The organism is Streptomyces sp. NPDC003247 (assembly GCF_042888135.1).
Lineage (GTDB): Bacteria > Actinomycetota > Actinomycetes > Streptomycetales > Streptomycetaceae > Streptomyces.
In genome coordinates this window covers 57672-165857 of sequence record NZ_JBIAPF010000017.1, presented here as the reverse complement: position 1 = coordinate 165857, position 108186 = coordinate 57672, and the positions used below count along the sequence as shown (strand labels likewise).

The 108186-nt window shown below is 72.0% G+C and carries 95 protein-coding genes, 2 tRNA genes, 1 other RNA gene, 4 pseudogenes and 1 riboswitch (1 of these 103 cut by a window edge); of the genes and pseudogenes, 35 read left to right on the top strand and 67 right to left on the bottom strand.

Features of this window, described 5'->3' with window-relative positions:
* Positions 1-101 (top strand): annotated as a pseudogene (locus ACFYWQ_RS39015) (IS5/IS1182 family transposase); the annotation flags it as partial.
* A 16-nt stretch (positions 102-117) separates the two neighbouring features.
* On the opposite strand, the gene ACFYWQ_RS39010 reads toward ACFYWQ_RS39015, so the two are convergent.
* Positions 118-651 carry a YDG/SRA domain-containing protein gene (locus tag ACFYWQ_RS39010; protein ID WP_389524064.1) on the bottom strand — a complete coding sequence of 178 codons (534 nt, stop codon included), beginning with the start codon at positions 649-651 and terminating at the stop codon, positions 118-120.
* A gap of 128 nt (positions 652-779) precedes the next feature.
* Between ACFYWQ_RS39010 and ACFYWQ_RS39005 the strand changes: the two genes are divergently transcribed.
* Complete coding sequence (locus ACFYWQ_RS39005) at positions 780-3944, top strand: DUF3427 domain-containing protein (RefSeq protein ID WP_389524061.1); 3165 nt, start codon at positions 780-782, stop codon at positions 3942-3944.
* A gap of 16 nt (positions 3945-3960) precedes the next feature.
* On the opposite strand, the gene ACFYWQ_RS39000 is transcribed toward ACFYWQ_RS39005, so the two are convergent.
* Positions 3961-4602: an ATP-binding protein gene (locus ACFYWQ_RS39000; protein ID WP_389524058.1), complete on the bottom strand. Its 642-nt coding sequence runs from the start codon at positions 4600-4602 to the stop codon at positions 3961-3963.
* 214 nt (positions 4603-4816) lie between these two features.
* Here ACFYWQ_RS39000 and ACFYWQ_RS38995 point away from each other — a divergent pair, with 214 nt between their 5' ends.
* Positions 4817-5665, top strand: a complete 849-nt coding sequence (locus ACFYWQ_RS38995) for a helix-turn-helix domain-containing protein (RefSeq protein WP_389524056.1) — start codon at positions 4817-4819, stop codon at positions 5663-5665.
* Complete coding sequence (locus ACFYWQ_RS38990) at positions 5662-5874, top strand: DUF397 domain-containing protein (protein WP_389524054.1); 213 nt, start codon at positions 5662-5664, stop codon at positions 5872-5874. Before ACFYWQ_RS38995 ends, ACFYWQ_RS38990 begins: the two co-directional genes overlap by 4 nt.
* 179 nt (positions 5875-6053) lie before the next feature.
* On the opposite strand, the gene ACFYWQ_RS38985 is transcribed toward ACFYWQ_RS38990, so the two are convergent.
* Complete coding sequence (locus ACFYWQ_RS38985) at positions 6054-6911, bottom strand: hypothetical protein (protein WP_389524051.1); 858 nt, start codon at positions 6909-6911, stop codon at positions 6054-6056.
* Between the two features lie 321 nt (positions 6912-7232).
* On the opposite strand from ACFYWQ_RS38985, the gene ACFYWQ_RS38980 reads away from it, so the two are divergent.
* Positions 7233-7727 (top strand): hypothetical protein, encoded by a 495-nt coding sequence (locus ACFYWQ_RS38980; RefSeq protein WP_389524048.1) that lies wholly within the window; start codon positions 7233-7235, stop codon positions 7725-7727.
* A gap of 104 nt (positions 7728-7831) precedes the next feature.
* Here ACFYWQ_RS38980 and ACFYWQ_RS38975 read toward each other — a convergent pair whose 3' ends face one another.
* The gene (locus ACFYWQ_RS38975) at positions 7832-8347 is read right to left on the bottom strand and encodes a DUF2267 domain-containing protein (RefSeq protein ID WP_389524046.1); all 516 of its coding nucleotides are present in this window, start codon (positions 8345-8347) and stop codon (positions 7832-7834) included.
* A 104-nt stretch (positions 8348-8451) separates the two neighbouring features.
* Positions 8452-8877: an Hsp20/alpha crystallin family protein gene (locus ACFYWQ_RS38970; protein WP_389524044.1), complete on the bottom strand. Its 426-nt coding sequence runs from the start codon at positions 8875-8877 to the stop codon at positions 8452-8454.
* A gap of 203 nt (positions 8878-9080) precedes the next feature.
* On the opposite strand from ACFYWQ_RS38970, the gene ACFYWQ_RS38965 reads away from it, so the two are divergent.
* Positions 9081-9383 carry a hypothetical protein gene (locus ACFYWQ_RS38965; protein WP_389524041.1) on the top strand — a complete coding sequence of 101 codons (303 nt, stop codon included), beginning with the start codon at positions 9081-9083 and terminating at the stop codon, positions 9381-9383.
* Between the two features lie 78 nt (positions 9384-9461).
* Here ACFYWQ_RS38965 and ACFYWQ_RS38960 read toward each other — a convergent pair whose 3' ends face one another.
* Positions 9462-10262, bottom strand: a complete 801-nt coding sequence (locus ACFYWQ_RS38960) for a hypothetical protein (protein WP_389524038.1) — start codon at positions 10260-10262, stop codon at positions 9462-9464.
* A gap of 205 nt (positions 10263-10467) precedes the next feature.
* Here ACFYWQ_RS38960 and ACFYWQ_RS38955 point away from each other — a divergent pair, with 205 nt between their 5' ends.
* A complete protein-coding gene (locus ACFYWQ_RS38955) occupies positions 10468-10917 on the top strand; it encodes a hypothetical protein (RefSeq protein ID WP_389524035.1) in 450 nt (149 codons plus the stop codon).
* A 200-nt stretch (positions 10918-11117) separates the two neighbouring features.
* On the opposite strand, the gene ACFYWQ_RS38950 is transcribed toward ACFYWQ_RS38955, so the two are convergent.
* Positions 11118-11798 carry a hypothetical protein gene (locus tag ACFYWQ_RS38950; protein WP_389524033.1) on the bottom strand — a complete coding sequence of 227 codons (681 nt, stop codon included), beginning with the start codon at positions 11796-11798 and terminating at the stop codon, positions 11118-11120.
* A gap of 64 nt (positions 11799-11862) precedes the next feature.
* Here ACFYWQ_RS38950 and ACFYWQ_RS38945 point away from each other — a divergent pair, with 64 nt between their 5' ends.
* Entirely contained in the window at positions 11863-12354 is a 492-nt protein-coding gene (locus ACFYWQ_RS38945) for a CGNR zinc finger domain-containing protein (protein ID WP_389524030.1), read from the top strand.
* Between the two features lie 339 nt (positions 12355-12693).
* Here the strand turns inward: ACFYWQ_RS38945 and ACFYWQ_RS38940 are convergent, their stop codons facing one another.
* Positions 12694-14232 carry an MFS transporter gene (locus tag ACFYWQ_RS38940; RefSeq protein WP_389524027.1) on the bottom strand — a complete coding sequence of 513 codons (1539 nt, stop codon included), beginning with the start codon at positions 14230-14232 and terminating at the stop codon, positions 12694-12696.
* Positions 14233-14596: 364 nt separating this feature from the next.
* Positions 14597-15895: a DUF445 domain-containing protein gene (locus ACFYWQ_RS38935; protein WP_389524079.1), complete on the bottom strand. Its 1299-nt coding sequence runs from the start codon at positions 15893-15895 to the stop codon at positions 14597-14599.
* Positions 15896-16320: 425 nt separating this feature from the next.
* Here ACFYWQ_RS38935 and ACFYWQ_RS38930 point away from each other — a divergent pair, with 425 nt between their 5' ends.
* Complete coding sequence (locus ACFYWQ_RS38930) at positions 16321-17718, top strand: GDSL-type esterase/lipase family protein (protein ID WP_389524024.1); 1398 nt, start codon at positions 16321-16323, stop codon at positions 17716-17718.
* A 199-nt stretch (positions 17719-17917) separates the two neighbouring features.
* Here the strand turns inward: ACFYWQ_RS38930 and ACFYWQ_RS38925 are convergent, their stop codons facing one another.
* The 4 genes and pseudogenes from ACFYWQ_RS38925 to ACFYWQ_RS38910 form a co-directional block, all read right to left on the bottom strand.
* Positions 17918-18655 carry a DUF1707 domain-containing protein gene (locus ACFYWQ_RS38925; RefSeq protein ID WP_389524021.1) on the bottom strand — a complete coding sequence of 246 codons (738 nt, stop codon included), beginning with the start codon at positions 18653-18655 and terminating at the stop codon, positions 17918-17920.
* A 10-nt stretch (positions 18656-18665) separates the two neighbouring features.
* Positions 18666-19541, bottom strand: a pseudogene (locus ACFYWQ_RS38920) (ATP-binding cassette domain-containing protein); the annotation flags it as partial.
* Positions 19542-19553: 12 nt separating this feature from the next.
* Positions 19554-20318, bottom strand: a complete 765-nt coding sequence (locus tag ACFYWQ_RS38915) for an ABC transporter permease (protein WP_389524077.1) — start codon at positions 20316-20318, stop codon at positions 19554-19556.
* 175 nt (positions 20319-20493) lie between these two features.
* Positions 20494-21294, bottom strand: a complete 801-nt coding sequence (locus ACFYWQ_RS38910) for an ABC transporter permease (protein ID WP_389524018.1) — start codon at positions 21292-21294, stop codon at positions 20494-20496.
* Between the two features lie 213 nt (positions 21295-21507).
* Between ACFYWQ_RS38910 and ACFYWQ_RS38905 the strand changes: the two genes are divergently transcribed.
* Positions 21508-23928, top strand: a complete 2421-nt coding sequence (locus ACFYWQ_RS38905; RefSeq protein ID WP_389524016.1) for a transglycosylase domain-containing protein — start codon at positions 21508-21510, stop codon at positions 23926-23928.
* Here ACFYWQ_RS38905 and ACFYWQ_RS38900 read toward each other — a convergent pair.
* The 3 genes from ACFYWQ_RS38900 to ACFYWQ_RS38890 form a co-directional block, all read right to left on the bottom strand.
* Complete coding sequence (locus ACFYWQ_RS38900) at positions 23922-24242, bottom strand: DMT family transporter (RefSeq protein ID WP_389524014.1); 321 nt, start codon at positions 24240-24242, stop codon at positions 23922-23924. The two genes, ACFYWQ_RS38905 and ACFYWQ_RS38900, sit on opposite strands and share 7 nt — an antisense overlap.
* Before the next feature lie 35 nt (positions 24243-24277).
* Positions 24278-24347: riboswitch (guanidine-III (ykkC-III) riboswitch) on the bottom strand.
* A gap of 74 nt (positions 24348-24421) precedes the next feature.
* Positions 24422-24724, bottom strand: a complete 303-nt coding sequence (locus ACFYWQ_RS38895) for a GroES family chaperonin (protein ID WP_385062591.1) — start codon at positions 24722-24724, stop codon at positions 24422-24424.
* Between the two features lie 98 nt (positions 24725-24822).
* A complete protein-coding gene (locus ACFYWQ_RS38890) occupies positions 24823-25152 on the bottom strand; it encodes a DUF3618 domain-containing protein (RefSeq protein ID WP_385062311.1) in 330 nt (109 codons plus the stop codon).
* Between the two features lie 100 nt (positions 25153-25252).
* Between ACFYWQ_RS38890 and bcp the strand changes: the two genes are divergently transcribed.
* The 3 genes from bcp (at position 25253) to ACFYWQ_RS38875 (ending at position 26979) form a co-directional block, all read left to right on the top strand.
* Positions 25253-25720 (top strand): thioredoxin-dependent thiol peroxidase, encoded by a 468-nt coding sequence (gene bcp, locus ACFYWQ_RS38885; RefSeq protein ID WP_389524011.1) that lies wholly within the window; start codon positions 25253-25255, stop codon positions 25718-25720.
* Between the two features lie 141 nt (positions 25721-25861).
* On the top strand, positions 25862-26896 hold the full coding sequence (locus ACFYWQ_RS38880; protein ID WP_389524008.1) for an HNH endonuclease: 1035 nt from the start codon (positions 25862-25864) through the stop codon (positions 26894-26896).
* Positions 26896-26979 (top strand) — tRNA-Leu (locus tag ACFYWQ_RS38875). The genes ACFYWQ_RS38880 and ACFYWQ_RS38875 overlap by 1 nt, the downstream gene beginning before the upstream one ends.
* Positions 26980-27033: 54 nt before the next feature.
* Here ACFYWQ_RS38875 and rdgB read toward each other — a convergent pair.
* The 4 genes from rdgB to ACFYWQ_RS38855 all read right to left on the bottom strand — a co-directional run bounded on the left by rdgB (position 27034) and on the right by ACFYWQ_RS38855 (position 29287).
* Positions 27034-27636, bottom strand: coding sequence for an RdgB/HAM1 family non-canonical purine NTP pyrophosphatase (gene rdgB, locus ACFYWQ_RS38870; protein WP_389524006.1), 603 nt, complete (start codon positions 27634-27636; stop codon positions 27034-27036).
* Between the two features lie 43 nt (positions 27637-27679).
* Entirely contained in the window at positions 27680-28081 is a 402-nt protein-coding gene (locus tag ACFYWQ_RS38865) for a hypothetical protein (protein ID WP_389524003.1), read from the bottom strand.
* A gap of 147 nt (positions 28082-28228) precedes the next feature.
* Positions 28229-28966, bottom strand: coding sequence for a ribonuclease PH (gene rph, locus ACFYWQ_RS38860; RefSeq protein ID WP_389524000.1), 738 nt, complete (start codon positions 28964-28966; stop codon positions 28229-28231).
* Positions 28967-29041: 75 nt separating this feature from the next.
* Positions 29042-29287, bottom strand: a complete 246-nt coding sequence (locus ACFYWQ_RS38855) for a glucose PTS transporter subunit EIIB (protein WP_389523998.1) — start codon at positions 29285-29287, stop codon at positions 29042-29044.
* Positions 29288-29448: 161 nt separating this feature from the next.
* Between ACFYWQ_RS38855 and ACFYWQ_RS38850 the strand changes: the two genes are divergently transcribed.
* Together ACFYWQ_RS38850 and ACFYWQ_RS38845 are read left to right on the top strand one after the other, a co-directional pair.
* Entirely contained in the window at positions 29449-30750 is a 1302-nt protein-coding gene (locus ACFYWQ_RS38850; protein ID WP_389523995.1) for a PTS transporter subunit EIIC, read from the top strand.
* 146 nt (positions 30751-30896) lie between these two features.
* Positions 30897-32150: a PTS transporter subunit EIIC gene (locus tag ACFYWQ_RS38845; RefSeq protein ID WP_389523992.1), complete on the top strand. Its 1254-nt coding sequence runs from the start codon at positions 30897-30899 to the stop codon at positions 32148-32150.
* 96 nt (positions 32151-32246) lie between these two features.
* Here the strand turns inward: ACFYWQ_RS38845 and ACFYWQ_RS38840 are convergent, their stop codons facing one another.
* Complete coding sequence (locus tag ACFYWQ_RS38840) at positions 32247-32999, bottom strand: MBL fold metallo-hydrolase (RefSeq protein WP_389523989.1); 753 nt, start codon at positions 32997-32999, stop codon at positions 32247-32249.
* A gap of 258 nt (positions 33000-33257) precedes the next feature.
* On the opposite strand from ACFYWQ_RS38840, the gene ACFYWQ_RS38835 reads away from it, so the two are divergent.
* A complete protein-coding gene (locus tag ACFYWQ_RS38835) occupies positions 33258-33737 on the top strand; it encodes a type II toxin-antitoxin system PemK/MazF family toxin (protein WP_389523986.1) in 480 nt (159 codons plus the stop codon).
* A 13-nt stretch (positions 33738-33750) separates the two neighbouring features.
* Here ACFYWQ_RS38835 and ACFYWQ_RS38830 read toward each other — a convergent pair whose 3' ends face one another.
* The 7 genes from ACFYWQ_RS38830 to clpS form a co-directional block, all read right to left on the bottom strand.
* Positions 33751-34701 (bottom strand): PLP-dependent cysteine synthase family protein, encoded by a 951-nt coding sequence (locus tag ACFYWQ_RS38830; protein ID WP_389523983.1) that lies wholly within the window; start codon positions 34699-34701, stop codon positions 33751-33753.
* A 17-nt stretch (positions 34702-34718) separates the two neighbouring features.
* The gene (locus ACFYWQ_RS38825; protein WP_389523980.1) at positions 34719-34997 is read right to left on the bottom strand and encodes a MoaD/ThiS family protein; all 279 of its coding nucleotides are present in this window, start codon (positions 34995-34997) and stop codon (positions 34719-34721) included.
* A gap of 112 nt (positions 34998-35109) precedes the next feature.
* Positions 35110-35205, bottom strand: a complete 96-nt coding sequence (locus ACFYWQ_RS38820; RefSeq protein WP_389523977.1) for a putative leader peptide — start codon at positions 35203-35205, stop codon at positions 35110-35112.
* Between the two features lie 167 nt (positions 35206-35372).
* The gene (locus tag ACFYWQ_RS38815) at positions 35373-35795 is read right to left on the bottom strand and encodes a Mov34/MPN/PAD-1 family protein (protein WP_389523976.1); all 423 of its coding nucleotides are present in this window, start codon (positions 35793-35795) and stop codon (positions 35373-35375) included.
* 144 nt (positions 35796-35939) lie between these two features.
* Positions 35940-37373, bottom strand: coding sequence for an amino acid permease (locus ACFYWQ_RS38810; protein WP_389523974.1), 1434 nt, complete (start codon positions 37371-37373; stop codon positions 35940-35942).
* 385 nt (positions 37374-37758) lie between these two features.
* Entirely contained in the window at positions 37759-38361 is a 603-nt protein-coding gene (locus ACFYWQ_RS38805) for a DUF2017 domain-containing protein (RefSeq protein ID WP_389523971.1), read from the bottom strand.
* Positions 38362-38372: 11 nt separating this feature from the next.
* On the bottom strand, positions 38373-38690 hold the full coding sequence (gene clpS / locus ACFYWQ_RS38800) for an ATP-dependent Clp protease adapter ClpS (protein ID WP_365462008.1): 318 nt from the start codon (positions 38688-38690) through the stop codon (positions 38373-38375).
* Between the two features lie 56 nt (positions 38691-38746).
* On the opposite strand from clpS, the gene ACFYWQ_RS38795 reads away from it, so the two are divergent.
* Positions 38747-40093 (top strand): nicotinate phosphoribosyltransferase, encoded by a 1347-nt coding sequence (locus tag ACFYWQ_RS38795; RefSeq protein ID WP_389523967.1) that lies wholly within the window; start codon positions 38747-38749, stop codon positions 40091-40093.
* 95 nt (positions 40094-40188) lie between these two features.
* Positions 40189-40776, top strand: coding sequence for a nicotinamidase (locus ACFYWQ_RS38790; RefSeq protein ID WP_389523964.1), 588 nt, complete (start codon positions 40189-40191; stop codon positions 40774-40776).
* Between the two features lie 112 nt (positions 40777-40888).
* Here ACFYWQ_RS38790 and ACFYWQ_RS38785 read toward each other — a convergent pair whose 3' ends face one another.
* Together ACFYWQ_RS38785 and ACFYWQ_RS38780 are read right to left on the bottom strand one after the other, a co-directional pair.
* On the bottom strand, positions 40889-41242 hold the full coding sequence (locus ACFYWQ_RS38785; protein ID WP_389523962.1) for a hypothetical protein: 354 nt from the start codon (positions 41240-41242) through the stop codon (positions 40889-40891).
* Positions 41243-41375: 133 nt separating this feature from the next.
* Positions 41376-43724, bottom strand: a complete 2349-nt coding sequence (locus ACFYWQ_RS38780) for an immune inhibitor A domain-containing protein (RefSeq protein WP_389523959.1) — start codon at positions 43722-43724, stop codon at positions 41376-41378.
* Positions 43725-44076: 352 nt separating this feature from the next.
* On the opposite strand from ACFYWQ_RS38780, the gene ACFYWQ_RS38775 reads away from it, so the two are divergent.
* Positions 44077-44382, top strand: a complete 306-nt coding sequence (locus tag ACFYWQ_RS38775) for a hypothetical protein (protein WP_389523955.1) — start codon at positions 44077-44079, stop codon at positions 44380-44382.
* Positions 44383-44466: 84 nt separating this feature from the next.
* Here the strand turns inward: ACFYWQ_RS38775 and ACFYWQ_RS38770 are convergent, their stop codons facing one another.
* The 3 genes and pseudogenes from ACFYWQ_RS38770 to ACFYWQ_RS38760 all read right to left on the bottom strand — a co-directional run.
* A complete protein-coding gene (locus tag ACFYWQ_RS38770; RefSeq protein WP_389523952.1) occupies positions 44467-45192 on the bottom strand; it encodes an RDD family protein in 726 nt (241 codons plus the stop codon).
* Between the two features lie 98 nt (positions 45193-45290).
* Complete coding sequence (locus tag ACFYWQ_RS38765) at positions 45291-46559, bottom strand: RDD family protein (protein WP_389524074.1); 1269 nt, start codon at positions 46557-46559, stop codon at positions 45291-45293.
* Positions 46560-47240: 681 nt separating this feature from the next.
* A pseudogene (locus ACFYWQ_RS38760) lies at positions 47241-47363 on the bottom strand (DUF2510 domain-containing protein); the annotation flags it as partial.
* A gap of 247 nt (positions 47364-47610) precedes the next feature.
* On the opposite strand from ACFYWQ_RS38760, the gene ACFYWQ_RS38755 reads away from it, so the two are divergent.
* Positions 47611-48168, top strand: coding sequence for an SsgA family sporulation/cell division regulator (locus ACFYWQ_RS38755; RefSeq protein ID WP_389523949.1), 558 nt, complete (start codon positions 47611-47613; stop codon positions 48166-48168).
* 35 nt (positions 48169-48203) lie between these two features.
* Here ACFYWQ_RS38755 and ACFYWQ_RS38750 read toward each other — a convergent pair whose 3' ends face one another.
* Positions 48204-49622: an FAD-binding oxidoreductase gene (locus ACFYWQ_RS38750; RefSeq protein WP_389523946.1), complete on the bottom strand. Its 1419-nt coding sequence runs from the start codon at positions 49620-49622 to the stop codon at positions 48204-48206.
* Between the two features lie 92 nt (positions 49623-49714).
* Here ACFYWQ_RS38750 and ACFYWQ_RS38745 point away from each other — a divergent pair.
* Positions 49715-51160, top strand: a pseudogene (locus ACFYWQ_RS38745) (tetratricopeptide repeat protein); the annotation flags it as partial.
* Positions 51161-51652: 492 nt separating this feature from the next.
* Here ACFYWQ_RS38745 and hppD read toward each other — a convergent pair.
* Positions 51653-52798, bottom strand: coding sequence for a 4-hydroxyphenylpyruvate dioxygenase (gene hppD / locus ACFYWQ_RS38740; protein ID WP_389523944.1), 1146 nt, complete (start codon positions 52796-52798; stop codon positions 51653-51655).
* Positions 52799-52921: 123 nt separating this feature from the next.
* On the opposite strand from hppD, the gene ACFYWQ_RS38735 reads away from it, so the two are divergent.
* Genes ACFYWQ_RS38735 through ACFYWQ_RS38715 form a run of 5 tightly spaced genes read left to right on the top strand, consistent with a single transcriptional unit; the run spans position 52922 to position 57164 of the window.
* Entirely contained in the window at positions 52922-53416 is a 495-nt protein-coding gene (locus tag ACFYWQ_RS38735; protein ID WP_389523941.1) for an Lrp/AsnC family transcriptional regulator, read from the top strand.
* Positions 53417-53421: 5 nt separating this feature from the next.
* Positions 53422-54069, top strand: a complete 648-nt coding sequence (locus ACFYWQ_RS38730; protein WP_389523939.1) for an ABC transporter permease — start codon at positions 53422-53424, stop codon at positions 54067-54069.
* Positions 54062-55324, top strand: a complete 1263-nt coding sequence (locus tag ACFYWQ_RS38725) for a betaine/proline/choline family ABC transporter ATP-binding protein (protein ID WP_389523937.1) — start codon at positions 54062-54064, stop codon at positions 55322-55324. The genes ACFYWQ_RS38730 and ACFYWQ_RS38725 overlap by 8 nt, the downstream gene beginning before the upstream one ends.
* Complete coding sequence (locus ACFYWQ_RS38720) at positions 55321-56157, top strand: ABC transporter permease (protein ID WP_389523935.1); 837 nt, start codon at positions 55321-55323, stop codon at positions 56155-56157. Before ACFYWQ_RS38725 ends, ACFYWQ_RS38720 begins: the two co-directional genes overlap by 4 nt.
* A 14-nt stretch (positions 56158-56171) precedes the next feature.
* Positions 56172-57164 carry a glycine betaine ABC transporter substrate-binding protein gene (locus ACFYWQ_RS38715; protein WP_389523932.1) on the top strand — a complete coding sequence of 331 codons (993 nt, stop codon included), beginning with the start codon at positions 56172-56174 and terminating at the stop codon, positions 57162-57164.
* 34 nt (positions 57165-57198) lie between these two features.
* Here the strand turns inward: ACFYWQ_RS38715 and ACFYWQ_RS38710 are convergent, their stop codons facing one another.
* The 6 genes from ACFYWQ_RS38710 to ACFYWQ_RS38685 all read right to left on the bottom strand — a co-directional run bounded on the left by ACFYWQ_RS38710 (position 57199) and on the right by ACFYWQ_RS38685 (position 63504).
* Positions 57199-57990, bottom strand: a complete 792-nt coding sequence (locus ACFYWQ_RS38710) for a S16 family serine protease (RefSeq protein WP_389523930.1) — start codon at positions 57988-57990, stop codon at positions 57199-57201.
* A 471-nt stretch (positions 57991-58461) separates the two neighbouring features.
* On the bottom strand, positions 58462-59103 hold the full coding sequence (locus tag ACFYWQ_RS38705) for an IclR family transcriptional regulator (protein WP_389523927.1): 642 nt from the start codon (positions 59101-59103) through the stop codon (positions 58462-58464).
* A gap of 348 nt (positions 59104-59451) precedes the next feature.
* Positions 59452-61269 (bottom strand): DEAD/DEAH box helicase, encoded by a 1818-nt coding sequence (locus tag ACFYWQ_RS38700; protein ID WP_389523924.1) that lies wholly within the window; start codon positions 61267-61269, stop codon positions 59452-59454.
* Between the two features lie 114 nt (positions 61270-61383).
* Positions 61384-61767, bottom strand: coding sequence for a type II toxin-antitoxin system death-on-curing family toxin (locus tag ACFYWQ_RS38695; protein WP_389523921.1), 384 nt, complete (start codon positions 61765-61767; stop codon positions 61384-61386).
* 3 nt (positions 61768-61770) lie between these two features.
* The gene (locus ACFYWQ_RS38690) at positions 61771-61968 is read right to left on the bottom strand and encodes an Arc family DNA-binding protein (protein ID WP_385076716.1); all 198 of its coding nucleotides are present in this window, start codon (positions 61966-61968) and stop codon (positions 61771-61773) included.
* Between the two features lie 30 nt (positions 61969-61998).
* Positions 61999-63504 (bottom strand): MFS transporter, encoded by a 1506-nt coding sequence (locus tag ACFYWQ_RS38685; RefSeq protein WP_389523919.1) that lies wholly within the window; start codon positions 63502-63504, stop codon positions 61999-62001.
* A gap of 212 nt (positions 63505-63716) precedes the next feature.
* On the opposite strand from ACFYWQ_RS38685, the gene ACFYWQ_RS38680 reads away from it, so the two are divergent.
* A tRNA-Cys gene (locus ACFYWQ_RS38680) sits at positions 63717-63788 on the top strand.
* A 78-nt stretch (positions 63789-63866) separates the two neighbouring features.
* Here the strand turns inward: ACFYWQ_RS38680 and ACFYWQ_RS38675 are convergent.
* From ACFYWQ_RS38675 to ACFYWQ_RS38645, 7 genes are all read right to left on the bottom strand, one after another.
* Positions 63867-65048 (bottom strand): SUKH-4 family immunity protein, encoded by a 1182-nt coding sequence (locus ACFYWQ_RS38675; protein ID WP_389523916.1) that lies wholly within the window; start codon positions 65046-65048, stop codon positions 63867-63869.
* A 370-nt stretch (positions 65049-65418) separates the two neighbouring features.
* Positions 65419-67728, bottom strand: coding sequence for a xanthine dehydrogenase family protein molybdopterin-binding subunit (locus ACFYWQ_RS38670; protein ID WP_389523914.1), 2310 nt, complete (start codon positions 67726-67728; stop codon positions 65419-65421).
* Positions 67725-69623 (bottom strand): 2Fe-2S iron-sulfur cluster-binding protein, encoded by a 1899-nt coding sequence (locus ACFYWQ_RS38665; protein ID WP_389523911.1) that lies wholly within the window; start codon positions 69621-69623, stop codon positions 67725-67727. The genes ACFYWQ_RS38670 and ACFYWQ_RS38665 overlap by 4 nt, the downstream gene beginning before the upstream one ends.
* Entirely contained in the window at positions 69620-70513 is an 894-nt protein-coding gene (locus ACFYWQ_RS38660) for an FAD binding domain-containing protein (protein WP_385076663.1), read from the bottom strand. The genes ACFYWQ_RS38665 and ACFYWQ_RS38660 overlap by 4 nt, the downstream gene beginning before the upstream one ends.
* A gap of 273 nt (positions 70514-70786) precedes the next feature.
* Positions 70787-72436: a beta-N-acetylhexosaminidase gene (locus ACFYWQ_RS38655; RefSeq protein ID WP_389524071.1), complete on the bottom strand. Its 1650-nt coding sequence runs from the start codon at positions 72434-72436 to the stop codon at positions 70787-70789.
* 1027 nt (positions 72437-73463) lie between these two features.
* Positions 73464-73745, bottom strand: coding sequence for a DUF3039 domain-containing protein (locus tag ACFYWQ_RS38650; RefSeq protein WP_189941567.1), 282 nt, complete (start codon positions 73743-73745; stop codon positions 73464-73466).
* A gap of 29 nt (positions 73746-73774) precedes the next feature.
* A complete protein-coding gene (locus tag ACFYWQ_RS38645) occupies positions 73775-74347 on the bottom strand; it encodes a YqgE/AlgH family protein (RefSeq protein ID WP_389523905.1) in 573 nt (190 codons plus the stop codon).
* Positions 74348-74713: 366 nt separating this feature from the next.
* Here ACFYWQ_RS38645 and murA point away from each other — a divergent pair, with 366 nt between their 5' ends.
* On the top strand, positions 74714-76060 hold the full coding sequence (gene murA, locus ACFYWQ_RS38640) for a UDP-N-acetylglucosamine 1-carboxyvinyltransferase (RefSeq protein WP_389523902.1): 1347 nt from the start codon (positions 74714-74716) through the stop codon (positions 76058-76060).
* Between the two features lie 85 nt (positions 76061-76145).
* Here the strand turns inward: murA and ACFYWQ_RS38635 are convergent, their stop codons facing one another.
* The 12 genes from ACFYWQ_RS38635 to ACFYWQ_RS38580 all read right to left on the bottom strand — a co-directional run bounded on the left by ACFYWQ_RS38635 (position 76146) and on the right by ACFYWQ_RS38580 (position 93434).
* Complete coding sequence (locus tag ACFYWQ_RS38635; RefSeq protein ID WP_389523899.1) at positions 76146-76427, bottom strand: HU family DNA-binding protein; 282 nt, start codon at positions 76425-76427, stop codon at positions 76146-76148.
* 353 nt (positions 76428-76780) lie between these two features.
* Positions 76781-78199, bottom strand: a complete 1419-nt coding sequence (locus tag ACFYWQ_RS38630; RefSeq protein WP_389523897.1) for an NAD-dependent malic enzyme — start codon at positions 78197-78199, stop codon at positions 76781-76783.
* Between the two features lie 379 nt (positions 78200-78578).
* Entirely contained in the window at positions 78579-81011 is a 2433-nt protein-coding gene (locus ACFYWQ_RS38625) for a HelD family protein (RefSeq protein WP_389523894.1), read from the bottom strand.
* 314 nt (positions 81012-81325) lie between these two features.
* Positions 81326-82102, bottom strand: a complete 777-nt coding sequence (locus tag ACFYWQ_RS38620; protein WP_389523892.1) for an anti-sigma factor family protein — start codon at positions 82100-82102, stop codon at positions 81326-81328.
* Positions 82103-82152: 50 nt separating this feature from the next.
* A complete protein-coding gene (locus ACFYWQ_RS38615; RefSeq protein ID WP_030167252.1) occupies positions 82153-82737 on the bottom strand; it encodes a sigma-70 family RNA polymerase sigma factor in 585 nt (194 codons plus the stop codon).
* 280 nt (positions 82738-83017) lie between these two features.
* Positions 83018-83653 carry a CGNR zinc finger domain-containing protein gene (locus tag ACFYWQ_RS38610; RefSeq protein ID WP_389523889.1) on the bottom strand — a complete coding sequence of 212 codons (636 nt, stop codon included), beginning with the start codon at positions 83651-83653 and terminating at the stop codon, positions 83018-83020.
* A 789-nt stretch (positions 83654-84442) separates the two neighbouring features.
* Positions 84443-85624 (bottom strand): uroporphyrinogen-III synthase, encoded by a 1182-nt coding sequence (locus ACFYWQ_RS38605; RefSeq protein WP_389523886.1) that lies wholly within the window; start codon positions 85622-85624, stop codon positions 84443-84445.
* Between the two features lie 120 nt (positions 85625-85744).
* Positions 85745-87139 (bottom strand): nitrate/nitrite transporter, encoded by a 1395-nt coding sequence (locus ACFYWQ_RS38600; protein WP_389523884.1) that lies wholly within the window; start codon positions 87137-87139, stop codon positions 85745-85747.
* A 260-nt stretch (positions 87140-87399) separates the two neighbouring features.
* On the bottom strand, positions 87400-88719 hold the full coding sequence (locus ACFYWQ_RS38595) for an acyltransferase family protein (RefSeq protein WP_389523881.1): 1320 nt from the start codon (positions 88717-88719) through the stop codon (positions 87400-87402).
* Complete coding sequence (locus ACFYWQ_RS38590) at positions 88716-90797, bottom strand: bifunctional polysaccharide deacetylase/glycosyltransferase family 2 protein (RefSeq protein ID WP_389523878.1); 2082 nt, start codon at positions 90795-90797, stop codon at positions 88716-88718. The genes ACFYWQ_RS38595 and ACFYWQ_RS38590 overlap by 4 nt, the downstream gene beginning before the upstream one ends.
* Positions 90798-91288: 491 nt before the next feature.
* Positions 91289-92014 (bottom strand): hypothetical protein, encoded by a 726-nt coding sequence (locus tag ACFYWQ_RS38585; protein WP_389523876.1) that lies wholly within the window; start codon positions 92012-92014, stop codon positions 91289-91291.
* Between the two features lie 454 nt (positions 92015-92468).
* On the bottom strand, positions 92469-93434 hold the full coding sequence (locus ACFYWQ_RS38580; RefSeq protein ID WP_389523873.1) for a LysR family transcriptional regulator: 966 nt from the start codon (positions 93432-93434) through the stop codon (positions 92469-92471).
* An 83-nt stretch (positions 93435-93517) separates the two neighbouring features.
* On the opposite strand from ACFYWQ_RS38580, the gene ACFYWQ_RS38575 reads away from it, so the two are divergent.
* The 6 genes from ACFYWQ_RS38575 to ACFYWQ_RS38550 all read left to right on the top strand — a co-directional run bounded on the left by ACFYWQ_RS38575 (position 93518) and on the right by ACFYWQ_RS38550 (position 101696).
* The gene (locus ACFYWQ_RS38575) at positions 93518-95053 is read left to right on the top strand and encodes an MFS transporter (protein ID WP_389523870.1); all 1536 of its coding nucleotides are present in this window, start codon (positions 93518-93520) and stop codon (positions 95051-95053) included.
* 261 nt (positions 95054-95314) lie between these two features.
* Positions 95315-96613, top strand: coding sequence for an extracellular solute-binding protein (locus ACFYWQ_RS38570; RefSeq protein WP_389523867.1), 1299 nt, complete (start codon positions 95315-95317; stop codon positions 96611-96613).
* Positions 96610-97521 carry a carbohydrate ABC transporter permease gene (locus tag ACFYWQ_RS38565; RefSeq protein WP_389523865.1) on the top strand — a complete coding sequence of 304 codons (912 nt, stop codon included), beginning with the start codon at positions 96610-96612 and terminating at the stop codon, positions 97519-97521. The genes ACFYWQ_RS38570 and ACFYWQ_RS38565 overlap by 4 nt, the downstream gene beginning before the upstream one ends.
* Positions 97522-97604: 83 nt before the next feature.
* Positions 97605-98429 carry a carbohydrate ABC transporter permease gene (locus tag ACFYWQ_RS38560; protein WP_389524069.1) on the top strand — a complete coding sequence of 275 codons (825 nt, stop codon included), beginning with the start codon at positions 97605-97607 and terminating at the stop codon, positions 98427-98429.
* 10 nt (positions 98430-98439) lie between these two features.
* Positions 98440-100695, top strand: coding sequence for an alpha-xylosidase (yicI, locus tag ACFYWQ_RS38555; RefSeq protein ID WP_389523862.1), 2256 nt, complete (start codon positions 98440-98442; stop codon positions 100693-100695).
* Positions 100689-101696, top strand: coding sequence for a LacI family DNA-binding transcriptional regulator (locus ACFYWQ_RS38550; RefSeq protein ID WP_389523859.1), 1008 nt, complete (start codon positions 100689-100691; stop codon positions 101694-101696). The genes yicI and ACFYWQ_RS38550 overlap by 7 nt, the downstream gene beginning before the upstream one ends.
* 57 nt (positions 101697-101753) lie before the next feature.
* On the opposite strand, the gene ssrA is transcribed toward ACFYWQ_RS38550, so the two are convergent.
* From ssrA to ftsE, 5 genes are all read right to left on the bottom strand, one after another.
* Positions 101754-102158, bottom strand: a transfer-messenger RNA (tmRNA) gene (ssrA, locus tag ACFYWQ_RS38545).
* A 127-nt stretch (positions 102159-102285) separates the two neighbouring features.
* On the bottom strand, positions 102286-102825 hold the full coding sequence (gene smpB, locus ACFYWQ_RS38540) for an SsrA-binding protein SmpB (protein ID WP_389523857.1): 540 nt from the start codon (positions 102823-102825) through the stop codon (positions 102286-102288).
* 133 nt (positions 102826-102958) lie between these two features.
* Positions 102959-104128, bottom strand: a complete 1170-nt coding sequence (locus ACFYWQ_RS38535) for a S41 family peptidase (RefSeq protein ID WP_389523854.1) — start codon at positions 104126-104128, stop codon at positions 102959-102961.
* 68 nt (positions 104129-104196) lie between these two features.
* Complete coding sequence (gene ftsX, locus ACFYWQ_RS38530; protein WP_389523851.1) at positions 104197-105114, bottom strand: permease-like cell division protein FtsX; 918 nt, start codon at positions 105112-105114, stop codon at positions 104197-104199.
* 36 nt (positions 105115-105150) lie between these two features.
* On the bottom strand, positions 105151-105840 hold the full coding sequence (gene ftsE / locus ACFYWQ_RS38525) for a cell division ATP-binding protein FtsE (protein ID WP_389523848.1): 690 nt from the start codon (positions 105838-105840) through the stop codon (positions 105151-105153).
* A 251-nt stretch (positions 105841-106091) separates the two neighbouring features.
* Between ftsE and ACFYWQ_RS38520 the strand changes: the two genes are divergently transcribed.
* Entirely contained in the window at positions 106092-106283 is a 192-nt protein-coding gene (locus ACFYWQ_RS38520; protein WP_385073572.1) for a hypothetical protein, read from the top strand.
* An 84-nt stretch (positions 106284-106367) separates the two neighbouring features.
* On the opposite strand, the gene ACFYWQ_RS38515 is transcribed toward ACFYWQ_RS38520, so the two are convergent.
* Both ACFYWQ_RS38515 and prfB read right to left on the bottom strand, forming a co-directional pair.
* Positions 106368-107093 (bottom strand): hypothetical protein, encoded by a 726-nt coding sequence (locus ACFYWQ_RS38515; protein WP_389523845.1) that lies wholly within the window; start codon positions 107091-107093, stop codon positions 106368-106370.
* Between the two features lie 312 nt (positions 107094-107405).
* On the bottom strand, positions 107406-108186 hold the 3' portion of the coding sequence (gene prfB, locus ACFYWQ_RS38510; protein WP_389523842.1) for a peptide chain release factor 2. Its footprint extends 326 nt past the window's final position; the window shows 781 of its 1107 coding nt (coding positions 327-1107); the start codon falls outside the window, past its right edge — the gene reads right to left on this strand; the stop codon is at positions 107406-107408.

The following is a 108186-nucleotide window of genomic DNA, read 5'->3' as shown; positions in this document are numbered from 1 at the left end:
AGACCTGGAAGATCCTCCGCGACTGCCGCCTCAAGGGCGACGGCGTCCACCACGCCATGCTCGGCATCGCCCGCCTCCACAACCTCACCCTCGCCAGATGAGAGGCAACGATGCTGGTCAACCGGCATGTCGTAGATCATTTACGGGACAACGCTTAGGCAGGCGCTCCAGGTCGAACTGGCAAATCTCAATGAGCGAGCCGTCGGGAGCCGACATCCTGGATATAGCGGTACGTATGGCCGTGATTACGTACAGGCCGTCATATCGGTAGCCCTTACCCGGAGAGTACCGCGCATCGCCCTTGTAGCCTCGGATGATCCGGACGTGGTGGCCACGCTCGTAGCTGAGCTTGAGAGCCGCGTTGTCCCGGTAGTCCCAGGATTGACTCCGCAGCAGCGACTTACCGTCTTGAGCCTTGTCCTTGTCGGGTGACGCACCTGTGTACCGAACCCAGACCCAGCCGTCCTCGTCGTCCACATACCCACCGTTGAGCACAATGGCGTCGGCGACATACGCGCCATCCTCAGCCTTCAGGCGCGAGATCCCTCGCATGTTGTCGCCGTGCAACTTGGCGTCCCTGACTGCGACTCGCCCAGGGAACAGCTCGCCCGGCACGACGCCCTCTATGTGACCAACTACTCGCTCACTCATCGCACCATAATGATCGAAGGTGATCGATTATGTCACTCGATATTCCCACTTAGTCCTGCCATCACGCACTCGAGCCCCAATCCCACCTCTGTCTATGGCTCCTGTTAGAACTGGTCATGGACCAACGCATGGCCAAGGGGGCAAAGGTGACTCACTCAGGAGATCCGTCACAACCGATAGCAGGTGTGTACGAAGAACTCATCACCGAAGGTTTGCAGGCAAAGATCGATCAACTGAACGCGACTGGTTGGAAGCCCATCCACGCAGAGGTCAGCGCGGAGTCTGCGCCGCACGTCCTGGCCCGTTACATCGGTGAGGCCGTACGGCAGCGGCTGAGTCAACTGCCCGCCAGTCAACAGGTTGCCGCGGCCAACGAGATCATGCGGTCCCTGATCGGCAGCGCACCAAACCCCAAGATCGACGAGGCGATGACGGCCATCGCTGACGGTCCTCGCCAACTACTAGCCTTGGCCGAGCAAGAGGCACCTGGCGTATACGCCATAAGGCCTCTGACTCCCCTCTCCGAAACGGCTCTGATCACCAACGCCCCGGGCGACCCCAGCCTGGGCGCGGAACTGCGGGCAGAGCTCGCCACGGCAGACCACATCGACCTGTTGTGCGCGTTCGTGAAGTGGTACGGCATACGCGTCCTTGAGGACTCCCTGCGCGCGGCCAAAGAGCGGGGTGTCCGGATCCGCGTCATCACGACCACCTACATCGGCGCCACGGACCGGCTCGCCTTGGACCGGCTGGTCCGCGAGTTCGGCGCCGAAGTGAAGGTCAACTACGAGATCAGATCGACCCGCCTGCATGCGAAAGCCTGGCTCTTCCGGCGCAACACCGGCTTCGACACGGCGTATGTGGGCAGCTCGAATCTGTCGAAGGCCGCGCTACTCGACGGCCTTGAGTGGAACGTGCGGCTGTCATCGGTGGCCACCCCCAGGGTGCTCGACAAGTTCGAGGCGACCTTCGACGCCTACTGGGCGGACTCGGCATTCGAAGCGTACGACCCTGATACAGACGGGAAGCGGCTGGACGACGCGCTGGCCCAGGCCGACGGCACCGGACCGGCCGGTGATCTCAAGATCAGCCTCTCCGGACTGGAGGTGCGTCCGCTCCCCCATCAGAAGGACATGTTGGAGCGCCTACACGTCGAACGGGAGATTCGCGGTCGTCAGCGGAATCTCCTGGTCGCCGCGACCGGCACCGGCAAGACCGTCATGGCTGCGCTGGACTACCGGAACATGCGCGACACCCTCGGCGGAGCCCTCCCGCGACTCCTCTTCGTAGCCCACCGCAAGGAGATCCTGCGGCAATCCCTGAGGACCTACCGAGAGGTCCTGGACAACGCGTCTTTCGGTGAGCTGCTGCACAGCGGCGAGGAGCCGACGGAGTGGACGCATGTCTTCGCCAGCGTCCAGTCCCTCAATCTCCAACGGCTCGAGCAGCTTGCTCCTGAGCACTTCCACGTCATCGTCATCGACGAGTTCCACCACGCCACCGCTGACACCTACCGCCGTGTCCTCAATCACTTCCAACCGCCCCAGCTACTCGGCCTGACGGCGACCCCGGAACGGATGGACGGGCGCAATGTGCAGGACGAGTTCTTCGACGGCCGCATCGCCGCCGAACTACGGCTCTGGGAAGCCCTCGAAAACGACCTGCTCTGCCCGTTCCATTACTTCGGGCTTCCGGACGGCACCAACCTCACCGACCTCAACTGGCGATCCGGCGCCTACGACCGCGACCAACTCGGCAATCTTTACACCGGCGATCACGCCCGGGCTCGGATCGTCATCAAGCAGGTTCAGGAAAAGATCTCCCGCCCGGCCGCGATGCGCGCCCTCGGCTTCTGCGTGACCAAGGCGCACGCACGCTTCATGGCCGCCTGCTTCCGCGAGGCCGGGTTCGCAGCCGAAGCCCTCGACAGCGACTCGCCCCCGGCGGTGCGCGAGCACACCCTGGCCGACCTCAAGGCCGGCCGCATACAGGTGATCTTCTCCGTCGACCTGTTCAACGAGGGCCTGGACATTCCCGATGTGGACACGCTGTTGCTCCTGCGGCCCACGAACAGCGCGACCGTCTTCCTGCAACAGCTGGGGCGCGGATTGCGACGGACGCCGAACAAGCCTGTCCTGACGGTGCTCGACTTCATCGGTCAGCACCGAGCCGAATTCCGTTTCGAGGAGCAGTTCCGGGCCCTGACCAACCTGTCACGCAACCGGCTCGTCGACAGCATCGAGCACGGCTTTCCGCAGTTGCCCTCCGGCTGCCAGATCATCCTGGAGGGCAAGTCCAAGGATCTGGTGCTCAACAACATCCGCACACAGCTCAAGGCGACCATCACCACGCTGGCCAAGGAAGTCAGGGACTACAGCACGCCGCGGCTGGCGGACTACCTGCGCGAGAGCCGCCGGGACATCCAGGAGCTGTACAAGAGCGACAACTCCTGGACCAAGGTGCTCCGGAAGGCAGGACTGATTCGGGAGGAGGCACCATCAGGTGAAGCAGAACTCCTCAAGCGCGTCCATGCCTTTCTCCACGTGGACGACCCGGAACGGATCCACGCCTACCTGCGCCTCCTCGGGGACGACGCACCCGACTATGACTCTCTTGAGGCTCGGGAGAAGGCGTACGCCCGTATGCTCTTCTTCAACCTCTGGGACAATGCCGGCGGTTTCACCAGCTACCGGCAGGGTCTGGAAACACTGCGTACTCAGACCCGACTCCGGGATGAACTCCGGCAAGTTCTCACGTACGCCCTGGAAGGTACCGACCACTTCCCCCTTCCCTTGGAGGGACCGCTCGCCCAGGTCCCCCTGAAGATTCACAGCTCCTACAACCGCTCCGAGATCCTCTCGGCCCTGGGCGTGGCCCAACTGGGAGGCCAGATGCCGAGAGACTTCGGACAAGGGGTGCGATGGGTGGAGGAGCTCAAGACAGACGCCCTCCTCATCACCCTCGAGAAGGACGAGCGGGACTTCTCACCCACAGTCCGCTACAAGGACTACGCCCTCAGCCCCACCCGATTCCACTGGGAGTCTCAGAGCACGACTCCGGAGAACTCCGCGACCGGTCTGCGCTATCGGCAGCACGCCGAGCGGGGAAGTCACGTCCTTCTCTTCTTGCGGCGTTACAAGCGCAACAGCATCCTCAAGGCCGAGCCGTGGATGCTTTTGGGGCCAGCGACGTATGCGGGACACACCGGCAGCAAGCCCATGGCGATCACGTGGGAGTTGCACCACAAGCTTCCCGCCGATGTCATGTCTTACGCATCGATCACCAGCGGATGAGGACCCGCGTAGTCACCTAGGCAGAGGCGTTGGCTCCTCCCGTGAAGTGGATGTGGGCTCGGTCGAGGATCCGTTCGGCGTCTCGCCCGTGGTGATGCAGCCATTGGAGGAGGTCGACGATGATGTCGATCGCCGTTTCCTCCGCACGGGCCAGGCTCAGCCCGTGCGGAGGAACTCGCTTCACCTGCAACCCGCACTCTCTGCCATAGAGGTCCAACAGCCCTTCAGCTCTGTTCAAGCGTGAGCCGTCCCGAGCCGAGATGGCCGTGGTCGGCTTCGTGGCCAGTTCGCACCACGTGACCTTCCGATCGACGCGCAGTTCGACGCCCCACCGTTCGGCGACCGCGTCGACGAGGGCCATGCCCCGTCCGCCCTCCGAGTCGACGTTCGAGTCGAGCAGGGTGGGCAGGGCGCGGGTGTCGGGGTCGCGGACCTCGATGCGCAGATGCACGCCGTTCATGGAGACCGTGAGGGTGGCCGGGGTCCCGGGGCCCACGTGCGTGATGACGTTGGACACCAGCTCGCTGAGGCAGAGCTGGGCGTCGTCGGTGATGCCGTGCAGTCCCCAGATGGCGAGGTGCGACCGTAGGGCCCGGCGCAGGCCGGCCACCTCCGTCGGCTCCGCCGTGAAAGCACGGCTCCACGGCCTGCGCGGCATGCACGCGTCCTGGCTCACCGAAAACCCCTCTCGTCGCGGCGACGCCCCTTGAGCACGAAGAGTCATGAGGCGTCACGATGAGTTGTGTCGCCCTCAGAGTGCTGGTTGCGGATCCCTTCGTGCAATGTGCACGGCGGGATTCCCACTTCCGAGTGATTGGCAGGCGCACCCCTTGGCGCGAGACTGAACGCCCGCTATCCGAATCGGGGTTGAAATGGCCGGGTCACCCACGGCACGCCGTCGCCGCCTCTCCATCGAGCTGAAGAAGCTCCGCGAGCGGAGCACGCTCACCTGCGCCCAGGTCGGCCAGGCACTGGACTGGAGCGGCTCCAAGGTCAACCGGATGGAGACGGGGAGCGGCCGGGTCCAACCGTCCGACATCGACGCACTGTGCCGGTTCTACGGCACCAGTGACGACATGCGGGAGTTCCTCAAGTCACTGGCCCGGCAGGCCAAGGTGCGGGGGTGGTGGCAGGTCCACGGCTCCGGCGTACCGGAGTGGTTCAACATCTACATCGGCCTGGAACAAGACGCGTCCACCTTCCGCCAGTACCAGTGCGAGGTGGTGCCCGGCCTCATGCAGACGCTCGGGTACGCCTCCGAGCTCCACACGACCTGCGGGCACATGACCGCGGCGGACGTCGAAAGGGCCGTGCGCGTCCGTATGGAGCGCCAGGCCATGCTGAGCCGCCCCGACGCCCCGGAATCCTGGTTCATCGTGCACGAAGGCGCCCTGCGCAACGTCATCGGCGACCGGACGCTGATGCGGGAGCAGTTGGAACGCATCCTGGACACCGCACGGATGCCGTCCGTGACCTTGCAGGTCCTGTCCTTCGACTCGGGCACGTATCCGGTCACGGGCTCCTTCACCATGTTGGGCTTTCCCGCCCCGGAGGATCCCGACCTCGTCTATCGGGACGGCATCACCGATGCCGTCTACCTGGAGGGCGAGCATCATGTACGGGAGTACACCCGGGCGTTCGACGGTCTGCGGGCGGCGGCTCTGAGTCCTCGGCGTTCGACCCATCTGATCGAATCGGTTCTGAAGGAATACGCGGAATGAGCATGGCGAAGCCCGGCGACGACGAACGTCCCCAGTGGTTCAGGTCGTCGCACAGCAACGGTGCGGGTGGGGAGTGCGTGGAGTGCGCGGTGACCGACGTCCGCGCCTTGGTCCGCGACTCGAAGGACCCGAGAGGCCCGGTCATATCCATCGGGTACGCCGCTTGGCTCACCTTCATGGATGCCGTGAGGCAGGACACCGGGGGCTGACACGGGAGGCAGCCTCTACGTCGGCGACCGCGTCGACGACGGCCCGCGAGCGGCTGTCGCAGCGGGGATGCACGGGGCTGGTGCGCGCAATCCGTGTCCGCCACACAACATGCGCGACCTGCTGCAATTCCGTGGAACCGACCAGGCCGACAGCACATCCTGGATTTCGGCCGGCACAGTCATCCCGCTTGAAGCTTCGTGACGATCTGCTCCCCCATCCGACGCGCAGGTCCCAACCGAGGATCCTCAGGGTGTGCACCCGGGCCGAGGATCTTCGAGCAGGTGAACAGTGTCATCAGCTTGCCGCCCCGGCTTTCGAAGTCGCGGTGCCGCTCCTGCCGGACGCGATCGGCCGGAGCCGGGACAGCGAGCGAACTGCCCCACAGTGTCGCGGAGTCCAGTCCTCGCGGCGCGTTCCCCCAGTCCTCCCAGTCGAAGAGACAGAACGTCGGCGCGGTCATGTTGGCCCAGTTCAGATCTGCGTGGGCAGGCACCCACTGTTCAACGGTCGTGTCGAAGTCGCCGGGGAAGGCGGCGCGGATGGTTTCGGTGACGAGTGCCTGCGTGATGGCCACGGTGTCCGGTGTGGCCAGGCGCATGGTGCGCTGAACCGCGAGTGCGTCGAGCGAAGCGTTGAGCGCCTGCCACCACGCATCGGTCAGCTTCGGGTCTTCGCTCAGTACGGCGGTGCCGACGGGGTCTGCGGGTAGGAGTTCGGTCTCGTCAGCCCGCCACATCGCGTCATCGCCGGAGTCACGCCACACCACGCATCCTCGCCATGCCGGCCGAGCGACGTGCTCCAGGCGCGCGGCGCACTCGGTGCCGTTCCACCCCTGGTCGCTGATCTTGTCCAGTGACCGGCGTTCCACCCTGACCCAGGTGTCGCGGTCTGTCCGGGCTCCCACCGAGCGGCGTTTGCGCACCACCGTGTCCGGGGCGAAGCGCACGTGGAGGGACTGCTCGACATGATCGAGAATCTCGTCAACCGGATGGCTCCGGAGATCAACGGCGCGACCTGGGGAGACCGAGAGTGTCATGAAGGCGACCGTAGCAGCGGGGCCGCCGTCGGTGTGCCCGGTCGAGGCTGTCGAACCTGGGCCGGTGGGTGGGGAGGGCCGTGGTTTCGGAGTCGGGTGGGAAAGGGGTGGCCAGATGGTGGTCCGGGCAGGCTGGTACGGGGCGCGAACTGCGGGGACCGCCTCCGAGTTCGGCCGCTACGGACGCCCTGCCACCGGCTTGGTCCGGAATGGCCACCCCAAAATCGCTGTCGAGTACACGGCAAGGTCATCTAGTGTCCGAGGAGTCCGCCCGAGGGGCGGGCGCACCAGGCGTGGGCATTCACTCAAGGGAGCTGAACCGTGCGCGAGACCGGCAGAAAAATCCTCACCACCACGCTCACCACCGCCGCGGCCGCGGCAGGCAGCCTGGTTCTGGCCGCCGCGCCGGCCGGTGCGGCGCCGTACTGGCAGGCGGTGTCGACCAACTCCACCTGGCACTGCGCTCCCACCGTCGTGCACACCGCCCAGGCAGGCGTCGGTTACCAGGCCTGCCTGGTGCGCAGCGCCCTCGACAACGCCCAGGTCGTCCTCGTCGTGGTGAACAACTCCTCGTCGGCCGTCACCGTCTCCGGCACCATCACCTCGGGCTTCGCCGCGGAGGCGAGCTGCTCCTCGTACGCCCTCGCGGTCGGGGAGCGCCGGGGCTGCTTCGGTACGACCGCGCACGTGCCGGACTGCCTGTACGGGGCCGGCGTCCCTGACGAGCAGACCTATGGCGGGACTGTTCGGCTCACGGTGAACGGCGTGGTCGACTCCATGGACTCGCCGCGGACCGACTGCGTCCCCGTGGCCTGAGCGGACGGAGGGGCGGCGCCCCCCTCGGGCGAGGGGGGCGCCGCCCTTTTCGTTGTCCTGACGCGGTCGTCCGTCGGCCGGATTCCGCGCCGGGGCGTTGCCCCTCACCGCCGGGGGGTGGTGGGAGGGTCGGGGGACGGGGGCCTGCGGGGGGTCAGTTCCGCCCTGCCGAAGAGGAGGGCGTAGCCGGGTGGGAGGTGGGTCAGGAGGCGGTCGGTGAGGTCGTCGCCGAGCAGGCCCGGCAGGGCGCCCAGGACCGAGCCGGCGTGCCAGCGGGCCGTGGCCGCCGTGGCGCCCTCGAGGCGGGCGGCGATCGTGTCGACGAACTCCGCCGCCGGGCGCGGGCGGGGTGCCGGAGCGCGGGCGGTGATCTCCTCGGACGCCTCCCGGGGGAGGGCTCCGGCCAGGGCTGCGCGCTCGTCGCCGGTGACGTGGGCCGCGAGGGCGGACAGGACGGTACGGGTGATGTGCTCGGCCTCGGTGGTGGTCGGGTACCGGCCCGCCGTCCGTACCGACGCGATCAGGTCGCTCCAACGGTCCTCGGTGCCGGGCGCGCGCCGCGTCCGCGGGCCGGGGATCACCGTCCTCGCCGTGGGCGGGGTGGTCGTCGTCGCGGTCATGCTGCGGGGGTCCTCCTCGGGGTGGCAGGTGGGCGGTCCGTGTCCCGCGGCCCGGGGGACGAGGTGCCCGGGGCCGCGGGACGCGCTGGAGAAGGGGCGGCCGGTCAGCCGCTCAGCTGCTTGGGTCCGCTGTCGCCGCCCGAGATCTGGATGCGGCGCGGCTTGGCCTGTTCGGCCACGGGGATGCGCAGGGTCAGGACACCCGCCTCGTAGGAGGCGTCGATGCGGTCCGTGTCCAGGGTGTCGCCGAGGAAGAGCTGGCGGGTGAAGGTGCCCGTGGGGCGCTCGGCGACCAGGACCTCCGCGCCCTCGGGGGCGGGGGAACGGCGCTCGGCGCGGACGCTGAGGACGTTGCGTTCCACGTCCAGCTCGATCGTCTCCGGGTCGATGCCGGGGAGGTCGAAGTGGACGAGGAAGTCGTCCCCGGACCGGTAGGCGTCCATCGTCATCGCGGCGGGACGGTTCGCGGTGCCGAAGACCTGCTGCGCGAGTCGGTCGAAGTCGCGGAAGGGGTCGGTACGCATGAGCATCACGGTCCACTCCTCTCATCGGGTTCTCGGTGCGATGCCCTACGCCTTCTTGTATAACGCTCGGGAGGAAAGTTGACAAGCCTGGACTCAGGTAAGTGGCGCGCCGCGGTGGGCTTCCCTTGCGCCTCCGTTCAGGCCGGGGGGTCGTGGCTGGTCGGACGGTGTCCGGAGCTAGCCTCGTGGACGACCCGGAGGAGGCAGTGATGGTGAAGGTTCCCAGTGCGGTGGTCGCCGCCGGTGGGCTCGTCGGTGGGTACGGCGTGGCGCGGTGGAGCGGCAAGCGGCAGCTCGGCGGTGTCGTCCTGGCCGCGGCCGGGGCCGCGGCCGCGCGGCAGTGGCAGCAGCGGGCCGGCGGGACGGCCGCGGGGGCGCTGACGGCGGCTTACGTCGCCGCGTTCGCCGGGTCGCATCCGCTGGCCAAGAAGGTGGGCGCCTGGCCGTCGGTGTTCGGGGTCGCGGGTGCCGTCGCGCTGGCCTCGTGGGCGGTGGCCGACCGGCGGCGGTGAGGGCCGGGACGGACGACGCGGGGGCCGGGACGGACGAGAGGGCCGGGACGGACGCGAGGGCCGGTCGGCCGCGCGGTGTCATCTGCCCAGCGCCGACCGCAGCGTCACGCCGTGGCGCCGCCGCAGCCGCCGTATCTCCCACACCGACAGGGCCGTCACCGACAGGGGGCCGCCCAGCAGGAAGGTGTAGAGGACGAGCGGCGGGGCGGCGACCTCCGGGCCGTCGAACAGGCCCAGGCCGAACAGGGACCAGACCAGAAGCGGGGAGAGCAGCGGCGGCAGCAGTTCGTGGACGTCGCCGACGCGGAAGCTGGAGTTGACGCCGTAGACGATGAGCAGCAGCGTCAGGGGGATGCCGAGGAGGAGTCCGACGAGGCAGACCAGGCCGCCGATGAGGAACAGCAGCATCACCAGCAGGCCGACGAGGATGCCGTGGTAGCCGATGTCGGCCGTCGAGACGATGTCCCCCTTCAGGCACGCCAACAGGAACCAGCACACCCCGAAGCCCAGCAGGATCACGCCGACGGTGAGCAGCGGGCCGATCAGGCGCCGCGCGTACACGCCGGGCAGCGGGGAGCGGGCCGCGCAGAGGAAGGCCGTCACGGCGAGGAACGCGGTCGTGAACATGATCGCGCAGGCGAAGAGCAGGTCCTCGAGCTTGCCCATGACGAACGCCTCGCGTCCCTCGGTGATGGGGTACGCCAGCACCAGCCACGCCGTGGCCACCAGCCCCAGCACCGTACGGGCCGTCTGGAGCGACCGGACGACCGGGTCGTCGATGCGGTCGGGACGGGACGGCGCGGTGAGGCGCGTGGCGAGGGTGTGCGGGTTGGGCAGCGGGCGGCGGGGCGCGGACGTGGTCCGGCCGGTGATGTTCACGTGTGCGTCTCCCCCGAGTACGTGACGGTGGTTCACGTGTTCGCACGTGCCACGGCCGCACACCTTATATGATCTTCGCCTCGCCAATGAGGCCGTCGATGACGGCGATGACGTTCGGCGTTCTCACGTCCGCCTGGCGAGAATCCGTCGGTCCCTGGCACTCCCGCCGCTACCGGCCGGCCCGGTGTCCGCCTACCGTCGCTCCGTGACCACGTTCCTCCTCGCCGTCCACATGCTCGCCGCGATCGTCGCCATCGGGCCCGTCACCGTCGCGGCCAGCATGTTCCCGCCCGCCGCCCGCCGCGCCCTGGCCTCCCCCGGTGACAGCCGGGCGACCGAGACCGTACGGCTGCTGCACCGCATCTGCCGGGTGTACGCCGGTGTCGGCATCGCGGTGCCCGTTTTCGGGGTGTTCACGGCGGGCGCGATGGGCGTGATGGGCGACCCCTGGCTGATCGCGTCGATCGCGCTGACCCTGCTGGCCGCGATCGTCCTGGTCGTGCTCGTGCTGCCCGGGCAGGAGCCCCTCGTCGAGGGCGCCGGAAGCCGGGAGACGACCGTCCGGCTCGCCATGGTCACCGGTGTGTTCAACCTGCTGTGGGCGACGGTGACGGTCCTGATGATCGTGCGGCCGGGGTCGACGACGGGAGCGTAGGCGGGGCGGGCGCGCGGGCGGTCGGACGGCACGGGAGGGGAGGGGAGGGGATCCCGCAGCGTCGCGGAGTGGGGGACGCGGTCGAGGGCCGGGCGCCCCGGCCCCGGCCCCGGCGTACCGTGCCCGGGGCCGGGGCCGGGGCGCCCACTGTGCCCGGGGCCGGGGCGCCCACTGTGCCCGGGGCCGGGGCGCCCGGCGGGTCAGTCCTCGGGCCGGAGCCAGCCGATGCGCAGTTCTTCGGCAGCCGGGCGGAACGTCCGTATGAGCTCGGCGCGCTCGGGGTCGTCCTCGGGGAGGTGCTCGGCGAGGATGGCCTGCGCGGCGACCGTCTGGGGCCGGGCGCCGAGCGCGGCGCGCAGGTGGAGCGAGCGGCGCAGCATCGCGAGCCGCTCGGCGGGCTCCTTGTGCGGTGCGAGGTGCCGGATGATGTACGACTCGAAGTAGCCGTCGCCGTACTTCCTCGCGATCTCCAGAGCCGTCTCGTAGCGCGGGAGGGCGCCGGCCGGGTCCTCGTCGATGTTGTCCAGCAGGACGGCCCAGTGGTACACGACCCATCCGCGCAGCTTCTCGTCACCGAACTCGGCCGCCGCGCGGTAGCCGGCCTCGGCCGCGGCGCGGTCGTCGGCGCGGGGATCGCGCCGGAACAGCAGGCGGCTGTAGGCCAGTCGCGCCGTGAGCAGGTGCGCGGTCGGCGAGGCGAAATCGAGCGCCGCGACCGCCTTCTCGGCCTCTTCATGCCCCTCGATCCGGAAGAACCAGCGGTCGACGGCGATCTCCGCGCGCAGTTCGGGGTCGGCGTCCGGTCCCAGGACGGCGAGCGCGGCGTCCCACTCGCCGAGCAGATGCAGACGACGGGCTATGTAGGTGTCATCAGTTAACATGGCACCTACAATAGGAAGCGACGATGTAGGGGGTCAAGTGCAATACGGTGACTACATAGGCAACGTGACGCGGTTGGCCGTCGAGCTGGCCAACACCGGCACCCTCGACCAGCACGGCGAACTGGTCGCCGCGTTCTTCGCGGAGCACGAGGTCACTCCGCCGCCGGACGGCGACTACGGCGAGCTGCCGGACCTCGTGCGCGCGGCCCTGGCGCAGTCGGTGGACGGCGCCGCCCCCGAGGCCGTGCACCGTCTGCTGCGTGACTATCCGCCGGAGATGCACCTGTCCGACCACGACGGTCTCGGCGGCTGGCACGTCCACTTCAGCCGCAACGGCACCCCGGCCGAGCGCTGGGTCGGCCAGCTGATCGCCGCCAAGCTCGCCCTGATCGTGGCCGGCGATCCGGCGGTGACGCTGGGGCGGTGCGCCGCGGCCGGGTGCCAGAACTACTTCGTGGACCAGTCACGGAACCGGACGCGCCGGTTCTGCTCCAACGCGTGCGCCAGCCGGACGACGGTCGCGGCTCACCGGGCCCGGGCGGCGAAGAACTCGTAGCGGGGTGATCCGGGGGGCGTCCCGCCAGACCGGGGGACGTCCCGCCGGTCCGGGGGGGGCGCCCCGCCGGTCTGGGGGGGGCCCTGCCGGACCGGGGCGCGTCCCGCCCGTCCGGGGCGCGTCCCGCCCGTGCGGGGCGCGTCCCGCCCGTGCGGGGCGCGTCCCGCCGGTCCAGGGGGCGTCCCGCCGGTCCAGGGGGCGTCCCGCCGGTCCGGGGCAAGCGCGGGCGCGATCCCCCCTCCGGTCCGGGCCCGCGCCCGGGTCGGAGGGGGATCGGTCGGGTGCCGTCGTTGCGGTCGTCGCCCCGCGCAGCACAGTTCGTCAGGAGTGCTCGGGTCGTCAGGCGTGCTCGGGACCGCCCGGCCGTCCGGTCCCGCCGGGCGCCACCCGTTCACGCGCCCGCGTCGCCGCCGCCGTCAGCGGCTGGGCGATGTCCTCCAGGGAGCGCCGCTCGGCCCGTACCGCGAGGAACGCGGCGACCAGGCCGGCCGCGCACATCAGCCCGGCGCCGATCTGGAAGGCGAGCACCGTGTCGCCGACCTCGCCCGTGCCGGTGAGGTCGGCGAAGATCAGGGGGCCGCTGATGCCGCCGGCGGCGGTGCCGAGGGCGTAGAAGAAGGCGATGGACATCGCGCGGGTCTCCATCGGGAAGATCTCGGAGACCGTCAGGTAGGCGCTGGACGCGCCCGCCGACGCGAAGAACAGCACCACGCACCAGCAGGCCGTCAGCGTGGACGCGCTCAGCGAGCCGCGGTCGAACAGCCAGGCCGTGCCGAACAGCAGCAGACCGGACAGCAGATACGTCGACGAGATCATCACCCGGCGGCCCACCGTGTCGAACAGCTTGCCCAGCAGCAGCGGACCGAAGAAGTTGCCGAGGGCGATGACGGCGAAGTAGTAGCCGGTGTGGCCGGAGGGCACGTCGAAGAACGTGGTCAGGATCGCGCCGAAGCCGAAGGTGATGGCGTTGTAGAGGAACGCCTGCCCGATGAAGAGGGAGAAACCGAGGACGGCGCGGCGGCGGTAATCGGAGAAGACCGTACGGCCGATCTCGGCGAAGGAGACGCTGCGGCGCTGGTGGATGGTGATCTCGCCCTCGGCCCGCGGCAGCGGCCCGCCCGACTCGGCCTCGATCTTCCGCTCGATGGAGGAGACGATCCGTTCCGCCTCGTCGTCGCGGCCGTGGATCAGCAGCCAGCGCGGGCTCTCCGGCACATGGCGCCGTACGAGGAGGATGACCAGGGCGAGGACGGCGCCGAGGGCGAACGTCAGCCGCCAGCCCACGTTCGCCGCGAAGATGTCCGTGTCCAGTGCCACGATCGACAGCAGCGAACCGCCGACCGCGCCCAGCCAGAAGCTGCCGTTGATCATCAGGTCGACGCGGCCCCGGTAGTCCGCCGGGATCAGCTCGTCGATGGCGCTGTTGATCGCCGCGTACTCGCCGCCGATGCCGAAGCCGGTGAGGAACCGGAAGAGCAGGAACCACCAGGTGTCGAAGGAGACCGCGGTCAGGGCGGTGGCCGCGAGGTACACCGCGAGCGTGATCATGAAGAGCTTCTTGCGGCCCCAGCGGTCGGTCAGCCGGCCCCAGAAGAGGGCGCCGATGCACGCGCCGGCCACGTACAGGGCGGCCGCGATGCCGGTCACCTGACCGGAGGTGATCGGCAGGCCGCTGCCGGGCTCCGACAGCCGGCCGGCGATGTTGCCGACGACGGTGACCTCGAGTCCGTCGAGGATCCACACGGTGCCGAGACCGATCACGATCGTCCAGTGCCAGCGCGACCAGGGGAGACGGTCGAGGCGGGCGGGGATGTCGGTGGTGATGGTGCGGCCGCCGGTCTCGGCGGGCTCACTGCCTCTGGCCTGGGCGGTGGTCATGGGCTCCCTCCTCCGTGAGCGGAACGGGGATCGGGTGCCCCGGGGGAAGCGGGTTTACGCCGTTGGCCAGGTCAGGTGCGGCTTCGTACGTACGTACGGTGCACCTGCGTCGGTGCGGGCCTCGCTGGGGGCTGCCGCCCCCAGGCCCCCGCTTCGGCCCCGAAAGGGCCTCGTCCTCAATCGCCGGACGGGCTGGATTGCCCTGGCCGGCATCGAAAGGGGCGGCCGTTCCGGTTACGCCGGACGGGCTGGGTTGCCCCCACCGGCACCGAAAGCGCCATCGAACTCCCCCACAGGGGCCTCGGACGACTGGAATGCCTCCACCGGCGCCGGAAGCATGACGACCGCCCCGGCTGCGCCCCCGCTACGCCCCCAACCCCCGCGCCACCGTATAGATCAGCAGGCCCGCCAGTGAGCCCACCACCGTGCCGTTGATGCGGATGAACTGGAGGTCGCGGCCGATGTGGGCCTCGATCTTGCGGGTGGTGTGCTCGGCGTCCCAGCCGGCCACGGTGTCGGTGATGAGCGAGGTGATCTCCGTGCGGTACGTCGTCACGACGTGGACCGCCGCGCCCTCCACCCAGCTGTCGACCTTCTCCTGGACCCTGGGCTCCGTCGCCATGCGGGTGCCCAGGGAGAGCAGGGCGGCCCGCACCCGCAGGCGCAGCTCGCTGCGCTCGTCCTCCGCCGCCGCGACGATCATGGACCGTACGGCGGTCCAGACGGAGGCGATGAGGTCCTGGACCTCGCCGCGGCCCAGCACCTCCCCCTTGAGCCGCTCGACCCGCGCCCGGGTCTCGGTGTCGGACTGGAGGTCGGAGGCGAAGTCGGTGAGGAAGCGGTCGAGGGCGCCCCGGGCCGGGTGGGACGGCATGTCCCGCATCTCCGCGCAGAACCGCAGCAGCTCCTTGTAGACGCGCTCACCGACCTTGCGGTCGACGAACCTCGGCGTCCAGCCGGGCGCGCCGCCCTGCACCGCGTCCATCACGGAGTCCGCGTGCAGCACCAGCCAGTCGTGCGCCCGGGAGACCACCAGGTCGACGGCGCGCCGGTGACCGCCGTCCGCGACGATCTTCTCCAGCATCTTGCCCATGCCGGGCGCGATCTCCTGGGCGTCGGCCCGCCGGGTGATCGCCTCGCCGACGACCGCCTGGACGTCCGAGTCGCGCAGCACCGTCAGCGCCCCCCGCAGGGCCGTCGCCAGCTCCGCGGTGACCCGGTCGGCGTGCTCCGGCTCCGCCAGCCAGGCACCCAGCCGGGAGCCGATGCCGACCGCGCGCAGCCGCTGCCGTACGACGTCCTCGGAGAGGAAGTTCTCCCCGACGAACTCGCCCAGGGAGACGCCCAGCTGGTCCTTCTTCGTGGGGATGATCGCGGTGTGCGGGATGGGCAGGCCCAGCGGGTGGCGGAAGAGGGCGGTCACGGCGAACCAGTCGGCCAGCGCACCGACCATGCCGGCCTCGGCGGCGGCCGCCACATAGCCCGCCCAAGGGCCCGCGCCCCGGTGGGAGGCCCACTCGGCGAGGACGTACACCACGGCCACCACCAGCAGCAGCCCGGTCGCGGTGAGCTTCATCCGCCGTACGCCGCGCCGGCGCTCCTCGTCGGCGGCGCTGAAGACGGTCATCGCGCGCGCCGCGGCCGCCTGCCTTCCCTCCGCCATCCCCGCCACCTTCCCGTCGGGTGTCTCGTCCGCCACCGTCATGTCGGCCACCGTCTCGTCCGCCACCGTCTTGTCGGCCACCCACTCCTGCCTTCCCGTTTTCTCCGCTCCCGTCTCCTCCGCGCCCGTCTCCTCCGTCCCGCCGTCCCGCGCCACCGTCCGGTCCGTCCGCCGGTCCGTTCGCCGGTCCGTCCGCCAGTCCGTCCGCCAGCCCGTTCGCCGGTCCGTCCGCCGCCCCCCCCGTTCCGGATCCCCCGCGTCCCCGGCACAAACATTGTCCTGCGACGCACACATTGTCCTGCCTGACCGACTCCCGGAACGGAACAGGAGTTCCCGTCGTCTGTCAGGCGAGGGAGTTCGACGGTGACCTCCTGCACGACGGTCGGAGCCCCGCCGCTCCCTCGCACGAGGAGAACCACACCCGCATGACCAGGCATCACGACGGGGGCGTGGCCATGTCCCGCACGAGACACCGCGCCGAGCTGTCCGCGATGGCCGCCGTGGTCACGGCTCTCTCGGCGGCCATATACGTCGGCGTCGACGCCGGGGACGGCCCCCTCGACGACACCGCCGCCGCACCCCGCCCGGCCCCGGGCCGGGCCGCCCCCGTCTCGGCCGGCGTCTGGGTCGGCACCTGGGCCGCCGCCCCCGTCGGCGGCGAACCGCTCACCGGGACGGACGGCACCGCGGGGCGCACGGTGCGCAACGTCGTCCACACCAGCGTCGGCGGGACCGGCGCCCGCATCACCCTGTCCAACCTGTACGGCACCCGGCCGCTGACCGTCACCGCCGCCACCCTCGCCGTCGCGGCCGACGACGACGGCCCGGCCGCGACCGCCGGCACCCTGCGCCGGCTCACCTTCGGCGGCGCGCCCACGGTCGTCGTACCCGCCGGCGGGCAGACCGTCAGCGACGCCGTCACGCTCGCCGTCCCCGCCGACTCCGACGTCCTGGTCAGCACCTACACCCCCACCTCCGCCGGGCCGGTCACCCACCACCGGCACGCCCGGCAGACCAGTTACGTCGCCGACGGCGAGCACACAGCGGACGTGACGGGCGGCCCGTACACCGGGCGGAGCACCTCCTGGCGCTACCTCACCGCCCTGGACGTCCTCAGCGACGAGGCCGACGGCACCGTCGTCGCCTTCGGCGACTCCATCACCGACGGCGTCACCTCCACGCCGGGCGCCAACCGCCGCTGGCCCGACGTGCTCTCCGACCGGCTGCGGGCCGCCGTCGCCGCCGGCGAGGACGCGCCCCGCTACGGCGTCGTCAACGCGGGCATCAGCGGCAACCAGGTCCTCGCCGACGGACAGGGCGTCCCCCGCTCCCGGCCCCGCCCGGACGGGGACCTCCCCACCGCGGACAACCCCAGCGGACTCGAACGCTTCGAACGGGACGTCCTCGGCCGCCCGAACGTCCGGGTCGTCGTCGTCGACCTCGGCGTCAACGACATCCTGCGCAACCGCTCCCTCGCCGACCCCGGCGCCGTCGTCGACGGCCTGCGCACCCTCGTCGAGCGCGCCCACGCCCGCGGCGTCAAGGTCGTCGGCACCACCCTCCTGCCGTTCCGCGGCCACCGCGGCTACACCGACGCCCGCGAGGGCGTACGGCGCGAGATCAACGCCACGCTCCGCTCGGGCTCGGTCTTCGACGAGCTCGTCGACGTCGACGAGGCCCTGCGCGACCCGTACGACCCGCGCCGGCTGCGCGCCGACTACGACTCGGGCGACAGCCTCCACCCCAGCGACAAGGGGTACCGGAGGATGGCGGAGCTCATCGAGCCGGAGCAACTGGAGGGGGCAGCCCCGGCACGGCTATGACCGGCACCGACACGGCTGTGACCGGCACCGACACGGCTGTGACCGACACCGACACGGCTGTGACCGACACCGACACGGCTATGACCGACACCGACACGGCTGTGACCGGCACCCGCCCGCCCACGGGACCACCAGCCCGCGGGAACCACAAGCCCACGGGACCACCAGCCCACGGGACCGCCCGCACCAGCGGGCCCGTTCAGTGCCCCCAGTGCCGCCGGCCCTCCCCGCCCCCGCCCCCGCCCTCGCCCTCCGCCCTGCCGGGCAGTTCCCGTCCGGCCTCGCCGCGTGCCGGCCGCTCCCGGCGCCGCTCCTCACGCGTCCGCTTGCGTTCGACGCCGACCCCGCCCCAGAACGCGAAGCCGGTCACCACCACGCGCGGCGCCCCGGGGTCGTCCACAGCGCCCGTCCCCCCTTGGTCGAAGCCGCCCATGAAGCCGTGGCCCCGCACCACGACGTCCACGCCCGGCGGCACGACGACGCTCATCCCGCCCATGATCGCGACGCAGTTGATCACGACCTCCCCGGCGGCGAAGTCCGCCTCCCGCAGGTCGATCACCCCGCCGCCCCAGAACGCGAAGCCGGTGAAACGCCGGGGCACCGTCCAGCGCCCCCTGCGCTGGAAGCCCGACATCACGGCCACGGCCGCCGTCGACGACCCCTGACCGCCCACGATCCGCCCGGCCCAGCCACCGTCCGCCCGAGCCCCCTTGCGCAGCGACACCTCGGGCGACGGCGGGGTGACCCCGGGGGCCGGCAGATCCCGGGTGAGCGGCGCCAGCTCGCCGTACGTCCGCGCCCGGTACGTCGCGTCCAGCCGCTCCTCGAACTCCGCCATGTCCAGCCGGCCCTCGGCGAGGGCGTCCCGCAGCACCTCGGCGACCCGCTCGCGATCGGCGTCGGAGGCACGGAGGTCCGGAACCGCGTCATCGGTCATGGACGGCAGCCTACGAGTTCCCGGCGCCCGGGACCACGCTCTCCCGCCCGGCGTACATCCGGGCGATGACCGCCTCGATGTCCGGCTCCCGCACCGACAGGTCCACCAGCGGGTACTCCGCCGCGATCCGCGCCACCAGCGGCGCCGCCGACGCCGACGCCGGGAAGGCCAGCCACTGCCGCGGCCCCTCCACCCGCACCACCCGCGCGGCGGGACCCGCCTCGATCGGCGGCAGCTCCCGCTCCAGGTCCACCACCAGCGTCCGCTCGCTCTCGCCCGCCTCGTGCAGACCCGCGAGCGGACCGTCGTACATCATCCGCCCGTGGTCGATGACCATCACCCGGGAGCAGAGCTGCTCGATGTCCTGGAGGTCGTGCGTGGTGAGCAGGACCGTGGTGCCGCGCTCGGCGTTCAGCTCGCGCAGGAACTCCCGCACCCGCGCCTTGGAGACGACGTCGAGGCCGATCGTCGGCTCGTCGAGGTACAGCACCTCGGGGTCGTGCAGCAGCGCGGCCGCGATGTCACCCCGCATCCGCTGCCCCAGCGACAGCTGCCGCACCGGCACGTCCAGCAGGGCCGACAGGTCGAGCAGGCCGACCAGCCGGTCCAGGCCCTCCCGGTAACGGGCGTCGGGGATGCGGTACATGCGGTGCATCAGCCGGTAGGAGTCGATCAGCGGAAGGTCCCACCACAGCGTCGTACGCTGCCCGAACACCACCCCTATCCGGTGCGCCAGCCGCGTCCGCTCCCGGGCCGGGTCGATGCCCGCGACCCGCAGCCGGCCACCGCTCGGTGTGAGGATGCCCGTCAGCATCTTGATCGTCGTCGACTTCCCGGCACCGTTCGGCCCGATGTAGCCGACCATCTCGCCGCGCGCCACGGTGAAACGCGTCCACCACTAACTCCCCGTACTCCGATACGACCGCAGCCCCGCCCGCCAGGCCAGCCCGGACAGCGCACAGCACCCCACCGCCACCAGCGGCGGAGCGAACGCCGCCCACTGCGGCAGCCCCAGCGGATAGGGCCGCCCCAGCACGTACGCGGCCGGCACCCAGTTGACGAACGCCAGCGGGAACACGAACGTCACCCCGCGCACCAGCTCCTTGCCGAACACCGTCGGCGGGTACTGCAACATCGTCTGTCCGCCGTACGTGAACGCGCTCTGCGCCTCCGACGCGTCCTGCGTCACGAACTGGAACGCGGCACCCGCCACCAGCACCGCGCCGAAGATCGCCGCACCGCTGACCACCGTCACCGGCAGCAGCAGCACCCGGGCCGCGGTCCAGTCGACGTCCACCGCCACCAGCGCGTAACCCAGCACCAACGACCCCTGCGCGATCCGGGAGACCCGGCGCAGCGCGAACCGGTCCGCGGCCACCTGCGCGAGCACCGGCGCGGGCCGCAGCAGCAGCGTGTCGAGCGTGCCGTCCCGCACCCGCGAACCCAGCCGGCCCGCCGAGCCCAGCACCAGGTCCGCCAGCCCGAACGACGTCGCGGACAGGCCGTACAGGAAGGCCACCTCGGGCAGCGTGTAGCCGCCGAGCACGTCGACCTGGGAGAACATGAGCAGGATCGCGACGAAGTCCAGGCCCGTCACCAGCAGCCCGGCCAGCACGGTCATCGCGAACGACAGCCGGTAGGCCAGCGTCGAACGGATCCACATCCCGGCGATCAGCCGGTAGGCGCGCAGCCCCTCCGCCACCCGGCCGGCCGGCACCGGTGCCGGCACCGGTGCCGGCACCGGCACCCGGCCGCTCCCCGTCGACGGGCGGCCGTCCTCCGCCACCCGGCCGCCCTCCACCGGCACCCAGCCACCCTCCTCCGCCACCCGGCCGGCCTCACCCACCCTGCACCACCACCCGCCGCGTCGCCGCTCCCTGCATCAGCCGCCCCGCCGTCAGCAGCACCACCGCCCACACCGCCTGGAAGAGGTACGCGGCCGGCGCGCCGGCCTCCCCCAGCAGGACGTCCGCCGGCAGCTGGAGCATCGCCGACCACGGCAGCGCCCGCACGATGTCGCCCAGCGGCTCGGGAAAGGCGTTCAGCGGCAGCGCCATGCCCGTGCAGAACATCCCGGCGACCATCAGCATCTGCAACGCGCCCGTGCCGTCCAGCAGCCAGAACCCGCTCAGCGCCACCAGGAACCGGATCGCGAAGCTGACCACCATCGCCAGCAGCACCGCCACCAGGAACCGCAGCCACACCAGCGGGTCGCCGGGCACGGCCGTCGGGAACACCAACATCCCGACGGCGAACGGGATCACCCCCCGCCCCAGCAGCTGGAACAGCGAACGCCCCACGTCGGTGGCGAACCACCACAGTTGCAGGTCGGCCGGCCGGTACAGGTCGATCGCCACCGCGCCCGTGCGGATCCGCTCCATCAGCTCGGCCTCGAAACCGCCGCCCTGGAGCGCCAGCGTCGCGAACAGCGCCTGCCCCACCCACACGTACGTCACCGCCTGCGCCTGGTCGTAGCCCCCGAGATGGGGCCGCTCGTCCCACAACGCCAGGTAGGTGCAGGCGAGGATCAGACCGAACACGGTGTTGGTGAACACCCCCGCGGCCGTGGCCGCCCGATAGGTCGCGTACCTTCGGAAGCCCCCTGCTGCGACGGCCGCGTACAACCGCGCCGAACCCACGGCAACCGTCCTCCCACACTCATGGACACCGAAGCGCAGGAGCCTAGGCGACCGCACCGCGGCACGCCACGCGTTTTACGGGCCCGCCATGTGACGCGACGCGCGCCGATTGCCGGGAACGGAACGCGTGGTGCGAGAGTCTTCGACAGGGGGCGCAGAAGGCGTACGAGGTGTACGGGAACGTACCGCGCGACACAGGAGTCCGAGCAACACATGAGCGACGAGCCGCAGCCGAAACAGCCGACCGAGGGCTGGGCGGCATCCACAGAGCCCGAGGGGGCCGAACCGGCGGCCGGCAAGAAGCCCAAGCGGCCCAAGCGCACCGGCTGGCGCCGCCTCCTGCCGACCTGGAAGATGGTGCTCGGCGCCTTCGTCCTCGCCGTCCTGGCCGTCGGCGGCCTGTTCTACTACGGCTACTCCACGGTCAAGATCCCGCCGGCCAACGCGCTCGCCACCAAGCAGAGCAACCTCTACCTCTACGCGGACGGCACCGAGATCGCCCGCGACGGCGAGGTCAACCGGGAGAACGTCAGCCTCTCCCAGATCTCCAAGGCCGCCCAGCACTCCGTCCTGGCCGCCGAGGACCGCGACTTCTACACCGAGTCCGCCGTCGACCCCAAGGCGATGATCCGCGCCGGCTGGAACACCGCCCTGGGCAAGGGCAAGCAGTCCGGCTCCACCATCACCCAGCAGTACGTCAAGAACTACTACCTCGCGCAGGAACAGACCGTCACCCGCAAGGTGAAGGAGTTCTTCATCTCGATCAAGCTGGACCGCACCCAGTCCAAGGCCGACATCCTCGAGGGCTACCTCAACACCAGCTACTTCGGCCGCAACGCCTACGGCATGCAGGCCGCCGCCCAGGCCTACTACGGCATCGACGCCGCCGACCTCACCGCCGGCCAGGGCGCCTACCTCGCCGCCCTGCTCAACGCGCCCAGCGAGTACGACGTCATCGCCCACCCGGAGAACAAGAGCGCCGCCGAGGCCCGCTGGAACTACGTCCTCGACGGCATGGTCACCAAGGGCTGGCTGAGCCGGTCCGAGCGCACCGGGATGAAGTTCCCCACGCCCAAGGAGACCAGCGGCACCGACACCGGCATGTCCGGCCAGCGCGGCTACATCGTCCGCGCCATCAAGGACTACCTGATCCAGAACAAGGTCGTCGACGAGGACCAGCTCGACGCCGGCGGCTACCGCATCACCACCACCCTGGAGAAGAAGAAGCAGGACGCCCTCGTCGACGCCGTCGACGACCAGCTGATGGCCAAGCTCGACAAGGACCGCACGGTCGACACCTACGTCCGCGCCGGCGGCGCCGCCGTCGACCCGAAGACCGGCAAGGTCCTCGCCATGTACGGCGGCATCGACTACGTCAAGCAGTACACCAACAACGCCACCCGCCAGGACTTCCAGGTCGGCTCCACCTTCAAGCCGTTCGTCTTCACCTCGGCCGTCGACAACGGCTCCGTCACCCAGGACGGCCGCACCATCACCCCCAACACCGTCTACGACGGCACCAACAAGCGCGCCGTCCAGGGCTGGAGCAGCAGCTACGACCCGGCCAACGAGGACGACGTCTCCTACGGCGACATCACCGTGCGCGAGGCCACCGACAAGTCCGTCAACTCCGTGTACGCGCAGATGGCCGTAGACGTCGGCCCCGACGAGGTCAAGCAGACCGCGATCGGCCTCGGCCTGCCCACCGACACCCCCGAGCTCCAGCCGTACCCGTCCATCGCGCTCGGCGTGGCCACCGCGAGCGTCCTGGACATGGCCGAGGCGTACGCGACCCTCGCCAACCACGGCAAGCACGGCACCTACACCCTGATCGAGAAGGTCACCAAGGACGGCTCGGACGTCATCGAGCTGCCCGCGCGGAAGTCCACGCAGGCCGTCAGCCGCGAGGCCGCCGACACCACCACCTCGATCCTGCGCAGCGTCGTCCAGAACGGCACCGCGACCGCCGCCCAGGCCGCGGGCCGCCCGGCCGCCGGCAAGACCGGCACCGCCGAGGAGGACACCGCCGCCTGGTTCGCCGGCTACACCCCCGACCTGGCCACCGTCATCTCCGTCATGGGCCAGGACCCGGTCACCGCCGCCCACAAGTCGCTCTACGGCGCGATGGGCCTGGCCCGTGTCAACGGCGGCGGCGCCCCCACGCAGATCTGGGCCCAGTTCACCAAGGAGGCCCTGAAGGGCACCCCGGCCACCGACTTCGACCTCCAGCTCCAGGAGGGCTCCGCGGAGACCGCCCTGCCGTCCTCCGAGGCCTCGCAGGACGACTCCACCGGCGTCCAGGACGAGAACCAGGCGACCACCGGCGGCCAGGACACCCAGACCCCCGGCCGGACGGAGAGCCAGACCGACGGCTCCACCACGAGCGGCGGCACCACCGGCTCCACCACCACCGGCGGCGGCACGACCACCGGCTCGACCACGACCGGCGGCACGACCGGCTCCACCACCACCGGCTCGACCAGCACGGGCTCCACCACCACCGGCTCCACCACGGGGGACACCACGGACGGCGGGACGACGACCGACGGCTCCACCACCGACGGCGGCACCGGCGGAACCTCCGACGGCGGCACCGGACCGCAGCTCGCCGCCCGCCGCCCGCTCGGTCAGTGACCTGAGGTCGCCTTCAGCCCCACGACGGCGACCAGCAGCAGACACACGAAGAAGACACGGGCGGCGGTGACCGGCTCCCCCAGCACCACCATGCCGAGCACCGCCGCCCCGGCCGCACCGATCCCGACCCACACGCCGTAGGCGGTACCGATGGGCAGCGACCTGGCGGCGTACGACAGCAGGAGCATGCTGGCGACGATCCCGGCGCCGGTGAGCACACTGGGCACGAGCCGGGTGAAACCGTCGGAGTACTTCATGCCGACCGACCAGCCGACCTCGAGCAGACCGGCGACGACGAGCAGGACCCAGGCCATGGGGACACCTCCGCGGACGAGCACTTCTTCACTGGGGTGCGTCGTCTTTGCGTCCATCCCGGTACGGCGCGTCTCGTCGGGCTCCCGCCCAACCTAGCAAACGACAACGGGGAGGGGCTGGTGACCACGGTCACCAGCCCCTCCCCGTCTACTGCCTTCGATCTACAGGTACAGACCCACTACAGGTACAGCCCCGTCGAGTCCTCGGCCCCCTCGAACCGGTCCGCGGCCACGGCGTGCAGATCGCGCTCGCGCATCAGCACGTACGCGACACCCCGCACCTCCACCTCCGCCCGGTCCTCCGGATCGAACAGGACCCGGTCACCCGTCTCCACCGTCCGCACGTTCTGCCCCACCGCGACGACCTCGGCCCACGCCAGCCGACGGCCGACGGCCGCCGTGGCGGGGATCAGGATCCCGCCACCGGAGCGCCGCTCGCCCTCGCCGGCGTCCTGCCGCACGAGGACGCGGTCGTGGAGCATCCGGATGGGAAGCTTGTCGTGGTGACTGCTGTGCACGTCTCTGTTACCGCTCACGCCTTTGAACCTACCTGCCTCGGCCGCACCGGGACTCGCCCGGGTCAGCGCTTCCGACGCCGGGGGCCCAGCGCCAGCAGCCCCACGAGCCCGACGACCACGAGGGCGACCGGCACCACCCGCTCCAGCCGGGGCGCGCCCCCCTCGTCCACGAACTGCGCCTTCACATCGCTCACCACCCGGTTGACCTGGACGTAGGCCCTCCCGAGCGTGTGGTCGACATTGGCGACGACCTTGGCCTTGGCGTCCCCGACGATCGTCTTCGGATGCACCCGCACCCCGATCTCGTCGAGCGTCTCGGCCAGCACTTCACGGCGGCGCCTGATGTCCGCCTCGATCTGCGCCGGGGTTCTGGTGTCCGACGTGTCCGCCACGGTAGGGCCTCCGAAGTCAGCCGATGCCTGTTGCTGCTCTGGACAGTCTGTCAGCTCCACGTGCGCCCGCACCGCCAGGACCCCCGGTTACGCTGGTCCGATGAGCGAGCGACTCCAGCCCGGGGACGTGGCCCCCGCCTTCACCCTCCCCGACGCCGACGGCAACGAGGTGTCCCTGTCGGACCACAAGGGCCGCAAGGTCATCGTGTACTTCTACCCGGCGGCCCTGACCCCCGGCTGCACGAAGCAGGCCTGCGACTTCACCGACAACCTGGAGCTGCTGACCGGCGCCGGGTACGACGTCATCGGCATCTCCCCCGACAGCCCCGACAAACTCGGCAAGTTCCGCGAGCAGGAATCCCTCAAGGTCACCCTGCTCGCCGACCCCGACAAGAAGGTCCTCGACGCCTACGGCGCCTACGGCGAGAAGAAGAACTACGGCAAGACGTACCTGGGCGTCATCCGCTCGACGATCGTCGTGGACGAGGACGGCAAGGTCGAACGCGCCCTGTACAACGTCCGCGCGACGGGCCACGTAGCCAAGATCATCAAGGACCTGGGGATCTGACCCCCCTCCCCCTCGCCGAACGGCCCGCCTCGGAGTGCTCCGGGGCGGGCCGCTTCCCGTTTCGGGCGTGACTGTCGGGCGAGCGGCTCGTTATTCCGTGCGAGCCACGAACGGGTGGCCGAGAACGGAGGGGGCGGGAACGTGCAGAGCACACCGCGACGATCGGACGCGTACAGCAGGGAACGGCTGGCACCGGAGGTCGTCGAGGCGCGTAACTGGGCCGATCTGATGCGGCGGCTCGGCCTCAAGTCCAGCGGCGGCCAACGGCGGGTGCTGCAGGAGTACGTCGTGCGCCACGGGCTGGACACCAGCCACTTCGTCCAGCGCAGCCCGTGGCGCAAGTATCCCGACGCCGCCATCGCGGAAGCCGCCGTCTCATCGTCCTCGCTGCGGGAAGTTGCCCTGAAGCTGGGAGCCACCCCGGCGACAGGAACGCTGTCCCACATCCGACGCCGCATTGCCGCGGCGGGCATCGATGTCAGCCACTTCCCTTGCATCGATCGCAGCGAAACGGACCTGCCCTTCACGCCGGAAGAACTCCGCGCCGCCGCGACCACAGCCACGAGCGTGCGTGGCGTGGCGCGCGCACTGGGCGTACCCGACGACAGCCGGTCACGCGCGGCACTGAGCCGGATGCTGACGACCCACAACATCGACATCGACCACTTCTCCCACCGGCGCGCGGCCGTTCCGGAGGACCTGCTGCGGAGTCTGGTACCGGACTCCACCAGCTATGCCGACGTCATGCGCGGTCTCGGCATGGAGGTGAACGACATCAATCACCGGCGCGTACGACGTGCCGTCTCCCGCCTCGGCCTCGACACCAGCCACTTCAAGCGCCGAGCCTGGGGGCGGCCAGAGCCCGCTGCTCCTCCGCCGACCGCGCATCGAGTGCTGGTGGTCCTGCCGGAGCAAGCCGGACGGACGAACAGGGCCCGCCTCCACCGAGCCCTGACCGAGATCGGGACGCCCTACGCATGTGCGGAGTGCGGCAACCCCGGCGAGTGGCGCGGACGCCCGGTCACCTTGCAGATCGACCATGTCAACGGGAACTGGCGGGACAACCGCCGGGAGAACCTCCGCTATCTGTGCCCCAACTGCCACGCGGTCACGAGCACATGGTGCAGGGGAGGCAACTGGCGGCAAGCAAGTGCCGGTACCATGACAGACGGCTAGCGGCGGTGGTGCAATGGTGACACAGCAGACTTAGGATCTGTGGCCCTTGATCGGGCTTGAGGGTTCGAATCCCTTCCGCCGCACATGAACGGCCTGCGAATCGAAGGAACGATGCGCAGGCCGTTTCCTTGTGCGGGTCAGCCCAACAGCTCCCGCACCACCGGCACCAGCTCGCGGAACGCCTTCCCCCGGTGGCTGATCGCGTTCTTCTCCGCGGGGGTCAGTTCCGCGCAGGTGCGGGTCTCGCCGTCCGGCTGGAGGATCGGGTCGTAGCCGAAGCCGTGGGTGCCGGCGGGGGTGTGGCGCAGGACGCCCCTCAGCTGTCCCTCCACCACGCGCTCCGTGCCGTCGGGCAGGGCGAGCGCCGCCGCGCAGGCGAAGTGGGCGCCGCGGTGTTCGTCGGCGATGTCGGCGAGCTGGGCGAGCAGGAGGTCGAGGTTGGCCTGGTCGTCGCCGTGGCGGCCCGCCCAGCGGGCGGAGAAGATGCCGGGGGCGCCGTTCAGGACGTCGACGCAGAGGCCGGAGTCGTCGGCGACGGCGGGCAGGCCGGTGGCCTGGGCGAGGGCGTGGGCCTTGAGCAGGGCGTTCTCGGCGAAGGTGACGCCGGTCTCCTTGACGTCGGGGACGTCGGGGTAGGCGTCCGCGCCGACGAGGTCGTGGGGCAGGCCTGCGTCGGCGAGGATCGACCTGAGTTCGGTGATCTTTCCGGCGTTGCGGGTGGCGAGGATCAGGCGGGTCATGCCGTTCAGTATCCAGCCCCGGCCGGAGAGCCCGCGGTGCGGTCTACGAGGTGCAGACCTTCGTCAGTTCGCCGGCCGCGTCGGTGACGCCGCTGATGTCGGGGGTCTCGTCGCCGTTCTCGATGGCGGTGGTGACCTCGGTCAGGGCGCGTCGGAGGTCCTCGGTGGCCTGGTCGAGGTCGGCGTCGCCCGTTTCGCTGTCGATCTTGTTCAGGCTGTCGCCTATGGCGTCGACGGCCTCCTGGGTCTGGGTGGGGTCGTCGGCCGCGCTGTCCACGGCCTGCTGGAGGTCGGTGACGGCGTCGGCGACGGCGTCGGCGGTCTCGACGCAGTCGAGTGCCTTGTTGACGGCGTCGCAGCCGGTGACGGTGACGGCCGTCAGCGCGGCGGCCGCTATCGCGGCGGCGACGGCGGTACGGCGACGGCGGCGTCGGCTCTCGGCCATGGTGGTGGTCCTCCCCTTGCTCAGCCCCAAGGGCCCCCGCGTGCTGACTGGCCGGGCGTACGGCGGTGAGCCGTACGCCCGTACCGGTAGGGACGCGAGGGCGGGCGGCCCGGTTGCTCGTCCCGGCCGCCCGTCTTGGTGTGTCCTTTACTTTTCGAGGACGGTATCAAGGGCGGTGCGCTGGAGGACAGTGAGTTCCGCGCAGCCGGAAACGGCGAGGTCGAGCAGGGAGTTGAGTTCGTCGCGGGCGAACGGCTCGGCCTCGGCGGTGCCCTGGACCTCGACGAAGCGGCCGTCGCCGGTGCAGACGACGTTCATGTCGGTCTCGGCGCGGACGTCTTCCTCGTAGCAGAGGTCGAGGAGGGGGACGCCGCCGACGATGCCGACCGAGACGGCGGAGACGGTGCCGGTGAGGGGCCGGCGGCCGGCCTTGACCAGCTTCTTGCGCTGGGCCCAGGCGACGGCGTCGGCGAGGGCGACGTAGGCGCCGGTGATGGCGGCGGTGCGGGTGCCGCCGTCGGCCTGGAGGACGTCGCAGTCGAGGACGATCGTGTTCTCGCCGAGTGCCTTGTAGTCGACGACGGCGCGCAGGGAACGGCCGATGAGGCGGGAGATCTCGTGGGTGCGGCCGCCGATCCGGCCCTTGACGGCCTCGCGGTCGCCGCGGGTGTTGGTGGAGCGGGGCAGCATGGAGTACTCGGCGGTGACCCAGCCTTCGCCGCTGCCCTTGCGCCAGCGGGGGACGCCTTCGGTGACGGAGGCGGTGCAGAAGACCTTGGTGTCGCCGAAGGAGACGAGGACGGAGCCCTCGGCGTGCTTGCTCCAGCCGCGTTCGAGGGTGACGGGGCGGAGCTGTTCGGGGGTGCGGCCGTCGATGCGAGACATGCCGCTGAGCCTAGCCGTACCGGTGGAGGGGCCCTTGCCGTGGTGGGAGGGCCCCCTCGGACGGGTGGGGGCGGCTCACATCATGTCTTCGATCTCCGCGGCGATGGGGTCGGCGTCGGTGCCGATGACGACCTGGACGGCGGTGCCCATCTTGACGACGCCGTGGGCGCCGGCGGCCTTCAGGGCGGCCTCGTCGACCAGCGAGGGGTCGGACACCTCGGTGCGCAGGCGGGTGATGCAGCCTTCGATCTCCTCGATGTTGTCGATGCCACCGAGTCCGGCGACGATCTTCTCGGCCTTGCCGGTGAGCTTGCTGGCCATGTGTGGTCTCCCTGAATTCCCTGATGCGATCAGCTTTGTCGCAGTAACCCACAGTCGGCCCAGTTTCGCGAGCGATTGCGCTGTATGTCCCTGAGGATGACGGCACAGCAGCGAAACGGTCCACAGCTGGTCTACACCACCTGACAGGCGGTCGCCAAACCATGAGTGCCGAGAGCGCCGACAGCGGGGTCCGTCCCGCGCGCGCCCGCTGGAACGCGCTGTTCCAGGGGTTGCAGAAGATGGGGCGGAGTCTGCAGCTGCCGATCGCGGTGCTGCCGGCCGCCGGCATCCTCAACCGGCTGGGGCAGCCGGACGTGTTCGGCGACGAGGGCCTGGGCTGGACGGACGTCTCGAAGGTGATGGCGGGCGCGGGCGGCGCCCTGCTCGACGGCCAGCTCGGGCTGCCCCTGCTGTTCTGCGTGGGGGTGGCCATCGGCATGGCGAAGAAGTCCGACGGCTCGACCGCGCTCGCGGCGGTGGCGGGGTTCCTCGTCTACTACAACGTGCTGCGGCAGTTCCCGGAGGAGTGTCCGGGCGGGGCGAGGGCCGTGCCGGGCATCGGCTGCCAGGAGGCGGCCGAGGGGACGGTGACGGCGTTCACCTATCAGAATCCGGGTGTGTTCGGCGGCATCGTGATGGGTCTGGCGGCGGCCTGGTTCTGGCAGCGTTTCCACCGGACGCGGCTGGTGGACTGGCTCGGCTTCTTCAACGGGCGCCGGCTGGTGCCGATCATCATGGCGTTCGTGGCGATCGTGTTCGCCGCGTTGTGCCTGTGGATCTGGCCGCCGATCGGTGCCGGGCTGGAGAGCTTCAGCGACTGGCTGAGCGACGCGGGCTCCTGGGGTGCCGGTGTCTTCGGTCTGGCGAACCGTGCGCTGCTGGTGGTCGGGCTGCACCAGTTCCTGAACGTGCCCCTCTGGTTCCAGTTCGGGAGCTACACCAAGCCGGACGGGACGGTGGTGCACGGTGACATCAACATGTTCCTGGCGGGTGACCCGGACGCGGGTCAGTTCACCTCGGGCTTCTTCCCGATCATGATGTTCGCGCTGCCGGCGGCGGCCCTGGCCATCACCCACTGCGCCCGTCCCGAGCGCCGCAAGGAGGTGGGCGGTCTGATGCTGTCGGTGGCGCTGACGTCGTTCGTCACCGGCATCACCGAGCCGCTGGAGTACTCGTTCCTGTTCGTGGCGCCGGCGCTGTATGTGATCCACGCGGTGCTGACGGGTGTGTCGATGGCGGTGACCTGGGCGCTGGGGGTGCACGACGGGTTCAGTTTCTCCGCCGGGCTCATCGACTACGTCATCAACTGGAACCTGGCGACCAGGCCGTGGGCGATCGTTCCGATCGGCCTGTGCTTCGCGCTCCTCTATTACGTGATCTTCCGTTTCGCGATCACGAGGTTCGATCTGAAGACGCCGGGGCGTGAGCCGGAGGAGGAGCACGAGGACGTCACCAAGGCCTGACAAAGGGGTGCTGAGAGGGGTCTGTCAGGGCGCTGAGGGCGGCGTTTCGCTCGCGTTCTCGACGGGTTCCTCATCTCGCCTTCATCGTGCTACAACATGGTCTACACCACTGGGTGGTGTAGACCATGTCCCGATGGAGGAAGTCTATGAGCACCGCCACCGCGCCAACGGCGGCCCCCACGAAGAAGTGGGGATCCGGCCTGTTCCAGGGCCTGCAGAAGGTCGGCCGCAGCCTCCAGCTGCCCGTCGCGGTCCTGCCCGCCGCGGGCATCATGGTGCGGCTCGGCGCCGATGACGTGTTCGGCAAGGACGGTCTCGGCTGGGGCAAGGTCGCCACGGTGTTCGCCGAGGCCGGCGACGCCATCCTCGGCAACCTCCCGCTGCTCTTCTGCATCGGCGTCGCCATCGGCTTCGCCAAGAAGTCGGACGGCTCCACCGCCCTCGCCGCGCTCGTCGGCTTCCTCGTCTACAGCAGGGTCCTCCAGGCCTTCCCGGTCACCGAGGGCAAGATCCAGGCGGGCCAGGACATAGCCGCCACGTACAACAACCCGGGTGTGCTCGGCGGCATCGTCATGGGTCTGCTGTCGGCGGTGCTCTGGCAGCGCTTCTACCGCACCCGGCTCGTCGACTGGCTCGGCTTCTTCAACGGCCGCCGGCTGGTGCCGATCGTCATGGCCTTCGTCGGGCTCGTGGTCGGTGTCTTCTTCGGGCTGGTCTGGGAGCCGATCGGCGGGGTCATCACCGACTTCGGCGAGTGGATGACCGGGCTCGGCGCCGCGGGCGCGGGCATCTTCGGCGCGATCAACCGGGCGCTGATCCCGATCGGCATGCACCAGTTCGTGAACACCGTCGCCTGGTTCCAGATCGGTGACTTCACCAACGCGGCCGGCGACGTCGTGCACGGCGACATCACGCGCTACCTGAACGGCGACCCCTCCGCCGGCATGTTCCAGTCCGGCTTCTTCCCGATCATGATGTTCGGTCTGCCGGCCGCCGCGCTCGCCATCGCGCACACCGCCCGGCCCGAGCGCCGCAAGGCCGTGACGGGCATGATGGTCTCGCTGGCGCTGACCTCGTTCGTCACGGGCGTGACGGAGCCGATCGAGTTCTCCTTCATGTTCATCGCGCCGCTGCTGTACGTGATCCACGCCCTGCTGACCGCGGTCTCCATGGCCGTCACCTGGGCCCTCGGCGTCCATGCCGGCTTCAACTTCTCGGCGGGTCTGATCGACTACGCCCTGAACTGGAACCTCGCCACCAAGCCCTGGTTGATCATCCCCATCGGCCTGGTCTTCGCGGCCGTCTACTACGTGGTGTTCCGCTTCGCGATCATCCGGTTCGACCTCACCACCCCGGGCCGGGAGCCCGAGGAGGAGGTCGAGGACCTCACGAAGGCGTGAGCGGGTCCTGACGCGCGCGAAGGCCCCGGAGCCCTGAACTTGGCTCCGGGGCCTTCGTCGTGTTCCGGGGGCGCGGCGAGGAGTCGGCCCGGGGGGTCAGACCTGGTACGACATCCGGGGCACGGCCAGCTCCACCGGTCCGTCGAACACCGCCCGCGCGTCCGCGAGGTTGATCTGCGGGTCGGTCCACGGCGGGATGTGGGTGAGGAGCAGGCGGCGGGCACCCGCGCGGGCCGCCGACTCGCCGGCCTCACGGCCGTTGAGGTGCAGGTCGGGGATGTTCTCCTTGCCGTGCGTGAAGGCGGCCTCGCACAGGAACAGGTCGCTGTCGCGGGCGAGTTCGTCGAGGGCCGGGCTGACGCCGGTGTCACCGGAGTAGGTCAGGGCCCGGCCGCCGTGCTCGAGGCGGATGCCGTACGCCTCCACGGGGTGGGCCACCCGTTCGGTGTGGACCGTGAAGGGGCCGATGTCGAACGTGGAGGGCTTGACCGTGTGGAAGTCGAAGACCTCGCTCATGGAGGAGGCCGAGGGGGTGTCGGCGTAGGCCGTGGTGAGGCGGTGCTCGGTGCCCTCGGGTCCGTAGACCGGGAGGGGGTCGCAGCGTCCGCCGTCGTGGCGGTAGTAGCGCGCCACGAAGTACGCGCACATGTCGATGCAGTGGTCGGCGTGCAGATGACTCAGGAAGATCGCGTCGAGGTCGTAGAGACCGCAGTGGCGCTGCAACTCGCCCAGGGCGCCGTTGCCCATGTCGAGAAGCAGCCTGAAGCCGTCGGCCTCGACGAGGTAGCTCGAGCAGGCCGATTCCACGGACGGGAACGACCCCGAGCAGCCGACGACGGTGAGCTTCATAGAGCAGAAACCTCCGCTGGCGGGAACCGAAGAAGACGGAACACCGGGAAAGATCGTGGAACGAACGAACGGTCGGGGCAGGGGCGACGGGGGTCGTGCGGTTCGTCGAGCGTAAGGCGCAAAACGTCCGGTCGCTCCTCCGCCAGGGGCCGTTGTGGGCGAACTCACCTGTGGTGTCACCGGTTCGGCTGGACGCGGGGCGTATGGGGCGCACGAGAGGGCGCGCACGGTCGTACATACGCCGGTAACGTCGTGTCCATGGACACGTCCTGGTGGCTGGCGCTCGCGGCGGTGGTACTGCTGGCGCTCGTCGCCACGCTCGTCGACGGCTGGGGACACCGCCGGCGGCCGGCGGGGCGGAGGTCCCGGCCCCCGGGGCGGCCGGCGCGGGGCCGCGGCCCGGCGGGGCGCGGCCGGGGTGCGGCGGGGCGGCCGCAGCCGGCGGAGATCTGGTGGGCGAACGTGCCGTACGAGGAGGGGCCGGGCGCTAAGGACCGGCCCTGTCTGGTGCTGGTGGTGCGCGGCGACCGGGTGACGGTCGCGAAGATCACCAGCCGGTACCGTGACGAGCGGGCGGGGGTGATCCCGCTGCCGCCGGGTTCCGTCGGGGACGCGCGCGGGCGTCCGAGCTTCCTGGAGACGGACGAGCTGCGCCAGGTCAGGGTGCGGGACTTCCGCCGCCGGGTGGGTGTGGTGGACCCGGTCCTGTGGGACCAGGTCCGTCACCTGACGACGTGAGGCCCGCGGCGGCTCACGCCCAGAGCTGGCCCTGGAGCGTCTCGATGGCCTCTTCCGTGGTGGCCGCGGTGTAGACGCCGGTGGAGAGGTACTTCCAGCCGCCGTCGGCCACGACGAACACGATGTCGGCGCTCTCGCCGGCCTGCACGGCCTTCCTGCCGACGCCGATCGCGGCGTGCAGCGCGGCGCCGGTGGAGACGCCCGCGAAGATGCCCTCCTGCTGGAGCAGCTCGCGGGTGCGGGTGACCGCGTCCGCCGAGCCGACCGAGAAGCGGGTGGTGAGGACGGAGGCGTCGTACAGCTCGGGGACGAAGCCCTCGTCGAGGTTGCGCAGGCCGTAGACCAGGTCGTCGTAGCGCGGCTCGGCGGCCACGATCCTGACGTCCGGCTTGTGCTCGCGCAGGTAGCGGCCGACGCCCATGAGGGTGCCGGTGGTGCCGAGGCCGGCCACGAAGTGCGTGACGGAGGGGAGGTCGGCGAGGATCTCCGGGCCCGTCGTCGCGTAGTGGGCGCCCGCGTTGTCCGGGTTGCCGTACTGGTAGAGCATCACCCAGTCGGGGTGCTCGGCGGACAGCTCCTTGGCGACCCGCACGGCGGTGTTGGAGCCGCCGGCGGCCGGGGAGGAGATGATCTCCGCGCCCCACATGCCGAGCAGGTCGCGGCGTTCCTGCGAGGTGTTCTCGGGCATCACGCAGACCATGCGGTAGCCCTTGAGCTTGGCCGCCATGGCGAGGGAGATGCCGGTGTTGCCGCTGGTCGGTTCGAGGATGGTGCAGCCGGGTGTCAGCCGGCCGTCCTTCTCCGCCTGCTCGATCATGTGCAGGGCGGGACGGTCCTTGACCGAGCCGGTGGGATTGCGGTCCTCCAGCTTGGCCCAGATGCTGACGTCGGCGGACGGCGACAGCCGCGGCAGGCGCACCAGGGGGGTGTTGCCCACCGCGGCCAACGGGGAGTCGTAACGCATGAGTGGTCAGCGGCCCGTCAGGCCATGCCGCCGGCCACGGCCGGCAGGATGGTCACGGTGTCGCCGTCGGTGAGCTTGGTGTTGATGCCGTCGACGAAACGGACGTCCTCGTCGTTCAGGTAGACGTTGACGAAGCGGCGCAGCTGGCCGTCGTCCACGATGCGGGCCTGGATGCCCGCGTGCCGGGTCTCGAGGTCGGTGAACAGGTCGGCGAGGGTGTCACCGCTGCCCTCCACCGCCTTCTGACCGTCGGTGTACTGGCGGAGGATGGTCGGGATGCGGACCTCGATGGCCATGGCTCAGGGCTCCTGTCGGGAGTGGTCAGGTCGGTAGGCGCGCGGCTGCGCAGTACGGAGTGGTCGTGCGTCGCGCCGCGGCTCACGAGCCGTGCGGCGGCAGGGGAAAGCGTCAACAGATGGCGCTGGCGAGCCTGCACAGGTCGACGTGCAGCCGCGCCACGAGCAGCGTGCCCGGCGTCCTGTTGCTCACGTCGTGGGAAACCATGGGCTCATCGTATCGATTCCCCCTCCGGCTTCCCGAGGGTGATTCCACATGGTGGACGGAATCCGGCCGGAAAGTGAGACCGCCCTGTTGGGGCGGGTGCGGCGCGCACCGCGCGGACCCGCCGTCGGCACGCGCCCTCCGTACGCATGGCGTCCGCGCGACGGGCGTCAGTACGCCTCGACGACGCGGACCTCCTCCTCGGTGACCTCGCCCTCGACGATGCGGAAGGAGCGGAACTGGAACTCGCCGGCGCCGTCGGTGTCGGCGGTGGAGACGAGGACGTAGTGGGCGCCGGGCTCGTTGGCGTAGGAGATGTCGGTGCGGGAGGGGTAGGCCTCGGTCGCCGTGTGGGAGTGGTAGACGACCACCGGTTCCTCGTCGCGGTCGTCCATCTCGCGGTAGAGCTTCAGCAGGTCACCGGAGTCGAACTCGTAGAACGTGGGTGACATGGCCGCGTTGAGCATCGGGATGAAGCGCTCGGGGCGGTCCGAGCCCGCCGGGCCGGCGACGACGCCGCACGCCTCGTCGGGGTGGTCCTTGCGCGCGTGCGCGACGATCCGGTCGACGAGGTCCTGGGTGATGGTCAGCATGGTCGTCAGGATAAGCAGAGGGGCCGCCCCGTACCGAGGGGCGGTACGGGGCGGCCCACATGGCGGACGTGCTGGGCGGCGGGCGGAGGGGGCACCGCACGGGTCGGCGTGTGTCCCCTCCGGCCGGGCGTCCCGTGGTGGCGGTCAGCCCACCTTCTCCGGGGCCGCCTCGCGGCGTCCGGTGACCTCGGGGTTGCGGGACTTCAGCACGGCCCAGCCGGCGGCGAGGGCGGCGGCCCAGCCGGCCATCACGTAGAGGCAGACGCGGGAGTCGGCGTCGTAGGCGATCAGGCCGGTGACGAAGAGCAGGAACGCGATGGCGATGTAGGAGCACACCGCGCCGCCCGGCGCCGGGAAGGAGGAGGCGGGCAGCCGGCCCGCGTCGACCCCGCGGCGGTAGAGGACGTGGCTGATCAGGATCATCAGCCAGGTCCAGATGCCGGCGGCGGTGGCGACGGAGGTGACGTAGCCGAACGCCTTCTCCGGGACGACGTAGTTGAGGACGACGCCGATGCCCATGAAGAGGACCGAGACCGTGATGCCGAAGGCGGGGGTCTTGGAGGCGGACAGCCGCTGGAACGCCGCCGGGGCCTCGCCGCTGTCGGCCAGGTTCCGCAGCATGCGGCCGGTGGAGTACATGCCGGAGTTGCAGGAGGAGAGGGCGGCGGTCAGCACGACGAAGTTGACGATGCCGGCGCCGGCCGGGATGCCGATCTTGGCGAAGGCGGCGACGAAGGGGCTGACGCCCGGCGCGAACTCGGTCCACTTGACCACGCACAGGATGACGGTGAGGGCGCCGACGTAGAAGAGGGCGATGCGCCACGGGAGCGTGTTGATCGCCTTGGGGAGGGTCTTCTCCGGGTTCTCGGACTCGCCGGCCGTGACACCGACCAGCTCGACGGCGAGGTAGGCGAACATGACGCCCTGGAGGGTCATCAGGGACGAGCCGATGCCCTTGGGGAAGAAGCCGTCGAAGGCCCACAGGTTGGAGACGGCGGCGGTGTCACCGGCGGAGCTGAAGCCGAAGGTGAGGACACCGAGGCCGATGACGATCATGCCGATCAGGGCGGTGACCTTGACCATCGAGAACCAGAACTCCAGCTCGCCGAAGAGCTTCACGGAGATCAGGTTGACCCCGAAGAGGATCACCAGGAAGACCAGGGCGGTCACCCACTGGGGGATGGCCGGGAACCAGAAGTTGACGTAGATCGCGGCGGCCGTCAGCTCGGCCATGCCGGTGACGACCCACATCAGCCAGTACGTCCAGCCGGTGAAGTAGCCGAAGAACGGGCCGAGGAACTCACGGGAGTACTCCGCGAACGAGCCCGAGACCGGGCGGTAGAGCAGCAGCTCGCCGAGCGCCCGCATGATGAAGAAGATGATCACACCGGCGAGGGCGTACATGACGATCAGGCTGGGGCCCGCCTTGGCGATGTTCGCCCCGGCTCCCAGGAAGAGGCCGACGCCGATGGCGCCGCCGATGGCGATCATCTGGACCTGGCGACTGCCGAGGCCGCGCTCGTACCCCTCGTCCGACTCTTTCGGGGCCTTGTCCGTGTCGACCTGAGCGGAGGTCATGTGGTGGTGCGCCTTTCTCCATGCCGAACCGGACCTTCGTCGGCCTCGGATCGGATCTCGATCCCCCCGGAATGATGGAGCTGAGCGGGCCTCGCGGGCCCGCTCGTGCCTGGCCGGCGATCCGCCGGCTCGGTGGCGCACCCGGCCGAACATTCGGGTGGTGTTCGCCGGGCGGTCGTGAAGATTTATCACGGCCGCATCAGTGATCGCCCGTACGACATATGGCGCAGGACACAGGAAGAAGCGGACAAACAGCACCCGGAAGGGGCAAAGCGCATCACCGTGGTGACGCGATCGTTATCCGGATTTGAGCGTCCGCTGAGCGAACACGGAATCGTCACACATCAGGACGAAATCGTCACGCGTCAGGACGAAACCCTGGCGATCACGGCATCAGCGTGGTCACGAGCGTCTCCTGGAGCCCGCCCAGCCACAGGTACGCCATCACCATCGGCTTGCGCGCGTCGTCGTCCGGCAGCCGGTAGAGGAGGTCGGTGTCCTCGTCGTCGGTGATCTCCAGCCGGGACCCGATCGCCAGGCGCAGGTCGTTGAGGGCACCGAGCCACTGCCGGGACTCGCCGGGCGACAGCTTCAGCACCGCCGCGCCCTCCGCCTCGACCGACAGCGCGTCCAGGGAGCGCACCACGGCCAGGGCGTTCTCGCGCTTGCCGGCCCTGAGGTCGTTCTCGGTGTACCGGCGGAACTCGGCGGAACGCGACCGCCGTTCCTCCGCCTCCCGGGGTCCCGGGGCCGCCTCGGGGTCGGTGTAGGCGTCGGGGAAGAGCCGCCTGAGCACCGGGTCGGCGGGCGGTTCGCTCGGGCCCTCGGCGAAGAGTCGGGCGAGCGGGTCGCCGGACGCGTCCTCGGCGGGGCCGGGGCCGATCAGCTCCAGGAGCTGCACGGCCAGCGACCGGATGATGGAGATCTCGACGTCGTCGAGCGCGACGGCCGCGCCGCCGCCGGAGAGCGGTTCGAAGTGTCCTGGCATCAGTGGGGTGACTACTTCCGGTCCTGCTGGAGGGTGGCCCACAGACCGTAGCCGTGCATCGCCTGCACGTCGCGTTCCATCTCCTCGCGGGTTCCGCTGGAGACGACCGCCCGGCCCTTGTGGTGGACGTCGAGCATGAGCTTGGTGGCCTTGTCCTTCGGATAGCCGAAGTACGTCTGGAAGACGTACGTCACGTAGCTCATGAGGTTGACCGGGTCGTTGTGGACGATCGTGACCCAGGGGACGTCCGGCTCGGGTACGGCGAACACCTCCTCCGCCGACTCGGTGCGTTCGATCTCAAGGGGAGCGGGTGACGTCACACGAACCATGCTGCCACGCCCCCCGGAAATCGTCACACCGACGAAAAGGGAGTACCATCTTTGCCATGAACACAGCGGACCTTGGGCTGCCGGTGGACGTTCCCTCGACGGCGCTCTTCACGGACCAGTACGAGTTGACGATGTTGCAGGCCGCCCTGAAAGCGGGAACGGCCGGGCGGCGCAGCGTGTTCGAGGTCTTCACCCGCCGGCTGCCGGAGGGGCGGCGCTACGGCGTGGTGGCGGGCACCGGACGCGTGCTGGACGCCGTGGAGAACTTCCGTTTCGACCCGGGGGTGCTGGGCTTCCTGCGCGAGCGGGCGATCGTCGACGACGAGACGCTGGACTGGCTGGCCTCGTACCGCTTCTCGGGTGACATCTGGGGCTACCCGGAGGGCGAGGTGTACTTCCCGGGCTCGCCGATCATGCGGGTGGAGGGCTCCTTCGCCGAGTGCGTGCTGCTGGAGACCGTGATCCTGTCCATCCTCAACCACGACTCCGCGATCGCCGCGGCCGCCTCCCGCATGGCCTCGGCGGCCGGTGGGCGCCCGCTGATCGAGATGGGCGCCCGCCGCACCCACGAGCTGGCCGCCGTCGCCGCCTCGCGCGCCGCGTACGTCGGCGGCTTCGCCACCACCTCCGACCTCGCGGCCGGCTTCCGCTACGGCATCCCCACCGTGGGCACGAGCGCCCACGCCTTCACGCTCCTGCACGACGCCGAACGCGACGCGTTCCGGGCCCAGGTGGACTCGCTGGGCGCGGGCACGACCCTGCTCGTGGACACGTACGACGTCGCCGAGGCCGTCCGGACGGCGGTGGAGGTCGCCGGGCCCGGGCTGGGCGCGGTGCGCATCGACTCCGGCGACCTGCTGCTCGTCGCCCACCGGGTGCGCCAGCAGCTCGACGAGCTGGGCGCGACCGGCACGAGGATCGTCGTGACCTCGGACCTCGACGAGTACGCCATCGCCTCGCTGGCGGCGGCCCCGGTGGACGCGTACGGCGTCGGCACCCAGCTGGTGACCGGCTCCGGGCACCCGACCTGCTCGATGGTCTACAAGCTGGTCGCCCGCGCCGAGTCGGCCGACCCGAAGGCGCCGCTGGTGGCGGTGGCGAAGAGGTCGACCGGCGGCAAGACCTCCGTCGGCGGGCGCAAGTGGGCCGCCCGGCGGCTGGACTCCTACGGTGTGGCGGAGGCCGAGGTCGTCGGCACGGGCGCGGTCCCCGACGGGCTGGCCGGCCGGCAGCTCCTGGTCGAGCTGGTCCGGGGCGGCGAGGTCGTCGCCCGGGAGTCCCTGGACGTCGCCCGCGACCGCCACGTCGCCGCCAAGGCCGGCCTGCCGCTGTCCGCGACCCAGCTCTCGCGCGGGGAACCCGTCCTCCCGACGGAGTACGTCCAGGCGCGCTCGGGTACGTGAGGCGTGTGCCGCCACGCGCTCGGGTCGCGCCCCTCCCGCGACGCCGCCGCAGTCTCTAGGCTCGTACCGTCACCCATAGTCGAAGGACACCCACCATGCGCCGCGCCTTGATCGTCGTAGACGTGCAGAACGATTTCTGCGAGGGAGGCAGCCTCGCGGTGTCCGGGGGTGCCGACGTGGCCGCCGCGATCACCGAGCTGATCGGGCAGGCCCCCGCCGGTTACCGGCACGTCGTGGCCACGCGTGACCACCACATCGCGCCCGGCGGCCACTTCGCCGACGACCCCGACTACGTCCGCTCCTGGCCCGCGCACTGCGTCGCGGGCACCGAGGGCGTGGGCTTCCACCCGAACTTCGCCCCGGCGGTCGCCTCGGGCGCCATCGACGCCGTCTTCGACAAGGGCGCCTACGCGGCCGCGTACAGCGGATTCGAGGGCGCCGACGAGAACGGCGTGAAGCTGGGCGACTGGCTGCGGGCGCGGGAGATCGACGAGGTGGACGTCGTCGGCATCGCCACCGACCACTGCGTGCGGGCGACCGCGCTGGACGCGGCCCGGGAGGGCTTCCGTACGCAGGTCCTGCTCGACCTGACCGCCGGGGTGGCCCCGCAGACCACCGAGCGGGCGCTGGAGGAGCTGCGGGAGGCGGGCGTGGAGCTGTCCGGGAAGCCGGTGGTGCAGTAGGCCGCGCGGCAGGTGGTGCGGTCGGCGCCCGGCAGGTGGTGCGGTCGGCGCCCGGCCGGCGGAGGCGGGCCCCGGACACCGCCCGGGGCCGGGGCCGGGCCGGGGCCGGGGGTCACGGCTGGGGTGCCGGGCTCCTCAGCAGGGACCGGATCGGGCGCCACAGCTCGGGGGCCGTGGCGACGGCGCCGCCGGGGGCGGTCCGCCATATCAGGCCGTCGGGGTGGTGCAGGACCGCCGTGATCTCGTCCGGCGTCGGCGGCGCCGTGTTGCCGCGCAGGTAGACGGCGCGCAGGCCCAGGTTGCGGAGCCGGGTCAGGGCCCGGGCCCGGTTGCGGGCGAGGACGAGGACGCGCACTCCCCGGTCGGAGCCGGTGTGCGCGGTGCTGCCGTCGGCGGTGGGGCTGGGCAGGTTCAGTGCCACCACCACGGAGCCGTCGGGCAGCTTGCAGAAGCCTCCTGCGGCCATGCGGTCACACCCCCGTGCGTGTCGGTGTCGATGCGCGTGTCAATAACGAAATCACAGGACGCACCTAAACACGATCGGCGGCGACCCGCCAGGGGGTCGCCGCCGAAGCGCTTCTGACCTGCGAAGACGTCGACTACTTCGCCGACGGTCCGACCTTGACCGTGATCGTCGAGCCGCTCAGGGGCTCGCTGACGATCTTGATCGAGGTGTCGGTGTCAGTGACCTTGACGCCGGCCAGCGGGTTCGACGCGTCGTAGTAGCTCGACGCGCCGTCGTCGAAGACCGGGACGCCGGGACGCGCCTTGATCTTCGTGGCGACGTCGGCCTTGTGCAGCGTGATCGCGTCGGTCGGGTACTGGCTGAAGGTCGAGTCGAAGGACTGGATGCGGTTGCGCATCAGCGTGCCGTCGGACCACTTCAGCGCCGTCGGGTGGGCGTCGACCGGCAGGATCAGACCCTCGCCCGGGTGCGCGCTGGTGTTGTCGTCCGCCTGCGAGGTGTCCCACTTCCAGATCAACAGGCCGTTCTGGTACGGGTAGTGCTCCACCCAGTCCGGACGGGTCGTCGAGAAGCCGAAGTTGTACGGACCGACCTTGAGGGTCTTGTCGTACGACACGTACTGGCGGTTCTCGGCGATGTAGTACTGGGCGTAGTCGTCCGTGATGGACGCGCCGACGCGGGTGAAGCCGTCGGCCGTCCAGGCGGCGTCCGCCGTCTCCGCGTCGTCGGAGAACAGGGTCGCGCCGTCGGCGGTCACGGTGATCTCGTCGGCCGCGAAGCCCAGCTGGGCCACACCGCCGTCGGTGGCGTAGCGGAAGCGCAGGCCGATGTTCTGGCCGGCGTAGGCGTCCAGCGGGAACGTCAGCTTCTGGTAGGCGTCGACCGTGCCGGTGAGGGCGGGCTTGCCGCTGCCGTCGCGCGGGATGGCGGAGCCGTCGGCCAGCGTGCCGTCGATCGGCGTCCAGTTGGCGCCGTCGGTGGACACCTCGGTGTAGAGGTAGTCGTAGTCGGTCTCGATGTCCCACCAGCCGTCGAGGGACAGGGAGGCGGACGACTTCCCGGTCAGGTCGACCGAGCGGGTCAGGGTGTTGCGCAGGTCGTCACCGCTGCCGCTCCACCACTGGGTGGCGCCCTGCGCCGGGGTGACGACGTCGGTGGTGACCGTCTTCTCCGGCAGGACGACGACGACGGCCTGCGGGTTCTCGGTGTTGTACTCCGCCACGCCCAGCTTGTGGGTGGACTTCACGCCCGCCTCGGCGACGTCGTAGTCGAGCCAGCCGAGCTGGAGCTTGTCCCAGGCGTTCATGTCGCCGGGCAGGTCGCCGATGCTCTCCTTGCCGGTGCCGAGCCAGGAACCGGAGGACATCAGCGTCCAGAAGCCGGTGGAGTTCTCGCCGCCGCCGGAGGTGTCGTACTCGTCGGGCAGACCGAGGTCGTGGCCGTACTCGTGGGCGAAGACGCCGAGTCCGCCGTTCTCCGGCTGGATGGTGTAGTCGCCGACCCAGATGCCGGTGTCGCCGATCTGGGTGCCGCCGAGCTTGTTGGTGTCCGGGCCGGTGGAGCCGGCGTCGGTGGCGAAGGCGTACCAGCGGTGCGCCCAGATGGCGTCCTCGCCCTGGGCGCCGCCGCCCGCGGACTCGTCCTCGCCGGCGTGGACGATCTGGAAGTGGTCGATGTAGCCGTCGGACTCGTTGAAGTCGCCGTCGCCGTCGTAGTCGTAGCGGTCCCACTGGTCGAACTCGGCGAGCTCCGCCTTGATCTCGGCGGCGGTGTCACCGGCGGCCTCGCGCTCGGCCACCCAGGCGTTGACGCCGTCCTGCACGGCGTACCAGGCGCCGGTGGGGGCGTCGTTTGAGCCGTAACGGGCCTCGTTGTAGGGGACCTTGACCCAGTCGGTCACCTCGCCCTCGACCGAGTAGCGGCCCGAGGACTGCTTCTCGTAGTACTTCTTCAGCGACTCGGTGTCCGCGCCGGTGCCGAAGTAGAGGTCCTGGAAGTGCTCCTGGTTGTAATCCGCCTGCCAGGCCGTGCTGTTGTCCTGGGTGCGGTCCGGCTCGGCTATCTCGTTGTGCAGCGGGCCGGTGGTGCCGCCGTAGCGGCTGTCGATCTGGTCGCCGAACTCGACCAGGATCGTGAAGATCTTGTCGGTCTGCTCGCGGCCGAGCTCGACGTACTTGCTGCCGCCCTTCCCGCCCTGGAGCTGCACGACCTTGGAGCCGTCGCGCTCCTTGACCGTGGCCTCGCCGGATATGACCTGCTTGAGGGCCTCCTCGCGCTGGGCCTCCTGCGTCTTGCTGAGCGGCCCGTCGAAGTCGTGCTCGCGGGCCTCGGCCGGCTGCGGGTCCTGCCGGTCGGCCGCCGGGGCCTTCGCCGGCACGCTGTCGGCCGCCTGCGCCACGGCGAACGTCGAGAACGTCGCCGAGGCCGCCGCGAGGGCGACGACCGTGGCGGCCGTCCTGAACGTCCAGGATCTACTCGTCACTTGATGCCTCCCCTAACGCATCCCTGCCGCACGGATGGGAGATCCATGTCAAGGGATGTCCGCGCGCGGTTATACGCGTGTAGTCAAGTGCCGTCATTTGACTACTGGTTCAGCGGAAAAGACAGACCTTGACTTGGACAGATCAAGTGCATTATTGGGAGCCGACGTTCGTATTGCGGACACATGACCGTAACGTGACGGGCGCGCACGGCCGTCCGGGTACCGCACCGCATGACTCCGTGCGCCCCCTGTGCACCGGCACCGTGGGTTAGGTCACGCTTACTGCTCGTTCCACTCGGGCATGCAGGCGAATAGAGTCGAGACCGCCCCCGCTTCCGAGGACACGATTGCCATGCCTCGTCCGACTGTCGCACAGCTCACGTACGGTTCCTGCACCGTGATCTTCTCGGCACTCGCCATGCTGGCGCTGTCCCAGACGAGTTCGGGCTCCCTCATCGCGGTCATCTCCATCACCGCGGTCGCCCTCGGCGTACTCGTCGCCATGACGGTCCCGGTCCCCCGGCGGGGCCCCGTCGTCGTGGCACGCTCCACCGTGGACGAGCCCGCACCCGCCTCGGCCGTCCCGGCCCCCTCGATCGTCCCGGCCGTCCCGGCGGCCTCGGCACCCGAGCCCGTCCGGGAACCGTCGGCGTCCTGACCTCCACGACGGCGGGCCCCCGCCCGGCACGGCGGGGGCCCGCCGTCATGCCGGGCGGGGGCCCGCCGTCGTGCTGTCGCCGCGTCAGACGACGGCCACCACCACCGTCTTGGCGGCCTTGTCGTGCAGGCCCTGCTTGTAGGGCTTGTCGAAGAAGCTCCAGCCGCCGCAGATCACCGTCCACAGGCACGCGCAGCAGAACGCGAACGGCACCCACAGCACCAGGGCCCGGACCAGCGAGGTCTGCACGGAGGGCGTCGAGCCGTCGTCCAGGTTGGCCACGCGCATGCCGAGCCACTTCTTGCCCAGCGTCCGCCCGGTCCTGGCGATCAGGACGGTGTCGTAGGCGATGTAGAGCACGGCGGCGATCACGGACTGGGCGAGGGACTTGCCGACCTCGACGCGCTCGCCGTCCATGTCGTACTCGTTGACCCCGAACCCCCACGTCAGCAGCCAGACGACGATCGCCACCAGGATCATGTCGATGATCCTGGCCAGGGTCCGCTTGCCGCTGTCGGCCAGCGGGGGCATGCCGGCCAGCGGGTCGGCCGGATAACCCCCGTACGGGTCGCCGCCGTAGGGGCCGCCGCCGTGCGGACCACCGCCGTAGGGGCCGCCCCCGTAGGGCGGGGGCTGTCCGCCGGGGGGCGGCGGCTGCCCGCCGCCGCCCGCACCGCCGTGCGGGCTGTCGTACGGCGACCCTTGCGGGCCCTGCCCCTGACCGTACGGGGGCTGCTGCGGGGGCTGCTTCCTGAACGGATCGTCCTCCGGCGGCTCGCCGCCGGAACCGGGGGGCGGTTCGGTCGTCATGGCCCGAGTCGACCGCGAACCCCACGGCCGCGCATCCGGCGAGCGGCCGTCCGGAGTACGAATTTCCCTGCGCCGCCCGCCGTACGGGCGGTGGCCGGTCAGTCCGCCACGAACGTGTGCGCCGCCTTGTCGTGCCAGCACTGGCGCCACGGCCGGTCGAACAGGCACCACAGGACACCGACGACACCGACGGCGAGCAGGCCGGACACGCTGTAGACGAGCCAGCGGCGCAGGGCCGCGCCGAAGGACGGCGGCTCGTGGCCCTCGATGTCCCGCACCTCCAGCCCGAACAGCCTCTTGCCCAGCGTGCGCCCCCACTTGGCGGTCGGCAGCGCCTCGTACAGGATCCCGGCCACCAGCAGCACCGCGAGGACGATGCCGAGGTACACCGACGTCGTGCCGTCCAGCAGCCAGACGGTGACGGTCTCCCCGGTCAGCTCGGCCGCCTCGATCTTGTCGTTCACGTGGTCGACGGCCCTGGCGCCGAGCGGGACGGCGGCCGCGGAGGTGACGGCGCCGAGGACGAGCGAGTCGACGAGGCGGGCGGCCAGCCGCTTGCCGAGCCCCGCCGGGCGGGCCTCCGCCTGCCGCCGGGCGGCCGCTTGGAAGACGTCCTCGACCGGCGGCTTCCACGGCACGACCGGCTGGTCGTCACCGGCCCCCGCCAGCCGGTGCACCTGCTGCTGCCAGGAGGGCTGCCCACCACCGGGACCCGCGCTCATCGGCGCGGGCTGAGGGCCGGCGGGGGCTGCGGGGGCTGCGTAGGCGGTCGGGGAGGGCTGGGGGCCGGCGGGTTGGGGGCCGGACGACTGCGGGCCAGCGGGCTGCGGGCCGGTGGACTGGGGGCCGGTGGACTGGGGGCCGGTGGACTGCGGGGGGATGTTCGGGGTGGCCGGTCGGGGGCCGGAGAAGGCGGGGCCGGAGCCCTGAGCGGCGGACGGGGTCGCGGTCCGGGCGGGCGGCAGACCCGTGGGGCCCTGCGCGGCCGGGGCGGCCGGTGCCGCCGGGGCCGCCGGGGCGGGGATCTGGGCCTGCGCGGCCTGGGCCTGCGCGGCCGCGGCGCGTTCGGCGGCGGCCTTGCCCGCGGCGAAGCCGGGCTTGGCGGCGGGCGCGGAGCCGCCCGGAGCGGGGGCGGCGGACGGGCCGGCCGGAGCGGTAGGGGCGGCCGGGACAGCGGGGGCGGCCGGGGGGCCGAAACCGGCACCGGGCACGCCGACGGGTCCCTGGGCGGCGCCGAGACCCGCGGCGGCCTCACCGGAGCCGGGCGCGCCCACGGGACCCTGGGCGCCGAAGCCGCCGCCCGAGGCAGCCGCGCCCGGCCCGCCGTAGCCGGGCACGCCGGAGCCGCTCCCGACCGCGCCGGGCACGCCGGAGACCGCACCCGCACCCGCACCCGCGGAGCCCGGCGGGCCGAAGCCCGCCGCCGCCGGGGATCCCGGGGTTCCGGCCGTCCCCGGAGCTCCCGGAGCTCCCGGAGTCCCCGGAGCCCCGGGGTTCCCCTGAGCCGGGCGGGCCGCTCCGGCAGGTGCGCCCGTGCTTCCGGGCTGCGCCCCGGGCGCCCCGTCAGGGCGGGGCGTGCGCGGGACGGGCGCGCGGAAGGTCATGGTGCCGTCGTCGGAGCCGGGGCCACCGGGGTGGGAGGCGGCGGGCGGGGCGGCCGCGGGGGCGGATCCGGCCGTCGGACGGCGGAAGACGAACGTGCTGCCGGAACCGGCCCGGTCCGCGCCCGCGTCCGGCTGCGCCGGAGGGGCCGTCGCCGTGCCCTCGCCGCCGGCCGGCCGCCCGTCCGGCGGGGCCGCGCCCACCCGCGGGTCCGGGCCCTGCGGACTTCCCCAGGACGCCTGGCGGTCCTGGTCCCCGCCGAAGCCGGACCGGTGGGAGCCGTCGGCTCCCCACGCGGACGACGGTGCGTCAGGAGCGCCGTACGGCCCGGCCGGTGCCGGGTCCTCGTCGAAGAAGTGCGGGCCGGTCTCCTCCACGGACGCCGGGGGAGCCGCCGGCCGCGCGCCGGACGGAGGCGTGAGCGGTTCGCCGTCGGACGGCGCCGGGCGGCTGGTGCCGGGCACCCAGGAGGCACCGTTCCAGTACCGGACGTATCCAGGGATGGACGGGTCCGGGTAATACCCTTCGCGGGGCCTGTCGTCGCCGGGGGCCGGGGTTGGGGCGCTCATGTCCGTCGTCCCGTATCTGCTCGGGGGTGGGATGGGGGGCTCCACATCTATCAGACGAGCGCAACCCCCACCGCCAGTCCCGCCGTACCCGCCCCGTTCCGGGCAACCGCGTACACACCCTTCACACGTTCGGACCGCCGGCGAAAGAACTTCCCGGAACCCGCGTAACGCTCCGGCCCGGACCCGCTCTCCCTCCCGTACGGGTCATGTGGACCCCGTGCGGAACGGCACCGAGAGGAGAACGGACATGCATCCCACCGTGGTGGAGCGCGAACTGGAGGTCAGGCTCGTCCTGTCACCGGAGCGGAGCGTCCCGGTCCCGGCCCGGCTCGGGTACCGCAGCGACGACCCCTTCGCCGTGCACGTCACCTTCCACATCGACTCCGAACGGCCCGTCGAGTGGACGTTCGCCCGCGAACTGCTGGTGGAGGGCGTGTTCCGGCCGTGCGGGCACGGGGACGTACGGGTGTGGCCGGCGAAGGCGGACGGGCGCGGTGTCGTACTGCTGGCGCTGTGCTCGCCCGACGGCGACGCGCTGCTGGAGGCACCGGCGGCCCAGGTCGCGGCCTGGCTGGAGCGGACGCTGCGGCTGGTGCCGCCCGGCACCGAGGGCGGGCAGCTGGGGATCGACGACGCCCTGGCCGACCTGCTGGCCCCCGCGCCCGCGGACGAACCGTGGGGGCGCGACCCCCGTGCTCCCCGCGACCGCCTCGACCGCCTCGACCCCCGCGACCGCCTCGACGCCCGCGACCGCCTCGACCCCCGGTGCGCGTGGCCGTCGGACGGGTCCGCGGACGCGGAGTGAGCCGTCGCGGGAGGCCGGAACAGTTCGCACCGGATTCAGAACACTTTGCCGGGGTTGAGGATGCCGAGCGGGTCGAAGACGTCCTTGACGGCCCGCTGCATCTCCAGGCCCACCGGGCCGATCTCGCGCGCCAGCCACTCCTTCTTCAGCACGCCCACCCCGTGCTCGCCGGTGATCGTGCCGCCGAGCTCCAGACCGAGGGCCATGATCGCGTCGAAGGACTCGCGGGCGCGCCGCACCTCGTCGGGGTCCCGGGCGTCGAAGCAGACCGTCGGGTGGGTGTTGCCGTCGCCGGCGTGGGCGACGACGCCGATGGTCAGCCGGTACTTCTCGGCGATCCGCTCGACGCCGTCGATCATGTCGCCGAGCCGCGACCGGGGCACGCACACGTCGTCGACCATGGTGGTGCCCTTGGCGGCCTCCAGGGCGACGAGCGTGGACCGCCGGGCCTGCAACAGCAGTTCGGACTCGGCCGCGTCCTCGGCGGGGACGACCCGGGTGGCGCCGGCGGCCTCGCACAGCGCGCCGACGGCGGCGAGGTCGGCCGCCGGGTCGGTGGTGTCGAAGGCGGCGAGCAGCAGGGCCTCGGTGGCCTCGGGCAGGCCCATGCGCGTGAGCTCGTTGACGGCCCGGACGGTCGTACGGTCCATGAGTTCGAGGAGGGACGGCACGTGCCCGGCCTCCATGATCCGGCACACGGCGTCGCAGGCGGCGGCGCCCGACGCGAACTCGGCGGCCAGCACGAGCTGCGCGGGCGGCTTCGGCTTCAGCGCGAGGACGGCGCGCACGACGACGCCGAGCGAGCCCTCGGAACCGACGAAGAGGCGGGTCAGGTCGTACCCGGCGACGCCCTTGGCGGTGCGGCGGCCGGTGGACATCAGGCGGCCGTCGGCGAGGACGACGTCGAGGCCGAGGACGTACTCGGCGGTCACCCCGTACTTCACGCAGCACAGGCCGCCGGAGGCGGTGCCGATGTTGCCGCCGATCGTGCACGTCTCCCAGCTGGAGGGGTCCGGCGGGTAGGACAGGCCGTACTCGCCCACCGCCCGGGAGAGCGCCGCGTTGACGACGCCCGGCTCGACGACGGCGATGCGGTCGACCGGGTCGATCTCCAGGATCCGGTCCATCTTCGTCAGGGAGAGCACGACGCAGCCGTCGGTGGCGTTGGCGGCGCCCGACAGTCCGGTGCGGGCGCCCTGCGGGACGACCGGGACGCGCAGCTCGGTGGCGGTGCGCAGGACGTGCTGGACCTGTTCGACCGTGCGCGGCAGCACCACCACGGCCGGGCTGCCGGCCGGACAGAAGCTCGCCATGTCGTGGGCGTACGAGGCGGTGACGTCGGGGTCGGTGAGGACGGCCTCGGCGGGCAGGCCCTCCAGCAGACGGGCCGGCAGACGCTCCGGGAGGCCGCCGGTCGCTTCGTCGCGAGGAGCTTCGATACGGCTCATGATCACAGCGTCGCACTCGGGGCCATCGGTGTGAACCCCGTCCGCGGCACCCGGCGGAAGCTGTAATCCGGTCGTCGTACTGACGCACAGTGAGCGCCATGGACAGCGCCGTGCAGACCGAAGCCGCGGACCGGCAGCCGCGGACCCCCGCTCCCCGTGGAGGGGCCCGGCCGGACCGCTCCCGGCGGCGGCGCCGGCTGGTCCTGGGCGCACTGGCCGGATGCCTGGCGCTGGGCGGGGTGCTCGTGCCGGTGCTCGGCGAGCGGGGGCGGCCGCCCGGACCGCTGCCGGGGGCGCAGGCCGACACGGCGGTGCGCGCCGGGGTCGCGGCCGCGCTGCCCGACCTGGCCGCGCTGATCGACGAGCGCGAGGACCGGGTGCGCGAGCGTCCCGGGGACGGCGAGGCCTGGGCGGTCCTCGGCGCGGCCTACCTGGAGCGGGGCCGGCGCACCGCCGACGCCGCCGTCTTCTACCCGAAGGCCGAGCGGGCACTGCGCATGTCGCTGAAGGTGCGTCCGCACCGCAACGCCGAGGCGCTCACCGGCCTGGCGGCCCTCGCCAACGCCCGCCGCGACTTCCGGGCGGCCCGGGCGTGGGGCGAGGCCGCCCGCAAGCCGGCGCCGAAGCAGTGGACGACGTACGCGCAGCTCATCGACGCCTACACCGGGCTCGGCGACCACAAGAAGGCCCGTTCCGCGCTGGACCGGATGACGGCACTGCGGTCCGGTACGGCGGTGCGGGGGCGGGCCGCGGCCGCCTACCGGAACCAGGGCTGGCGCGAGGACGCGGCGGCCGCGCTCTCCGACGCGGCGGCGGGGGCGGCCACGGCCGCCGAGGAGGCGGCGTGGCGGGAGCGGGCCGGGCAGCTCGCCTTCGAGCGCGGCGACACGGAGGCCGCCCTGCGGTACTTCCGGGAGGCGGTGCGCCTCGACGCCGACCAGCGGGCCGCGCAGGCCGGGCAGGGACGGGTGCTGGCGGCCCTCGGGCGGACGACGGAGGCGGTGGGCGCGTACCGGTCGGCGCTCGCCCGGCAGCCGCTGCCGGGTTACGCCCTGGAGCTGGGCGAGCTGTACGAGTCGCTGGGCATGGTGCGGGCGGCCCGGGTGCAGTACGACCTGGTACGGACGCGGGTGCGCCGGGAGGCGGCCGGCGGGGTCGACGGGGACCTGGTCCTCGGCCGGCTGGAGGCCGACCACGGGGATCCGGCCGAGGCGGTGCGGCGGCTGCGCGCCGAGTGGCGGCGGCAGCCGGGCGTCGAGGTCGCGGACGCGCTGGGCTGGGCGCTGCACCGGGCCGGCCGGGACGCGGAGGCGCTGCGGTACGCCATGATCGCCACCGACCGGGCGCACGGCGGAGCGGTGCGCAGCGCGCCGTACGCCTACCACCGGGGGATGATCGAACTCGGGCTGAGGAAGCAGGGGCCGGCCCGGCGGTACCTCACCGAGGCGCTGCGGATCAACCCGTACTTCTCCCTGTCGGGCGCGCGCGCCGCCCGGACGGCCCTGGCGGAGCTGGGCGAGCCGTCGCCGGCGGCGCCCCCGGAGGTGACCGCCACCTGGCCCGCTCCGCGGGGTGACGCGCCCGACACGGCCTCCGCCGAGCGGTCGTCGCGGGACGGCGCCCCCGGGGCGGCCTCCGCCAGGCGGCCTTCGCGGGACGACGCTCCCGGCGCGGCCTCCGCCGGGCGGTCGTCTCGGGAGGACGACGATGCCGGTGGGGCCTCCGCGGAGCCGTCCGAGCGGGACGGCTCGCACTCGGAGACCGAACCGGCCGAGCAGGAGGGCTCACGCTCGGGGACCGAACCGTCCGGACGGGAGGGCTCACGCTCGGGGACCGAACCGTCCGGACGGGAGGGCTCACGCTCGGGGACCGAACCGTCCGAGCGGGACGGCTCACGCTCGGGCACCTCCGCCGAGCCGTCCTCGCCGGGCGGCCGGTCCCGGTAGGGCCTGCTGGAGGGCCTACTGGGGCCTACTGGGGCCTACTGGGGGGCCGCCACCGGGGTAGGAGGGCTGCTGAAGGCAGTAGGGGGCCTGCTAGAGGTTGCCGCGCCGGGCCTGCTCCCGCTCGATCGCCTCGAACAGGGCCTTGAAGTTGCCCTTGCCGAAGCCCATCGAGCCGTGCCGTTCGATGAGTTCGAAGAACACGGTCGGACGGTCCTGGACCGGCTTGGTGAAGATCTGGAGCAGGTAGCCGTCCTCGTCGCGGTCGGCGAGGATCTTCAGTTCGCGCAGGGTCTCCACGGGGACGCGGGTGTCGCCGACCCACTCGCCGAGGGTGTCGTAGTACGAGTCGGGGGTGTCGAGGAACTGCACCCCGGCGGCGCGCAGGGTGCGGACCGTCGCGACGATGTCGTGGGTGTTGAGCGCGATGTGCTGGACGCCGGCGCCGCCGTAGAACTCCAGGTACTCGTCGATCTGCGACTTCTTCTTGGCGACGGCGGGCTCGTTGATCGGGAACTTGACCTTGAGCGTGCCGTCGGCGACGACCTTCGACATCAGCGCGCTGTACTCGGTGGCGATGTCGTCGCCCACGAACTCCTTCATGTTCGTGAAGCCCATGACCTTGTTGTAGAAGCCGACCCATTCGTTCATCCGGCCGAGTTCCACGTTGCCGACGCAGTGGTCGATGGCCTGGAAGGTGCGGTGGGCCGGCGGCTCGGCGATCGGGGTCGCGGCGACGAAGCCGGGCAGGTAGGGACCGTCGTAGCCGGTGCGTTCGACGAGCGTGTGGCGGGTCTCGCCGTAGGTGGCGATCGCGGCCAGCACGACGGTGCCGTGCTCGTCCTTCAGTTCGTACGGCTCGGCGACCGGGCGGGCGCCGTGCGCCACGGCGTAGGCGTACGCGGCGCGCGCGTCCGGGACCTCCAGGGCGAGGTCGACCACCCCGTCGCCGTGCTCGGCCACGTGCCGGGCGAGGAAGTGGCCCCAGGTGCTGTCGGGCCTGATCACCGAGGTGACGACGAAACGCGCGGAGCCGTTCTCCAGGACGTAGGAGGCGGTCTCGCGGCTTCCGTTCTCCGGTCCGGAGTACGCGACCAGCCGCATGCCGAAGGCGGTGGAGTAGTAGTGCGCCGCCTGTTTGGCGTTGCCCACGGCGAAGACGACCGCGTCCATTCCCTTGACCGGGAAGGGGTCGGCCTGCCGGGCGGTGTCGGGAGTGTGCTGTGTGGTCTGCGTCATAGCCGCAGCCTCGCGCCGCCCGGCAAGGTGCGCAACACTTCGCTCGTCCGCTGGGCAGTCTGCCCAGCGCCACGGCGGTCCCGGCGGGCTTTCTGTACAGGCTGACCATCTCGGAGGCAGGGTATGGCGATCGATCGTCTGGACGGCCGGATCATCGTGCTGCTGGCCCGGGAGCCGCGCATCGGCGTGCTGGAGATGTCCCGGCGGCTGGGGGTGGCGCGGGGCACCGTGCAGGCGCGGCTCGACCGGCTTCAGTCGAACGGAGTCATCCGCGGATTTGGTCCCGAGGTGGACCCGGCGGCCCTCGGCTACCCGGTCACGGCGTTCGCCACGCTGGAGATCCGGCAGGGGCAAGGGGCCGACGTTCGGGCGCACTTGGCGGGTGTCGCGGAGGTGCTGGAGCTGCACACCACCACCGGCAGCGGGGACATGCTGTGCCGGCTGGTGGCCCGCTCCAACGCGGATCTCCAGCGGGTGATCGACCGGGTTGTCGGCTTTGATGGGATCGTCCGGGCCTCCACCGCGATCGTGATGGAGAACGCCGTTCCGCTGCGGATCATCCCGTTGGTGGAGCAGGCGGCCCTGGGACCGGGAGAGGAACCGACCGACTCGGGGTGAGGCGCGTGAACTTCTGGGAGTACCTGGGCAACCGCCACCAGCAGTTGCTCACCGACGCCTTTCAGCACGCCAGCGTCGTCTTCCAGTGCATGGTCGTGGCGACGGTGCTCGGTCTGCTGATCGCGGTCGTCACCTACCGCAGCGGCTGGGCCGGCAACCTCGCCACCACCGCCACCTCCACCGTCCTGACCGTCCCGTCCCTCGCCATGATCGGTCTGCTGATCCCGCTGGTGGGCCTGGGGGTGCCGCCGACGGTGATCGCGCTGACCCTGTACGGGCTGCTGCCGGTCGTACGGAACGCGATCGTGGGCCTGCGGGGCGTCGACCCGTCCCTGGTGGAGGCGGCGACGGGCATCGGGATGTCCCGGCTGATGCGGCTGGCGCGGGTGGAGCTGCCGCTGGCGTGGCCGCCGGTCCTGACCGGCATCCGGGTCTCCACGCAGATGCTGATGGGCATCGCCGCCATCGCCGCGTACGCCTCGGGGCCCGGCCTCGGCAACGAGATCTTCCGCGGCATCGCCTCCCTGGGCAGCAAGAACGCGCTCAACCAGGTCCTCTCGGGCACGCTGGGGATCATCGTCCTGGCCCTGCTGTTCGACGCCGCGTACGTCGTCGTCGGACGGCTGACGATCCCGAGGGGGATCCGTGCCTGAGGCCCGGCCCGGCTCCCCGGACCCGTCCGTCTCGCACGGCGCGACGATCGAGCTGGAGAACCTCACCAAGCACTACCCCGGCAGTGCGCAGCCGGCCGTGGACAACGTGAACATGGAGATCAGGGCGGGCGAGACCGTCATCTTCGTCGGGCCGTCGGGCTGCGGGAAGTCGACCACCCTGAAGATGATCAACCGGCTGATCGAGCCGAGCGGCGGGCGCATCCGCATCGACGGCGAGGACGTCACCGACATCGACCCGGTGCGGCTGCGCCGCAAGGTCGGCTACGCCATCCAGTCGTCCGGCCTCTTCCCGCACATGACCGTCGCGCAGAACATCGCGGTCGTACCGCGGATGCTGGGCTGGCCGAAGGGCCGGACCAGGGACCGGGTGGACGAGATGCTCGACCTGGTCGGCCTCGACCCCGGGGAGTTCCGCGGCCGCTATCCGCGCCAGCTCTCCGGCGGACAGCAGCAGCGCGTGGGCGTGGCGCGGGCACTGGCGGCGGATCCGCCGGTGCTGCTGATGGACGAGCCGTTCGGCGCCGTGGACCCGATCACCCGCGACCACCTCCAGGACGAGCTGATCCGGCTCCAGCACGAACTGCACAAGACGATCGTGTTCGTCACCCACGACTTCGACGAGGCGATCAAGCTGGGCGACCGGATCGCGGTGCTGCGCGAGCGCTCGCACATCGCGCAGTTCGACACCCCGGAGGCCATCCTCACCAACCCGGCGGACGACTTCGTGTCCGGGTTCGTGGGCGCGGGGGCGGCCCTGAAGCGGCTGAACCTCACCCGCGTACGGGACGTCGAGGTCACCGGCTACCCGACGGTGAGCGTGGAGGACCCGCTCCAGACCGTCTTCAACCGGCTGCGCACCAGCGGCACGAACGAGATCCTGCTGCTGGACCGGCGGGACCGCCCCTACAAGTGGCTGCGGCGCGGCGACCTGATGCGCGCCAAGGGCTCGCTGGCCCGCGCGGGCACCCTGGTGAGCGACACCGTGACCAGGGACGCGACGCTGCGGGACGCGCTGGAGGCGGTGCTGACGGACAACACCGGCAGGGTCGCGGTCACCGGGCGGCGCGGCGAGTACATCGGCGTCGTCGACATGGAGACGCTGCTGAACTCCGTGCACGAGCTGCTGGAGGCCGACCGGCTGGAGGCGCTGGAGGCCCAGCACGAGCTGGAGGAGGCGCGGGCCCCGCAGACGCACGCGGAGCAGGAGGGCCACGGCGGGGAGGTGAAGGCATGAGGAGCCCGGAACCGGTCGAGGAGGCGGTGGGGGACGAGGAGGCGCCCGGCCGGGACGGCACCGAGGGCCCGCCGCCGGCGCCCGGTCCCCCGCGGCGCCGTTTCACCTGGCAGCAGCTGACGGTCCTGCCCGCCTTCCTGGTCGCCCTGCTGCTCGCCACCTGGCTGTGGTTCCAGCAGGCGGACCTGGACACGATCTCCCAGAACGCGCTGTCCGGCGGGCAGGTGTCGAGGGCGCTGTGGCAGCACATCGAACTGACCGTGATCTCCACCTTCTTCGTGCTGGTCATCGCGATCCCGCTGGGCATCCTGCTCACCCGCATGCCCCTGCGCAGGGCCACCCCCTTCGCGATGGCCATGGCCAACATGGGCCAGGCCACCCCCGCGATCGGTCTGCTCGCGCTGCTGGTGATCTGGCTGGGCACGGGCGAGAAGGCGGCCCTGATCGGCATCATCGTCTACGCCATCCTGCCGGTGCTCTCCAACACCATCGCCGGTCTGAAGGCGAACGACCCGACGCTGCTGGAGGCGGCGCGCGGCATCGGGATGTCCCCGGTGGGCGTGCTCGCCAAGGTGGAGCTGCCGCTGGCGGTCCCGCTGATCCTGGCCGGTGTCCGCACCGCCCTCGTCCTGAACGTCGGTACCGCGACCCTGGCGACCTTCGGCGGGGGCGGCGGGCTCGGCGTCCTGATCACCGCCGGCATCACCAACCAGCGGATGCCGGTGCTGGTGCTCGGCTCCGTCCTCACCATCGCCCTGGCCCTGCTGGTGGACTGGCTGGCCTCGCTGGCCGAGGTGCTGCTGCGGCCGCGGGGACTGGAGGTGGGCGGATGAGCCCACCGAGGCAGATGAGGTGTCGGAGGCGGAGGAGACCCGTGGGGCGGGTCCGGTGCACGGCCGGGTGCCTCGCCGGGGCGCTGGTGCTGGCCTCCGGCTGCGGGCTGACCAGCGGCTCCCCCATGGTCGACGACGTCTCGCCCGGGTCGATCGGGCAGGGCGAGCCGCTCAAGGGCGCCCGTCTCACCGTGACGTCGAAGTCGTTCACCGAGAACCTCATCCTCGGCGCCATGATGGGCATCGCCCTCCAGGCGGCCGGCGCCGACGTCCTGGACCGCACCGGCATCCAGGGCTCCATCGGCAGCCGCGAGGCCATCCGCAACGGGGACGCCGACGCCATGTACGAGTACACGGGCACCGCCTGGATCACGTACCAGGGCAACAGCGAGCCCATCACCGACCCGCGCGGACAGTGGGAGGCCGTGCGCGACGCGGACGTGCGCAACGGGGTGACGTGGCTGCCGCCGTCCCGGCTGAACAACACCTATGCGCTGGCGATGAACCAGGCCAACTTCAAGAAGTACCGCACCAGGACGCTGTCGGAGGTCGCCGCGCTGTCCGAGTCCGACCCGGCCGCCGTCACCCTGTGCGTGGAGGGCGAGTTCGCCAACCGGGCGGACGGGCTGCCGGGCATGCAGAAGGCGTACGGCATGGACGTGCCGGCGTCGCGGATCACCCAGATGGACACCGGCATCATCTACACCGAGACGGCGAAGGGGAGCTGCACGTACGGGGAGGTGTTCACCACCGACGGGCGCATCAAGTCCATGAACCTGGTGGTGATGGAGGACGACAAGAAGTTCTTCCCCAACTACAACGCCGCCCCGGTGGTCAACACCAGGACCTTCGAGAAGTGGCCGGCGATCGCGGACGTCATCGACCCGGTCACCGCGAAGCTGGACAACACGGTGGCCCAGGACCTGAACGCGAAGGTGGACGTGGACGGCGAGGACCCGCACCAGGTGGCGCTGGACTGGATGAAGGAACAGGGGTTCGTGAAGTAGGCCGACGGGGCCCGTACCCCTGTCGGCCCGGGGCTCAGCAGTTCGGTACGGAGCCCTTGCCGTTCGCCAGGGCGGTCAGGGACTCCACCGCCCCCTTCAGGGTGGTCACCGGGATCAGCCGCAGCCCCGCGGGCAGCTCGGCCCGGGCGTCCGCGCACTCGTCCTTCGGTACGAGGAAGACGGTGGCGCCGTCCCGGCGGGCGGCCTGCGTCTTCAGCGCGACCCCGCCGACCGCGCCGACGGTGCCGTCGGCGTCGATGGTGCCCGTCCCGGCGACGGTACGGCCGCCCGTGAGGTCACCGCCGCTGCCGTCGCCGTCCAGCTTGTCGACGATGCCCAGGGAGAACAGCAGACCGGCGCTGGGACCGCCGACGTCGGCGAGCTTCAACGTGACCTCGACGCCGTCGTCGGTGCGGCCGAGGTAGCGCAGCGCCGCCTCGGTCGCGGCGTCCTGGGACTCCTCCATCTGCTCGGTGTTGTACCGCTCGATCTCCTCGGTGCTGTCACCGCTGGGGTACACCGAGTCCCGCGGCATGATCGCCTGGTCGGTGCGGAACCAGCCGTCGACCACGTCCTCCAGCGAGACCCGCGCGTCCGGACCGGTCGCCTCGATGGTCGTCATCCGCAGCTGCCCCCGGGTCTCCCGGGTGGTCGCGCCGGAGATCGTGATGACCGGGGTGCCCTTGTTCTCCCCCAGCACATCCGCCGTCATCCCCGGCTGCGCCACCGAGAACGGCAACGGCGCCAGCCCCGCCGTCGCGAGCAGGGCGACGAGGGGCAGAGCACAGACGGCCAGGGCCTGAAGACGCGTGAGGCGTGAGAGCACGGAGTCAATCTAACGCGAGGGGGCGACGCGCCAGCGGGGCGGTGGTCAGGGGCGACACCCACAGACAACACACCGGCCAGAACCACGCCGCACCCGCACTCACCGCACCCGCGGGCAGGCGCCCCACAGCCGCACCCGCACTCACCACAGCCGCAGGCAGGCGCGCCACAGCCGCACCCGCACTCACCACAGCCGCAGGCAGGCGCCCCACAGCCGCACCCGCACTCACCACAGCCGCAGGCAGGCGCGCCACAGCCGCAGCCGCGGGCAGTCGTGCCGCTGGGGCGGCACGGGTGGGCGCGGCGGCACCCCGCGACGCCGGGCTGCGCACCCCCTCCGCCCCGCGCCCCCACCGGCCCGCACCTCACACGAGGGCCAGCTGTCCACCGCCCTCACCTCACGCCGACACCGCGCCCCCGGCACCCCACGCCCCGGCACAGCGCCCAGCGCCCAGCGCCCAGCGCCCAGCGCTCAGCGCAACGCCTCCGCCACCTCCCGAGCCGCATCCACCACCCGCCGCCCCACCCGCTCCGGCACCGCCTCGGCCAGCATCACCACTCCCACACTGCCCTCGACCCCCGTCACCCCCAGCAGTGGCGCGGCCGCACCGCTCGCCCCCGCCTCCAGTTCACCGTGGGTCAACGCGTACCCGGGATCCTCCAGCGCCTGGTGGCGCGCGGCGAGTATCGCCTTGCCCGCCGCCCCCCGGTCCAGCGGGTGCCGGAACCCGGCCCGGTACGCCACGTGGTAGTCCGTCCACGTCGGCTCCACCACGGCGACGGCCAGCGCGTCCGTCCCGTCGACCAGGGTCAGATGGGCGGTCGCGCCTATGTCGTCGGCCAGCGACCGCAGCGCCGGCAGCGCCGCCTCCCGTACCAGCGGATGCACCTGCCGGCCCAGCCGCAGCACCCCCAGCCCGACCCGGGCCCGTCCGCCCAGGTCGCGCCGTACGAGTGCGTGCTGCTCCAGCGTGGCGAGCAACCGGTACACGACGGTCCGGTTCACGCCGAGTCGGTGGGAAAGCTCGGTGACGGTCAGCCCGTGGTCGGTATCGGCCAGCAGTTTGAGGACCCGCAGCCCTCGATCGAGCGTCTGGGAGGTCTCCGCGGTCACGACGCCCACTCCTTAGTGATGAGGTCGGCGGCCCTCTCGCGGCGGATGCGTCACCGAGTCCCGTCGGAGACGCGCTTCAGAGGCCGCCGATCGGCAGGTGGGCCCGGCTTGTCCGGGCCTGGTCGCTTCACGGCTGCGCTCCGCGGCGGCGCTGCCACGGGGCGTGTGCGTAGCGGGACAGTAGCGAAGCCGGTTCGCTGAGCGGAAGGCTCCGTCCAGAATCCGGTCATTGACCGGAGGGGACTACCTGTGTTTGTCCCGATACGTACAGCACACACCCCGAGCGCAGGGAGCCGGTGGGCCGACCGGGGACAGGCGGCATCCCCGCAGCCCCGCCGCCCCGGGACGTCACGCCATCCGGGTCGCCCACTCCTGGACCTTGGCGATCCGCTGCCGCAGCTGGCCCGCCGTCGCCTCGGCGCTCGGCGGTCCCCCGCACACCCGCCGCAGCTCGGTGTGGATCACCCCGTGCGGTTTGCCGCTCTGGTGGACGTAGGCGCCGACCATCGTGTTGAGCTGCCGGCGGAGCTCCATCAGCTCCTTGTGGGAGACGACCGGCCGCCGTTCGGCGGGCAGCTCCAGCAGGTCGGCCTCGGTGTCCGGCTTCTTCTTGCTGTGCGCGATCTGCTTGGCCTGCCGCTTCTGGAGCAGCAGCTGCACCTGCTCGGGCTCCAGCAGCCCCGGGATGCCGAGGTAGTCCTGCTCCTCCTCGCTGCCCGGGTGGGCCTGCATGCCGAACTCGGCCCCGTTGTACATGACGCGGTCGAAGACGGCGTCGGACTCCAGCGCCTCGAAGGGCAGCATGTCCTGTTCGCCGGTGTCCTCGTCCTGCTCCCGGTTCGCCTCGTCCATCTCCTTCTCGGACTCGGCGTACGGGTCCTCCTCGCCCCCCTCCTTCTTGGGCTTGTCGAGGACGTGGTCGCGCTCGCGCTCCATCTCGTTGGCGAAGCCGAGCAGGTCGGGGACGGTCGGCAGGAACACGGACGCGGTCTCGCCGCGCCGCCGCGACCGTACGAAACGCCCGACCGCCTGCGCGAAGAAGAGAGGGGTGGAGATCGTGGTGGCGTACACCCCGACCGCGAGCCGCGGCACGTCGACGCCCTCGGACACCATCCGCACCGCGACCATCCACCGGTCGGTGTTGCCGCTGAACTCGTCGATGCGGTCGGATGCGCCGGCGTCGTCGGAGAGGACGAGGGTCGCCTTCGTCCCCGTGATCTCGCGGATCAGCTTGGCGTAGGCGCGCGCGGAGTCCTGGTCGGAGGCGATCACCAGCGCCCCCGCGTCCGGGATCGCCTTGCGGACCTCCGTCAGCCTCTGGTCGGCGGCGCGCAGCACGCTCGGCATCCAGTCGCCGCGCGGGTCGAGGGCCGTACGCCAGGCCTGGCTGATCGCATCCTTGGTCATCGGCTCGCCGAGCCGCGCGGCGATCTCGTCGCCGGCCTTGGTCCGCCAGCGCATGTTGCCGCTGTAGGAAAGGAAGATCACGGGCCGCACGACGTTGTCCGCGAGCGCGGACCCGTAGCCGTACGTGTAGTCGGCGGCCGACCGCCGGATCCCGTCGTTGCCCTCCTCGTACGCCACGAAGGGGATGGGGTTGGTGTCGGAGCGGAACGGCGTACCGGTGAGGGCGAGCCGCCGCGTGGCCGGCTCGAACGCCTCCAGACAGGCCTCGCCCCACGACTTGGAGTCACCGGCGTGGTGGATCTCGTCGAGGATGACGAGCGTCTTGCGCTGCTCGCTGCGGTTGCGGTGCAGCATCGGCCGGACGCCGACGCCCGCGTACGTCACCGCGACCCCGTGGTAGTCCCTGCTGAGCGGTCCCGCGCTGTACTCCGGGTCCAGCCGGATGCCTATCCTCGCGGCCGCCTCCGCCCACTGCTTCTTCAGGTGCTCGGTCGGCGCTACCACGGTCACCTGCTGCACGACGTGGTGGTGCAGCAGCCAGGACGCGAGCGTCAGCGCGAAGGTCGTCTTGCCGGCGCCGGGGGTGGCGACGGCGAGGAAGTCGCGCGGCTGCTCCTGGATGTACTTCTCCATCGCCCCCTGCTGCCAGGCCCGCAGCTTGCTGGCGGTGCCCCAGGGGGCGCGGCCGGGGAAGGCGGGTGACAGGTGGTGGGAGGTGGAAGCGGCCGTGGAGGGGGAGGAGGCGGCGGTAGTAGTCACGGTCTCCGGTTCGGGGGTCGGTCTCGGCTACGTATGACAACCGGGCCACCCTACCGGCGGCCCGACCCCGTCATCGCGTGGACGAGGCGGGGGCGTGCCCGGATGGGAGACAGGTCACATCGCCTCGTGCAGAGCCTCCAGCCGCCGGGCGATCATCCCCACGTCCTCCAGGCTGCCCGACGCCACCTCGATGACGAGCTTGTACGCCTCGTCCTGGTCGACGCCGACCATCTCCGTGCCGTTGAAATCAAGGAAGACGACGGTGGACATCCAGGCCATGCGCTTGTTGCCGTCCACCAAAGGGTGATTGACGGCAAGCGACTGAAGCAGTGCGGCGGCCTTCTCGAACAGGTCCGTGTACGCCTCGACGCCGAACATCTGAGACCGGGGGCGGTGCACAGCCGAGCTGAGCAGTCCCAGATCGCGTACGGCGATCTCCTGTCCCCCGCACGCCAGCTCGGCCAGATCCAGGACCTCCTGAACCGTCAGGTACTTCACCCGCTACTCCCCCAGCCTCCGCAGCAGGTCCGCATGGGCTGCCGCGTACTTCGCCCCGAGGCGCCGCACCGTGGTCCGGTCCGCCTCCTGCTCCAGATACCGGTCGATCGCCTGAAGCACTATGGCGTGCATACTGCGCCCTTCCTCCTCGGCCCGCAGCCTCAGCGCTTCCTGCTGGTCGTCACGGAGACGGAGATTCATAGCCATACCAAAACGGTACCACGCGTGGGGTCATTCCGGTACCACTCGCTCACGGGACCGCAACCGGGTCGTCACCCAGGCCCCCGCCAGTGCCACCGCCGCCATCGGCAGGAAGACGGCCGCGAAGGCCGCCGGGTGGGAGCCGGAGGCGTCGGCGGCCGCGTGGGTGACCGTGCCGCCGCCCAGCGCGGCGAAGGCGGCGCCGCCGGCCGCCAGCAGCAGGACGTTGGACAGCGCGTCCGAGATCTGGAGGGCGGCGGAGTTGCTGCCGGCCTCCTCCGGGGCGGACAGCTGGAGCAGGAGCACGCTGCTGGAGGAGATCACCAGGCCCATGCCGAAACAGCCGAAGCCCCAGGCGACGGCCACCGTCCTGGCGGGCACGGCGTCGATCAGCACACTGGGCGCGGCGGCGATGGCGGCCGCCACCAGCACCATCCCGACGGTCATCAGCCGCTCCCGGTACGGCTCCACCCGCGGCCGGGACTGCACCCACGACCCCAGTGCCCAGGTCGCCCCGCCGGCCGCGAGCGAGAACCCGGCGAGCGTCGGGCTGAGGCCCCGCTGCGTGACCAGCATCAGCGGCACGAAGGACTCGGCGGCGACGAAGGAACCCGCGGCGAGCCCGCGCAGCAGCACCACCGAGGGCAGTCCGCGGGCCGCCCGGCAGGTGCCGCGCGGGAGGAGTCCGAGGACGGCCGGCACCAGCAGCGCGGCGCCCGCGACGGCGGGGAGGAGGGACAGCGGCCGCAGGTCCTGGGCGGCGTACTGGAGCAGGCCGGCGCCGAGGGAGATGCCGAGCGCGAGCCGGATGCGGCGCCGGTCGGGCGCGGCGCCCCCGGCCCCGTCGACCGGGCCGCCCGCCCGCCGCCGTATCTGGGGCAGCGCGAGCGCGAGCGGCAGGACGACCAGCACCGGGATCCCCACGAACACCCACCGCCACCCCAGATGCTCGGTCACCGCGCCCGCGGCGAGCGGCCCCACGACGGACGGCACCACCCAGCACGCCGCGAACGCCGCCATGATCGCCGGCCGCAACCGCTCCGGATAGGCCCGCCCGACGACGACGTACAGGGCGACGATGACGAGTCCCCCGCCGAGCCCCTGCACGGCCCGCCCGAGGACGAACTGCCCCATCGTCCCGGCGGTCCCGGACAGCAGGAGCCCGGCGGCGAAGGCGGCGATGCCGCTGGTCAGCGGTCCCAGCGGCCCCCGCCGGTCGGACCACTGCCCCGCCAGCACCATGGCGAACAGACTGGTCGTGAAGTACCCGGAGAACGCGAACGCGTACGCCGACACCCCGTCCAGCTCCCGTGCCGCCACGGGCATCGCCGTGCCCACGGCGGTCGCCTCGAAGGCGATCAGGAGGACGACGGAGACGATCCCGATGCTCAGGGACCGGTAGGAACGCCCGAGGACGGTGTCACCGGAGGACGGAGAGGGCGACGGCGGCGGTGACGAGGACGGGGGCGGGGTGGGACCGACGGGCGTCGGGGAGTCGTCTGCGACACCGGTGTCGCGGGATTCGAGGGCGGCCATGCCCGCCAGAGTAAGGCCCGCAACCGACGTTGACCCCTGTCCGGAGACGGGCCCCCGTCTGGTCCGTTGGTCCTACGCCCCACCCCGTTTCATGAACGCCGTGTGGCAGTCGCATTGCAGCCCGCACGCCCCCCTTGAGCCCCCACCCGCCCCCGCTCTACGGTCATGTCACGCGGTTCGGCAGGGCACACCACCCGGTGGAACCGATGAACGGCCGTGTGCCCGAGTGGCTTAGGGACTCGCCTGCAAAGCGAGGTACGTGGGTTCAATTCCCGCCACGGCCTCTGGTGTTGCGACCAGGCAAGACGGAAGGGTGGTACCCCGGGAGGGGTGCCACCCTTCCGGCCGTCGGCCCCGTCCTTCTACGCGTACAGCCCTCCGCCCGCCTCGTCCTCGAACATCTCCGGCCAGTACCGCCATCCGTCGTCGCCCGGTGTCGACGGGGTCGGGTCGCAGGCCAGGGGGTCGAGGGCGGCCAGGGTGCGGGTCATGGTGGCGGCCAGCTGGTCGTAGGCCTCGGTGAGGGCGTGGTCGGCGTCGAGGGTGCGTTCGTGGTGGATCAGCCAGAGGGTGAACGCGAGGGTCGAGACGTCGGCGTTCAAGGGGCGCAGGACGGTGTCCGGCTCGCTCCAGGAGAGGACCGCGCCCGTGGTGCCGTCGACGACGAGGCTGGTGTCCTCGGCGAGGTGGCCGAGGCGGATCAGGTGGGCCGCGCCGGCGGGGAGGGCGGCGTCCGGGTCGTCCGCCCGGTGCTCGGTGAGGGTGGGGAGGGGGGCGTCGGTGTCCAGGGTGAACCAGACGCATTCCTCCGGCAGGCCCACCTCCCGCAGGAAGCGGCGGGTCGGCTCGTGGGTGAGCGCGGCCGGGAAGTCGACGTCCTCGAAGCGGACGACGGCGCGGGCGCCGAACTCCTCGTCCAGGAGCCGGGGCGGGAGGTCCAGGGCCAGGTCGGACCGGGTGCCGGGGCCCGCGATGAGGGCCAGGGGGCGGACCACCGCGGCCAGCCGCCAGAACGGGGGCACCTCGCCGTCCGAGCCGGCCTCGTACAGCGCGAGCAGCCGGCCGGTCGCCTCCGCCACCACCTCGGGTCCGCACCGGCCCGCGTAGGCCGCGAACTGGCCGCGCAGCGCCGCCAGTTCGTCGGCGGCCGTGGCGAACCGCACCAGCGTCTGGAGGGACGGCGCGAGCGGCCGGCGGTCCATCAGGTCGGGGCGGTCGTGGAAGAAGTAGGTCGTCGTGACCTCGCCGGTGGCGCCGTCGAGCAGCACCGACTCCGTCACGGGGCCGCCGGGGCCGGTCAGGCCGCCGATGACGAGCTGGTCGCGCAGGCCGGGCGCGAGGCGGCCCTCCGGGTCGCCGGTGGAGTCGGCCACCGTGCGCAGGCCGTCCGCGCGCAGCGCGTCGAACGTCAGCAGCTCGCCGACGCCCGGCAGTCCGGGGCCGGTCAGCCAGCGGCGCGTCGGCGTGTGGGTGACGTACGGATCCAGCTCGTCCTCGGTGAAGGTGATCACCGCCGCACCGGCGGCGGTCCCGGTCGTACCCATCGGTCCCCCGTGCGTGAAGTGTGTGTGCCGTCCCCGACGGCGGGCCCCCGGCCCGCCGCTGTTCCACTGCCCCGAACACTACGCGGCACCACTGACAACGGGCCCCGCACGAGTAGACGCCGGATCACCCTCGCGCGTTCCCGCCCCACCCGGATCGCCTCGACCGTCTCCCCCACGGTCCACTGCGGGGTGGCCCGACACCGCCCGAGGCCCGAGGCCCGAGGCCCGAGGCCCGAGGCTCAGGGTGCGGGCACGTACTCCTCACGGCCGAAGACGGCCGGAAACGGTCGGAAACGGTCGGAGACAGCCGTCCGGTGGAAGGCGTCCCCGCGCGCAGCGACGAGCACCGTCCCGTTCAGGCGGGGCCCGCTCACTGGCCCGTGACCACCGCCGCCTGCGGCCTTATCGGCAGCCGGTTGACCGGGCGGCCCGTCGCGGCGCGTACGGCGGAGGCGATGGCCGCCGGTGAGGTGACGACCGGGACCGCGCTGACCGCCTTGGCGCCGAACGGCGCGACCACGTCGCGCTCCTCGACGAGTTTGACGATGCGGATGTCGGGCGCGTCCAGGGCCGTCGGGAGCGCGTACCCGGTGAGGTCGGGGTGGCGGACCAGGCCGCGCGGGGTGCGGAGGTTCTCGGTGAGGGCGATGCCGACGCCCTGGGTGACGCCCGCCTCGATCCGCGCGTCCAGCTGCGCCGGGTTGAGGACCCGGCCCACGTCCTGGGCGACCGCCAGCTCCACGACCCGTACCGAGCCCAGTTCGATGTCGACGTCGACGACCGCGCGGATCGCGCAGAAGGCGAGGCCCACGAACGCGTCGCCCTGGCCGGCGCCGTCCAGCGGCTCGGTCGGGTGCGGGCGGCACTGGGCCGTGGCCCACAGTTCCTTGCCGACGAGCTCCTCGGTGACGGTGGTCGACAGGACGCCGTCGTAGGAGGTGATCTTGCCGTCGGTGATCTGGAGCAGTTCGGTGGACATGCCGAACTTGTGGGCCAGGGGCTGGAGGAGCTGGGTGCGGACCATCTTGGCCGCGCGTTCCACCGCGCCGCCGGAGACCCAGGTGTGGCGGCCGCGGCAGCCCGGGCCGGCCGGGGGCTGGTCGGTGTCCACGGGGGCGACGTGCACCTCGTCGATGCCGAGGGTCTCCTGGACGATCTGGCGGGCGAGTGTCGTGAAGCCCTGGCCGGTCTCCACCGCCGCGCAGAGCACCGTCGCGACGCCGTCCTGGACCTTGACCGTGGCCGTGGAGACCTCGTCGGCGCCCTCCGCGCCGAGCATGTGCACCATGCCCAGGCCGTAGCCGACGCCCCGGCGCACCGCGCCCGGTTCGCCCGCGCCCTCGGGGCCGCCCGGCAGCAGCCAGTCCTCCTCCGGGGTGTCCTTCGGCAGGGCCGGCAGCGGGAACTCCTGGACGGCCTGGAGGAGTTCGGCGACCGGCGCCGGGCAGGTCACGGTCTGGCCGGTCGGGAGCACGTCACCGGTCGCCATGGCGTTGCGCAGCCGCAGTTCGGCCGGGTCGACGCCGAGTTTCTTGGCCAGTTTGTCCATCTGCGCCTCGTAGGCGGCGCAGACCTGCATCGCGCCCTCGCCGCGGACATGGCCGGAGGGCGGGTTGTTGGTGCGTACGGCCCAGCCCTCGATGAAGGCGTGGGGGACGACGTACGGACCGCAGGCGAAGGAGACGGCGGCGGCCAGGGCCTCGGCGGAGGTGTCGGCGTAGGCGCCCGCGTCGAGCAGGATCTGCGCCTCGACCTTGACCAGCTTGCCCTCGGCGTCCGCGTGGTGGCGGTACCGCAGGAGGGTGGGGTGGCGGTGGGCGTGGCCGAGGAAGGACTCCTCGCGGGTCGCCGTCAGCTTCACCGGGCAGCCGGTCCGCAGGGCCAGCAGACCGAGCGGGAGCTGGAAGCCCTGGTCCTCGCGGTCGGCGGTGGCGCCCGGCACCCCCGTCACGACGATCTTCACCCGATCGGGTGAGAGGCCGTAGCAGGCGGCGGCGGCGTCGCGGTCGGTGTGCGGGTCGGTGGAGGCCACGTAGAGCTCCACGCCGCCGTCGGGGCGGGGCACCGCGAGGCCGGCCTCGGCGCCGATGGGGGCGGGGTCGGCGCGGCCGATGCGGTACTGGCCCTCGACGACGACCTCGCCGGACGCGGCGGGGTCGCCGTGGTGCAGCGGGATGTGCCGGATCAGGTTGCCGTCGGGGTGGAGGGGCTCCGCCTCGAAGGCCTGCTCCGGGTCGGTGACCGGGTCGAGCACCTCGTACTCGACGATGACGGCCGCGGCGGCCATCCGAGCGGTGTCGGGGTGGTCGGCGGCGACGGCCGCGATGGGCTCGCCGTGGTGGCGTACGACCTCGGAGGCGAACACCGGGCGGTCGGCCGTGCCGCGTCCGTGCAGCACGCTGCCGGGCACGTCCTCGTGGGTGACGACGGCCCGTACGCCGGGCATCTCACGCGCGTGGGAGGTGTCGATGGAGACGATGCGCGCGTGCGCGTGCGGGGAGCGCAGCACGGCCGCCCACAGCAGGCCCTCGGCCCACAGGTCGGCCGCGTAGGGGAAGGTGCCCTCCGTCTTGGCGCGGGCGTCGGCGGGCGGCAGGGACGCGCCGAGGCCGTGCGGGATCGGCTCGGGGGCGGGGGCGGCCTCCGCGGGCGCCGTCGCGGTGGCTGCTTCGTTGCTCACGCCTGGCCTCCGTCCTGGCCCTGTCCGTGTCCGTACACCGGGTCGTTCGGGTGCGGTTGTGCCGGGTTCTCGAACGCCGACGGGTTGACACCGCCGGCACCCGGGCCCGCCTGGTGCGGGATGCGGGCCTCGTCGCCGTCCGCGTCGGCCTCGGCGGCGGCGTGCGCCTCGCGTTCGGCGACGACGTCCTTGACGGCCCGCAGGACGCCCCGGTAGCCGGAGCAGCGGCACAGGTTGCCGCACAGGGCCTGGCGGGCCTCCAGTTCGGTGGGCGCGGGGTTGCCCTCCAGCAGGTCGTGCACGGTCATCGCCATGCCGGGCACGCAGAAGCCGCACTGCACGGCCCCGCACCGGGCGAGCGCCCGCTGCACGTCGGACGGCTGCCCGTCGACGGCCAGGCCCTCGACGGTGCGGATCTCGCTGCCGGCGGTGGTCACGGCGGGCACCAGGCAGGAGGCGACGAGCCGCCCGTCGACCTGGACGTTGCAGGCCCCGCACTCGCCCTGCGAACAGCCGTCCTTGGCGCCCGCGAGGCCGAGCCGCTCGCGCAGCACGTAGAGCAGCGACTCGCCGATCCAGGCGTCGGTGACCGGACGGTCGGAGCCGTTGACGCGCAGCGTGTAGGAGGCGAGGGGGTGGTCGTCGTGGAGGGGCGGGGCGTCGGGGGCGGCCTCGGCGGCGTCGTCCGGTCCGGCGCCGTCCCCGGGCGGGGCGGCCTCGGCGTCGGCTGCGTCCTCGGCACCGGGGGCGTCCTCGTGCCCGTCGTGCGGGGCTGCGGCGGGGTCGGCCGGCGGCTCGGGGGCCCCGGCGGGGCCGGGTCCGTCGAACGGCGGCTCGGCGGTGACCGGTTCGGCGCCGGCCGGGTCCGCCGTCGGGTGTGCGGCTCCGGGGGCCGTCCGGGCCACTTCCCGGCCCTGTGCGGCCCCGGGAGCGCCGTGGAGGTCCACCGGGACCTCACCGGGCTCGGAGGCGCCCTGTGAGGCTTCCACGGCCTCCCGCTCGCCCCGCAGGTCCCGCTCGTCCCATTCACCGCGCTCGTCGTGCTCGTTGCGCTCGTCCCGCTCGGGCATCGGGGACTCGGCCATCGGGGAGTCGTACGGCGCGGACTCGTACGGCGCGGTCCCGTACGGCGGCGTCTCGTACACGGGCGACCCGTACGACGGCGTCTCGTACGACGGCCCGGGGGCGGGCGGTGCCGTGTGCTCGGGTGCCGGCGCGAACGCGGAGGCGTCCGCAAGCGGTTGGGCGTGCCCCGGTGCGCCGGGGGGAACGGGGACGTCGGACGGCTGCCCGACGGGGCCTTCCGGCTGCCGGTCCCACGGCTGTGCCGGGGTGTTCCCCGCGTCCGGTGCCGGTCCGGTCGCCCAGGGCGCGGGCGCGCCTCCCGGCAGGGTCGCCGGGGGGGTGCCGCCCCACTGCTCGACGAGGGACGACGTGGTGAACTCGCCGGACTCGTCGGGGAGGTCGCCGCCGGCGACCGGGATCGACCACTGCCCGGTCACGTCGTGGCCGGGGGCGGGCTCCGCGGCGGGCGCGGTGGTCTCGTCGAAGGTCCACTGCCCGGTGCCGCCGGGGTGGTAGGTGAACCGGTCGTCGCCGGCCGTGCCGCCCGTCGCGGCGGCGGGCCACTCGGTGCCGCCGGCCGGGTTCGTCCACGCGTCCGCGCCGGTCGCCGACGGGTCGGCGCCCTCGTGGGCCGCGGTGATCCGCGGCGGCACGTACCCGTGCCCGGGGGCGGCGAGCGGACTGTCGCCGCGGCCGGCCAGCAGGGCGTCGATCCCGCCCTCGGGAAGCTTCACGAAGGCGGTGGCGCCGTCGTCGTAGTCGCCCTGGGGCAGCGGGTCCCAGCGGCCGCCGCCCTGCGGCGTGCCCTGTCCGTGCTGGTCGTCGGTCACGACAGCGCCCTCCCCAGTGCTCGTCGGGCCAGTGCGGCGACGGTGCGCCGCAGGTGCAGTACGGCGGGCGGAAGCGGCTGCACCGAGCCGTCCTCGGCGGGGGCCGGGTCGGGGATGCAGGCGGCGGCGACGTACTCGCCGAAGGCGTGGAGCGCCTCGGGGACGATCGCGCGGTTGTTGTCCCAGTCGATGAGCCGGGCGACCCACTGTTCGGCCTCCAGGGGCCGCAGCGGCATCGGCGCTATGGCGCCGACGGCGCACCGGACTCCGCGCCGGGCGGGGTCGAGGACCAGGGCGACGGAGGCGACGGCGCGGCCCGGGCCGGTGCGGCCGGTCGCCTTCAGGAAGACCTGCGGGGCGTGCAGCAGCGGCACGCGCACGTACCCGATGAGTTCGCCGCCGCGCAGCATCTCCATGCCGGCCAGCAGGTGTGAGACCGGGATCTCCCGGCGGGCGCCGCCGGGACCCGCGACGACCACGGTCGCCTCCAGGGCCGCCAGGACGGGCAGCGCGTCGCCCGTGGGGGACGCGGAGGCGATGTTGCCGCCCAGGGTGCCCGCGTTGCGGATGTGCGGCGGGCCCGCGGCGCGCGCGGCGGCCGCGAGCGCCGGGATGAGGGCGGCGAAGTCGGGGCGGCCCATGCGCGCGTGGGTGAGCCCGGCGCCGAGCAGGGCGTGCCCGTCCTGGTACTGCCAGCCGCGGATCTCGCTGATCCGGCCGAGGCCGACCAGCGCGGCCGGCCTGAGCTGACCGGAGTTGACGGCGGCCATCAGATCGGTGCCGCCCGCGACGGGTACGGCGGCGGGCATGGCCGCGAGGGCCGCCACGGCCTCGTCCAGCGTCGTGGGCAGCGTGACGGCCTGCGCCGCCTGCGGTGCGTGCGTGGTCAAACCGGCTGCCCCTTCCCGCTGCCCCACCTGGTCCCACCTGTGTTGCCGTACGGTACGTGCTGACAGGCCGGACGTGGCAACTCTGGCACATCTTCGCAACGCCCGAACGCGGGGGTCCGCTAGGAGGCATTCGCCCACCTCATCAGGGAGATGGACCGGTTTCACACCTCTTCACCGATGTGCTCGGATTGCCACTCTTCGGTGATCCTGTCGTGGTTTTTCCGTGACGCGCCGGGAGGGCGCGGTGCGGTGCGCCGCTGTCCCGCCGTGCGGCTACCGGCCGGGGGGCGGTCCGTCGAGCGGGCGTCCGGGCACCCCGGGCCGCCGCTGCCACGGCCGGGGCCCGTCCGGCGGCCGGTAGGCGACGCCGAGGGCGTCAAGTCGCGCGTAGTGGGCGCCCATCCGCCGCTCGAAGTCGGCGAAGTCGCGTTCCGCCGGGGCGGGCAGCCGGCTCCAGGCGACCTCGGCGAAGGCGGCGAGGCGGGGGAAGGCCTGGTAGTCCACGCGCGCGGCGTCCTCCATCGCCTCGGTCCACAGGTTGGCCTGCGTGCCCAGCACCCGGCCGGCCTCCTCGGGCGTCAACTCCGGTGGTACGGGCTCGAAGCGGTAGACGTCCTCCAGGGTGCGCACGTAGCCGATCGGCACGGGCTCGTCCGGGCCGCCGTCCTGCCGGTGGTCGAGGTACACCTGCTGCTCGGGGCACATGACCACGTCGTGTCCCGCGCGCGCGGCCGCGATCCCGCCCGCGTAGCCCCGCCAGGACGACACGGCCGCCCCGTCGGCGAGGCCGCCCTCCAGGATCTCGTCCCAGCCGATGAGCCGGCGCCCGCGCGCGGCCAGCCAGGTGTCGAAGTGCCGGACGAACCACGCCTGGAGCGCGTCCTCGTCGGCGAGGCCGAGTTCCTCGATCCGGGCCTGCGCGGCGGGTGAGCGCCGCCACTGGTCCTTGGGGCATTCGTCGCCCCCGATGTGGACGAACGACGAGAACTCGGCGGCGTCCGCGGGGAACAGATCCAGCACTTCCTCGAACACCCCCTCGTAGAACCGCAGGGTGTTGTCGGTGGGGGCGAGTACGTTCGGATTGATGCCCCAGGTGTCCCAGACGGAGAGGGCGGTGGTGTCGATGACGTCGGTGTTGCCGAGTTCCGGATACGCGGCGACGGCGGCCTGCGAGTGGCCCGGTACGTCGATTTCGGGGACGACGGCGATATGCCGTTCGGCGGCGTAGGCGACGATCTCCCGGATGTCGTCCTGCGTGTAGAAGCCACCGTGCGGCCTGTCGTCCCACAGCGGTGAGGCGCGGTGGCCGAATTTCGTGCGGGGCCGCCATGAGCCGATGCCGGTGAGGCGCGGATACCGGGTGATCTCGATCCGCCAGCCCTGGTCGTCCGTCAGATGGAAGTGCAGGACGTTCAGTTTGTGCGCGGCCATCAGATCCAGGTAGCGCAGAACGCCGTCCTTGGGCATGAAGTGCCGGGCGACGTCGAGGAGGAGACCGCGCCAGCGGAAGCGGGGGGAGTCCTCGACGGTCCGGGGCGCGATGCCGCGGGGCGCCCCGGGGCGTACGGGCGCGCGCCGGAAGGCGTCGGGGCCGAGCAGCTGGCGCAGGGTCTGCGCGCCCCGGAAGACGCCGGCCGCGTCGCCGCCCCGGATGTCCACGCCGCCGCCGGCGACGGCGGAGAGCCGGTAGGCCTCGGGTTCCAGGGTGCCGTCGACGTGCAGCCGTACGGCGTCGTGGGCGTCCCGGGGGCCCGGCCGCAGGGGCAGGCCGAGGGCCGGGCCGAGGACGGCCCGCAGCCAGCGTTCGGTGGTGTCCGTGCCCGGCCCGGCGTACAGCGCGGTGTGCCGGTCGAGCAGGACGGCGCCGCCGGGAAGGCGCTCGACGGCCCTCGGCCGCGGGATCACGTCGTGTGCGGACGTCATGCCGGGAGCGGGGCCGCCCGTCCCGTCGGAGCTCATGTCGGACGTCATGTCGGTCCTTCACGTCGGGCCGGCCGGAAGACCGGCCGGCACTGTACGGGTATCCGGTCTGCGCTGTACGCGTAACCGTTCCGCGCTGTACGGGTAACCGGCCGGCGGAACACCGGCCGGGTCGTCGGAGGCGTCGGCGGGGAAGTGCCGCCGGGGGCGGACGGCTCACCGAACGGGAAGTCGTCCGGAAGCGGACGCGCCTTTACCGAAGCTTTTCGGAGTCCGTATCGCCATGGGTATCGCGAAGGGCGGGGAGAGGGCGAAGGGAGCGGTGCGAACACCCTCGGGGCGGCCGACCGGGCGGTGTTCCGGCCGGGGCGGAACAACGGGAAGCCCGGCCCTTCCGGGCGCATCGCCCGCACCACCGGGAAAACGATCGACGGGGCGGCCGGGAGACGAAAGCGGAAGCGCGGGGCGGCGGTCGCGGCGAGAAACACGATCACCTCGGGAACGGTCGTCCGACGCCCCTCAGGAGGCGGCCGCCGGGGAAGTGACGGCGGAATTCGCGGCCTTCGCACACACGCCGAAGGGATTTCACGGAGGGCGGGGATTCCCCGAAGGACGCGGGCGCCACCCCGGTCACCGCGCACCGCGCACCGCGCACCGCGCACCGGCCGCGGCCTTCCCGGACAGGCCGGGAAAGGAGACGGGAGAGGCGGTCGTCACGGCACCCCCGAGTCCGCGACGCGGCGGGCGCCGTCCCCGCTCCGACCAGCACAAAGGCGGCCCAACGGCAGCACGACACCGGCACACCATCGGCACGACACCAGCACGACACCGGCACAACGGCAGCGAGATCAAAGCCTCCGTCCGCACGGCCACAAGAGGTCTCGACCACTCGGCCGACCGGCGGAGGCCCGGCACCACGGACGCGGTGGCAGAACGACGCGAAGGCCTCCGGGGCGCGCCGCTGCGCACCCTGAAGGCCCTGTCGTCGGACGAGGTGCGGACGGAGCCCGCCGAGGCCCCGGCCGCCGCGCTACTTGTCGCCCTTGCCCTGGTCGTCGCCCCCGGAGCCCATGGAGTCGTAGATCTCCTTGCACATCGGGCACACGGGGTACTTCTTCGGGTCACGGCCGGGCACCCACACCTTGCCGCACAGCGCCACGACGGGCGTCCCGTCGAGGGCGCTCGCCATGATCTTGTCCTTCTGGACGTAGTGCGCGAAGCGCTCGTGGTCGCCGTCTCCGTGCGACACCTGCGGCGTCGGTTCTACCAGGGTCCCCGTACCGGTGCCGCGCTCGGGCTCGAGAGTGCTCATACCGCCAAGGGTACTGAAGCTCCTGCGCATCAGTTGAGCGAAGGGTCGTCCGGATACGTGGCCACCATCGCCAGCTCGTTGCGCTGGCGGCGCAGCACCTCCCGCCAGAGTCTCTCCGGGGACGGCGAGGACACGTCGCCGGGCTCGGACTCCACGACGTACCAGGCGCCCTCCACCAGCTCGTCCTCCAGCTGGCCGGGGCCCCAGCCGGCGTACCCGGCGAAGATCCTCAGGGAGCCGAGGGCGGAGGCGAGCAGCTCCGGCGGGGCCTCCAGGTCGACGAGGCCGATCGCGCCGTGCACCCGCCGCCAGCCCAGGGGGGTGCCGTCGACGGCCGGGCCGCCGGGGATCACCGCGACGCCCAACGCCGAGTCGAGGGAGACCGGGCCGCCCTGGAAGACGACCCCGGGTTCCCCGGCGAGGTCAGCCCAGCCCTCCAGGATGTCGCCCACGCCCACCGGCGTCGGACGGTTGAGGACGACACCGAGCGAGCCCTCCTCGTCGTGGTCGAGGAGGAGCACCACCGCACGGTCGAAGTTCGGGTCCGCCAGGGCGGGGGTAGCCACGAGCAGCCGCCCTGTGAGCGAGGACACCTCGGTCATGCCAGACATGATCCCCCATCTTCGCGCCGCATGGGGAGGCAATACGGCGAGGAGGGTGAGGGCGGCGGTGTCACGGGGGGAGCGCGCCGGGCCGCGTCGACGCCGCCGCGGGCGGCGGTCGCGCGGACGGACGCGGTGCGGGCGCACGGATGCGGTCCGGGCGCACGGACGCCGCGCCGTGCCCGTGCCTGCGCCCGTTCCTGTGCCCGTGGTGACCCCATGTGCCCGATGAGGCACAGTTCGTGTTGTGACACAGCTATGACGTAGCTGGGCGTTGCTTGGGCTTACTGAAGGGGGCCACGCGGCGTTTACTCTGTCCTCTCCGGCCCTGCCCCACTCCACCACACTCCACGGAACGCGAGATACATGACCGTCAACGGCTCTGACGACGTACTGCTTGTCCACGGCGGAACCCCGCTGGAGGGCGAGATCCGGGTGCGCGGTGCGAAGAACCTCGTACCCAAGGCCATGGTCGCGGCCCTGCTGGGCGGTGAGCCGAGCCGGCTGCGCAACGTTCCGGACATCCGCGACGTGCGGGTCGTACGCGGTCTGCTGCAACTGCACGGGGTGACGGTCCGTCCGGGTGAGGAGCCCGGCGAGCTGGTGATGGACCCCACCTACGTCGAGAGCGCGAACGTCGCCGACATCGACGCGCACGCGGGTTCGAGCCGTATCCCGATCCTGTTCTGCGGCCCGCTGCTGCACCGGCTCGGGCACGCGTTCATCCCGGGTCTGGGCGGCTGCGACATCGGCGGCCGGCCCATCGACTTCCACTTCGACGTGCTGCGCCAGTTCGGCGCGAAGATCGAGAAGCGGGCGGACGGCCAGTACCTGGAGGCCCCGCAGCGGCTGCGCGGCACGAAGATCCGGCTGCCGTACCCGTCCGTCGGCGCGACCGAGCAGGTGCTGCTGACGGCCGTCCTCGCCGAGGGCGTCACGGAGCTCTCGAACGCGGCCGTGGAGCCGGAGATCGAGGACCTGATCTGCGTCCTGCAGAAGATGGGCGCCATCATCGCGATCGACACCGACCGCACGATCCGCATCACCGGTGTGGACAAGCTCGGCGGCTACGACCACCGCGCCCTCTCGGACCGGCTGGAGGCCGCCTCCTGGGCGTCCGCCGCGCTGGCCACCGAGGGCAACATCTACGTCCGCGGCGCCCAGCAGCGCTCGATGATGACGTTCCTGAACACCTACCGGAAGGTCGGCGGCGCCTTCCGCATCGACGACGAGGGCATCCGCTTCTGGCACCCCGGCGGCCAGTTGAAGTCCATCGCGCTGGAGACGGACGTCCACCCCGGCTTCCAGACGGACTGGCAGCAGCCGCTGGTGGTGGCGCTGACGCAGGCCACGGGCCTGTCGATCATCCACGAGACGGTGTACGAGTCCCGTCTCGGCTTCACGTCCGCGCTGAACCAGATGGGCGCCCACATCCAGCTCTACCGCGAGTGCCTCGGCGGTTCCGACTGCCGTTTCGGCCAGCGCAACTTCCTGCACTCGGCGGTCGTGTCGGGCCCCACCCGGCTCCAGGGCGCCGACCTGGTCATCCCCGACCTGCGCGGCGGTTTCTCGTACCTGATCGCCGCCCTCGCCGCCCAGGGCACCTCCCGTGTCCACGGCATCGACCTGATCAACCGCGGCTACGAGAACTTCATGGAGAAGCTCGTCGAGCTGGGCGCGAAGGTCGAACTGCCAGGCAAGGCCCTCGGCTAGCGCGCGTCCACGGCGGCGGCGGCCGTCGTGAACCCCGAAGGGGCGGCACCCGGAGTCCGGGTGCCGCCCCTTCGAAAAGGGTGGCTTACTTGCCCTTGGCCGCTTCCTTGAGCTTCGAGCCCGCGGAGACCTTCACGCTGTAGCCGGCCGGGATCTGGATCGGGTCGCCGGTCTGCGGGTTGCGCGCGGTGCGAGCGGCACGGTGGGTGCGCTCGAAGGTCAGGAAGCCGGGGATGGTGACCTTCTCGTCCCCCTTGGAGACGACGTCGCCGACGACCTCGGCGAACGCGGCCAGCACGGCGTCGGCGTCCTTGCGGGTCACCTCGGCGCGGTCGGCCAGCGCGGCCACCAGCTCACTGCGGTTCATGTTCTTACTCCCGTGTTCTTCTTGCCGTTGCGGCGTGCCACGCGGCGGAGCCGCATGTCGGGCACAGCGAATGCCGATGCGCTCGCGCCCAGAGACGCATCCTGCCCCCACCTGCGGCGGGAAAGCCAATCCGGCACCCACAGGAGTCGTCAGAACACCCTTGGGAGTCACACGAAAAGCGCCTTCGCCCGGCCGCCACCCTAGAGGGCGCCCGCGAGCACACCGTCGTGCGACGCGCCGACCCGGGGGCCGCCGTGGCGAGCCTCACAGCCCCCGCACAGTGCGGCCCCGGTTCCCGCGGTGCCGTGGCGCCGTCCGTCTCCCCGACGCCGCCGCGACACCCGTCGTGTCCCCTACGACGCCGTGGCGCCCGCGGCCTTCGCGGCCTCGCGCACCGCGCCGGCCACGGCGCCGGCGACCTTGTCGTTGAAGACGCTGGGGATGATGTAGTTCGCGTTCAGCTCGTCCTCGGTCACCACGTCCGCCAGGGCCTTCGCGGCCGCGAGCATCATCTCGGTGTTGACCGTGCGGGACTGCGCGTCCAGCAGGCCGCGGAAGACGCCCGGGAAGACCAGCACGTTGTTGATCTGGTTGGGGAAGTCGGAGCGGCCGGTGGCCACAACTGCGGCCGTCTGGCGGGCGATTGCCGGGTCCACCTCGGGGTCCGGGTTCGCGAGCGCGAACACGATCGCGTCGTCGGCCATGGCGGCCACGTCGTCGCCGTCGAGGACGTTCGGGGCGGAGACGCCGATGAAGACGTCGGCGCCGCGCACGGCCTCCTTCAACGTGCCCGTGAGGCCCTCGGGGTTGGTGTTGTCGGCGATCCAGCGCAGGGCGGAGTCCGGGGCGGCGTCGACGAGGTCCTCGCGGCCGGCGTGGACGACGCCGTGGATGTCGGCGACGACGGCGTTCTTCACGCCCGCCGCGAGCAGCAGCTTGAGGATGGCCGTACCGGCCGCGCCGGCGCCCGACATGACGACGCGGATGCTCTCGATCGTCTTGCCCGCCACGCGCAGGGCGTTGGTGAGCGCGGCGAGGACGACGATGGCGGTGCCGTGCTGGTCGTCGTGGAAGACGGGGATGTCGAGGGCCTCGCGCAGCCGGGCCTCGATCTCGAAGCAGCGGGGCGCGGAGATGTCCTCCAGGTTGATGCCGGCGAAGCCCGGCGCGATGGCCTTGACGATCTCGACGATCGCGTCGGTGTCCTGGGTGTCCAGGCAGAGCGGCCAGGCGTCGATGCCGGCGAACCGCTTGAAGAGGGCCGCCTTGCCCTCCATGACCGGCAGCGCGGCCTTGGGGCCGATGTTGCCCAGGCCCAGCACGGCCGAGCCGTCCGTCACGACCGCAACGGAGTTGCGCTTGATGGTGAGGCGGCGCGCGTCCTCGGGATTCTCGGCGATCGCCATGCAGACGCGGGCCACGCCCGGCGTGTAGACCATGGACAGGTCGTCACGGTTGCGGATGGGGTGCTTCGACGCCATCTCGATCTTGCCGCCGAGGTGCATCAGGAAGGTACGGTCGGAGACCTTCCCGAGGGTGACGCCCTCGATGCCGCGGAGCTGCTCGACGATCTCGTCGGCGTGCGCGGTCGAGGTGGCCGCGATGGTGACGTCGATCCGGAGCTTCTCGTGTCCGGACGCGGTGACGTCGAGGCCGGTCACCGAGCCTCCGGAGGACTCCACGGCGGTGGTGAGCTGCGAGACGGCCGTTCCGCTCGCGGGCACCTCCAGCCGGATCGTCATCGAGTAGGAGACGCTGGGCGCCGTTGCCATGGCCGACTTCCTCTGCTTTCACCTGTGCCGCTGGGTATGCCGTCCGATCGTCGCACCTACCCCGGAGTACGTGGTAGCCGCCCCGACTTGCGGTGCTTTTGTTCACAGCCAGGCAGTGACGGAGACGCATTTTCGGAAACTGAATTCCACCATACGAGAGAACGTGGGAGCAACGAAAGAGGCCCACATCACATCGGATGTGGGCCTCTCCCTACGTTGATGACACCGACCCGCCATGCTCGCCTCGCGGCAAGTGGTCGCTCGTAGCGACGAAGGTTGGGCCCGGGGGCTTGGATCGGGCCGGTGCCACACCAAGGCTAACAAACGGATGCGCCGGGACCATTCCCGTCCGGGGATTCACAGGAACGGTTCCGTCCGGTCAGTCCCTCAGGAGGTCCGGCACCCCGTCGGCGTCCGGTTCGTCCCGCTCCCCCGACACGACCGTCAGCTGCTGGGTCGCCCGGGTCAGGGCCACGTACAGCACCCGTAGGCCGGCCGGGGACTCGTCGGCGATCTCGGCCGGCGACACGACGACCGTCGCGTCGTACTCCAGGCCCTTGGCCTCCAGGCTGCCGAGGGCGACGACCCGGTCGCCGAGGCCGGCGAGCCAGCGCCGGGCCTCGGCGCGCCGGTTCATGGCGACGACGACGCCGACGGTGCCGTCGACCCGCTCCAGCAGGCGTTCGGCCTCGGCGCGCACGGTGGCGGCGAGGGAGTCCGTCACGGCGGTGAAGCGGGGCACGACGCCGGTGGAGCGGACCGCGGACGGGGACTCGGCGCCGGGCATGGCCAGGGCCAGGACCTTCGCGGCCAGTTCGGCGATCTCGGCCGGGTTGCGGTAGTTCACGGTGAGCTGGAAGCGGCGGCGGGGCCGGGTGCCGAGCGCCTCGTCGCGGGCCTCGGCGGCCTCGTCGGGATCGGACCACGAGGACTGGGCGGGGTCGCCGACGACCGTCCAGGTGGCGTGCCGGCCGCGGCGGCCGACCATGCGCCACTGGAGCGGGGTGAGGTCCTGCGCCTCGTCGACGATGACGTGGGCGTACTCGGTGCGCTCCTGGGCGAGCCGTTCGGCCCGTTCGCGCTGCGACTCCTCGCGGACCGGCATCAGCTCCTCCAGGCCGGTCAGCTGGTCCAGCGGGTCGAGCTCACGTCTCTTGCGGGGGCGGGCCGGGGCGCCCAGGATCGCCTGGAGCTCGTCGAGCATCGCGATGTCGTGCACGGTGTGGCCCTCGCGCCGCAGCGAGCGGGCGACCTTGCGGACCTCGCCGGGGTTGAGGATCCGCCGGGCCCAGCGGCCGAGCCGCCGCTCGTCGGCCATGGCCGCGAGGACGGACTTCGGGGTGAGCTCGGGCCACCAGGCGTCGAGGAACGCGGTGAAGGCGTCCTCGCCGGTCACGTCCTCGTCGAAGGAGGAACGCAGCTCGGCGGCGAGCTCGGGGTCGGTGTGCCGGCCGGCCGCGCCCGAGCGCTCCCACAGGGCGTCCAGGAGGAGCCTGCGGGCGCGGGGCCGCAGCAGGTTCACGGGGGCGGTGCCGCCGAGGGCGGTACGGCGGATGCGGTCGAGGTCCTGGGCCTCCAGCTCCAGCCGGCGGCCGAAGGCGACCACGCGCAGCCGGGCGGGCGGTCCGGAGGGGGCCGGGGCGGTGTCCTCGTCCTCCTCCTCGCCGAGGGCGAGCTGTCCGAGGGCGAGCTGTCCGAGGGCGAGCTGACCGGCGGCGGGCTGACCGGCGGCGGGCCGGCCGGCGGTGGGAGCGCCCGGACGGCCCAGTTCCAGGGCGCCCCGCGCCGCCTTCCGCAGCACCTTCAGCATGCGGGACGAGCCCTTCGCGCGGGCCACCGCCGGGGAGTCGTACAAGGTGGCCTCGACGCCGTCGACGAGGGAGCCGATGGCGCGGATGGCGACCTGGCCCTCCTCCCCGAGGGAAGGCAGGACACCCTCGGTGTAGGCGACGAGCAGCGGGGTCGGCGAGACGATCAGGATGCCGCCCGCGTACCGGCGCCGGTCCTGGTAGAGGAGGTAGGCCGCCCGGTGCAGGGCGACGGCCGTCTTCCCGGTCCCGGGGCCGCCCTCGACATGGGTGACGGAGGCGGCGGGGGCGCGGATGACCAGGTCCTGCTCGGCCTGGATGGAGGCGACGATGTCGCGCATGGTGTGGCTGCGGGCCTGGCCGAGGGCGGCCATGAGGGCGCCGTCGCCGATGGCGGGCAGCTCACGGCCGTCGAGGAAGGCCGTCAGCTCGGGGCGCATCAGGTCGTCCTCGACGCCGAGCACCCGGCGGCCCTTGGAGCGGATGACCCGGCGGCGCACGACCCGGCCCGGGTCGACCGGGGTGGAGCGGTAGAAGGGGGCCGCGGCGGGCGCCCGCCAGTCGATCACCAGCGGGGCGTAGTCCTCGTCGAGGACGCCGATGCGGCCGATGTGCAGGGTCTCGGCGATGTCGGCGGTGCGGTCGGGGCGAATGGCGCCCTCGGCCGGCTCCACGGCGGTGTAGGCGCCGTCGGGGCCTTTCTTGCCGTCCTTGCCGAGCAGCAGGTCGATCCGGCCGAAGAGGAAGTCCTCGAACTCGTTGTTGAGCCGGTTGAGGTGGACGCCCGCGCGGAAGACCTGCGCGTCCCGCTCGGCCAGGGCGCCGGGCGTGCCGACCTGGCCGCGGCGGGCCGCGTCGTGCATGAGGAACTCCGCCTCGTGGATCTTCTCCTCCAGGCGGCGGTACACCCGGTCCAGGTGTTCCTGTTCGATGCTGATCTCCCGGTCGCGAACTGAGTCCTGAACCGGGCCGACCGCGGTTTCCTGCTGTGCCTGAGCGGCCACCGGGCCCCCTTCTGACGTGCTGGGCAGCCGTCAACCGTACGCGAAGGGAGCCCCCGGAGGCGAGGGGCCCGCCCCACGGATCCACGGGGCGGACCCGGCCGCCCCGTGCCGCCGGGCGGCGGGGGCGTACCGGGCGTGTACGGCGGGGGCGTACCGGGCGTGCCCTAGGGAGGCGAACCCGGGCGTGCCCTAAGGCCTGGGGAGGCGAACCCGGGCGTGCCCTAGGGCCTGGGGAGGCGAACCCGGGCGTGCCCTAGGGCCTGGGGAGGCGACCCGGGCGTGCCCTAGGGCCTCGGGAGGCGACCGGGCGTGTCCTAGGCGTCGACCTCGACGAGCTTCTCGCCGTCGAAGGTCGAGACCTCGTAGTGGTCGATCTCGTCCGGGCTGAGGGCGGCGCCGCCCTGGACGTAGAGCGGGTTCTTGGCCTGCTCGGTCTTGGCGTCGGGGAGGCCGTAGCCCCATTCCGGGACCGACCAGGACGCGATGGTCTCGCGCTCGCCGTTGTGGCCCACCGCGATGAGCGAGCACTTGTTCGGACCCGCGACGTTCTTCAGCTCGACGACGGCCTCGGTGCCCCAGGCCTTCTCCTGGGTGGCGACGGTCGCCGTGACCTTGGTGCCCGGGTCGGTGGCGGTGACCTTGTCGGTGAAGGTCTCGAAGGCGGTCTTGGCGGAGCCGGCGTCCGCCAGCACCTGCGGGGTCCCGCCCCCCTCGTCGCCGCCGCTCGTCGCCATGGCCACGAACGGGCCGCCGACGATCAGCGCGGCCGCCGCGGCGATCATGTAGAAGCCGCGCCGGCGCTTCTGGGCGCGGCGGTCGGCGATCTCGCCGACGAGCTTCTCCACGAGCCGGGGACCGGGCCGGGCGGACAGGGACTCGCCGATCGCGGGGGTGCCGGCACCCGGCAGGTCCGCGAGGGCGGCCATCATGGGCTCCATCCCGGCGAGTTCGTCCAGCTGCTGCGCGCACCACTCGCATCCGGCGAGGTGGGCCTCGAAGGCGGTCGCCTCGGCGTCGTCGAGGATGCCGAGCGCGTAGGCGCCGACGGTCTCGTGTTCGCTCGGGCCCGGAGATCCCACAGATCCCTGCATGGGACCAGACATACCCGACCCACCCGCTCCGAACCCCCCGTACATGCTCATCACGCCGTCACCCCCCGCTCCTCCAGAGCCAGCTTCATCGACCGCAGGGCATAGAAAACCCGTGAGCGCACGGTGCCACTGGGTATCCCCAGCGTCTCGGCCGCCTCATTGACGGTACGCCCCTTGAAGTACGTCTCGACGAGCACCTCCCGGTGCGCCGGGGTCAGGTCGTCGAGCGCGTCGGACAGCGTCATCAGCCACAGCGCCTTGTCGATCTCGTCCTCCGCGGGGATGACCTCCAGCGGCGACGGGTCGACCTCCTGCGGCCGGGCCTGCCGGCTGCGGTGGCCGTCGATGACGATGCGGCGTGCGACCGTCACCAGCCAGGGGCGTACCGATCCGGTCGCTCGATTGAGCTGTCCGGCGTTCTTCCAGGCACGGATGAGCGTCTCCTGCACGACGTCCTCGGCGCGCTGCCGGTCTCCGGCCACCAGGCGCAGCACGTAGGCGAGCAAGGGTCCGGCGTGCTCCCGGTAGAGAGCGCGCATCAGCTCCTCGTCGGGTTCCGAGGGCTGTGAGGACATGCGATGTCGGGCCCTCGATCCACGTTCATTGGCCACGGCCGCATCCTTGCGCACGCCCACCTCCGGTGTCCGGGGGTTCCCCCGAGTCGGTCGCTCCCCCACCGGTACGGAAACGGCTCGTCGCGCGTTCAAACCGAACTGACAGATTTCTTCGGGGTGTCGCGACGAGGGGGACATGAGGCCACATTCCCGCCCCTCTTCCTTCACGTTTCCGCCACACCGCCGACCGCACGGGCGCCACCCGGCGGACGGCGACGGCAACCGCCGTGTGGGCTACGTCACTTGGCCGGCCGTCGGCCCGAAAGCGACGCAGCCGGAGGGGAGATGGGCAGAGCGCGCGTCACGCGCGCGCGAGGGCGGCCCTCCTGCGGTGCCGGGCGACCCGCTCCCGGTTCCCGCAGACCTCGCTGGAGCACCAGCGCCTGCGGCGCCCGCGGGAGGTGTCGACGTACACGATCGGGCAGTTGTCGCCCTCGCACTGCCGCAGCCGCGCCCGCGCGGCGGGATCGGTGAGCAGCTCCACCGCGTCCCGGGCGACCACGGCGAGCAGCGCCGCGCACTCCGGCGGCCCGTCCAGCGCCCGGACGAGCGCGCCGTCCCGGCCGGGCACGGCGCGGGGGGCCGGGGGCGCGGCGCGGGCGGCGTCGTTGACCCGGGCGAGGGCGAGGTCGAGGTCGTGGGACCGGGCGAGGTCGTGGGACCGGGCGCCGCCGTGCGGGCGGAGGTCGCCGGAGAGCCCGGCGGCCACCAACCGGCCGACGTCGGCGCGCAGTTCGCGGAAGGCTCCCGGCCAGGCAGGGCCGGCGTGGGTGAGTCCGGTGCCGGGCGGCACCAGTCCCGAGCCGGCGATCCACGCGCACAACGGCCCCACTGCGTCGAGCCGTTCGAGGGGGTGGGTGGTGGCGAGGAGGTCCAGGCAGACCCGTCCGGCATCGAACCGCAGGTCGTACGGGGACGGAGGCGTACCCAGCGCCATGTGCGGTCACCGCCTAGGGAAGGCTCCTCGGGAAACGTCCCCTTCACAGTGCCGGGTGCACCGCGTCCCCGGAACCCCCCGTACCGGCGGCGGGTGCGCGGACGCGCGGCAGGGCGGGGGCCGGGCCGCCCGTCCGGGGCGGGGCCGGGCCGGGCCGGGGCGAGGCGAGGCCGGGGCGGGGCCGGGCCGGGGCGAGGCGAGGCCGGGCCGGGGCGGAGGCAGGGCGGGGCCGGGCGAGGCCGGGGCGGGGCCGGGCCGGGGCCGGGGCGGGGCCGGGCGGGGGCGGAGGCAGGGCGGGGCAGGGCGGAGGCAGGGCTCCCGGGCCTCGACGGGCCAGGACGGGCCACGGCTTCGGGGCTGAGTGCCGCCCGGAGCAGGGCGGGGCTCCCGGGCGGGAGCCCGTCCGCATCGGGCCGGGGCTCCGGGACGGAGACCCGCTCGGAGCAAGGCGAGGCCACGGAGGAGCCGGTCCGAGGCGGGCCCAGGCGCCGGGGCGGAGACCCACCCGGAGCAGGGGGGTGCCCGGCGAAGGTCCTTTCCAGGGCCGGGCGGGGCTGCCCAGCGACGGACCCTGCCAGGACCCGGCAGGGCTGCCCGGCGACGGACCCTGCCAGGACCCGGCGGGGCTGCCCAGCGACGGACCCTGCCAGGACCCGGCAGGGCTGCCCAGCGACGGACCCTGCCAGGACCCGGCAGGGCTGCCGGGCCGGGTGGTCGGGGGTGAGGGTGGCGCGCCGGGGTGGGGTCCTCGCCGGCCGCTCAGCCGCTCAGCAGCCGCTCAGCCGCCGCTCACGCGTCCGCGTACTTGGCGTCGGCCGCCGGGTCCAGGGCCAGCCGGTACCCCCGCTTCACCACCGTCTGGATCAGCTTCGGCGCCCCCAGGGCCGTGCGCAGCCGCGCCATCGCCGTCTCGACGGCGTGCTCGTCGCGCCCGGCCCCCGGCAGCGCCCGCAGCAGGTCGGCCCGTGGCACGACCCAACCGGGCCGCCGTGAGAGCGCCCGCAGCAGGGACATCCCGGCCGGCGGTACGGGTTTCAGCGCGCCGTCGACCAGGACCGCGTGCCCCCGGATCTCCATCCGGTGCCCGGCGACCGGCAGGGCACGGGCCCTGGCCGGCAGCTCCTGGCACAGCAGCTGCACGAGCGGCCCGAGCCGGAACCGCTCCGGCTGGACGGTGTCCACGCCGCGCGCCTGGAGCGGCAGCGCGGTGACCGGGCCGACGCAGGCCGGCACGACGTCGTGGTGGAACGCCGAGAGCAGCTCGGACAGCAGGCCGCGCTCCTCCGCCCGCGACAGCAGCGAGGCCGCGGCCGGCGCGCTGGTGAAGGTGACCGCGTCCACTCCGCGGGAGACGGCGGCGTCGAGGAGCCGGTCGAGCGGTGAGAGGTCCTCCGGCGGCATCCACCGGTACACCGGCACGCCCACGACCTCCGCCCCCCCGGCCCGCAGCGCCTCCACGAAGCCGGGCAGCGGCTCGCCGTGCAGCTGGACGGCGACCCGGCGGCCGTCGACGCCTTCCTCCAGCAGCCGGTCGAGGACCTCCGCCATCGACTCGCTCGACGGCGACCAGTCCTCGGTGAGGCCCGCGGCGCGGATGGCGCCCTTGACCTTGGGTCCGCGCGCCAGGAGCTCCACGTCCCGCAGCCGGGCCAGGAGCTGCTCGCCGAGCCCCCAGCCGTCGGCGGCCTCGACCCAGCCGCGGAAGCCGATGGCCGTGGTGGCCACGACGACGTCCGGCGCCTGGTCGAGGAGGTCCTTGGTGGCGGCGAGGAGCTCGCCGTCGTCGGCGAGCGGCACGATCCGCAGGGCGGGCGCGTGCAGCACCGCCGCCCCGCGCCGCTGGAGCAGCGCTCCGAGCTCGTCGGCCCGGCGCGCCGCGGTGACCCCCACGGTGAAACCGGCGAGGGGGCCGTACTGCTCGCCGTCCCGGCCGCCGGGCCCGTGGTCCGGTTGCTGCTGTTGCTCTTGCATCACTCTCGTCCCGCACTCGAGTCGAAGCACTTACACGTGGTGGGGTGTCACCCGCATGCCGAACGAGCCTGTCAACGGTGCGTGACAGGCTCGGTTCCGCTTCATGTCGCCAGTGTTACGTCACACCTTGGCGTAGCTGAGCTGCGACTTCGCCTCGGAGGTACCGCCGGACGCGGTGATCCGGCCCGCCGGGCGGCGAAGGTATACGGCCCAGGTGACCACGAAGCAGGCGGCGTAGAAGGCGAGGAAGGCGACGAACGCGCCGGTGCCGGAGCCGTAGGAGAGGAACGACTGCCGGAAGGCGAGGTTGATGGCGACGCCGCCGAGGGCGCCGACGGCCCCGATGAGCCCCATGGAGGCGCCGGAGAGACGGCGGCCGTAGCTCGCGGCCGCCTCGCCCTCCAGGCCCAGGGCGACGGCCTTCGCCTGGAAGATGCCGGGGATCATCTTGAACGTCGACCCGTTGCCGAGCCCGCTGAGCACGAACAGCACGACGAAGACGGCGACGAAGAGCGCCAGCGACTTCTGCATGCTGGCCCAGACCAGGACGGCGGTGGCGGCGGCCATGCCGACGTAGTTGTAGAGGCTGATGCGGGCGCCGCCGTAGCGGTCGGCGAGCCAGCCGCCGAGGGGGCGGATGAGCGAGCCGAGGAGCGGGCCGATGAAGGTGAGGTAGGCGGCCTGGAGCGGGGTGCGGCCGAACTGGGTGGTCAGCACCTGCCCGAAGGCGAAGCTGTAGCCGATGAACGACCCGAACGTGCCGACGTAGAGGAAGGACATGATCCAGGTGTGGGCGTCCTTCGCGGCGTCCTTCGCGGCGCCGGTGTCGTTCTTCACGGTCGCGAGGTTGTCCATGCACAGCGCGGCGAGGGCGGCGGCGACGAAGATGAGCGGGATGTAGATCCCGAGCAGCACGCGCGGCCCGCCGCCGGCCCCGATGATGGCGAGGGTGACCAGCTGGATCACCGGCACGCCGATGTTGCCGCCGCCCGCGTTGAGCCCGAGCGCCCACCCCTTCTTGCGGAGCGGGAAGAAGGCGTTGATGTTGGTCATGGAGGAGGCGAAGTTGCCGCCGCCGATGCCCGCCAGCAGGCCGACGAGGAGGAAGGTGCCGAACGACGTCCCCGGCTTCATCACGGCGAACGCGGCGATGGTGGGCACCAGCAGCAGGCCGGCCGAGATGATCGTCCAGTTGCGCCCGCCGAAGATCGCGACGGCGAAGGTGTACGGCACCCGGACGACGGCCCCGACCAGCGTCACCACCGACGTCAGCAGGAACTTGTCCGCGGGCGTCAGCCCGTACTCCGGGCCCATGAAGAGCACCAGCACGGACCACATGGTCCAGATCGAGAAGCCGATGTGCTCGGAGACGACGGAGAAGACGAGGTTGCGCCGGGCGATCTTCTCGCCGCCCGCCTGCCAGGCTGCCTCGTCCTCCGGGTCCCACTGCTCGATCCAGCGGCTCCCCCGCCTCGGTGAGGTCGGGGGTGCGGGGGCTGTGCTCGGGGCTGTCATGACGCCTCCACGGTGCTCCGGGGCTCAGGTGGTCCGGGGTGATGAGCGGTGATGCTTCCCGAAGGTAGGGAGGACGCGTTTCCGCCCTGTGCCCATGGGTGACCGGAAGGGAACGTTGCTCTCACCTCGGGCGGAGGCGGGGTGAGAGGTCTTGGGGCGCGGTGCGGGGGCCGGGGGCGGGCCGGTCACCGTGGGAGCGCGCACACTCCGGCCGCGCGCTCGCTCCGGCAGGCGCGCGAGGAAACCCGGGCGGCGGGCGATCACCCCCGACGGCGGGCGGGCCCGCCGTCCGGCCACAGGCGGGGCCTGCGGCCCGCCGCGAGGTCCTCGGCCCACCCGAAGCAGAGCACGCACCCGGCCGTCAGCAGCCACACGACCGGCAGCTGCGGCCAGGGGCTCACCAGCAGCCACGGCGCGCCCTCCTCCAGGGCGGCGACGTCCCACAGGTGGTCCCAGAGCGCCTCCGTCACCACGATGCAGACGTTGTGCCACAGGTAGATCGTGACGGCGCGGGAGTTGAGGAGGGTGATCAGCCGGTCCCAGCGGCGCAGCCGGGGCGGCCAGGTGTGCCAGGCCGGGCTGAGGTGCAGCAGGAGCAGGACGGCCGCGAAGGACCACAGGGACTGGGCGAACGGCATGTCGTCCAGGTCGTGGCCGGGCCGCAGGTCGTGGGCGAGGGCGTACCAGAGGCCCGCCGCGGCGACGGCCGGGGCGAGGGACGGCACCACGTAGCGGGGCAGGCGGCTCAGGACGCCCTCCCGGTGGGCCATGCCCAGCAGCCAGCAGGCGCCGAACGCCCCGATGTCGCTGAGGACCGCCTCCGGGCGCCAGCCCGGTACGTCCACCAGGCCGGACTCCAGCACCGCCGACAGCGCGAGGGGCGCCAGGACCGTCGGCCAGGGCAGCCTGCGCAGGGCGCGCAACAGCAGGGGGGAGAGCAGGACGAACCAGAGGTAGGCGCGCAGGTACCACAGGGGCACGCCCACGGCCACCGCCCAGTCGTCGGCGACCAGGCCGGGCACGCCGGGCAGGCCCTCGCCGTAGGGCGGATCGCTCAGCGGGAGGATCCAGAAGGCGAGGTGGAGCCACCACCAGCCGGGGCGCCCCTCCGCGTCGGGGCCCCAGCCGGCGAGGAGCATGCCCGTCACGCCGACCGCGCCCAGCAGCCACAGCGGTGGCAGCAGGCGCCGCAGCCGGCCCCGGACGACGTCCACGGCCGGGCGCCTGTCCAGCGAACGGGCCGTCAGGCTGCCGGCCAGGGCGAACATCACGCCCATGGACGGGAAGACGACCGGCAGCCACGCCCAGCCCATCAGGTGGTAGAAGACCACGCGGAAGAGGGCGACGGCGCGGAGGAGGTCGAAGTAGCGGTCGCGGGAGGGCGGCCGGACGCCGTCACCACCCGGACCGGCCGGCAGGTCGGCCGGTGCCCCGGTCGGCGGGTCCGTCGGCGGGGCGGTCGGTGGGGCGGTCGGTGGCCCGGCCGGCAGGTCGGTCCGCGTGGGTGCCGCGGGTTCGGTCACCGCGGGCTCGGTCACCGCGGGTTCGGTCACCGGGGGTTCGGACGGCCTGGTGCTCATCGGGCCGTGCCCCCTTCCCCGGCCGGCTCGCCCGGCGGCGCCGCGACCTGCCCCTTCCTGCGCAGTTTCTGCCAGCGCAGCCGGCCGCCGGTGAGCGCCGTGATCCACGACTGGAGCAGGACGACGTACATCAGCTGGCGGTAGAGCAGCTGCTGCAACGGCAGGGAGATCAACGGGGTGAGGCGTTCCTTGTCGAGGACGAACGCGTACGCCGCGCAGGCCGCCTGGACCGCGAGGACGCCGAACCAGGCCGCGACCGTCCTGCCCGTCGGGCCGAACAGCAGGCCGTAGACGAGGAAGAGGTCGATGAGGGGGGCCAGCAGCGGGGCGACCACCATGAACAGGGAGACCAGCGGCAGGCCGACGCGGCCGAAGCGGCCCGACGGGCCGCGGTCCACCAGGGCGCGGCGGTGCTTCCAGATCGCCTGCATGGTGCCGTAGCACCAGCGGTAGCGCTGGGACCACAGCTGCTGCACCGACTCGGGGGCCTCGGTCCAGGCGCGGGCCTTCTCGGCGTACACCACCTTCCAGCCGTCGCGGTGCAGGGCCATGGTGATGTCGGTGTCCTCGGCGAGGGTGTCGTCGCTCATGCCGCCGACGCGCTCCAGCGCCGAGCGGCGGAACGCCCCGACCGCGCCGGGGATGGTCGGCATGCAGCGCAGGACGTCGTACATGCGGCGGTCGAGGTTGAAGCCCATCACGTACTCGATGTGCTGCCAGGCGCCGATGAGGGTGTCCTTGTTGCCGACCTTGGCGTTGCCGGCGACCGCGCCCACCTTCGGGTCGGCGAAGGGCTGGACGAGTTCGCGGACGGTGGACGGTTCGAAGACGGTGTCGCCGTCCATCATGACGATGAGGTCGTGCCGGGCGTTGGCGATGCCCCGGTTGAGGGCGGCGGGTTTGCCCGCGTTGAGCTGGCGGACGACCCGGACGCCGGGCAGGTCCAGTTCCTCGACGATGCGGGCGGTGCCGTCCGACGAGCCGTCGTCGACGACCAGGATCTCGACGGGGTGGTCGCCGCGCACCAGGGAACGCACCGTGTTCTCGATGCACTTGGCCTCGTTGTACGCCGGGACCAGCACCGACACCGGTTCGGTGACCGGCGCGTCGGGGCCCCAGACGAAGTCGCGCCGGCGGGTGCGGCGGGTGTGCAGGCCGGACAGCAGCAGCATCAGGCCGAAGCGGGCGAAGACGAGGAAGCCGATGACGGCCAGGCCCACGACGAGGACGCCGGTGAGGTCGTCGGCGGCCTCGACCAGGGCGGTCCAGGCGCGGCCCTTCCACAGGTCGAGGCCGGTGACCTCGGTGTGCGCGCTGGGGGCGTTCAGGGCCTCGGTGAGGTTCTCGAACGCGTAGCCCCGGCGCTGGAGTTCGGGCAGGTAGGTGTCGAGCGCCCGGACCGTCTGGCCGCGGTCGCCGCCGGAGTCGTGCATGAGGACGATCGCGCCCCTGCCGTCCTCGGGCGTGGCGTTGCGGGCGATCCGCGCGGCGCCCGGCCGGCGCCAGTCCTCGCTGTCGAGGCCGGTGAGGACCGTGAGGTAGCCGCGGCTGCCGACGTACTCGGTGACCGGCCAGGAGGCGTTGTCCAGGGCGGAGGCGCCGGAGGAGTACGGCGGGCGGAAGAGGGAGGTGCGGATGCCGGCGGCGCCCGCGAGGGCGAGCTGGTTCTGGGTCAGCTCCCAGTCGATGCGTTTCTTCGACTGGTAGGAGAGGTCGGGGTGGTTGAAGGTGTGCAGGCCGATCTCGTGGCCCTCGTCCACCATGCGCCGGACGAGGTCGGGGTGGCGGCTGGCCATGGTGCCGGTGATGAAGAAGACGGCGTGCGCGTCGTACTTCCTCAGGACGTCCAGGACCTTCGGGGTCCAGCGCGGGTCGGGGCCGTCGTCGAAGGTGAGGACGATCCGGCCGTCCGGCACGTCCATGCTGGTGGCCTGTCCGCCGCGGGTGTCGACGACGGGGCCGCCCTCCAGGATCTGGCGCGGCACCCGGTCGGCGGCGGCGTCGGGGCGGACCCGGTGGTCGGCGAGGACCTCGCTGTGGACGTACCCGCGCAGCATCAGCATCGCCATCATCGCCATGAGGACAAGCAGGGGGAGCAGGTGCCGCAGGCGTAACGGCCGCGGCAGCCGCCGGCGGACGGTCCCGCCGGCCTCGCCGGGAGCCCGGCCCGGGGCCCGGCCGGACATCCGGCGCCCCGGCGACCGGCGGCGGCCGGGCGGTCCGCCGGGGCGTCCGGCGGACCGCCCTGCGGAACGGCCGGTGGAACGGCCGGTGGAACGGCGGCCGTGCGGGTTCGGCTCGGAGCACTCGGCCTCGGCGCTGTCGCCGGGTGAGGGACGGGCGGACTGGCCGGCGGGGCGTCGGGGCGCGCGCCGACTGGTGCGTGGGGACATGAGAGGACGTTCTTTCGGGGAAATCGGGGAAATCGGGGATTTCTGGATCGCGGGATTCTCGGCATCGCGAGATCCCGGGACATTGGGGATCGCGGGGATCACCGAGGCCGGAGGCATCGGGCGGCCCCGGGCCCAGGGACTTCACCGTCTCCGGAGTGAAGTCTCGGAGACGGCCGTCAGGCCGCTGGTCCCTCGGCTCCTCCGGCCGGTGACGGTGAGGAGGCGGGTGAGGGTTCGGCACTGGCCGAGGGCGACGGGTCCGGTGGCGGGGACGCGGCCGGGCTGCTCGGCGCCGGGGCGGCCGGGCTCTCGCTGTCGGCCACCGGGCTCGGCCGGGCGGAAGCGCTCGGCGCGGGCCGCGGCGGTACGGCGGCCGCCGACGCGCTCGGCGCCACCGCACCGCCCGACGCCCTCGGCGCCGCGCTCGCCGCTCCCGGCACCACCGCGGCGGGCCCGGAGGCGGTGACGCCCGGGCGGCCGGGCGCGGCGAAGCCCGGCGAGGCCGGGTCCGCCGCCGACGCGCTGGGCGCCGGGGAGGTGTCGGCCCGGCCGGCCGGCTCGTCGTCCTTCTGGCCCGGCACCGGCAGCCAGGGCGCGCCGGCGTTGCCCGACAGGAGGGTGGCGACGATGACGACGGCGTAGGTGGCGCAGGCCAGCCCGACGAGGATGCCGATCCGGCGGAAGGTACGGCTGCGGCGGCCGGACTCGTCGACGAACACGGGCGCGTCGGACGCCTCCGGGCCGTCGCCGCGCGCGCCCGGCACCCGGTGCGGGGAGTCCAGCTGGACGGTCACCTCGTCGGGGTCGTGGTCCTGCCCGTCCTCCCCGGTCCCCGCGGCCGGCAGCCCGTCCGGGAGGCCGGCGGAGCCCTCCGCCCAGGGATCCCTGAGGCCTCCACCCAACCGTTCGTTTTCGGAAAGGCCGTTCGAGGTCGCCGAGGGACCGTTTCGTGGCGTTACGTCCGCTAATGCCCCCAGACTGCCGCCGGACGACCCCGCGGTCGGCGCCGAGGGCAGCGGCGGCGACAGCGACGGCGGACCCGGGCCGTCCACCCCCGGGGCGCCCGTCGGGGACCGCTTCGCGACCTCGGTGAACGCCTGGGTGTTCCCCTCCATGACCGGTACGTTCCCGGTCGGCGATGCCGCCTCCGGCCACTCCGGTTGGGCATCTTCCCGCCAATTCTTCACGTGCGTGTTTCCCCCCACGGGACACCAGGGGTGAGGAACGGACGCGCCTGTGGCGACGTGGCAGATGTCGGCGGCACCGGGCCCCCACCCGGTCCGCGCGCCCCCGTTCACCCCTTCTTGCTCAGGCCGCCGAATCTAGCGCAGGCGCTTCACCCGTACGCGCGATGTCCTATTTATCCGATGAAGTCATGTTCATGTCTATGGCTGGAATCCATCCCTTGACAGGGCACTCCAGCCACGACTCGGCGAACCCGAGTTCGACCGCCGCGCGGCGCAGTGCGTCGAGGGCCGGATGGACCAGCCCCTTTCGCCACACGAGTGACACGGGGGAGAGCGGGACCGGGTCGACGAGCGGCCGCAGCACCGTTCCAGGCATGGCCGGAAATCCCACCACCACGAGGATCGGAACGGCGTCTTTCGCCATGACGCGCTGGAATTCCTCGACCCCGACGACCAGCGGGGCGGCCGGGGCGACCTCGATGCCGAACCCCTCGAACAGCAGCCGGGCCAGGTCGGTCCACTCCGGCGTCCGCCAGTTTCCGGCGCCCGCGTACACCCGCTCCCCCGCCAGCGCGCCCAACGGCACCTCCGCCGACACGGCCAGCCGGTGCCCCTCGGGCAGCAGGACCGCCATCGGCTCGTACCGCACGAGTTGGTGCTCCAACTGGGCCCGCAGCGCCGCGTCCAGGCCCGCGAACCGGCCGAACGACGCGTCCAGCCGCCCCGCGACGATCTCGACGGCGGCACCGGTCAGGCCGCTCTCGTAGCGGGCCATCAGCTCCTGCTCGGGGGCGAGTTCACGGGCCCGGTACAGCACCCGGCGCCCGGTCTCCAGCCCCGGGGAGTTCAGGTCGACCAGCAGGGGGCGGGCCTGGCGGAAGGCCGCGAGCAGGTCGTCCTGGGCCTGGAGCACCCGGCGCGCGTGCGGCACCAGCCGTTCGCCGTCCGGGGTGAGCGTCACCTGCCGGGTGGTCCGCACGAACAGTTCGGTGCCCAGCTCGCGCTCCAGCCGCCGTACGTCACGGCTGAGCGCCTGCTGGGCGACGTACAGCCGGGCCGCGGCGCGCGTGAAGTGGAGTTCCTCGGCGACGGCGAGGAAGGAGCGCAGGAGCCGGGGGTCGAGGTGAGCGGGCATCCGGCGAACTTACAACGCGGGTGCGTGAATCGGTACGGAGAAGGTGTTGGACCCCCGGTTCGGCGGCGGGCGACGGTGGGACCATGCCGCACCTGCCGCCGCCCGACCCCGACCGGGCCCTCCCCGGCGCCCCCGACCGGGCTCCTGACCGGGCCCTCACCAGCACCCCCGACCGGACCCCCGACCGGACCCTCACCAGCACCCCCGACCGAACCCCCGACCGGACCCTCACCAGCACCCCCGACCGAACCCCCGACCGGACCCTCACCAGCACCCCGGACCAGGCTCCTCGCCCCGCCGACGCCCGCCCTGCCGACGGCCACCCCGCCGACGACCGCCCCACCGACGCCCGCCCCGCCGACGACCGCCCCGCCGACGGCCGGTCCCCGGCCCCGTCCCGGGCGCCCGGCACCTACCGGCACCTCCTCGCCCTCCCCGGCGCCCGCGCCTTCACCGTGGGCAACCTCCTGGCGCGGCTGCCCATGGGCATGTTCAGCGTGAGCGCGGTCGTGATGATCGCCGGCACGCGCGGCTCGTACGCCCTCGCCGGTGCCGTCACCGCGACCGGGCTCGCCGCGACCGCGCTGGTCGGGCCGTGGACCGCCCGGCTCGTCGACCGGTACGGACAGGCCCGGATCGCCGTGCCCGCCACGCTGTTCGCGGCGCTCGGCAGCCTCGCGCTGGTGCTGTGCGTCCGCCGCGGCGCCCCGGACTGGACGCTGTTCGCCTCCTACGCGGCCACCGCGACGACGCCCAACACCGGCGGCATGTCCCGCGCCCGCTGGGCCCACCTGCTCAAGGACGTCCCGTCGGGCGGCGCCGCCCTGCACACGGCGAACTCGTTCGAACAGGCCGTCGACGAGCTGTGCTTCATGCTGGGCCCGGTCCTCGCGGCCTTCCTGTGCGGCACGTTCTTCCCCGAGGCCGGCACGCTCGTCGGCGTGGTGCTGCTGGTGACCGGCGTCCTGCTCTTCGCCGCCCAGCGCTCCACCGAGCCGCCCCCGCATCCCCGTACGCAGTCCGGATCGCCGCTGCGCAGCCCCGGCGTCCCCGCGCTGCTCGCCGTCTGCCTGGCGCTGGGGGCCGTGTTCGGGGCGACGGAGGTCGTCACGATCGCGTTCGCGGACGCGCGCGGGCACGCCACCGCGGCCGGCGCCGTCCTGGCGCTCCAGGCGGCCGGTTCGTGCGCGGCCGGGCTGGTGTACGGGGCGGTGCGGCCGTCCGGGCCGGCCGCCCGGCGCCACCCGTGGACCGTGGCCGCGATGACCGCGCTGCTCACCCTCCCGCTGCTCGCGGCGACCGCCGTCGGCTCGCTCCCGCTGCTGGCGGCCGCCCTGCTCGTCGCGGGCATGGCCACCGCGCCCACGATGGTCACCACCATGACCCTGGTCCAGGAGCGCACCCCCGAGGGCCGCCTCAACGAGGGCATCACCCTGGCCGTGACCGGTCTGCTGGGCGGCATCGCCTGCGGCAGCGCGGCCGGCGGGTGGATCGTCGAACACGTCTCCCCGACCGCCGGATTCGCCGTGCCGGTGACGGCGGCCGCGACCGCCCTGCTGCTCTCCCTCGCCCCGGCCGCCCCGCGCGCCGGAGCGGACCGTTCCCGTCCGCGCCATTGACGCGAGCACAACAGCCGCCTACCTTCGCCCGTCGAAGCGCTTCGACGTCACGCGTCGAATCGATTCGACGCACCGGTCGACGCACCGGTTTGACGACCCGGTCGACGCACCGGTCCGACGAACCGGTCGCCGTACCGGCCGTCGTACCGGTCCGGCGCACCCCGCATGACGACCGTTCCTGCCCGAACGAAGCCCGAAAGTAGCCCGAACGAAGCCCGAACGAAGCCCGAGAGAACCATCCGGCTCCCCTGGAGGCACAGGATGTGGACGGCACGAAGGCGTGGGAAGGCGACAGCGGCCGCGGCCCTTGCGGGGGCCCTGCTCCTGGCCTCCTGCGGAGGATCGGGCGACGGCGGCTCCGCCGACGCCCACACCCTGCGACTGTGGCACTACGAGGCTCCGAACAGCGCGATGGGCGTGGCCTGGGCGGAGGCCGTGAAGGAGTTCGAGTCCCAGCACCCGGGCGTGAAGGTCGAGTTCGAGGAGAAGAGCTTCGAACAGATCCAGAAGACCGCCCCGATGGTCCTGAACTCCTCCGACGCGCCCGACCTCATGGAGTACAACAAGGGCAACGCGACGACGGGCCTGCTCTCCCGGCAGGGCCTGCTCACGGACCTGTCCGCCGAGGCGGCCGAGCGCGGCTGGGACCAGCTCATCGGTCCCGGCGTGCGCACCACCAGCCAGTACGACGCCGACGGCGTGATGGGCTCCGGCAAGTGGTACGGCGTGCCGAACTACGCCGAGTACACGATGGTCTACTTCAACAAGGACCTGTTCGCGCAGTACGGGCTCGGCGAGCCGAAGACGTTCGACGACCTGGTCGCGGCGATGGACACGTTCGTCGGGAACGACATCACCCCGCTCGCCAACTCCGGCGCCGAGTACCTCGCCCACCAGTACCTGTACCAGCTCGCCCTGTCCAGGGCCGACCGCGCCTGGGTGGACGCGTACGAGCTGTACCGGGGGAAGACCGACTTCCACGACGCGGCCTGGACGTACGCCGCCGAGACCTTCGCCGACTGGGTGGAGAAGGGGTACATCGGCAAGAACTCCACCAGCGTCAAGGCCGAGGAGGCCGGCGTCTCCTTCCTCCAGGGCAAGGCGCCGATCCTGTTCTCCGGCAGCTGGTGGTACGGCCGCTTCCAGGACGAGGCGACGTTCGACTGGGGCACCACCCTGTGGCCCGGCTCGGACCTCACCCTCGGCTCCGGCGGCAACCTCTGGGTCGTGCCCAAGAGCGCCGCCAACAAGGAGCTGGCCTACGACTTCATCGACATCACCCTGTCGAAGAAGATCCAGAACCTGCTCGGCAACAAGGGCGGCGTCCCGGTCGCGGCGGACACCTCCGCCATCACCGACCCGAAGGCCGAGAAGCTCATCGCCGACTTCACCACCCTGTCCGACCGGGACGGCCTCGCCTTCTACCCCGACTGGCCGGTGGCCGGGTTCTACGACGTGCTGGTCTCCGAGACGCAGAAGCTGATCACCGGCAGCGAGGAACCGGACGCCTACCTGGACGCGTTGCAGGAGGCCTACGACAAGGGCGTACCGCAGCGATGAGGGGGCGTGGCGCCCGCGGCTCCTACGCCCTGTTCCTCCTCCCCGGCGTCCTGGCCTTCCTCACCGTGATCGTCGTCCCGTTCCTGATGAACACGGGGGTGAGCTTCACCGACTGGCAGGGGGTGGGCAGCCCGTCGTGGTCGGGGCTCGACAACTACCGGGAGCTGTTCGACGACGCGGACTTCTGGGAGTCGTTCCGGCACAGCCTCTTCATGGTCGTCGCCATGGCGGCCGTGCCCACGGCGATCGGGCTGGTCCTCGCGGCCGCCCTGTTCGACCACGTGGGCCGGCACTTCGGCTCCCGGATCACCACCGTCCTGCGCGCCTGCTTCTACCTCCCCCAGGTGCTGCCGATCGCGGTCGCGGGGATCGTCTGGAGCTGGATCCTCGCCCCCGACGACGGCGCCCTGAACGCGTTGCTGGAGGCGATCGGGCTGGGCGGCCGGCAGCGGGACTGGCTGGGCGATCCCGACCTCGCGCTGTACAGCGTGATGGGCGTGATGGTGTGGGTGCAGCTCGGCTTCCCGCTGGTGGTCTTCCTGGCCGGTCTGCAACGCGTCGACCCCCAGCTGCACGAGGCGGCCGAACTGGACGGCGCCGGCTGGTGGCGCCGCTTCCGGCACATCACCCTGCCGCAGCTCCGCCCGGAGATCCACGTCGTCCTGACCTGGTGCACGATCGCCGCGCTGAAGGTGTTCGGCGCGGTGTACGTCCTGACGAAGGGCGGCCCCGGCGGCGCGACGAACGTGCCCTCCTACTTCTCCTTCACCACCTTCTTCGAGAAGACCCAGGTCGGCTACGGCGCCGCGATCTCCACGGTGCTGACCCTGATCATCCTGGCCCTGTCCCTGCTCGGCCTGACCGTGCAGACGCGCGCCGAGGACGCCGAGGAAGGGGCACGCGCATGACGACGGGCACACGCATGACGACGGACACGCGGACGACGACGGGCCCGCGGACGACGACGGCCCTCCGCCGTCGCCCGGACCGGGTGACGACGGCCCTGCGCCGTTACCCGGTTCTGATCGCCCTCTGTCTCGCCGCGCTGTTCATGGTGGTCCCGTTCCTGATCGTCGCGGTGAACGCGGTCAAGTCCCCCGCGGAGTACGCGCGGAGCGGCCCGCTGAGCCTGCCCGACGGCCTCTACCTCGACGGCCTGAAGGACTTCTGGGAGCGGGTGGACTACAGCCGGAAGCTGTTCAACTCGTTCCTGATCAGCGGCGCGGTGGCGGTGCTGGCGGTGGTCCTGTCGGTCCTGAACGCGTACGCGATCGGCATCGGCAGGATCAGGGGCCGCACCTGGGTGCTGGCCTTCTTCGTCCTGGCAACCATGCTGCCGCAGGAGGCCCTGGTCTACCCCGTCTACCACCTCAGCAAGCAGGCGGGCCTGTACGACACCCGGCTGAGCGTGATCATCGTCTTCACGGTGCTCCAGGCGGCCTTCGGCACGTATCTGCTGTCGTCGGTGCTGCGCGAGTTCCCCCGCGAGATCATCGAGGCGGCCCGCATCGACGGCGCGAACACCTGGCAGGTGCTGTGGCGGGTCGTCGTCCCGGTCAGCCGGCCCACCCTCGGCGTGCTCCTGGTCCTCTTCTTCGTCTGGACCTGGAACGAGTTCCTGCTCCCGCTGGTCATGCTGGTCTCCAACGACAACCAGACCGTGTCGGTGGCCCTCGGCGTCCTCCAGGGCCAGCGGCTGATGGACGCCACGATGACCAACGCGGCCGCCCTGCTCGGCGTGCTCCCGGCCCTCGTCTTCTTCCTCCTCTTCCAGCGGACGCTCACCCGCGGCATCGCCGTCGGCGCCGTGAAGTAAGGACCCCCACATGAAGTTCACCGATGGTTACTGGCTGCTGCGCGAGGGAGTCACGGCCGCCCACCCGGCCGGCGTCCTCGACGTCGAGGAGGGCGACGGCGCCCTGGAGATCCACGCGCCGACCCGGCCCGTCCGCTCACGCGGCGACCTGCTGACGGGACCGGTCATGACGATCACCGTCCACACCCCGATGCCCGACGTCATCGGCGTCACCCTGACCCACCTCACCGGCGGGCAGCCGCGCGGGCCGGTCTTCGACGTCGCCGGCGGCGAGACCGACCCCCGGATCTCCCACGACGACGACCACGCGACGCTCACCTCCGGCGCGCTGTCGGTGCGGGTGGCCCGCTCCGGCCCCTGGCAGGTGGACTTCCTCGCCGACGGGCGCCTCCTCACCTCCAGCGGTCCCAAGGGCATGGGCATCATGCGGGACGCGACCGGCGCCCATCACCTGCGCGAACAGCTCACCCTCGGCGTCGGCACGCACGTCTACGGCCTCGGCGAACGCTTCGGCCCGCTGACCCGGGGCGGCCAGGTCGTCGACATCTGGAACGCCGACGGCGGCACCGCCACCGAACAGGCCTACAAGAACGTCCCGTTCTACCTGACGGACGCGGGCTACGGCGTCTTCGTCGACCACCCCGGCAAGGTCTCCTTCGAGGTCGGCTCGGAGACCGTGTCGAAGGTGCAGTTCAGCGCGGAGACCCAGGAACTGACGTACTACGTCGTCCACGGCCCCACCCCGAAGGACGTCCTGCGCCGGTACACGGCCCTCACCGGCCGCCCCGCGCTCCCGCCCGCCTGGTCGTTCGGCCTGTGGCTGTCGACGTCCTTCACGACGTCGTACGACGAGGAGACCGTGACCTCGTTCATCGAGGGCATGCGGCAGCGCGGACTGCCGCTCTCCGTCTTCCACTTCGACTGCTTCTGGATGCGGGAGCACCACTGGTGCGACTTCCGGTGGGACGCTCGGGTCTTCCCGGACCCGGAGGGCATGCTGGCCCGGCTCAAGGCCAGGGGCCTGCGCGTGTGCGTGTGGATCAACCCGTACATCGCCCAGCGGTCCCCGCTGTTCGCGGAGGGCAAGGCGCTGGGGCACCTGCTGAGACGCCCCGACGGCGGTGTCTGGCAGTGGGACCTGTGGCAGCCCGGCATGGCCCTGGTCGACTTCACCTCCCGCGCCGCCCGCGACTGGTACGCCTCGAAGCTGGAGACGCTGCTCGCCCAGGGCGTCGACTGCTTCAAGACCGACTTCGGCGAACGCGTCCCGCTCGACGTGGTCTGGTCCGACGGCTCCGACCCGGAACGCATGCACAACTACTACACGTACCTGTACAACCGGACCGTCTTCGAGGTGCTGCGCAAGCACCGGGGCGAGGGGGAGGCGGTGGTGTTCGCGCGGTCGGCGACGGCCGGCGGGCAGCGGTTCCCGGTGCACTGGGGCGGCGACTGCGAGGCGACGTACGCGTCGATGGCGGAGTCGCTGCGCGGCGGGCTCTCCCTCGGGCTGTCCGGGTTCGGCTTCTGGAGCCATGACATCGGGGGCTTCGAGGGGACGCCGACGCCCGCGCTGTTCAAGCGGTGGGTCGCCTTCGGGCTGCTGTCCTCGCACAGCCGGCTGCACGGCTCCTCCTCGTACCGGGTGCCGTGGCTGTTCGACGAGGAGTCCGTGGACGTGCTGCGGCACTTCACCCGGCTGAAGATGCGGCTCCTGCCCTACCTGTACGAGGCCGCGCGCGTCGCCCACGAGGAGGGCGTGCCGGTGATGCGGGCGATGGTCCTGGAGTTCCCCGACGACCCCGGCTGCGCCCATCTGGAACGGCAGTACATGCTCGGCCCGGACCTGCTGGTCGCGCCCGTCTTCGACGACGAGGGAGACGTCACCTACTACGTGCCCGAGGGCACCTGGACCCACTACCTCACCGGACGGACGGTCACCGGGCCGCGCTGGGTGCGCGAGCGGCACGACGTCCTCAGCCTGCCGCTGCTGGTGCGGCCCGGCGCGGTCCTCCCGGTGGGCGCGCACGCCGACCGGCCCGACTACGCCCACGCCGACGGGGTCACGCTGCGCGCGTACGGCCTGCGGCGCGGCGCCCAGGTGAGCGTGCGGGTCGGCGCGGTCACCTTCACCGTCGTCCGGGAGGGCGACACCCTGCGGGCCTCCGCCAGTGATCCCTCGGCGCCGTGGGCGCTGGCCGCGGGGGACCGGACGGCCCGGGCGCGGGCCGGCAGCGGCTTCCTCACCCTGGAGCTGGACCGATGGTGAAGATCACGGACGTGGCCCGGCACGCCGGGGTCTCCCCCAGCACCGTGTCGTACGCGCTCAGCGGCAAGCGTCCGATCTCCGCCGCGACCCGGCGGCGCGTCGAGGACGCCATCCGGGAACTGGGCTACCGGCCGCACGCGGGTGCCCGGGCCCTGGCCGGCCGACGCTCCAACGTGCTGGCGCTGGTGATGCCGCTGCGGGCCGGCATCCACGTCCCGGTCGTCATGGGGTTCGCGGTGTCGGTGGCGGTGGCCGCCCGGCGCCATGACCACGACGTGCTGCTGCTCACCCAGGAGGAGGGCGAGGAGGGGCTGCGCCGGGTCGCGGACACCGCGCTGGTGGACGCCCTGATCCTGATGGACGTCCAGCTCCGCGATCCCCGGCTGCCCCTGCTGCGCTCCCTCGACCGGCCGTCCGTGATGATCGGGTTCCCGCACGAGAGGAACGGGCTGACCTGCATCGACCTCGACTTCCGGGCGGCGGGCGAGGCCTGTGTGGAGCATCTGGCACAGTTCGGCCACCGGGTGGTGGCGCTGGTCGGGTCGCCGCCCGAGGTGTACGTGCGCGGGACGGCGTTCGCGCAGCGTGTGGTGCAGGGGTTCACCGCGGCCGCCGACCGGGCCGGGCTCTCCTGCGCCGTCCACCCGTGTGAGGCGACGCCCGCCGCCGCCCGCCGGGTCGCGGAGCGGCTGCTGCGCGAGCAGCCCGCGCTGACGGGGGTGGTCGTGCACAACGAGGCGGTCCTGGAGCCCCTGATCGACGCCTTCGGGGAGCTCGGGCTGCGGGTGCCGGCGGATCTGTCGGTCACGGCGATCTGCCCCGACGAGCTCGCCGCGTCCCTCCGCGTGCCCGTCACCTCCGTGGCGCTGCCCGCCGCCGAGGTGGGCACACGGGCGGTGGAGCTGCTGATGGCGCAGCTCTCCGGCGAGGAGGTGCCCGACGCGACCCTGCTGCCGCCCCGGCTGACCCGACGCGCCAGTACGGCACCGCGTCCGGCCTGACGACATGCAGAAGCCCCGTCCCCCTCGGGGGGGGCGGGGCTCCTGCATACATGGGATGAGTGGAGATGGCGGGAATCGAACCCGCGTCCAACGGTGCGGAACCAGGGCTTCTCCGTGTGCAGTTCGCTGTGATTTTCTCGGCCCCGGCGATCACGCGAACAAGTCGCCGACGGGCCCAGTCACTGTTTGGTTTCCCTCTTCACCCCGTGACCGGGATCAAGGTTTAGTTCCCTAGCTGATGCCAGGATCCGGGTCGGGAACGAGCCCGGGCTGACACTCCCCTAGTAAGGGGCAGTTGCCTCGTTACCTGAGATCAGGCGGCGAGGGCGAACTGCGTCGCCTTGGGAGAATCGCTCTTAACAGTGGCGATTATTTTTTTCGGCCTGTGGTTTACGAGATCATGGCCGCTTCCTCGACACGCTTCCCCTGCTTCGACATCCGCTGTCGAAACCGATCATCCCCATGTTGATTTTTCAATCGTCGTGCCCGCTGTGAGGCACAGGTGCCATCGTACGTGACCAACGCACGACGATGCCAGCCTATTCCCGCCGGGCGGCGACCCGCCGCCGGCCGGCCGGTGAACGCCCGGCTACGCGCCCCGCTGCCGCCGCTTCGCCGCGGCGATCGCCCGGTCGGTGTCCCGGCGGTCCTGCTGCTCCCGCAGGGTCTGCCGCTTGTCGTACTCCTTCTTGCCGCGCGCCAGCGCGATCTCCGCCTTGGCCCGGCCGTCCTTGAAGTACAGGGCGAGCGGCACGATCGTGTGCCCGGTCTCCTCCGACTTCACGGCCAGCTTGTCGATCTCCTCGCGGTGCAGCAGCAGCTTGCGCTTGCGGCGCGCGGAGTGGTTGGTCCAGCTGCCCTGGCTGTACTCGGGGATGTGGGCGTTGTGCAGCCACGCCTCACCCCGGTCCACCTGGACGAAGCCGTCGGTCAGCGAGGCCCGCCCCTGGCGCAGCGACTTCACCTCGGTGCCGGTCAGCACCAGACCGGCCTCGAAGGTGTCGATGATCGCGTAGTCGTGCCGGGCCTTCTTGTTCTGCGCGACGATCCGGCGCTTGCCGCCCTTCTCGCCGTCCTTGCCCGCGACCTGCTTGCCCTGCTTCGGCTGGGACTCTTTCGGTACGTACATGCCCTTGCTCATAGTGGGGCCATTTTCGCACCCGAGGGGGGTCCGAGGGAAAGCCGATTACGAGGTGCGCCGCGAGCGGTCACGAGGTGCGCCGCGAAGGGTCACGAGGTGCGCCGCAGGGGACCCGGCCGGCTCAGGACGCGTCGCCGAGTCCGCTCAGCACGGTCTCCGCCCGCTCCAGCGCCCCGACGCCGGCCTCCAGGTCGGGGCTGATGCCGGTGCCGTCGACGGTGCGGCCGGACGGGGTGCGGTAGTGGCCGACGGTCAGCTCGGCGACGGAGCCGTCGGGCAGCTCGCTCGGCATCTGCACCGAGCCCTTGCCGAAGGTGCGCGAGCCCACGACGACCGCCCGGCCGCGGTCCTGGAGGGCGCCGGTGAGCAGCTCGGCCGCGCTCATGGTGCCGCCGTCGACGAGCGCCACCAGGGGCCGGTCGGTGTCGCCGCCGGGCTCGGCGTGCAGGGCCCGCTGCTCGCCGTCGACGTCGTAGGTGGCGACCAGGCCGCCGTCGAGGAAGGCGGAGGCGGTGGAGACGGCCTCCGTGACCAGGCCGCCGGAGTTGCCCCGCAGGTCCAGCACGATCCCGGCGTCGGCCGGCGCCGTACGGACGGCGGTGCGGACGGTGTCGCCGACGCCCCGGGTGAACGCGGCGACGGTGATGACGGTGGCCCTCTCGCCGAGCGCGCGCACGGTGACGGAGTCGGCGGACAGACGGGCCCGGCGCAGGGTCTGCGTCCACGCGCGCGTGCCGCGCTCCAGGCCGAGGCGGACGGTGGTGCCGGCGGGCGCGTCCGTCGCGTCGCCGCGCAGCAGGGCGACGACCTCGGTGACCGGGCGGCCGTCGACCGCCTCCCCGTCGACGCTGCGCAGCCGGTCGCCCGCGCGGATCCCGGCGGCGGCCGCGGGCGACCCGGACCGCACCTCGGTCACCTCGATCGTCCCGTCCCGCTCACGGCGCGCCTCCAGACCGACTCCGGTGTACCGGCCGTCGAGGGACTCCTCGAACTCCTCGTACTCGCCCTCCGAGTAGACGGCCGCCCAGCGGTCCCCGCTGCGGCTGACGGCGCGTTCGGCGGCCTCCAGGGGCGACTTGCCGTCGGCCATCGCCTCCTCCGCGGCCCTGGTGACCGCCTCGGCCTCCGGGCCCGGAGCGGTCGCGCGCGACCGGTCGGCCGGGGCGCCCCGGCCGTCGACGGGCAGTGAGCCGGTCGCCGCGCCCGCGACGAGGACGCTCGCGAACACCACCGTCAGGGCGGCCCCGCGGCCGAAGCGGCGGGGCGAACTCAGGGGATCACGGCCTGACATGGCGGCGAGTCTAGGGGAACGCCGAGGGGCCGCACGGTGGCTTGCCCGTACGGCCCCGTTGGCATGCGTCACACCTTCAGGTACTTGCGCAACGCGAAGAACGCGGCCAGCGCGGGCATCAGCAGGCTCGTGGCGAGGATGAGCGGAAGCTTCGTCAGCACGGCGTCCCAGCCGATGAAGTTGATCAGGTTGAGCTTCTCGGACAGGGCGAGACCGTGGTCGATGATGAAGTACCGCGCGATCACCAGGAATCCGCACGCGACGGTACCGCCGATGAGCCCGGCGACCGCCGCCTCCGCGATGAACGGCGCCTGGATGTAGAACCCGGAGGCGCCGACCAGGCGCATGATCCCGGTCTCACGCCGTCGGCTGAACGCGGACACGCGCACCGTGTTGACGATCAGCATCAGCGCCACGACCAGCATCAGCGCCATCACCGCCCGCGCGGCCCAGTTCATGCCGTTCAGCAGCCCGAACAGGTTGTCCAGGATGCCCTTCTGGTCCTGCACCGACTGCACGCCGTCCCGCCCGTCGAAGGCGGTCGCGATGACCTGGTACTTCTCCGGGTCCTTCAGCTTGATGCGGTACGACTCCTGCATCTGGTCCGGTGTGAGGGAGGCGGCCAGCGGGGAGTCGCCGAACTGCTCCTTGTAGTGCTTGTACGCCTCGTCCTGCGACTCGTGGCTGACCGAGTCGACCACCGACATCTTCTTCAGGTCGGACGTGATCTGCTTCTTCTGGTCGTCGGTCACCGCGCCCTTGGCGCAGTTGGGGTCGGACTCGGCATCGCTCTTGTTGCAGAGGAAGATCGAGACGTTGACCTTGTCGTACCAGTAGCCCTTCATCGTGTTGACCTGGTCGCTCATCAGGAGCGACCCGCCGAACAGGGCGAGCGACAGGGCGACGGAGACGATGACGGCGAAGGTCATCGTCAGGTTGCGACGGAGACCGACACCGATCTCCGACAGTACGAACTGGGCGCGCATGGCGTGTTGTTCAGGCCTTTCCGTGGACGGTCGCGGTCAGTGCTGGTAGCCGTAGACGCCGCGTGCCTGGTCGCGGACGAGGCGGCCCTTCTCCAGCTCGATGACGCGCTTGCGCATCTGGTCCACGATGTTCTGGTCGTGCGTCGCCATCACCACGGTCGTACCGGTCCGGTTGATCCGGTCGAGCAGCTTCATGATGCCGACGGAGGTCTGCGGGTCGAGGTTGCCGGTGGGTTCGTCGGCGATCAGCAGCTTGGGCCGGTTCACGAAGGCCCGCGCGATGGCCACGCGCTGCTGCTCACCGCCGGAGAGCTCGCCGGGCCTCCGGTCCTCCTTGCCGCCGAGCCCGACGAGGTCGAGCACCTGCGGCACGGACTTGCGGATCTCGCCGCGCGACTTGCCGATGACCTCCTGCGCGAAGGCGACGTTCTCCGCCACCGTCTTGTTCGGCAGGAGCCGGAAGTCCTGGAAGACCGTCCCCAGCTGGCGACGCATCTGCGGCACCTTCCAGTTGGACAGTCGCGCGAGGTCCTTGCCCAGGACGTGCACCTGACCGTGGCTGCACCGCTCCTCGCGGAGGATCAACCGCAGGAAGGTGGACTTTCCGGAGCCCGAGGACCCCACGAGGAACACGAACTCACCCTTCTCCACTTCGAGGGAGACATCCCTGAGTGCGGGGTGGCTCTGCTTGGGGTAGACCTTGGAGACGTTGTCGAATCGGATCACGGATGCACCACGGGTCGCCGGGGGTAGATGAGCGTGACCATACGCGAACCGGGTACGCGCGCGCAGGCACCGGTTGCGGTTGCGCGGCGGTTGTGCCCTTTTGTACCGACGGGACGCGTCGAAGGGCCCGGCCGGGCGGCTTGCGGGAGCTCCCGCGCAACCTCCGCGGGAACCTGGCACAGTGGGTGGGGGAACGTTCGCGCCTCCGCGAGCGTTGAGATACCTGGAACCGGTGCGAGGAGGGCGAGCGCATGACGTATGACCGGCTGGTGTGCGCCAACTGCGCGGCGCCCGTGAGCGAGGGCCGGTGCCCCGTGTGCCGTGCGAACCGCGAGCGGATGCAGCAGGAGAACTTCTTCGCGGGGCTCAACCCGATGGCGTTGATCGCACTGCTGGCGGTGCTGGTGGCGGCGGTGGCGCTGCTGGCCCACCAGAGCGCGTAGCCGTACGACGCCGAAGGGGCCCGGAGCTGTCGGCTCCGGGCCCCTTCGCGTGTCCGCGTACCGTGGGTACGGGCGCGACTACCGTCAGGCAGCCGCCGCCCCGCCACGGCCCTCGACGAGACGCGGCAGCACACGGAAGCCGATGCCGCCGGCGATCATCGTCGCCGCGCCGATGATCAGGAACGTGGTCTGGCCGGCACCGGTCTCGGCCAGCTCCTCGCCACCGCCCTGGGCGGTGGTGTCGGTGCTGGTGGAGTCCGAGGTGTCGGTCAGCGCGGAGCTGCCGGCCTCCTGGACGGAGGTGCCGTCGGGCGTGGTGCCGGAGCCGCCGGTGGTGGAACCGCCGGTGGTGGTGCTGCCGCCCGTGGTGGAGGCGGAGCCACCGGTGGAGGAGTCCGAGCCGCCCGTGGTGGTGGTGCTGCCGCCCGTGGTGGAGGTGGAGCCGCCGGAGGAGCTGGAGCTGCCGCCGGAGCTGCTGGAGCCACCGGAGCTGCTGGAAGAGCTGCCGTTGCTGCCGTTGCTGCCGTTACCGGGCTCCTCGGTGCTCGGCTCTTCCGTGCTCGGCTCCTCGGTGCTCGGCTCCTCGGTGCTCGGCTCCTCGGTGCTCGGCTCCTCGGTGCTCGGCTCCTCCGTGGTCGGCTCCTCGCACACGGCGACATCGCAGGGTTCCTCACCCTCGTACGTCGACACAAGGGCGTCGATGCCGACCTCGTCGGCCGAAGCCACGCCCGCCACCGTCAGCGAGGCGCCCGCGGCGATCACTGCGCCCGCGGCGATGCGCGCGATACGGACGCGCGTCTTCCTGGTCATATGGTTGCTACCCCCAGTAGCCGATTCGTCAAAGAGGCCGCGTTCCGGGCGGTGATCGACGGAGGCAGCTGGGATGTAGCACAGGCCCCCGGTTCACATGCGCCCCAGAGATACGCATGCCACACTGCACGATTCCTATTTTTTTAAGCAACGTCAAGGTCGTTGCGCACGCGATGTCCCAGACGACACGCTTTGCCGGAAGTTGAAGCTGTGAGTGTGATGTAAAACCCAGACATCCGGGAAAGCGCGGGCAAGACAAAAGGCAACCACCCCCTCCCCAGGGGCAGTTGCCTTGTCGACAAAACTACGAGACTACTTCTCCTGCTGCTTGCGCCAGCGAATCCCGGCCTCCAGGAAACCGTCGATCTCCCCGTTGAACACGGCCTCGGGGTTGCCGACCTCGAACTCGGTGCGCAGGTCCTTGACCATCTGGTACGGGTGCAGGACGTAGGAGCGCATCTGGTTGCCCCACGAGTTGCCGCCGTCGCCCTTGAGGGCGTCCATCTTGGCCTGCTCCTCCTGCCGGCGCCGCTCCAGCAGCTTGGCCTGGAGGACGTTCATCGCGGTCGCCTTGTTCTGGATCTGCGACCGCTCGTTCTGGCAGGAGACGACGATGCCGGTGGGAATGTGGGTGAGGCGCACCGCGGAGTCGGTGGTGTTCACTCCCTGGCCGCCGGGCCCGGACGAGCGGTAGACGTCCACCCGCAGCTCGGACTCGTCGATCTCCACATGGTCGGTCTGCTCCACCACGGGGAGGATCTCGACGCCCGCGAAGGAGGTCTGGCGCCGGCCCTGGTTGTCGAACGGCGAGATGCGCACCAGGCGGTGCGTGCCCTGCTCGACGGAGAGGGTGCCGTAGGCGTAGGGGACCTGCACGGCGAAGGTGGTCGACTTGATGCCGGCCTCCTCGGCGTACGACGTCTCGTAGACCTCGGTCTTGTAGCCCTTCTGCTCCGCCCACCGCAGGTACATCCGCTGGAGCTTCTCGGCGAAGTCGGCGGCGTCGACGCCACCGGCCTCGGCGCGGATGTTGACGAGCGCCTCGCGGGAGTCGTACTCGCCGCTGAGGAGCGTCCGGACCTCCATCTCGTCC

What these genes read in the sequence shown, in the direction of transcription:
- ACFYWQ_RS39010 (WP_389524064.1), bottom strand. Translation starts at nt 651, where the DNA reads ATGAGTGAGCGAGTAGTTGGTCACATAGAGGGCGTCGTGCCGGGCGAG.
- ACFYWQ_RS39005 (WP_389524061.1), top strand. Translation starts at nt 780, where the DNA reads ATGGCCAAGGGGGCAAAGGTGACTCACTCAGGAGATCCGTCACAACCG.
- ACFYWQ_RS39000 (WP_389524058.1), bottom strand. Translation starts at nt 4,602, where the DNA reads ATGCCGCGCAGGCCGTGGAGCCGTGCTTTCACGGCGGAGCCGACGGAG.
- ACFYWQ_RS38995 (WP_389524056.1), top strand. Translation starts at nt 4,817, where the DNA reads ATGGCCGGGTCACCCACGGCACGCCGTCGCCGCCTCTCCATCGAGCTG.
- ACFYWQ_RS38990 (WP_389524054.1), top strand. Translation starts at nt 5,662, where the DNA reads ATGAGCATGGCGAAGCCCGGCGACGACGAACGTCCCCAGTGGTTCAGG.
- ACFYWQ_RS38985 (WP_389524051.1), bottom strand. Translation starts at nt 6,911, where the DNA reads ATGACACTCTCGGTCTCCCCAGGTCGCGCCGTTGATCTCCGGAGCCAT.
- ACFYWQ_RS38975 (WP_389524046.1), bottom strand. Translation starts at nt 8,347, where the DNA reads ATGACCGCGACGACGACCACCCCGCCCACGGCGAGGACGGTGATCCCC.
- ACFYWQ_RS38970 (WP_389524044.1), bottom strand. Translation starts at nt 8,877, where the DNA reads ATGCTCATGCGTACCGACCCCTTCCGCGACTTCGACCGACTCGCGCAG.
- ACFYWQ_RS38965 (WP_389524041.1), top strand. Translation starts at nt 9,081, where the DNA reads ATGGTGAAGGTTCCCAGTGCGGTGGTCGCCGCCGGTGGGCTCGTCGGT.
- ACFYWQ_RS38950 (WP_389524033.1), bottom strand. Translation starts at nt 11,798, where the DNA reads ATGTTAACTGATGACACCTACATAGCCCGTCGTCTGCATCTGCTCGGC.
- ACFYWQ_RS38940 (WP_389524027.1), bottom strand. Translation starts at nt 14,232, where the DNA reads ATGACCACCGCCCAGGCCAGAGGCAGTGAGCCCGCCGAGACCGGCGGC.
- ACFYWQ_RS38935 (WP_389524079.1), bottom strand. Translation starts at nt 15,895, where the DNA reads ATGGCGGAGGGAAGGCAGGCGGCCGCGGCGCGCGCGATGACCGTCTTC.
- ACFYWQ_RS38930 (WP_389524024.1), top strand. Translation starts at nt 16,321, where the DNA reads ATGACCAGGCATCACGACGGGGGCGTGGCCATGTCCCGCACGAGACAC.
- ACFYWQ_RS38925 (WP_389524021.1), bottom strand. Translation starts at nt 18,655, where the DNA reads ATGACCGATGACGCGGTTCCGGACCTCCGTGCCTCCGACGCCGATCGC.
- ACFYWQ_RS38915 (WP_389524077.1), bottom strand. Translation starts at nt 20,318, where the DNA reads ATGTGGATCCGTTCGACGCTGGCCTACCGGCTGTCGTTCGCGATGACC.
- ACFYWQ_RS38905 (WP_389524016.1), top strand. Translation starts at nt 21,508, where the DNA reads ATGAGCGACGAGCCGCAGCCGAAACAGCCGACCGAGGGCTGGGCGGCA.
- ACFYWQ_RS38900 (WP_389524014.1), bottom strand. Translation starts at nt 24,242, where the DNA reads ATGGCCTGGGTCCTGCTCGTCGTCGCCGGTCTGCTCGAGGTCGGCTGG.
- ACFYWQ_RS38895 (WP_385062591.1), bottom strand. Translation starts at nt 24,724, where the DNA reads ATGCTCCACGACCGCGTCCTCGTGCGGCAGGACGCCGGCGAGGGCGAG.
- bcp (WP_389524011.1), top strand. Translation starts at nt 25,253, where the DNA reads ATGAGCGAGCGACTCCAGCCCGGGGACGTGGCCCCCGCCTTCACCCTC.
- rdgB (WP_389524006.1), bottom strand. Translation starts at nt 27,636, where the DNA reads ATGACCCGCCTGATCCTCGCCACCCGCAACGCCGGAAAGATCACCGAA.
- ACFYWQ_RS38865 (WP_389524003.1), bottom strand. Translation starts at nt 28,081, where the DNA reads ATGGCCGAGAGCCGACGCCGCCGTCGCCGTACCGCCGTCGCCGCCGCG.
- rph (WP_389524000.1), bottom strand. Translation starts at nt 28,966, where the DNA reads ATGTCTCGCATCGACGGCCGCACCCCCGAACAGCTCCGCCCCGTCACC.
- ACFYWQ_RS38855 (WP_389523998.1), bottom strand. Translation starts at nt 29,287, where the DNA reads ATGGCCAGCAAGCTCACCGGCAAGGCCGAGAAGATCGTCGCCGGACTC.
- ACFYWQ_RS38850 (WP_389523995.1), top strand. Translation starts at nt 29,449, where the DNA reads ATGAGTGCCGAGAGCGCCGACAGCGGGGTCCGTCCCGCGCGCGCCCGC.
- ACFYWQ_RS38845 (WP_389523992.1), top strand. Translation starts at nt 30,897, where the DNA reads ATGAGCACCGCCACCGCGCCAACGGCGGCCCCCACGAAGAAGTGGGGA.
- ACFYWQ_RS38840 (WP_389523989.1), bottom strand. Translation starts at nt 32,999, where the DNA reads ATGAAGCTCACCGTCGTCGGCTGCTCGGGGTCGTTCCCGTCCGTGGAA.
- ACFYWQ_RS38835 (WP_389523986.1), top strand. Translation starts at nt 33,258, where the DNA reads ATGGACACGTCCTGGTGGCTGGCGCTCGCGGCGGTGGTACTGCTGGCG.
- ACFYWQ_RS38830 (WP_389523983.1), bottom strand. Translation starts at nt 34,701, where the DNA reads ATGCGTTACGACTCCCCGTTGGCCGCGGTGGGCAACACCCCCCTGGTG.
- ACFYWQ_RS38825 (WP_389523980.1), bottom strand. Translation starts at nt 34,997, where the DNA reads ATGGCCATCGAGGTCCGCATCCCGACCATCCTCCGCCAGTACACCGAC.
- ACFYWQ_RS38820 (WP_389523977.1), bottom strand. Translation starts at nt 35,205, where the DNA reads ATGGTTTCCCACGACGTGAGCAACAGGACGCCGGGCACGCTGCTCGTG.
- ACFYWQ_RS38815 (WP_389523976.1), bottom strand. Translation starts at nt 35,795, where the DNA reads ATGCTGACCATCACCCAGGACCTCGTCGACCGGATCGTCGCGCACGCG.
- ACFYWQ_RS38810 (WP_389523974.1), bottom strand. Translation starts at nt 37,373, where the DNA reads ATGACCTCCGCTCAGGTCGACACGGACAAGGCCCCGAAAGAGTCGGAC.
- ACFYWQ_RS38805 (WP_389523971.1), bottom strand. Translation starts at nt 38,361, where the DNA reads ATGCCAGGACACTTCGAACCGCTCTCCGGCGGCGGCGCGGCCGTCGCG.
- clpS (WP_365462008.1), bottom strand. Translation starts at nt 38,690, where the DNA reads ATGGTTCGTGTGACGTCACCCGCTCCCCTTGAGATCGAACGCACCGAG.
- ACFYWQ_RS38795 (WP_389523967.1), top strand. Translation starts at nt 38,747, where the DNA reads ATGAACACAGCGGACCTTGGGCTGCCGGTGGACGTTCCCTCGACGGCG.
- ACFYWQ_RS38790 (WP_389523964.1), top strand. Translation starts at nt 40,189, where the DNA reads ATGCGCCGCGCCTTGATCGTCGTAGACGTGCAGAACGATTTCTGCGAG.
- ACFYWQ_RS38785 (WP_389523962.1), bottom strand. Translation starts at nt 41,242, where the DNA reads ATGGCCGCAGGAGGCTTCTGCAAGCTGCCCGACGGCTCCGTGGTGGTG.
- ACFYWQ_RS38775 (WP_389523955.1), top strand. Translation starts at nt 44,077, where the DNA reads ATGCCTCGTCCGACTGTCGCACAGCTCACGTACGGTTCCTGCACCGTG.
- ACFYWQ_RS38770 (WP_389523952.1), bottom strand. Translation starts at nt 45,192, where the DNA reads ATGACGACCGAACCGCCCCCCGGTTCCGGCGGCGAGCCGCCGGAGGAC.
- ACFYWQ_RS38755 (WP_389523949.1), top strand. Translation starts at nt 47,611, where the DNA reads ATGCATCCCACCGTGGTGGAGCGCGAACTGGAGGTCAGGCTCGTCCTG.
- hppD (WP_389523944.1), bottom strand. Translation starts at nt 52,798, where the DNA reads ATGACGCAGACCACACAGCACACTCCCGACACCGCCCGGCAGGCCGAC.
- ACFYWQ_RS38735 (WP_389523941.1), top strand. Translation starts at nt 52,922, where the DNA reads ATGGCGATCGATCGTCTGGACGGCCGGATCATCGTGCTGCTGGCCCGG.
- ACFYWQ_RS38720 (WP_389523935.1), top strand. Translation starts at nt 55,321, where the DNA reads ATGAGGAGCCCGGAACCGGTCGAGGAGGCGGTGGGGGACGAGGAGGCG.
- ACFYWQ_RS38715 (WP_389523932.1), top strand. Translation starts at nt 56,172, where the DNA reads ATGAGGTGTCGGAGGCGGAGGAGACCCGTGGGGCGGGTCCGGTGCACG.
- ACFYWQ_RS38690 (WP_385076716.1), bottom strand. Translation starts at nt 61,968, where the DNA reads ATGAATCTCCGTCTCCGTGACGACCAGCAGGAAGCGCTGAGGCTGCGG.
- ACFYWQ_RS38685 (WP_389523919.1), bottom strand. Translation starts at nt 63,504, where the DNA reads ATGGCCGCCCTCGAATCCCGCGACACCGGTGTCGCAGACGACTCCCCG.
- ACFYWQ_RS38675 (WP_389523916.1), bottom strand. Translation starts at nt 65,048, where the DNA reads ATGGGTACGACCGGGACCGCCGCCGGTGCGGCGGTGATCACCTTCACC.
- ACFYWQ_RS38655 (WP_389524071.1), bottom strand. Translation starts at nt 72,436, where the DNA reads ATGACGTCCGCACACGACGTGATCCCGCGGCCGAGGGCCGTCGAGCGC.
- ACFYWQ_RS38650 (WP_189941567.1), bottom strand. Translation starts at nt 73,745, where the DNA reads ATGAGCACTCTCGAGCCCGAGCGCGGCACCGGTACGGGGACCCTGGTA.
- ACFYWQ_RS38645 (WP_389523905.1), bottom strand. Translation starts at nt 74,347, where the DNA reads ATGACCGAGGTGTCCTCGCTCACAGGGCGGCTGCTCGTGGCTACCCCC.
- murA (WP_389523902.1), top strand. Translation starts at nt 74,714, where the DNA reads ATGACCGTCAACGGCTCTGACGACGTACTGCTTGTCCACGGCGGAACC.
- ACFYWQ_RS38635 (WP_389523899.1), bottom strand. Translation starts at nt 76,427, where the DNA reads ATGAACCGCAGTGAGCTGGTGGCCGCGCTGGCCGACCGCGCCGAGGTG.
- ACFYWQ_RS38630 (WP_389523897.1), bottom strand. Translation starts at nt 78,199, where the DNA reads ATGGCAACGGCGCCCAGCGTCTCCTACTCGATGACGATCCGGCTGGAG.
- ACFYWQ_RS38620 (WP_389523892.1), bottom strand. Translation starts at nt 82,102, where the DNA reads ATGCAGGGATCTGTGGGATCTCCGGGCCCGAGCGAACACGAGACCGTC.
- ACFYWQ_RS38610 (WP_389523889.1), bottom strand. Translation starts at nt 83,653, where the DNA reads ATGGCGCTGGGTACGCCTCCGTCCCCGTACGACCTGCGGTTCGATGCC.
- ACFYWQ_RS38605 (WP_389523886.1), bottom strand. Translation starts at nt 85,624, where the DNA reads ATGCAAGAGCAACAGCAGCAACCGGACCACGGGCCCGGCGGCCGGGAC.
- ACFYWQ_RS38600 (WP_389523884.1), bottom strand. Translation starts at nt 87,139, where the DNA reads ATGACAGCCCCGAGCACAGCCCCCGCACCCCCGACCTCACCGAGGCGG.
- ACFYWQ_RS38595 (WP_389523881.1), bottom strand. Translation starts at nt 88,719, where the DNA reads ATGAGCACCAGGCCGTCCGAACCCCCGGTGACCGAACCCGCGGTGACC.
- ACFYWQ_RS38590 (WP_389523878.1), bottom strand. Translation starts at nt 90,797, where the DNA reads ATGGCGATGATGGCGATGCTGATGCTGCGCGGGTACGTCCACAGCGAG.
- ACFYWQ_RS38580 (WP_389523873.1), bottom strand. Translation starts at nt 93,434, where the DNA reads ATGCCCGCTCACCTCGACCCCCGGCTCCTGCGCTCCTTCCTCGCCGTC.
- ACFYWQ_RS38575 (WP_389523870.1), top strand. Translation starts at nt 93,518, where the DNA reads ATGCCGCACCTGCCGCCGCCCGACCCCGACCGGGCCCTCCCCGGCGCC.
- ACFYWQ_RS38570 (WP_389523867.1), top strand. Translation starts at nt 95,315, where the DNA reads ATGTGGACGGCACGAAGGCGTGGGAAGGCGACAGCGGCCGCGGCCCTT.
- ACFYWQ_RS38565 (WP_389523865.1), top strand. Translation starts at nt 96,610, where the DNA reads ATGAGGGGGCGTGGCGCCCGCGGCTCCTACGCCCTGTTCCTCCTCCCC.
- yicI (WP_389523862.1), top strand. Translation starts at nt 98,440, where the DNA reads ATGAAGTTCACCGATGGTTACTGGCTGCTGCGCGAGGGAGTCACGGCC.
- ACFYWQ_RS38550 (WP_389523859.1), top strand. Translation starts at nt 100,689, where the DNA reads ATGGTGAAGATCACGGACGTGGCCCGGCACGCCGGGGTCTCCCCCAGC.
- smpB (WP_389523857.1), bottom strand. Translation starts at nt 102,825, where the DNA reads ATGTACGTACCGAAAGAGTCCCAGCCGAAGCAGGGCAAGCAGGTCGCG.
- ACFYWQ_RS38535 (WP_389523854.1), bottom strand. Translation starts at nt 104,128, where the DNA reads ATGTCAGGCCGTGATCCCCTGAGTTCGCCCCGCCGCTTCGGCCGCGGG.
- ftsX (WP_389523851.1), bottom strand. Translation starts at nt 105,114, where the DNA reads ATGCGCGCCCAGTTCGTACTGTCGGAGATCGGTGTCGGTCTCCGTCGC.
- ACFYWQ_RS38520 (WP_385073572.1), top strand. Translation starts at nt 106,092, where the DNA reads ATGACGTATGACCGGCTGGTGTGCGCCAACTGCGCGGCGCCCGTGAGC.
- ACFYWQ_RS38515 (WP_389523845.1), bottom strand. Translation starts at nt 107,093, where the DNA reads ATGACCAGGAAGACGCGCGTCCGTATCGCGCGCATCGCCGCGGGCGCA.